The sequence below is a fragment of the Paenarthrobacter sp. YAF11_1 genome, assembly GCF_052113445.1.
Taxonomy (GTDB): Bacteria; Actinomycetota; Actinomycetes; order Actinomycetales; family Micrococcaceae; genus Arthrobacter.
Map to the genome: position 1 here is coordinate 1 of NZ_JBFRDF010000007.1, position 115343 is coordinate 115343.

A 115343-nucleotide genomic window follows, 5' to 3' on the forward strand; every position below is an offset into this window, starting at 1 on the left:
GGCAGCACCTTCACGGCCAAGGACGGCAGCTGGTGGTTCAACCTGCGCCCATCCAACACCGAACCCTTCCTCCGCCTGAACGCCGAAGCCAAGGACCAGCCCACCATGGAAAAGATCCGCGACCGCGTCCTCGCACTGGTCCGGGCATAGGTTCAGGCATGAACGATCAGCCCGCTACCGCAGACGTCCCGGAGGAAACCGACCAGGACCGCGAACTCCGTGAAACCCTGGGCACCGCTTTGGGAACTGCCCAGGAGCACATCCAGCAGAACGGCGGCTTCTTCCCCTTCGGCATCACTCTGTCCAACGACGGCGAGTTGCGGATAGTGATGATTGCTCCCGGTGAGCCGGATGAAAACGGCGACGTCGATGCCGGCCAAATGCTGACCGACGTCCATGACCTGCTGTGCCAGGGCCGGGACGATTACCGGGCCGTAGCAGTGGTGAGCGACGTCAGCCTGCCGGACCATGGGTCCGACGGTATCCACGGCGCAGCCGAACATCGGAACGGCGAAGTCCTGGCAGCGATCATTCCGTACACACCCACGGCCGAGGGCTTTGCCTTCAGCGCGATGGAACCCGATACACACGAGCCATCCGTCTGGGTGGACTAGACCCTGCCCGTGAGCTGGACCCTACCCGGGAGCTGATGCCATGAAAATCAACGCGTTCGCAGATGTCAGCCTCCGCGCCATCATGGTGTTGGCCGCGGCCCCCGAAGGCATGCTCCTGACCACCCAAGCGGTGGCGGACGCCGTGGGAACGCCGTACAACCACGTCAGCAAGGCGATGGTCCGCCTGCGTGCCCTGGGGTATATCGATGTCGAACGGGGACGGCTGGGCGGTTCCCGACTCAATGAATCAGGGCGGCGAGCAACGGTCGGGGAAGTCCTGAGGCATCTGGACAGCCGACAGGATCCAGCGGAGTGCCAATCCCCCACCAAGAATTGCCCGCTCATCAATGAGTGCGGCCTGCGCCACGCGATGAATCGGGCCAGGGAAGCGTTCTACACCGAACTGGACACTGTGGTTATCGCGTCCCTCCCCCACCCCCGCCAGATGAACCCGGTATTCCAGTCCATCGGGTTGCGGCCGGAGTTCAGGGTACCGGCCACCCAGCCGTAACCGGCCTCCTGGAATCACCCTTCCGGTACCTTCCTCCCAGTTTGCACAAGTCTTCTACAAGGTGTAGAAGTTGAGGTATAAATATACGCATTCCAAATGCTTATATATTTCGGTCGGTCTCGGCTGGCCCCTACACCCAGGAGAACCATGCTCTCGGAAAAGTCCCGCCCCATCATCGAAGCAACCCTCCCCTTGGTGGGCTCGCGTATCGGCGCCATCACAGCCGACTTCTACCAGCGGCTTTTCGCAGCCCATCCAGAGTTGCTTGATGGGCTCTTCAGCCGTTCCAACCAGCGCTCAGGTGATCAACAGCGGGCACTCGCCGGGAGCATCGCGGCCTTCGCAACCCATCTGGTCAACAACCCGGGAACCCTTCCAGAGAAGGTCCTTTCCCGCATCGCGCACAAGCACGCCTCCCTCGGAATCACCGAGGACCAATACGACGTGGTGTACACGCACTTGTTCGCAGCCATCGCCTCAGACCTGGCCGAGGTCATCACGCCGGACATCGCGGAGGCATGGACTGAGGTCTACTGGCTCATGGCCGATGCCTTGATCAAGCTTGAAAAGGATCTCTACGCTTCCCAAGCCAACAGCAAAATGTGGATGCCCTGGCGCGTCACCACCAAGGAGCAGGCAGGCGCGGACGCCGTAACGTTTACCTTGGAACCTGCGGACGACACCCCGGTCACGCCAGCGATGCCGGGTCAGTACATCAGCGTCAAGGTCCTCCTCAGCGACGGACTGCGCCAGGTGCGCCAGTATTCCTTGTCCGGCGACACGGGCACAAGCCGGACCTTCACCACCAAACTCAATGACGGCGGCGAGGTGTCCACCGCCCTGCATGCCGACGTCGAACCCGGCGACATTCTGGAGATCTCGAACCCTTACGGCGAAATCACCCTCAAGCAGGGAGCCGGCCCGGTCATTCTCGCCTCGGCAGGAATTGGCTGCACACCCACAGCGTCCATTTTGCGTTCACTCGCCGAGACTGGCACGGACCGGCAGGTCCTGGTCCTCCACGCGGAGAAGACCATGGACAACTGGGCACTCAGCGGGCAAATGACGGCAGACGCTGCCACAATCGACGCCGATCTGAAACTCTGGCTCGAAACACCGCATGCCGCAGCCAGCCAGGGTTTCATGTCCCTGCGGGAAGTGGACGTCCCCGCGGACGCCTCGTTGTACCTCTGCGGCCCGCTTCCCTTCATGAAGAAGATCCGCGACGAAGCCATTGACGCAGGAATTCCCGCCACCCAGATCCACTACGAAGTCTTCGGCCCGGACGTGTGGCTTGCCAGCTAGGCTTCAGGCATCACGCCACCAGTGACTGGAACGACGGCGGCCCGCCACCTTTCAAACGAAAGGTGACGGGCCGTCGTCGTTCACTTAAGAACGCCGTTGTTCCTAAGAGGTCTAGCCCAGACGGGTCTTGAGACCATCCAGCTCGGACTGGAGCGCCGCCGGGAGCGACTCGCCAAAGTTCGCGAACCATTCCTCGATGGACGCCAGCTCAGTTGCCCACTCCTCCGGGTCGACGCGAACAGCCGACTCAACCTCAGCCGGGGTCATGTCCAGACCCTCGAGGTCGATGGATTCACCGGTCGGTACGAAGCCGATCGGAGTTTCCACAGCGTCGGCCTTGCCTTCGAGACGCTCGATGGCCCACTTGAGCACCCGGGCGTTGTCTCCGAAGCCAGGCCAGGCGAAGCCGCCTTCAGCCGTGCGACGGAACCAGTTGACCAGGAAGATCTTGGGCAGACGCTCCGGGTTTGCCTTCGCGGACAGGTTCACCCAGTGGTTCAGGTAGTCCCCTGCGTCGTAGCCGATGAACGGAAGCATGGCCATGGGGTCGCGGCGAACGACGCCAACGGCACCAGCGGCAGCAGCAGTGGTCTCGGAGGACAGCGTGGAACCCATGAAAATGCCGTTGGACCAGTCGCGGGCCTCGGTGACCAACGGGATGGTGGTCTTGCGTCGGCCACCGAACAGGATCGCGGACAGTTCCACGCCTTCAGGGCTGAAGTATTCCTCAGCCAGCATGTCGATCTGGTCGATCGGCGTGCAGAAGCGCGAGTTCGGGTGCGCAGCGGGTGCGTCGGAGTCCGGAGTCCAGGACTCACCACGCCAGTCGGTCAGGTGCGCCGGAGTTTCCTCCGTCATTCCTTCCCACCAGACGCCACCGTCGTCGGTCAGTGCCACGTTGGTGAAGATGCTGTTGCCCTTGGCAATAGCGCGCATGGCGTTCGGGTTGGTGCCCCAGCCGGTGCCCGGTGCAACGCCGAACAGGCCTGCTTCAGGGTTGACCGCGCGGAGTTCGCCTTCCTTGCCGAAGCGCATCCAGGTGATGTCGTCGCCAAGGGTCTCAACCTTCCAGCCCTTGATGGTGGGGTCGAGCAACGCAAGGTTGGTCTTGCCGCAAGCGGACGGGAAAGCAGCCGAGACGTAGTAGGTCTTCTGCTCCGGCGAGGTCAGCTTAAGGATGAGCATGTGCTCGGCCAGCCAGCCTTCGTCACGTGCCATCACCGAAGCGATGCGCAGCGCGTAGCACTTCTTGCCCAGGAGGGCGTTGCCGCCGTAGCCGGAGCCGAAGGACCAGATGGAGCGCTCTTCGGGGAAGTGCACAATCCACTTGTCCGTGTTGCAAGGCCATGCAACGTCAGCCTGGCCGGCTTCCAGAGGTGCGCCCAGCGAGTGGAGGGCGGGGACGAAGAACGCGTCGGTCTGCGTGATGCGGTCCAGGACGTCCGTCCCGATGCGGGCCATGATGCGCATGGAGGCAACAACGTAGGCGGAGTCAGTGATCTCGACGCCAAACTTGGGGTCCTCGGCATCCAGATGGCCCATGACGAACGGAATGACGTACATGGTGCGGCCGCGCATGGAGCCGGCGAACAGTCCGCGCAGCTTCTGCTTCATTTCGGCCGGGGCCATCCAGTTGTTGGTGAAGCCTGCGTCGCGCTCGTTCTCTGAGCAGATGAAGGTCTGCTCTTCTACACGGGCAACGTCAGCCGGGTCGGAGAACGCTGCGAAAGAGTTCGGGAACGTTTCCGGGTTCAGCCGCTTCAGCGTGCCGGCCTCGACCAGTTCGTCGGTGAGCTTCTTGTTTTCTGCTTCGCTGCCATCAACCCAGTGGATGCGGTCCGGCTGAGTCAGCTCGGCAACTTCCTCAACCCAGGCCAGCAGGCGTGCATGCGTAGTAGGTGCCTTCTCAAGCAGCGGCAGTCGCGCCAGATCGCCCATTGCGGTTCCCTTCCTCGGGTTCAGTGGTGTGTCCTAAACGATAGGGGCCGCGGACCAGACCAATCCGCTGTCAGACATCGGACATCCACACAGCCCAAAAGTAAAAACCGCTAGAAATAAGGGGTTGGGGTAGTGAAAAGCGAGATTTAAGTGACTAAGGTCACGTAGACCGGTCTAGTTGCGCAGATTACAGCTTTTCGATTTGGAACTTCACATGAACTTCTGTAAAGTTTATTGAGGTTCGAGGGGGTCAGAGAAACAGACCGCCGAGAATCACACGAAATGCGCCCATAGCTCAGCTGGATAGAGCGTCTGTCTACGGAACAGAAGGTCAGGGGTTCGAATCCCTTTGGGCGCACAAATCAAGACCCGCACCGGTTCGCCGGTGCGGGTCTTTTGTTGTCCCCAGGTACCCAACTGGGTAGCAGTTGAGCGCGTTTTGAGCCGTCAAAACGCGCACTAATGAGACCTGGTTGGGCTGCCACGGCGGCAGGCGAGCCGGCCGCAGAACGGAAAGGGCCGCCGTCGTACTTTTCAAAGAAGTACGACGGCGGCCCTTGAGTTGAGTGCGGGGCGTTTACTCCCCGACGGCCTCACTGATGCGGCGGCGGATGCCATCGAAGTGTCGGTTGAGCAGTTCGGACGCCAGGACCTTGTCCCCCGCGGCGACAGCCGCATAGATTCCTCGGTGCATCGCAGCAGTCTTCGCCAGGTCTTCGTTCCCTGGTCCGATCTCCACGTGGATCTTCCGGTACACCTTCCAGAACACGCCCATGAGGTTGATCAGGAGCTCGTTGTTCAGAGGTTCGAAGAGGCGGCGGTGGAATTCGGCGTCGGCAGCCACGAAGTTTTCGCCGGCAGCGGCCAGCTCTTCCATCTGCTTCACGGCCGCCTCGATGGACGCGAGCTGCTCCTTGGTCATGACATCGATGGACGAGCCGATCAGGCCGGACTCCAGCGCCTGGCGCACATCCACCAGCTGCAGGGCTTCCAACCCCTGATGCCGCAGCGAGAGCCGGCCCCTGAATGTCAGGCCGTCCGCCAGTGCGTCAAAGTTACTCGGCGCCACGAACATGCCGAAGCCGTGGCGGATTTCGATGACGCCCAGGGCTTGCAGCACCTTGAGCGACTCGCGGAGCGTGTTGCGGCCCACGCCGAGGGCGCCGGAAAGCTCGCTCTCGGTCGGCAACGGATCGCCTGCCTCGAGCTCGCGCTCAAGAATCAATTCCATAATGTCCGACTGCAAGGCACGCAGCCGGGCCTGTGCACTGAACCGCGCCTGCGGAACCACACCGGAAGTTGTCATGGCTTTCTCCTTGCCGATGCACCTGCCCCGCAGACCGGCAGAGGCCGGTTCCGAGAGCAGGTGCGGTGTTAATATTGAGGCGAGCTTAGTGCCCACCCAAGAATGAGTGACTCGCAACATACAATATCGGATGTCCCACCTCCGTCATAGCTATGTACCGGGAAATCGTTGAGATTTCCCCTCAGGACCGGCCGCAGCCGGCAAGCCGCCAGGCGCGCGGCAGCAGCCCAAGCGCACATTCCCACTTGACGTTCCGTTGTGACCGCCCTTACAGTTTCCATACGAGCATCGGACGTCCTACATCCGATAACCCACGAAACGCGAATGGTGAGGCACCCTATGAGCAAGACGATCCACAGCCTGCCGCTGGTCAACGATGCCAGCCGCCGGAACTTCCTGAAGCTAAGCGGCGCAGTTGGTGCAGCGGCCGCCTTCACGGCAACCCTCTCTGCGTGCGGCGGCGCTGCCAGCACCACCACCGGTACCACCACCAACACTGCCGCGGTCAATAAAGACCTCACCATTGAGGCCGGCATCTCCTACGCGCTGTCCACCGGCTTCGATCCCCTCAGCTCCTCCGGAGCCACGCCGATGGCAGCCAACCTGCACATCTTCGAAGGCCTCATTGAGTTACACCCAGCCACGCGTCAGCCCTACAACGCCTTGGCCGCCACGGATCCCAAGAAGATCAACGACACCACCTACCAAGTGACCATCCGCGACGGTGCCACGTTCCACGACGGTTCCCCCGTTACCACCGAGGACGTCGCCTTCTCGTTCACCCGCGTGATGGACCCTGCCAACAAGTCCCTGTTCTCCCAGTTCATTCCCTTCATCCAGGACGTCAAGCCCTTGGACGCGAAGACGGTGGAGTTCACCCTTAAGTACGCCTTCCCGGGCTTCGGCCCCCGCATCTCCGTGGTGAAGATCGTTCCGAAGGCACTCGCCACAGATCTGAAGGCCTTCGACGCTTCCCCGGTGGGCTCGGGTCCGTACAAGCTCATCTCGGCAGTCAAGGACGACAAGATCGTCTTCGAAGCGTTCGCCGCTTACAACGGTCCCAAGCCGGCACTGGCCAAGGGCATGACCTGGCTGCTGCTCTCCGACGCGGCAGCCCGCGTCACCGCAGTCCAGTCCGGCCGCGTTCAGGCGATCGAAGACGTTCCCTACCTGGACGTCGACGGCCTGAAGTCCAAGGTCAAGGTTGAATCCGTCCAGTCCTTCGGCCTGCTGTTCCTCATGTTCAACTGCGCCAAGGCCCCGTTCGACAACAAACTGGTTCGTCAGGCGCTCCACTACGGCATGGACAAAGAATCCATCATCAAGAAGGCCCTGTTCGGCAACGCCAAGGCCGCCAGTTCTTATTTCCAGGAAGGCCACCCGGACTACGTCAAGGCCAAGAACGTCTACAGCTTTGATACTTCCAAGGCAGAAGATCTGCTGAAGCAGGCCGGCGTCACCAACCTCGAATTCGAACTCCTCACCACGGACACTGCCTGGGTCAAGGACGTTGCACCGCTGATCCTCGAATCCTGGAACAAGATCCCGGGTGTCAAGGTCACCGTCAAGAGCCTTCAGTCCGGCGCGTTGTACAGCGACCGTGTTGGCAAGGGCGACTTCTCCGTGGTTGCTGCCCCTGGCGATCCCTCGGTCTTCGGCAACGATGCTGACCTCCTCCTGAGCTGGTTCTACTCGGGCGCGACCTGGATGGACAAGCGCGCCTTCTGGTCCACCCCGGAACGCGCCAAACTGCAGGAACTCATGAACAAGGGCTCCCAGGCATCCGGTGAAGAGGCCAAGAAGATCGTGGGCGAAATCGTGGACATGGTGTCCGATGAAGTGCCGCTCTACCCGATCTTCCACCGCCAACTCCCCAGCGCCTGGGATGAGAAGAAGCTCAACGGCTTCCAGCCCCTGCCCACCACCGGCTTGTCGTTCATCGACGTCGGACGAACCGCCTAAGCACCCTCCCTGTTGTGAGGCCCGTTCTGCGGCCTATATCCCCCAAATAGCCCGCAGAGCAGGCCCCACAACCAGCAACACCCCAACCAACCGGAGAACAAATTGGTCACGATATTGCGTTTGCTTGGTCGCAGACTTGCAGCATTGCCATTGATGATCCTGGGCATTACGTTGCTCGTCTTCCTCGTCCTGCAGGCCGCTCCCGGCGACCAGGCCAGCTCGGCCCTCGGCGATGGCGCCAGTGAAGAAGCGAAGCAGCAGTACCGCCAGGACAATGGCCTGAACGATCCCCTGGTCCTGCAGTACTTCCGCTTCCTCGGAAAGCTCCTGCAGTTCGACCTCGGGGTTACCACTCCGCCGGCAAAATCGGTGGCATCCATGATCGGCTCGGCGTTCCCGCTGACCCTGCAGCTCACCTTCCTGGGTGTCCTTATCGCGATCGTGCTCTCGCTCGCGTTCGGCATCCTCGGTGCCCTCCATCGCGACAAGTGGCAGGACCAACTGGTCCGCGTCTTCTCCATCGCCGCGATCGCCACGCCGTCGTTCTGGCTGGGCATCCTGCTCATCCAGTGGTTCGCGCTCGGCGCCAACCCGATGTTCCCCTCGGGTGGTATTGCGACGCCGGAGTCCGGCTTCGGCGGTTGGCTCAACTCCATGGCCCTCCCGGCCTTGGCGCTCGGCATTCCTGTGTCGGCATCGCTGATCCGCGTGGTCCGCACCTCCATGGTGGAGGAACTGGACCGCGACTACGTCCGCACTGCCATCGGCAACGGCGTCCCCTACCGCGAGGTTGTCTCCAAGAACGTCCTCCGCAACGCGCTCGTCACCCCGGTGACCGTGCTGGGACTCCGCGTCGGCTACTTGCTGGGCGGCGCCGTCGTGATTGAAATGATTTTCGCCCTGCCCGGCATGGGCCAACTGATCCTCAACGGCATCACCAACCTGGACGTCAACCTGGTCCAGGGCGTGGTGCTCACCATCTCGGTCACCTTTGTCCTGGTGAACATCGTGGTGGACCTTCTCTACCTGCTCATCAACCCACGAATCAGGACGGTATAGCTCATGCGCAGCAAGCTCGCAGAACGGCTAAGTGCCCCGGGCATTCGTTTCAATGCCCTGCCGTGGGGCTCCCGCATCGCCCTGCTCTTCCTCATCGTGATTGTCCTGGCGGCCATCTTCGCGCCGGTCATCGCACCGCACGATCCGCTGGAGACGTTCATACCGGCCACCCCGCCGGGCGCCGAACACTTCTTCGGAACTGACCGCCTGGGCCGCGATATCTTCTCCCGGCTCCTGTTCGGAGCCCAGTCTTCGCTGTTGATCGGCCTCGGCGCGGTTGCGTTGGCCATCCTCGCCGGAGCGCTCCTTGGTTCCTTCGCCGCGACGTCCAGCAAGTCCGTGAACGAGATCATCATGCGGCTCATGGACATCCTCATGGCGTTCCCCGGCATCGCCCTCGCAGCTGTGCTGCTGGCCGCGTTCGGCAATTCGGTTCCCACCATCATCATTGCGATCGCCATCATCTACACCCCACAGCTTGCCCGCGTGGTCCGAGCCAACGTACTGGCACAGTACGGCGAAGACTACGTCCGTGCTGAACGCGTGATCGGTGCCGGCCGTTTCTACATCCTGGTCAAGCACATCGTCCGCAACACCGCAGCTCCAGTGCTGGTGTTCGCAACGGTCATGGTGGCGGACGCCATCATCCTCGAAGCCTCGCTGTCCTTCCTCGGCGCGGGCGTCCAGGACCCCGCACCTTCCTGGGGCAACGTCATTTCCTACGGCCGCAACCTGGTCCTGTCCGGCGGTTGGTGGGCCACCACCTTCGCCGGTGTCACCATCCTGCTGACCGTGCTGTCCCTGAACATCCTGGCCGAGGGCCTCACCGACGCCATGGTGAACCCGAAGCTCCGGCGCGCGCCGGTAGTAAAGGACGACGACGGTGCTTCAGCCGCCGTTGCTGTCGACGCTGAGGTTGCCACCTCGGTGGCCCAGCCGTCCGTGGTTGAGCAACACGAGCTCGACGGTGTCCGTGCGGCTTCCGGCGACACCGTCACTTCCGATATGGGCACCTCAGCCGTCCTCACCGACGTGAAGCTGGCCGCAGCAAACCCGCACCTCTTGTTGGACCGCGAGTTGGAACTCCTGGCAGCCATCGAAGCGAAGCGTACAGACCGTCTCCCGCAGGTCCCCCCGGGAGCCCGCAATATCCTCGAAGTGAAGAACCTGTCCATCCGTTTCCCAAGCCGCTTCGGCGACATCGCGATCGTGGACAACGTCTCGTTCACGGTCCGCGAAGGCGAAACCATGGGCCTCGTGGGTGAATCCGGTTGTGGCAAGTCGATCACCTCACTTGCTGTGATGGGGCTGCTGCCCAAGACTGCCCAGGTCACCGGCTCCATCACCTTCGATGGCAAGGAACTCCTGGACTCCACCACCAAGCACAGCAACCCCAAGGCTTACGAGGGCCTTCGCGGTGAGCAGATCGCCATGGTCTACCAGGACGCGTTGAGCTCGCTCAACCCCTCCATGAAGATCAAGGACCAGCTGGAACAGCTCACCAAGCGCGGCGGCCGCAAGACTCCCACCGAGCTGCTGGAGATGGTGAAACTGGATCCCGTCCGGACACTCGCCAGCTACCCGCACGAGCTCTCCGGCGGCCAGCGCCAGCGCGTGCTGATTGCCATGGCCCTCTCCCGCTCGCCGAAGATCGTTGTGGCTGATGAGCCCACCACCGCCCTGGATGTCACTGTCCAGAAGCAGGTTGTGGACCTCCTCAACGAACTCCGCGAGCAGCTCGGATTCGCCATGGTGTTTGTCAGCCACGACCTCGCGTTGGTGGCCTCCCTCGCCCACCGCATCACCGTGATGTACGCCGGCCAGGTGGTGGAATCGGCCCAGGCCTCCGAGCTCCTGCAGAATCCCAAGCACGAGTACACTCGCGGCCTGTTGGGTGCCGTCCTCTCCATCGAGGCCGATGCTGTTCGCCTGCACCAGATCCCCGGCACGGTCCCGTCGCCGCGGGACTTCGCCACGGGAGACCGCTTTGCGGCCCGCTCACTGAGGCCCGACGCCGATCCCCACCAGCCACTGGTCCTCACCGCGGTTGCTTCGGTTGACTCCGTCAACGGCGGCGATGCCGACCACTACTGGGCGAGCCATTTGAAGGAGGACGCGAAATGAGCCTGTCAACCGGAAAGCCGGTCATCGAACTCAAGGACGTCAAGGTCTACCACCATGCACGGACCGGTGGCCTGTTCCGTCCGAACATCGTCAAGGCTGTGGACGGCGTGGACTTCACCATCAGCCGCGGCGAAACCGTGGGCATCGTCGGTGAGTCCGGCTGCGGCAAGTCCACGCTCGCGTCAGTACTTGTGGGACTCCAGCCGCCGACGTCGGGCCAGGTATTGTTCCACGGGAAGCCCGCAATCAAACGGAACGCGGCCATGCGCAAGCAGTTTGGCAGGTCCGTCTCCGTGGTCTTCCAGGACCCGGCAACGGCCTTGAACCCGCGCATGACCATTCAGGACATCCTCACCGATCCGCTGCAGATCCACGGCATCGGCAACGCTGCCTCCCGCGCTGCCACGGTCAAGGAACTGTTGGCGCTGGTGGGCTTGCCGGCATCGGCAGCCGAGGTGACGCCGTCGCAGGTTTCCGGCGGCCAGCGCCAGCGCGTGGCGATCGCACGCGCCCTGGCTTTGGACCCGGACATCATCGTGGCGGACGAGCCGACGTCGGCCCTAGACGTTTCGGTCCGCGCCCAGGTCCTGAACCTGCTGTCCGACCTCAAGAAGCAGCTGAACCTTGGCATGGTCTTCATCTCGCACGACATCCAGACCGTCCGCTATGTCTCGGACCGCATCTGCGTCATGTACTTCGGCAAGATCGTGGAGCAAGGCACAGCCAGTCAGGTCTTCGACAACCCGAGCAACGACTACACCAAGAAGCTCCTGGGCGCCGCGCCGAGCCTGCTTCACATCTAGTTTTTCCCTTCACAAGCTACAAACAACGGAGAATTCTGTGTCCACTCAGTTCCAGGGCGTCATCCCCCCGGTCATTACCCCCCGCCACGCCGACGGCAGCATCGACACCGCGTCGCTGAAGAACGTCACCAAACACCTGATCGACGGCGGGGTGTCCGGGCTTTTCGTCCTCGGCTCCTCCGGCGAAGTCCCCTACCTGACCAACGACGAGCGTGAACTGGTGGTCTCCACCATCGCCGACGCCAACGCCGGAGCGGTTCCGCTGATCGTGGGCGCCAACGAGCAAACCACCCACCGCGTCATCGAGGAAGCCCGCAAGGTGGTGGACCTCGGCGCCGACGCGATCGTGGTCACCTCCATGTACTACGCAATCGGCAACGCCGCGGAGACTGAAACGCACTTCCGCAGCATCCACGCGGCCATCGAAAAGCCGATCTTCGCCTACGACGTCCCGGTCCGCACGCACTTCAAACTGCCCACGGACCTGCTGGTCCGGCTCGGCCGCGATGGTGTCATTGCCGGCGTCAAGGACTCTTCCGGCGACGACGTCTCCTTCCGCCAACTGCTCCTGGCCGCCAAGGACATCCCCAACTTCGACATCTTCACGGGTCACGAAGTGGTGGTGGACGGCGCTCTCCTCGGTGGCGCCCAGGGTGTTGTTCCGGGTCTCGGCAACGTTGATCCAGCAGGCTACCGCCGACTGTTCGACGCCGCCCAGGCCGGTGACTGGGCTCTCGCGGCAAGGGAGCAGGACCGCCTGGCCGACGTCTTCGAGATCGTCTACGCCCCCAACGGCCGTGTCTCCGGAGGCGCTGCTGGCCTGGGCGCTTTCAAGACCGCGCTTCAGGTGATGGGCGTCATCGAGTCCAACACCATGAGCTCACCGATGCTGTCTTTGAATGCCTCCGAGACGGCTCTGATTCGTTCAATTCTGGAGCGGAACGGGCTGGTCTAGGCTTCCATGAACCACGTGATCGGCGTTGACCTCGGTGGCACCAAAACCGCCGCCGGGGTTGTTGCCCCTTCTGGCGAAGTGTTGATGTCGGAGACCATTCCGACCTTGAACCGGGCCGGTGGCGAAGCAATCCTCGACGCCACCGCTGCGCTGATCGCGGGCTTGATGGCGAGCGCTGCCGACGCCGGGATTTCGGTTTCCGGCGTCGGCATCGGCTCCGCTGGGGTGATCGACGCCTCTTCCGGGGCTGTGGTGTCTGCCACGGACGCGATTCACGGTTGGGCCGGGACTGATCTCGTTTTTGGGCTTTCATCCCGTCTTTCGCTTCCCGCCTCGGCTGTGCGAGCCGTCAACGACGTCCACGCCCACGCCCTTGGCGAAGCGTGGCTTGGAGCTGCCGCAGGGTCCTCAAGTTCACTTATGGTGGCGTTCGGAACGGGTGTCGGTGGAAGTTTTGTGCTGAACGGCGCTCCTGTTTTGGGTCACCGATTTGTGGGCGGCCACGTGGGGCATTTCGCTTCTCCCTATGCCGTGTTTTCCGGGCGTCCTTTGGCTTGCGTGTGCGGTGGTTCCGGGCATGTTGAGGCTGTGGCTTCCGGGCCCGCCCTTTATGAAGCGTTTTTGCGGTTTGGCGGTTCTGCCGTGGACGCTGCCGACACCAGGGGCGTGTTTGCGCTGGCCGCTACTGAAGCGAACGACGGCGGTGCTGCGTACGACGGCGGTGCTGCCGCAGGCTCTGCGAACAGCCGCGCTGCTGCTTTGCGTGCCATCGAGATTGGCGCAGCCGCTGCTGGACAGGCCGTGGGCGGGCTTATCAACATCCTTGATCCTGAAACCGTGGTGATCTCCGGCGGCCTTGCCGATGCCGGTGAACTGTGGTGGAAGCCCATGGAAACGGCGCTCCGGAAAGAACTCCTGGCTCCCTTGGTTGCCGTCCCTGTCCTCCCGGCAACGCTAGGGAACACAGCGGCCATTGTTGGCGCCGCGAAACTCGTCCTTAAGTAGTCTGTAAGTAAAGGGAACCTCATGATCCTCACACCCGAAGGCCTCGAAGCCCTCCGTTCCCAGTTGATCGTCTCTTGCCAGGCGTACCCCGGAGAGCCCATGCGTGATCCCCGGACCACCGCCCAGGTGGCGGCCTCGGCTGTCATCGGAGGTGCTGCGGCGATCCGCGTCCAAGGGTTGGCCGACGTGCAGTTCACGCGCGCCGCCGTCGAGGTTCCAGTCATTGGCCTCTGGAAGGACGGGCATGACGGCGTCTTCATTACACCTACGCTTCGTCATGCCTTGGCTGTGGCGAATGCCGGTGCGCACGTTGTGGCGATTGACGGAACACGTCGGGAGCGTCCGGATGGGCTGACCTTGGCAGCGACCGTGGCCGGCATTCACGCAGAATCCCATGCGCTGGTCATGGCGGATTGTGGGTCCTTGGACGATGCTGTTGCCGCCGTCGAAGCGGGTGCTGACCTGATCGGCACCACGTTGTCCGGCTACACCGGTGAGCGCCCGAAAACCGAGGGCCCGGACTTGGAGCTTTTGGAGCACATCGCTTCCGCCGAGTTGGGCAGGCCCCTCATTGCAGAGGGCCGCATCCATACCCCTGCCCAAGCACGGCAAGCCCTCGACGCCGGAGCGTTCGCCGTGGTAGTGGGTACGGCCATCACACACCCAGCGTCGATTACGGGCTGGTTCAAGGGCGCGATGCACGCGTAGGCCAGCAATGCCCGCGTAGGCCTGCGTTGCGAGGCCCGCTCTGCGCCCCAAAACCCACGCCAGGCACGCAAAGCAGGCCTCACACCACTGGGGATGTCCTCGCCACGGGCCTGTCGTTCGCTCGCGAGTACTGGGACCATCCGCCGACGAACAGTTTGCCCTGGCCCATACCCACATGCTCCATGGCCAGCAGGATGTGGCAGGCCGTCACTCCGGAACCACAGTAGGAAACGGTGTTCCCCGCGGACAGAACGCCGGCGCGTTCGAAGTTCGCGCGAACCTGCAGTTCCTGGATCAAGTGTCCCGTGGAGGCGAGGTTTTCGCGGCACGGAACATTCACGGCCCCGGGTACGTGTCCAGGACGAGGGTCCACGGGATCCTGGAGTCCATCGAAGCGGTCGCGGTTCCGCGCGTCGATGACGGTGTACTTGCCGTCAGATACTTCGGAAATATCGGAGAGCAGGTGCTCGGGCCAAGCTTGAGCCGAGAAGACCCCCGTCCGTGGTGCAGGTGTCTGAGCGGTGAGCTCGCCCGGATAAGCGGCCATGCCTCCGTTGAGGATCGCGGCACTATGCCCCGTGGACCGGAGCATCCACACGAGCCTGGCCGCAATAACTCCCCCGGCGTCGTCGTAGGCAACCACTGTGTCCGCATCGCTGATGCCGGCTTCCCGCATCCCTTGGGCAAAGATCTCAGGATCGGGCAACGGGTTCCTCCCGGCTTCCAGGGACGCAGGGCGGGACAACCACTGGTCCAAGTCGATGAACACAGCATCCGGAAGATGCCCGCTCTCATAGGCTTCCTTCCCGGAAGATCCGTCGAGGTACCAACGGGTGTCGGCAAGAACGATTCTTCCTGCGTTCTCCGCGCACCAGTTCCAGTCGACGAAAGGCTTCAATTCTTCTCCCATGCGAAGCAGCCTAGCCAGCCATCCCACAATATGAGATACCCATCTCATCATATGGACGAACAGCGCCACGTTGCGAGGCCCGCTCTGCGCCCCAAAACCCACGCGAACCCCGCAAAGCAGGCCCCACAACGCAAGGGCCCAACTTGCGGGGCCGGCTCTGCGCCCCAAGACCCACACCAAGCCCGCAAAGCAGGCCCCACAACGCACAGGCGCCGGTTGTAGGCTTCTCCCATGACTGCCGAGACCTCGCGGGAATTCGATGTAATCGTGATCGGCGCGGGCGCCGTAGGGGAAAACGTGGCGGACCGGGTGGTTCGCGGCGGCCTCACGGCGGTGATTGTCGAGAGCGAATTAGTGGGCGGCGAGTGCTCATACTGGGCTTGCATCCCCTCCAAGGCACTGCTCCGGCCAGGAAATGTCCTCCACGCTGCACAACTAGTCCCCGGCGCGTCCGAGGCTGTCACCGGAGTGGTCGACGCCCAAGCTGCGCTGAAGAACAGGGATTGGTTCACCAACAACTGGCAGGACGGCAGCCAGGTGGAGTGGCTGGACAGTGCGGGCATCGAGCTCATCCGTGGACGCGGCCGCATCACTGGCCCGCGCGAGGTCCAGGTGGATGGCCTCGACGGCAACAGTTACGCACTGAAGGCACACCATGCCGTGGTGGTCGCAACGGGCTCGACCCCTACAATCCCGGAAATCGAGGGCTTGAAGGACGTCCCCTTCTGGACCACCCGCGGAGCCACGGCAGCGAAGGAAATCCCCAGGCGCTTCACCGTGCTCGGCGGCGGTGTAGCGGGTGTGGAGATGGCGCAGGCATTCGCCCGGCTCGGCTCGGACGTGACTTTGATTGCCCGTGGCCGGTTGCTCAGCAGTTACCCGGAAGAGGCCGCCACCCTGGTCCTGGCCGGGCTCCGCGCCGACGGCGTCACCGTCCACGTTCACACCGACGTCCAGAACGTTGGGAAGAACGACGACGGCACAGTGACGGTGGCGTTCGACGGCAAAACTGTCACCGCTGACAAACTACTGGTTGCCTCGGGCCGGCACCCCGCCTTGGCCAATCTGGGCCTGGAGAATGTTGGCGTGGAGGCGCAGAACGGCAAGCCGCTCCGCCTCACGACCGACGCCAGCGGCCTGGTTGAAGGCCCGGCCAGCGACGGCACCAGCGGCCTCTGGCTGTATGCCGCTGGGGATGCCGCCGGCAAGGTCCTGCTGACCCACCAGGGCAAGTACGAGGCCCGCGCCACCGGCGACGCCATCGTCGCCAGGGCCAACGGCAAGCTCCAGGGCACACCGAAACCGTGGAGCCCGTGGGCCCATACTGCCAACGATCACGCCGTCCCGAGCGTGGTGTTCACCGATCCTGAGGTTGCCTCCGTGGGGCCAAGCCTTGAGCAGGCTTTATTGCAGGGAAAGAACGTCACCGGCGTGGAACTTCCCATCAACGTTTCCGGTTCCCAACTACACTCCCCCGACTACAAGGGGTGGGCCCAGATTGTGGTGGATGAGGATCGGCAGGTGATTGTCGGCGCCACCTTCGTGGGCCCCGGCGTTGCAGAGCTGCTGCACTCGGCCACCATCGCGATCGTGGGCGAAGTGAAGCTGGACCGCCTGTGGCACGCCGTTCCTTCATATCCGACCATCAGCGAAGTATGGCTGCGACTCCTGGAGAAGTACGGACTCTAAACTCTATTTGAACTGACCAGTCAGTTTAGTTAGACTTTCAGCAGACACCATTTCTGCGAAAGGCTTCATTGTGCTGTCCGTACAGCAACTCCAGATCAACGGCCGCCGGGACGATCTCCTGCCGGCAACGTCACTTCAGGTCCGCCGCGGCGAACTTCTGCTCGTTGCCGGAGAGGGCCAGGACCAGCGGACCGCTTTGGCGTTGGCCCTGAGCGGCCGCATGAAGCCCAGCAATGGCGTCCTCAGCTGGGACACCACCACCAAAACCAAAAAAGTCCGGCTCGCCAGCGCCCTGGTGGACTCCCCCGGGGTCAACGAACCCGAGCAGCACCTCAGCGTCCGTGACCTCGTCACCGAAGACCTCTCCCTCATCCCCCGCCGCTACCGTGGGGCCTTGCTGAGCAAGCCATGGCTGAAGGTCAACAGCTTCGAGGACATCGCGGGTCTCTGGATCGAACAAATTCCCGCCGCCCGCCGGCTCGAACTCCTGACCGCACTTGCCCTGGCAGATCCGGCCACGGACCTCCTCGTGGTGGACTCCCCCGACCGCCACAGCGCCGATTCCGCAGCGTGGTTGCCCAGGCTTCAGGCTTTGGCGTCCGACGCCGGGCGGCCGCTTGCCGTCGTCGCCGTCGTCGCTGCCCTGCCGGACAACTGGACCGGCGCCGCAGCGGTGATCGGCAACTCCGTGACGCACCCGCCCGAACCGGAGGCGGATGCCGCCCACACCGAACCCAAGCCGGCCGCCTCCGTCGATCCCCGGCCGGCCGCTGAGCCCCAACCCACCGCCGTCGAGCCCAAAGCAAAACATGCGGTCGAGCCGGCGACTGAAGAAACGCTCGACACTCCAGCAGTGCCCCAGGCAGCCGCTGACCCCGAATCCGAAAACCTCCAAAGGACTGCAAAGTGACTGTTCTGCGGCTCGCCCGCTCCGAACTCAAGCGCATGACCGGCGGGCTCCTGCCCAAGCTGACCATCCTCGCCCTGACCATGGTTCCGCTGTTGTACGGCGCCGTGTACCTCTATGCGAACTGGGATCCGTACGGCAACCTGAACCAGATCGACGCCGCGTTGGTCGTGGAGGACACGGGAGCAACGTCGTCGGACGGGACCGAACTGCAGGCGGGCCGGAAAGTGGCCGACAGCTTGGTGGAGGGACACGTCTTCAACTGGAAGCCTGTCTCCAGCGCCGAAGACGCAGACGCCGGTGTCCGTACAGGTGAGTACGCCTTTGCGCTGCGCATCCCCAAGGACTTCTCCGCCAACCTGGTCTCGCCCGGCAGCTTCGACGCCGCCAACCAGGCCATGCTGCACGTCACCACCAACGACGCCAACAATTACCTGTTGAGCACCATCGTGGACAAGCTCACCACGGCAGTTCACTCCACGGTGGCCAAGGAGGTAGGCGAGGAAACGGCAAACCAGCTCCTCACAGGCTTCGGGACCATCCACGCGTCAATCGTCAAGGCCGCGGACGGAGCCTCGGAACTGGCCACGGGCGTGGGAAAGCTGAGCGATGGCGCCACAACACTCCACGGCGGCACCACCGAACTGGTGACCGGCGCCGACCAACTCGTGGCCGGGCAAAGCAAACTTCGGGACGGTGCGGTCCAGCTCAACACCGGCGCCAGCCAGCTGAGCTCAGGCCTCACCGAGCTGAAGAACAAAACGGCCACGCTGCCTGCGGACTCCAAAAAACTCGCCGACGGCGCCGCCCAAGTAGCCGCCGGAAACGCCGAGCTGAACGCGAAAGTCCAGGACGTCGTCGGGCAGCTTGAAGCGGCAGACAAAGGCCTCCGGAACCGCGTTGTCGAGTCGAATGCCCGGCTGGTTACCGCCGGCGTGCTGACCCAGGAGCAGGCCGCCAAGGTCTTGGCGGACTTCGACGCCGCCGCGGCATCGAGCCCCGTGACGGACGCAAAGGCCAAGATTTCCGGCGACGCCGCCAAGATCCAGCAACTCTCGGACGGCTCGGCTGCCGTGAGCGCCGGGGCCGCCAAACTCGCCGGAGCCACGCCAACACTCACCGACGCGATTTCTCAAGCCGCCGCAGGGGCCGGACAACTGAACACCGGCGCGGCAACGCTGGCCGCCGGACAGCAGACCGCTTTGGAAGGCGCGGCCAAGCTCGACGACGGCGCCCGCCAACTGGACGACGGCGCAGGCCAGCTTGCCAGCGGCGCAGTGACCGCGGCCGATGGTTCACACACCCTCGCCACCGAGCTCGCGAAGGGCGCGGGCGACATCCCCAACCCGAACGATGAGCAGAAGAGCAGCGTGTCCAAAGTGATTGCTGATCCTGTGGCGGTGGACAACGTCTCGCAGGCCAAGGCGGGCTCTTACGGCGCCGGGCTGGCCCCGTTCTTCCTGACCCTGGCACTGTGGATCGGCGTGTTCATGCTGGTCCAGGCCATGCGGCCCATCACCCAGCGGGCACTGGCGTCGAACGCCCCCGCCTGGAAAATCGCCGTCGGAGGCTGGCTGCCGTTCTTCGTGGTCTCGGTGCTGCAGGCCACCATCCTCACACTCGTAGTGAACCTTGGCCTGGGCTTGAACCCTGCCCACCCCATGGGCATGTGGCTGTTCATGCTGGCCGCGGTGATGGCCTTCAGCGCGATCATCCAGGGCATCGTGGCGCTGATGGGGACACCCGGCAAGTTCGTGGTGCTGATCCTGTTGGTCCTGCAGTTGGTGTCCTCGGGCGGAACGTTCCCGTGGCAGACCACCCCCATGCCGCTGCATGTGGTGCACGAGGTCCTGCCCATGGGCTACGTGGTCACCGGCATGAGGCACTTGATCTACGGAGGTGAGCTCAGCATGATCTGGCCCACCGTTCTGGGCCTGCTTGGATACACTTTGCTGGGAATGGCGCTGTCCACGCTCGCCGTCCGCAAGCACAAGGTGTGGACCCTCAAGACGCTGAAGCCGGAGATCGCAGTATGAGCACCACCGAGCCCGTCCCTTCCGAGTCAGTCGCACCTGCCCCTGCGGAGAAGAAGCTCCGCCCCGGCCGCACCAACGCCACCAAGCAGCGGCTGTTCGAGGCCTCCATGGAATTGATCGGCGAGCGCGGTGCCGCGGGGGTCACGGTGGACGAAATCGCGGCTGCGGCCGGGGTGTCCAAGGGGACCGTCTATTACAACTTCGGCAGCAAGTCGGACCTGATCGCCCAGTTGCTTCGGCACGGTGTGGACATCATGCTGGTCCGGCTCCAGGACGTTCGCGGGCAGGCCAGCGATCCCCTGGAATCCATGAACAACATGGTGGGCCAGGCCATGGAGTTCATGGACGACTACCCCTCTTTCGCCCGCCTGTGGGTCAGCGAAAACTGGCGCACCCCCGGCGAATGGAGTGCCGTGTTCGCTGAACTTCGCGCTGAACTCCTGGCCGTGATTGGTTCGGCCGTGGAAAGCGTAGCGTCCGGGTACAAGGTCAACGAGTCCATTGCCCGCGGTTCGCTGGAGGCGGCGATCTTCGGGGCCATCTTCGTGGTGGGCTTGGACCGCCAGACGTACAACCCRGAGCGGACCCGCGAGCAGAGCGTGGCTGCTGTCATGACCATCATGCACGGATACGTCATCAAGTAGGCTCGTCCTGCGCGTTGCGAGGCCCGCTCTGCGGGGTCTTTTTGGCTTTTGGGGCGCAGAGCGGGCCTCGCAAGCAACCGGACGGGCGTTGCGGGGCCGGCTCTGCGCCTTCCAACCGGCTCACAGCTCGCAGAGCGGGCCTCACAACGGTATTCAACTGCAATGTACGACGGCGTGGCGCTGCCACTTGGTCGGCGATGATTAACCTCATGCGTCACATGGGGAACAGCGGGAAGCTTGCGGTGGTGTCCGCGTTCGTCTCGCTCGGGCTGTTGGTACTGGCCGCGGTGGTACTCGAGGAACTGGTGTTGTACTTGTTCCTGGGCGCTGTCCTGGTCTGCTATTTGGCCTCCTTGGTGCAGGTCTTCAGCCGCCGCCGCTACCTCGTGGTCCTCCTTGGCGCAGTGGGCACCAGCCTCTTCATTGGCTGCAGCATCGCGTTCTTGAGAATGTGGGGCATCGCCTTCAACCAGGATGCCAGCGCCCTGGGCAGTGCCGGCAGCACCCAGGACTCCGACATCTACTTCTACCTGGCTGCTGTGGCGGGGGTCGGGACACTGGCGGTGCTGTTCCTCGGGGCAGTGGTGCCCTCGTTCGGATCGCGTGCCGCTGTTCCGCCGAAACGACCTTCGACGACGGTAAAGCGCACCCCCTCACCGCGCAAACCTGCCCCACGTCCTGCTACAGGCACTAAGCGCCAGGCTGCGTCGGCACCTCGTGCAACCGGCGCGGCCAGGGCATCCGGTGCAACGAAGACCTCCGCGGTGAAGCGTCCCGCGCCCCGTACGCCAACGACGCCGGCCAAGCGACCGGCGTCGAGCGCTTCTACCCAACGCAAGCCTGCCCCCAAGCGCTAGCGTCCCACCCCCCTGCGTTGCGAGGCCCACTCTGCGCCCTTCCCCGGGATCCAAACACGCAAAGCAGGCCCCACAACGGCACCACCTGCGTTGCCAGGCCCACTCTGCGCCCCTGCGCGGAAGCCAGGCACGCAAAACAGGCCCCACAACGAAACCACCCCACTGCGTTGCGAGGCCCCCTCTGCGGCCTTCCTCGGGATCCAAACACGCAAAACAGGCCCCACAACGAAACCACCCCACGCGTTGCGAGGCCCACTCTGCGCCCTTCCCCCGAATCCAAACACGCAAAACAGGCCCCACAACGAAATCACCCCACGCGTTGCGAGGCCCACTCTGCGCCCTTCCCCCGAATCCAAACACGCAAAGCAGGCCCCACAACGGGGGGTCAGGAGTCGAAACCCAGCCCCACGGCGTCGAGCGCTTTGAGGATGAGATTCCGTTTCCCTTGGTTGTGGTCGGCCCTGTCCATGGACCAGCGGGTCAGGTTGATGCCCAAGGAGGCCAGCGGCTCAGGCGGGAAGGGCAAGGGCCGTTTCCGGACCATCTCCACCCGGGTGCGCTCGGTGTCGAGGCCGGCCAGCAGGTCCAGGAGGACGTCCGCCGCGAACGCCGTGGCCCCGACTCCCAGCCCGGTGAAACCAGCCGCGTACGCCACCCGCCCCTTCCGAGCAGTACCGAAGAACGCGCAGAACTGCGTGCTGGAATCGATGGGACCGGCCCACTTGTGCGTGAACTTCAGGCCTTCCAACTGCGGGAACGTGGTGAAGAAGTGGGAGGCGATCCTTTCCCACGTCTCCGGCTGGTATTCGTGCCGCTGGTCCACGCGACGGCCCCAGAAGTAGAGAGCATCGTACCCGCCAAAGAGAATCCTGTGGTCCTTGGTGATGCGGTAATAATGGAACTGGTTGGCGACATCGCCGATTCCCTGGCGCTTGTTCCACCCGATGGACTCCAGCTGTTCTGCCGACAGGGGTTCGGTCATGAGCGCATAGTCGTACACCGGCACGGTCATGAGCTGGTTCCGCTTGAGCAGGGACGGAAACACGTTGGTGCCAAGGACCACGTGCCCGGCTTCCAGGTTTCCCCGTTCCGTGACGACGGTGACGCCGCGCTCATGGTCCTTCAGTTCACGCACACGGGTGCCTTCATGGATCACCACGCCCAACTCCGTTGCCACCCGCGCCAGTTCAAGGCCGAGTTTGTACGGATGGACCATCGCCACGGAGTCCTTGTGCCAACGCCCCGCCAAGTACGTGGAGGAATTCACCTCGGCCCGGATGGCATCCTGGTCCAGGAAGACACTGCCCGGGCTGTCATCCTCCTGGAGCCACGCCACTTGGTGCGGTTCGACGGCTACGTTGAGCTCACCGGTCCGCTCCCAATCGCAGTCCATGCCGTATTTCTCCACGGCTTCCTGCATGCGGTCCAGGTTGTCCATGCCCAGCCGGTCCAAAATCTCCAGGTCGTCCGGCCAGCGGTTCTTGCCGTTCTCATGGCCGTGGGTGAGGCTGGCCTCGCAGAAGCCGCCGTTACGGCCGGACGCTGCCCAGGCCACCTGTTCTGCTTCCACCAGGATCACCGTCCGGCCAGGGTCGCGTTCCTTGGCGCGAAGTGCTGTCCAAAGGCCGGTGTACCCGCCGCCGACAATCACGAGGTCGGCGGCAGCATCGCCGTCGAGCTGCGGGTAATGAGTTGCTGAGTCCTTCAGGTCGTCGATCCAGAAAGGCCGGTGGGCGGCACCTTCCAGCGCGTGGGATACGACGGCGGTCTGCGGGACATTCCGTTCGAAAACGGTGGTCTTCACGGGAGGTTCTCCTGTTTCAATGGATGATCGAAGAGCCGGTCAGGCAATGACCGGCTCGGCGTCCCACAAGGGCCGGGGACGGGAGGCGATGAGGTTCCGCGTGTACTCATCTCCGGGGTCCTCAAGGATTCGCGCGGTGGGCCCCTGCTCCACGATCCGTCCCTGGTGCATCACGATGACTTCGGCGCAGAGCCGCGACACCACGGCCAGGTCATGGGTGACGAACAGGATGGTCAGTCCGAGTTGGTCCCGCAGTTCCTCCACGAGTTCCAGCACCTGGGCCTGGACGGAGACGTCCAAAGCGCTGGTGGCCTCGTCCAGCACCAAGAGGCGCGGGCGTGCAGCCAGGGCCTTTGCCAAGGCGACACGTTGACGCTGGCCGCCCGAAAGGGCCCGGGGCTTGGCATCGAACCGCTCGGGTCCGATCCCCACCCGTGCCAGGAGATCGCGTGCACTGTCCTTGGATTCCTTGCGTCCTTGCTTTTGGTGCAGCCGGAAAACATCGGCCACAGCGTTGCCAACAGCGATCCGCGGATCCAAGGACAAGTACGGGTCCTGGAAGACAATCTGTACTTCCTTGGCCAGCACTTTCCGCTCGGAGGTCTTCAGGGGCCGGTGTGGCCTGGTGACACCGCGGAGGGTGAGTTCGCCTGCTGTGGCGGTTTCCAGCGCCAGCACCAGCCTGGCGAGCGTGGACTTCCCGGAACCGGATTCACCCACGATGCCCAGGGACCCGCCCTCCGGCAGGCTGAAGCGGGCGTCATCCAAGGCGGTGATGACGTCTCCGCGGGGCAGGTGGTACGTCTTGGATAACCCCGCAACCTCCAGCAAAGGAGGCCCTGTCGGCTCAAGTCCGCGAGCCGCAGCCAAGGCAGCACCACCACCGGCCTCAATGACTGGAGTCGCCTCCACCAACTGCCGTGTGTAGTCCTGCTGGGGCGTCAGGAACACAGTCCGGGTGGGCCCGTGCTCCACCACTTCCCCGCGCCGGAGAACATAGACGCGCTCACACAGGCTGGCGGCGAGGTTGAGGTCGTGGGTGATGAACAGCATGCCCATACCCCGGGACTGCTGTTCTTCGCGCAGGAGCCGCACAATCCCGGCTTGGGTGGTGACATCCAAGGCGGTGGTGGGCTCGTCGCACAGCAACAGATCCGGCGAATTCAGGAGGGCCGCGGCGATCATGACGCGCTGGAGCATGCCACCGGAGAGCTGGTGCGGGTGCTGGTCCATGAGTTCCTTGGCCCGCTGAAGCCCTACTTGCTCCAGTTGCTTCACGGCGCGTTCGGTGGCCTCGGCGCGGGTCAGACCCTCAAACCGAACGAGTGTTTCCGTCAGGAAGTCCCCCACGGTCCGGACCGGGTTGATGCCGGCCCGGGGGTCCTGGAAAATCATCGAGGCATGCTTGCGGCGCAGCTCCATGAGCCGTTGCTTCCCGGCCGTCAGGGTGTCGAGGCCCTTCACGGACACGAGGCCGGAGGACTGTGCGCCGCCGGGAAACAACCCCAGCGCGGCACGGGTAGTCAGCGACTTGCCTGAGCCGGACTCCCCCACCAAGGCGACCGCTTCGCCGTCGTTAACGTGCAGGGAAACGCTGTCCAGCAGCGGCGGCCTGCCCGGAAACCCGAGCGTAAAATCTTCGATCTGCAGCAACTGGCTCATGAAAGTTTTCCTCCGATGCGGTCTGAAAGTTCCTCGCCGATGACGTTGACTGCTACCACCACCAGCACCACCACCAAGGCGGGCCAGAAGGCGGGAAGGAGGTAGCCGCCCAGCAGGGCGCCGCGGGATTCCTCGATCATGGCGCCCCAGTCGCTGGTGGGCGGTTGGACCCCGAGCCCGATGAAGGAGAGCGCCGCGAGGTCTGCCAGCACGTAGCCGAAGTTCAGTGTTGATTGGGCGCCGACAGTGGGAATGAGGTTGGGGAGAACACGTCCCAGCACCACCCAGGGCGTCCGGAATCCGAGCACCCGGTACGCCTGGACATAAGGCCTGCTGCGCTCAGCCACCACCAAGGACTGCGCGAGCCGGGCGACGTACGGAACATACGCGATGGTCATGGCCAGGATGGGTGCGAAGAGCCCTTTGCCGAACAAAGCGATGGCCAGCATGGCCATGAGCAGCGCAGGGAAAGCAAAGAGGAGATCGAAAAGACGGCCCAGGACTTTGCCCAGCCAGCCTTCGGACCAGCCGGCCACCAGGCCCAGCAGCAGACCCAGCACAGTGGACCCGATCACCACGATGGTGGGCCCCAGGAGCGAGGTCCGCCCACCGTGCATGATCCGGCTGAGGAGGTCGCGGCCCAAGGCGTCGGTGCCCAGCAGATGCTGCCCGCTGGGACCGGCCAGGACGTTGTTGAGATCTACGTAGTCCGGATCGTACGGCGCCAGGACCGGGGCGAACAGCGAAAGAAGTACGACGGCGGTGGCAACGGCGAGCGCGCCCCACGCCATGGGTGACAGGAGGCTGCCGTAACGGCGAAGCCCCGCCTGTGGCAGCTGGATGGCTAACGTCATCGGGACTCCGTTCCGGCCGCGATCCGCGGATCAATGAGGGGTTGGACGAGATCCACTACGGTGTTGACCAGGACGAAGGCCGCAACCACCACCATGACGATCGCCTGGACAACACCGAAGTCGAGCCTGTCGATGGACTGCACCAGGAGTTGCCCGATGCCGGAGAGGCCGAAGGTCCGCTCGATGATGGCGCTGGAGACCAGGAGTCCGGCCACCAGCACTCCGCTCACGGTCAGGATGGGTCCCATGGCGTTGCGCAGCACGTGGCGTGCCACCACGGACCCACGGGTGAGTCCACGGCTGGTTGCCACTTCGACGTGTTCGCGGAGCAGTTGCTCGTTCATGGAGGAACGCGTCACCCTGGCCACCATGGCGATGTAGGTGATGCCCAAGGCGAGCGCCGGGAGGGTGAGATGCCAGATCCGGTCCCAGCCGCCGTCGCCGCTTCCAAAGGAAGGGAACCATCCCAGGCCCACGGAGAAGAGCGCTACCAGGGCAATGGCCGCAACGAACGGCGGGACTGCCCCGGCCGCAGTGAGCGTAATGAGGATGAAGCGGTCGCTGAAACCCTTGTTCAGGCTGGCGACGATCCCGGCGAACAAGCCAAGGACGGTGATGAACACTGCGGCTAAGGCGACGAGTTGCAGGGTGGTGGGCAGCCGTCCGAGCAAGACGTCGGAAACGTCCTGGCGGTAGGTCAGTGAGCGGCCCCAGTCCCCTTGCAGGATGCCGCCGAGCCAGTTCAGGTACTGTTCCCAGGCCGGCTTATCAAGTCCGAACTGCCGGGTGATCTCTTCCAGTGCCTCAGGTTTGGGGCTGCGTCCCCTCAGCAGGAAGCGGGCCGGGTCTCCGGGGACCAGGAAACGGGAGAAGAAGACGGCCACGGAGGCAACGAACAAGGTCAGCACCAGGGCCAGCAGCTTCTTCACGATGTAGACCGCCGGGCGGACCGCCCTGCGTTTGTCCCGCTTGGGGCTGGGAGCGCCCGGCGCGTTGGCAGCCTGGACTTGTTCTGTAGCGGTCATGTCAGCGACCTCCTATCTGGGCTGCCCACGGGTAGTACATGTAGTTGATGGACGGGTCCGCACCGGTGATGCGTTTGCCGAGCCACATGGAGGTGACGGTCTCGTAGAGCGGCCCCCAGACCACTTCTTCGCTGGCCAGCTTTGCGGCCCGGCCGGTGAGTTTGCCGCGGGCTTCCGGGTCCTGCACGCTGTACGCGGAGTTCACCAGGTCATCGAATTCCGCGTTGCTCCAGCCGCCGTAGTTGCTGAAGTCGCCGGTCCGCAGCACGCTGTACATTTCCAGGGGTTCGGTGCTGGAGAGGTACCAGGACGTCACCAGCAGGTCCACGTTCTTGCGGGCCTCCGGGTCAGAGAACAGGGTGGTGTATTTATCGTTGGACATGGTCTGGATTTCCGGTTCCAAGCCGATCTCCTTGGCCGCGGACGCGATGGCCCGTGCCGTGATGTCGAACGCGGCGTTCAGGGAGGCGGTGGCAAAGACGAACTTGCTCCCTTCTGCCCCGGCTTCCTTCACCAGCTTCTTTGCCTCTTCCAGGTCATAGGGCGTGGAGAGGAGGCCATCAAAAGCCTCATCAGCTGTGCCGGCCGGGACGTCCTTCCACACGCTCCTGGTGGTCAGTGCGTCCGTGCTCTTCGCGTACCCCTGCTCCGCGGCCTTGATCAGCGCTTCACGGTTGATGGCCATCATGAGTGCCTTGCGGACCCGGACATCCTGGAAGGTCCCGGCCAGGTTGGTGAAGACCATGCTCTGCACGGAGGTGTCATTGCCGAAGTACAGGGACCCGGCATCCTTGCTGGCTTTGAGGATGTCGATCGCGTTGGACGGAATCGCGAAGCCGCCGTCGATTTCGCCGGTCTGGAAGGCGTTGATACGAGATGTGGCGTCCGGGAGCATGGTGAACGTGACCTGCTTCGACTTGGCTTTCAGGTCCGGATCCCAGTAGTCGTCGAAGCGTTTGAGGGTGATGCTCTCCCCCGCTTCCCACTGGTCGAACTGGAATGGCCCCGTGCAGTTCACGCCCGCTTTGGAGTTGCCGTAGTCCTTGCCTGCTTCCTCGAGGGTTGCTGCGGACTCCACCACGCCCGGGGCGCCGACCAACGAATTGTTGAACACGTAGTCCGGACGCGTGGTGGTGACCGTGACTTCGTAGTCACCGGTCTTCTCGATGGATTCCACGTTTTGGTAGGACGACGCCCAGAACGAACCCACTTCCGGATCGATGTGGCGGCTCAGGGACGCAACGACGTCGTCCGCCGTCATCTCGCTGCCATCGTGGAACTTCACGCCCTGACGGATGGTATAGATCCACGTGAGGGGATCCGGATTCTCCACTCCCGTGGCCAGGCCGGGCGAGGTGGAGAGGTCCGCATTCCAGCGGAAGAGCGATTCGCACACGTTGGCCAGGACAGTGTTGTCCGGGTAGTCGAACGCGTAGGCGTAGTCCAGGGAGAACGGCTCCGCGTACATGGCCCAGGTGAAGTTGTCGATCTCCTGGGTGGGCTTCTCTGTGGAGTCGGACAGGGTGTACTTGGCACCGCCCGCGGCGTCGGTCACACTGGCGGGCCGCGTGCCGCAGCCGCCCAGGACCAAGCCGAGCACGACGCCGGCCACCGTCACCGCGGTGATGCGCGACGGCGTCGTCCGCTGTTTGCGGCGCACGGCACCCTGCGCAGGCAGGGGTGCTGTCGGCCGTCTCACTGCGTTACCGTCGTCTGGTGACTGCGGGTTGTTTCCGTGAGTGGGCTTTGAGCGGCCGCCCGGTCATAGACGCACTCGCCCCCAATCCACGTCTGCGTCACCACTGCGCCGTGCAGTTCCTCCACGGGAAGCTCGAAGAGATTGACGTCCAGGATGGCGAGGTCGGCGAGTTTCCCCGGTTCCACCGTTCCCGTTGCGGCGTCCAGGTGGTTGATCCATGCCGTGCCGTGGGTGTAGGCGTCCACGATCTGGTGGAGACTGAGCTTTTGTGATTCCGGGCCGAGCGGGGGCAAGTCCTCGCCGGGAGCTGTGCGGTTCACCGCCACATGGATGGCTGCGATGGGGTCGGCCGTGGAGACCGGCCAGTCGCTGCCTGCCACCACCGTAGCGCCGGCGCGGGCCAGTTCCCCGAACGGGTAGTGCCTGTCTTCCGCACCCGGCTCCAGGAACGGGAGCGTCAGGGTGTCCATCTGTTCCTCGTGGCAGGCCCACAGAGCCTGTACGTTGGCGGCCGCATTGAGCTCCGCGAAGCGGGGAATGTCCTCGCCGCGGACCACCTGCAGGTGAGCGAGGTGGTGCCGGTGATCGTTGGCGCCGTTGCTGATCCGGGCTGCTTCCAGCGCGTCCAGGGCATCCGTGACAGCACGGTCGCCGAGGGCGTGGAAGTGAACCTGCATGCCCTCGGCATCGATCGCGGTGACGAACTCCTTCAACTGCTCCGGCTCGAAGAACTCGATCCCGCGGTTGTCCGTGTGGTGGCCGTGGTGGTCCAGGTAAACATGGTGCATGGCGGCCGTGTAGTTTTCGGCCACGCCATCCACCATGACTTTGACCGTGTTGGCATTGAGCTGCAGGGGGTCGAATGCTTCGCGTACGCTATTCCGGCGTTCCACGATTGCGTCCAGCTGGGACATGCCTGCGGTCCTGTCCCACCATTGGCATGCCGTGACCCGGACTTTGAGATCCCCGGCCTTCGCGGCGTCCTGGTAGACCTCAAGGTGATCGGCATGTTCGCCTTCCGGGATGGGAACCCAGGCGTCCTGCCAGGCTGTGATGCCTTGGGCGAGCAGCAACTGCTGGGATGCGAGCAGCCCTTGGTACGCCAACTCATAGGGCACTGCCGGCTTTACCTCGTTGAAGAGGTCCATGGCACCTTCGTGCACGGTGCCTGCCGGCGTTCCGTCCTGTTCGCGTTCCAACCGGCCACCGTCCGGATCAGGGGTGTCCTTGGTGATCCCGGCGGCTGTGAACGCCGCAGTGTTGGCCCAGGCGCCATGGTGGTCCCTGTTGACGAGGTACACGGGCCGGTCCGGGACCACAGCATCAAGCAAGTCCCGCACGGGTGTGCCACCGGGGAAGAAATCCATGGACCAGCCTGCGCCCAGGATCCACGGTTGGTCCGGGTTGTCCGCGGCGTAGCGGGCAACTGTTGCCACGGCCTCTTCTGCGCTGGCCACCTCCGTCAGGTCGCACTGGAGCAGCTCTATCCCAGCGAAGATGGGGTGGATGTGGGCGTCCTGGAACCCGGGAAGCACCAGTTGCCCTTCCAGGTTCACGCGACGGGTGTCCGGCGTCGCAGTTTCCTCCAGGTCCTCGGGACTGCCGACGGCGATGATCCGGCCGCCCCCTATTGCTACATCTGCCCGAATGGGTCCGGCGCCCTTGCCGGTGTACACCCATCCGTTCTCCAACAAAATCTCTGCGTGCACGATCGAGTCCTTTCGAGGGAAATTCAACTCTGGGAGACAGACTATGAGCCGGATCACATTAAAGTCAACAGTGTTGACATCAACGCTGACAAAGACTTTGACTTGTCCTCGAAAGGAGGTGCCCATGGATCATGTAGGTTGATATTCAACCGGGGATCGCATGGAAGGCGGACAACAGATGGTGCAGCCAGCACAGTCGACGGACCGCCGCACGCGCTTGGACCCAGCCACCATCATTGACGCCGTCCTCCGGATTTCACGCCAGGAACCCGGCGAACGGTTGACCGTCCGCCGGCTGGGACAGGAACTCGAAGTGGATGCCACCGCCGTCTACCGGCATTTCCGGAACAGGGACGCAATCGTCAGGGCAGCACTGGACAAGCTGTTCATGACATCGGTGGAGCGTACGCTGGCCGCGGCGCGCGATCAGGACTGGCGCACCCGGCTTGAAGCGTACCTGGACGAACTCCTCAGGGTTTTCATGCAGCACCCCTCCTTGGGCAGCGAGTCATTCGCCACGGACACCTACGGCCCCGGCGAGCTAAAGGCAATCGAGTTCGTCCTGCAATGCCTCACCGACGCCGGGCTCGACGAGGACCGCGTGGTGCACTACTACGCAGCCTTGGAAAGCTACACCCTTGCACTCGGCGCCGGCATTGCCGTAGAAATCCAGCGACTCCCGGACTCCGAGGGCCACGATCCCTGGCTCAACCCCAGGGTCTTCACCCGCATCACCGGGCACCCCCTCCTGGAAAAACACCACGCCGCACTGCAAAACCTCGACTCATTGAAGGCATTCCAGGCCGGTCTCGCGGCCATCCTGGACAGCGCCGAACGCGAAAGCACGCAGGCCTGACACCTGCCTGCCCGGCAACGCAACGCACCTCCCCCGCACGACGCCACCATCCGGCGTCGTCCCTTCATCACTGCCCGGACACCGACGCCCGGCAGGGAAAGCACGGCACCCACATGCATCAGTTCATCAACGGACACCTTCTGTCCGGCACCTCGGGCAACACCTTGGACGTCATCAACCCCGCGACCTCCGAGGTGGTGGAAACCGTGAGCCTCGCTTCGGTGGCTGACCTCGAAGTCGCGGTGGCAGCTGCCCGCTCAGCCTTCCCCGCATGGTCACGGACCACCGCGGGAGAACGAGCCGGGATCCTGCAGAAGTTCGCCCGGATCATGGAGGAACGGGCCGCGGAGTTCTCCCGGGTGGAGAGTTCACAGACAGGCAAGCCGCTGCGGCTGACCCGCGAATTCGACGTCCCCGGCACCATCGACAACATCGATTTCTTCGCCGGAGCCGCCCGCCACCTCGAAGGCAAAGCCACAGCTGAGTACTCACCCCAGCACACCTCCTCCATCCGCCGCGAGGCGATTGGCGTGGTGGGGTCCATCGCACCGTGGAACTACCCGCTGCAGATGGCTGCATGGAAGATTCTGCCCGCGATCGCCGCCGGCAACACCATCATCCTCAAGCCCGCTGAGATCACGCCGCTGACATCGCTCATGTTCGCGCAGGCGCTCACGGATGCCGGACTGCCCGACGGCGTGGTGAACGTGGTGGTGGGCGACGGCGCCACTGTTGGGGCAGCGCTCATGCGGCACCCCGGTGTGGACATGGTGTCTTTCACGGGCTCCACCGCTGTTGGCCGCACGGTCCTGGAAGCTGCTGCCGTCAATGCCAAGCGCGTGCACCTTGAACTGGGCGGAAAAGCACCCTTCGTGGTGTTCGACGACGCCACCCTGGACGCCGCAGTGCATGGCGCCGTGGCAGGTTCGCTCATCAATACCGGACAGGACTGCACCGCTGCCACCCGCGCCATTGTGCACCGGAGCGTGTACGAGGAATTCGTGGCGAAGGTCTCCGAGCGCTTCGACGGGATCGTCCTTGGCGCGCCTGGGGATACCGACGCGGACCTTGGCCCCCTGGTCTCCTTCAAGCAGCGCGACCATGTGGCGGGAATGGTGGATCGAGCCCGGGGCTACAGCAAAGTAGTGGCCGGGGGTCATGCCCCTACCGGCGGCGGCCTCGAAAAAGGCGCCTTCTACCGGCCCACCCTGGTGGTGGACGCCGCCCCCGATTCAGAGATCGTCAAGGACGAGGTCTTCGGCCCGGTCCTGGTGGTTCTTCCCTTCGACACGGATGACGAAGCGATCCAGCTCGCCAACGACACCGTCTACGGATTGGCAGCGTCAGCCTGGACCAACAACCTCCAACGCGCCATGCGCGCCACCCGCGAGATCAAGGCGGGCTGCGTCTGGGTCAACGACCACATCCCGATCATCTCCGAGATGCCCCACGGCGGTTTCAAGCAGTCCGGATTCGGCAAGGACATGTCCGCGTACTCCTTTGAGGAATACACCCAGGTGAAGCACGTGATGGTGGAGCTGGACGGCGTCATCGAGAAGGACTGGCACCGGACCATCTTCACCCTGCGCTGATTCCCTCCGTTGCGGGGCCCGCTCTGCGCGCTTCCGCGGAAATTAGAGCCGCAGAGCGGGCCCCGCAACGGTCGGTTTGGGACGGGTTTTGCGTCCCGCCCCGAGCACTGCCGTGGCCACACCGAGGAGCAGGATCAGACCGCCCACGATTTCGGTGAGCGTGGGAATCTCGTTCAGGACCAACCACGCCGCCGTCATCCCCACCACAGGGACCAAAAGCGTGAAGGGCACGACGTCGGAACTCGGGTACAGCGACAACAACCGGTTCCAGATGCCATAACCAATCAGGGACGCAAACACCGCCGTGTAGATCGCGCTGAGGATGGTGGCCGGCTGCAGGTCCGTGAGCGTTGCCCACACCGTGCCCGGCCCGTCCACTACCAACGACAACCCCGCCAAGGGAACAGGAACCACTGCACCGGACCACACCACCAGGCCCAAACCGGAAGCGGCTTTGGAGTGCCGGGCCACCACGTTGCCAACAGCCCAGGACAACGCCGCAGCCAACACGATCATGAGCGGAAGGACGGGGGCCACAGCGCTGCGCCCCAGTGCCACCACGCCCAAGCCCGCAATGCCGAGCACTACTCCGGCCATCTGACGACGACTGGGCTTCTCCCCCAGCACCTTCGATGCCAGCAGGATGGTGAACAGGACCTGCGCCTGGAGGACCAGTGAAGCCAAGCCCGCCGGCATCCCGAGCGCCATGCCCAGGTACAAGAGGCCGAATTGACCGGCGCTCATGAAAAGTCCGACGCCGACTATCGCCTTCCAGCCCACGTCCGGCTTACGGATGAACAGGATGAACGGAAACACGACGAGCAGGAAGCGCATCGCAACGAAAAGCAGCGGAGGAACTTCCCTGCCGTTCGTGTGCAGGCCAAGGTCAATGGCTACGAAGTTGATGCCCCACAAGACGGCGACCAAAACGGCGAGGGCGGAGTGGCGAAGGTTCACAAGTACACTCTGACTCTCTTCAGTGTGAAGCACCAGCGTTGAATTCTGCATGGAAACGCGTAGATTTGCTTCATGATCGACATCTCAGCTTTGAGGGCGCTTGTTGCCGTGGAACAGCACGGCTCGTTGGTGGCGGCCTCCGATGTGATGGGCTTCAGCCCCTCCGCAGTCTCACAGCAGATCAAAAAACTGGAGAAGCAGACCGGTGTTGCGGTCCTGGAGCGCAATGGCCGCGGCGTGCTCCTCACTGAGCGAGGTCTGGCATTGGCCGGCTATGGCCGACGGATCATGGGTGAACTGGAGGAACTTCAGGCAACGCTGCTCGCTGATCCCGCCAAACCGTCCGGCCTGCTGAGATTGGTGGCGTTCTCAACCGCGTGCCGGGGGCTGGTGGGCCCCATGCTCGGGCGCATGGCGGCCGCCCACTCCGCCGTGGAGATCACAGTGCTGGCAGAGGACCCCCGCGAAGCGGTGCAGAGGGTGGCATCCGGCGAGGCGGAACTGGCAGTGGTCCACAATTGGAACTCCGTGCCACTGGTGATCCCGGAGAACCTGGTGCACGAGGACCTCTGCATCGACCAGGCTGATGTCCTGGTCAACAGCACCCACCCGCTCGCGTCCCGCACCGCCGTCGAGCGTGAAGACTTGCTCAACGAGACCTGGATCAGCACCCCGGCGGGGGCAATCTGTAACGAGGCTCTGCTGCAGATCTTCGCCGGACTGGGGCGGGTTCCCGACATCCGCATTTATGACCCCGACTTTTCCACGCACATCGCCATGGTGGAGCAAGGGGTAGCCGTGGCGCTGGTGCCGCGTCTGGGAAGGCCACCGCTCCCACCGGGAGTCATGGCCATTCCCGTAATGAACCCCGTCCAACAACGTTCAGTTGGCGTGGTGTACCGGAAAACGATGACCGCCAGCCCCACCATCCGCCACACCGTACGCATCCTGCGGGACGTGGCCGCTGAGGACCTGCCTTTGCCGCGGGGTTGATCAACGTCACACAGGGGAACATTCGACGCCCAGCCAGATGTTAGCTTAGGCTAACCTTACCTAGCTGTCCGCGCCGCCCGGAGCGCGATCGTCGAAACTTCTGAAGGGGCCCAACTGTGGAAGCAATCCTCTTTCCCACGGACATGAACCACCATCACACGTATGGCCTGGTGAGTTACATCATGATCGACGACGGACTGTATCCGAGCGCCCACAACCGGCGCGATCCCTACGCACTGCCGGCTTTCGATATCCGCGGGCAATGGGTGTACCCCAGCCGCTACAACGAATACATGGCACCGCAGTTGCCGGTCTACATGTTCGACGGCGAGTACCTGATCGCAACGGGGCACGGAGATGAAGCAGCGGGCCTGCCCGTTTTCGAGATTCGTTGCATGTGCATGCCGCAGTTGGCGCACGGAGATTCCAGCAACTCGCAGTAGCAGGTTATGTGCGGGGCACCGTGAAGTGCGTCAGCCGCGCATCCTGCCCATCCAGCTCAGCCCAGGTTTTCTCCGTCTCCAATACCGTCAACGCACTCGTTGGGTATCGGGTGGCGGCATCCATGTAGGCGTCGTGGTCCGAATCGCGCGAAGCCAAGTGCATGGCGAGGTCCTGGACCCCGGGCATGTGCGAGATGACCATCAGGGTGGTCACGGTGTCGGGGACATGATTGATGACCGTTAGCATGCGGTTCGCGGAGGCGGCGTACAGGCCCTCTTCAAGCTTCGGCGTCGGCGCTTTGTCACCCAGCTCATCGCACACCCAGGTGCACGTCTGGCGGGTCCTCAGTGCGGACGAACACAGGATGAAGTCCGGCACCACGCCCTGCTTGAGCAACCACTTGCCCGCGAGCGGAGCCTCACGGTGCCCACGCTCTTCGAGGGGACGCTCATGATCAGGCACACCCATGGGCCAATCAGCCTTGGCATGCCGCATGATCACGAGGCGCTTGATGTGGTGGTCGCTCATGAACCAACCCTATCCGCCCCGGACACGCGGCCGCAGCGGGCGTGCCAAGGGGCTTCACCGGCCAATGCAGGTGGTAGCCGCACACACCCCTTGCGCACGGACCCTTCAGCCGCGGAGGCCAATCCTCTTCAGGGCAAGCAATAGCCGAAAGACGGCATATCCCGACAGCGCCGTTGTTGCGTGAGGAACGAGCGCAGGCGCAGAGGGATGATGCCGCCTTTCGGCTGCAGTACTGCTTAGATCGAGTATTCCGGAGCGGCCCACACAATAACTTCGGGGTGCTCGTAGAAGCGGTAGCCCTGGCCGCGGACCGTGCGGACGGTGTTGGCGAGGCGGCCGAGCTTGGAGCGGAGGCGGCGGATGTGGACGTCGATGGTGCGCTCGTTGGGCACCTCTTCGGCGTTGCGCCACAGACCCTCAAGGAGTTCGTCGCGACCCACGGTGCGGGTACCGTTCTCGACGAGGTAGTTGAGGAGCTCGAATTCCTTGAACGTCAGGTTCAGGGATTCGCCATCGAGGTGCACTTCGCGGCGGGCGAGATCGATCAGCACGCCGGAGGGGCGGGATTCCTGCTGGGGCGTCGGACGGGCAGCTTCGGTGCGCTGGCGTGCGGCGACGGTGGGGTCACCGAAGGTAGAACGCACGACGTCGAGTGCGGACCCGGGCGCGCCGGCTGGGGCGACTGCCACGGCAGCATAGCTCTCAGCGCCGGTCACGAGGGACTGCGCATAGGCGCGGATTTCCTGGGCAAGTTTGGCAATGGAGGTGCCGGCTGCCGCTGCGGTTTCTTCGTCAATGCCCATGTAGAGCACAAAGCCACGGGCCACGTTGTCGTTGGCAACGGGGCGGAGCCTGTCGGACTGGGCAATCACCGGAGTGGGCGCAGTCATGGGTGCCGGCTCGGCGGTAGGTACAGCGCGCAACTGGCCATAGGAGTTGGGGTTGTAACCCTGCGGAACATAACCGGGAGCCTGCTGGCCCGTGCCTTGCTGGGCGGGGGCGTAGCCGGGGCGGTTGCCGAAGCCGGGCCGGAGCCCTGCGTTCGACGCGGCCTTGTTGGCGTTACGGACGGAGATGTGGACGTATCCAGATGCAACTGACATGGAGTGCTTACCTCAAAAGTGAATAGCCGTCATCGCGGCTTCGAATGCTGGTTGTCCCCGCAATGAGTTTGGGGATGGGCGCCCAACGCTGGGCTAGGGGGCGAATGCCTGAAACTTCTTGGGGTGGAAAGTTAGGCTTGCATTCGACAACAGCGGTCATCATGGCCAGCGGGTGTGCTGGACCAGGTTGCTGCGGCTGCAGGTGCTGTTGAGTTCTTGTTCACATTGGAAGTGTGCAACGTAACAATGGCAACACGCAAGTAACAAAGCGCCGAACCGTCCACATTTTGAGACGGAGAGGTCTATTGTGCCGTAAATCACAATTCAGCCGTGGTGATAAATGAACGCCATTTCATTCGACTGAGACAAGAAATATTCGCCATCCACTGAATTTTCTTCGGTCAATCGGGCATGATGTGCATCGGCATTCCCGGGAGGTACCCAGCTGCGGAATCTCACGATCTGAAACACTTGTTGTCCAATCGCCGGGGGCCCCGTTCGGGAATTTTCCGCCGAAAATCTGCTACAAGCTGTAGAAACAGGGATTCCTCGAGGCTCAGGGCTTCCGGACTCCCACCTCGCTAGTGTTGACTTCACAGCATCCTCACAGGACAGGCAAAGCGGTCGCTAACCCGCAGAACAGAGAGTTGTCCCATGGCCTCCTCGCATTCCATGACCAACAATCTCCCCCAACTGTCCCACCCGGACGGCTCACCGATCCGTGCCTTGGTGGTGGATGACGAACCCAGCCTCGCCGAACTCATGAGCATGGGCCTGCGAATGGCCGGTTGGTCGGTAGCAGTTGCCGGCGACGGCCCCGAGGCCGTGAAGCTCGCCAAGGATTTCCGGCCCGACGTCCTTGTTCTGGATGTCATGCTGCCCGGATTCGACGGCGTGGAGGTCCTCAACCGCATCCGAGCGTTCGCCCCCGAAGTTCCCGCGCTTTTCCTCACCGCCAAGGACGCTGTGCAGGACCGCATCGTTGGCCTGGCCGCCGGCGGCGACGACTACGTCACCAAACCCTTCAGCATGGAGGAAGTCCTCCTGCGCCTCCACCGCCTGGTCCAGCGTTCCGGCGTGGCCGCCATGGACACTGCCGAGCTGGTGGTGGGCGACCTCACCCTGAATGTTGACACCCGCGAAGTCACCCGTGCCGGGGAGGACATTCCCCTCACCGCCACCCAGTTCGAACTTCTGCGGTACCTCATGGAAAACCCCAAACGCGTGGTCAGCAAAGCCCAGATCCTGGACCGGGTGTGGGACTACGACTTCGGCGGACAGGCCAACATCGTAGAGCTCTACATCTCATACCTGCGCAAGAAGATCGAGGCCAACCATCCGCCGATGATCCACACCATCCGTGGCGCCGGCTACGTCATCAAACCCGCGGACTAGGCGTTGAGCACACTTTCAGGAGTGGCCAGGACGTCCGGTCGCAGCTGGCTCAACCCCTCCACCTGGCACTTGCGCACGCGGCTGGTCCTGGTGGCCATGGCCCTGCTGGTCGCCATCTGCGGGGCAGTGGGCGTGGTGAGCTACGCCTCCATGGACATGGTATTCAACAGGCAGCTCGACAGGCAGCTGGAGCAGGCGTCCAGCCGCGCGAATGACTTCGGCAGGCCGCCGTCGAACTTTCCTGGATCCGGAAGGCCTGACCCGCTGGAGGCTCGCGGGCAGGCCGCTGGGACACTGAACGCCCGGATCGACGGCTCAACTGTGAGCAGCTCGGGCCTGATCGATGCCAAGGGCAATCGTGTGTCGCTCTCTACGGACGACGAGCAAGTACTGTTGGCCCTCCCCAAGAACAGTGATCCGGCGGACCGATCCCTCTCCAACGGGGACTACCGGCTGGTGGCTGTCGAGACCGCCTATGGCGATGTGATCGTCACGGGCCTGCCGCTCGCGGACAAGCAAAGCGCCGAGGCCTCACTGGTGTGGACCATGGTGCTGGTTTCCCTGGGCGGTCTGGTCATCATCGGCCTCGCGGGAACAGTGATCATCCGGCGGACCATGCGGCCGTTGGAGCAGCTCTCCGAGGTAGCCACCAAAGTTTCGCGCCTTCCTCTCGACGCCGGTGAGGTGGCACTTGCTGTGCGCGTACCGCCGTCGGCCGCCCATCCCGGAACGGAAGTCGGCAGCGTTGGCCATGCCCTCAACCAGATGCTGAACAACGTCTCCAATGCCCTGGAAGCGCGCCAGGAAAGCGAGACCAAAGTGCGCCAGTTCGTCGCGGACGCGTCGCACGAACTCCGAACGCCGCTGACGGCCATCCGCGGTTACACCGAGCTGCTGAGGATGACCGAGAACTTCACCGATGACGGCCGAAAGTCGCTGTCACGCGTCCAGAGCCAGTCCGAACGGATGACCACCCTGGTGGAGGATCTGCTGCTCCTTGCCAGGCTGGATGAAGGCCAGCCGGTCAAGGTCACGGACGTGGACCTCACCCAGTTGGTGATCGAAACTGTCAGCGATGAGAAAGTCATGGCACCGGACCACATCTGGCAACTTCAACTGCCTGATGAGCCCGTCACGGTCCGGGGTGACGCTACGCAGCTGCACCAGGTCCTTGCCAATCTTCTCTCCAATGCCCGCAAACATACCGACTCCGGCACCACGGTGGTCACCGGCGTCATGCTCTCTGCCGATGGCAGCGCTGTGGTGACCGTGACGGACAACGGGCCCGGCATTCCAGAGGATTTCCAGGGCCGGATCTTCTCCCGCTTTGCCCGCGCCGATGCCGCGAGATCGGGGTCTGAGGGCACCTCCGGACTGGGCCTGTCGATCGTTGAATCCATCGTGGAAGCGCACGGCGGCACCGTGGAAGTGACCTCACGGCCGGGGCGCACGGAATTCGCCCTTCGACTCCCTTCGGTCGCCAACGAACAGATGTAACGAAGTCAGCAAAGCGACTCACCGGCGCCGTGATCTCTGTTACCTAAATGTGACTTCTGCGAATTCCTCCTGTACCGTCGAAAGGGTGGGTCGCCCCAACTGACCCGCATCCGGGATGCGCCGAGCTCTGCCACTTCCCGGAGTCCGTTCTTACTCCGAGGCAGAGACGGGGGACCCAGAGTCTCCGGGCCCAGGCATTTATGCCGGACCCTTGGGGTGAAGCCGCAGCGTGATGCGCGGCCGGATGACCTCATCCGAACCCGACAGCTAACTCCGCAGGCGCTGAGAGGTAATCACACATGTCTGAATTCAATGATCAGACGCGCCCTTCCGCGCGTCACCGCGATGAGCACAACGCACCGTTGACCAAGTCGCAGGCTGTCCTCAAGAACGCTGCCCGCCAGGGTAAGTCCGGCCACCGCATGTCGGTTGTTGCCGGTGTTGTAGCCGCTGCGCTGGGCGTTGCATCGCTCGGTACTGCTGCCAACGCCGCCCTGACCCTCCCCGAGGTAAGCCGCGTTGCAGAGACCCAGGCGAATGCCCAGGTTAGCAACAACAAGACAGCTGAAATCTCCGCTTCCTTGGATGCAGCCGCCGCAAAGGGCGCCGCTGACAGGGCTGCCGTGGACAAGGCCGCTGCCGAAAAGGCTGCCGCCGAGAAGGCCGCAGCGGACCAAGCCGCTGCTGAAAAAGCAACCGCCGAGAAGGCCGCAGCCGACCAAGCCGCTGCGGAGAAGGCCGCCGCTGATGCTGCAGCCAAGCAAGCCGCCGACGCCGCTGCTGCTGCCGCCGCCGCTGCCGAAGCTGCAGCTGCTGCCGCCGCCCCGAAGGCCGTGGACGACCCCGCCGCCGCCAAGGCCTACGCTGCCAGCATCCTTGGCAACTACGGCTGGAGCGCCAGCGAAATGACTGCGCTGAACACCCTGTGGGAGAAGGAATCCAACTGGAAGACCACCGCCACCAACGCTTCCAGCGGCGCTTACGGTATTGTCCAGTCGCTGCCGGCTACCAAAATGGCAACTGCGGGTGCTGACTGGCAGACCAACTACCAGACCCAGATCAAGTGGGGCCTGAACTACATCAAGGAACGCTACGGATCCCCGTCGGCCGCCCTGGGCTTCCACCTGGCAAACAACTGGTACTAAGCCAGACTGCTTGATCACCGCGCCGGTTCCCGCCGTTCGCACCAGTACCCACTGGAGCGGATGGCGGGAAACGGCGCGGTTTTCGCGTTTCACAGGTGCCGTCCATGGTTCACAGTGGGATCACAGCTTCCACCTAAAGCCCTCTTAATCGGCGGGCCCATTCTGGAAACATGACGCTCACAGACCCATCTACCAGCGCTCCACCACGACGGTTCCCCTCGGCGCGCTTCGGTGGCGCGGCGTTGAGCACCACACAGCAGGGCCTTGCCCAAGCTGGGCCACAAACCCGATGCTCCCCCATTGACACCCGCGCTGCCGTCCCGGTCCTGGACGTCACCCTTCCCGTGTTCAATGAGGAAGACCGCCTGGAACAGAACCTGCGCAGGCTGCACGGACACCTTACAGACTCATTTCCGCATTCCTTCCGGATCACGGTGGCGGACAACTGCAGCACAGACAACACCCTGAGGATCGCCGAGCGCTTGGCCCGCGAACTGCCTGAACTGACAGTGGTTCGATTCCAGCAAAGGGGTCGCGGGAACGCACTCCGCCACGTCTGGCAGTTCTCGCCATCACCCGTGCTCGCCTACATGGAAGCAGACCTTTCCACGGACTTGTCGGCCCTCGCTCCCCTTCTGGCACCGCTGCTCTCGGGCCATTCGGATCTCGCCGTCGGCACGCGGCTGGCACGGAGTTCGCAGGCGACCCGCAGTCCCCACCGCGGATTCATCTCCCGCAGCTACAACTTCCTGCTGCACGTGGTTCTTGGGGCACGCTTTTCCGACGCCCAGTGCGGGTTCAAGGCCGTCCGCGCCGACGTCGCGCACCGCATCCTTCCACACACGACGGACGACGGCTGGTTCTTCGACACCGAACTCCTGGTGATCGCCGAACGCTGTGGTTTGCGCGTTCACGAAGTCCCCGTTGACTGGACCGACGATCCCACCTCAAGTGTCGACGTCGTACGCACCGCGCTTGCCGACCTGCGCGGCGTAGCGCGCCTGGGACGCGATCTTGGCAGGGGGCGGGTTCCTTTCAGGGAGCTCCGCCGGGACATCGGCCGGATGGCTCCTCCGACGGCGGCGTCCGCGGTGACAGGGCTGGTGGGACGTTTAGTTGGCTGGGCTGCGGTATCCGCTGCCGTGGTGTTCGTCGTCCTCCACGCGGCCCACGCGGTGGGCTAGGACTCCGGTTCAGCCTGCACCGCGCCGCGTACTGCGGCGATGGAGGCAGCAACATCCCCTGCGTCCGTGGTCCAGTTGCTCACCGAAATCCTGAGGATTTCACGGCCACGCCACGAGGACCCGGACATCCACACCGCGCCCTCGGCCATCAACCGTTGCGTGACACGGTGTGTCCGGTCATCACTGCCGAAGCTCACCGAGACCTGCGTGAACACGACGTCGTTGAGCACTTCGACTCCCGGGATCGCGGCGAGTCCTTCGGCCAAGGCACGGGCATTTGCAGCGAGCCGCTCCACCATGGAGATCACCCCGTTGCGGCCCAGTTGCCTCAGGGCTGCCCATACAGGGATACCCCGGGCCCGGCGGGACATCTCAGGCACTTTCTCGAAAGGATCCCCCGGTCCGGCATCCGTGGCAATGAGGTAACTCGTGTGGACACTGAAAGCACGCCTCAAAGCTTCCGGGCGGGCGACGATTGCCAAACCACAGTCATAGGGGACGTTCAAGGTCTTATGGGCATCCGTGGCCCAAGAATCTGCTTCTTCCACTCCGGCCAGGCGGGCCCGCAGCGTCGGGCTGACGGCCGCCCACAAACCGAAGGCACCATCCACGTGCACCCAGGCTTCACGATCATGGGCCACGGCTATGGCTTCCTCCATGGGATCAAAGGCGCCGGAATGCAGGTTGCCCGCCTGCAGGCAGACCAGCGACGGTCCGGGTTGCTGGTCCATGGCCTCGGCAAGCGCGTCGGGGAGAATGCGTCCTTCCTCGTCGGCGTCTACGGGGACGCACGCCCCCAAGCCGAGATACCGCAACGCCAGATCCACTGCAGCGTGGCGCTCCCTGCCTGCAAAGGTAGTGATGCGGGGGGCGCCGGTCAGCCCCAGGGCCTCCAAGTCCCAGCCCGCCTCGTCCATCAGATACTGCCGCCCTGCCGCCAGCCCCACGAAATTAGCGGTGGTGGCGCCTGTGGTGAATCCGACGTCGGCACTTGCCGGAAGGTGGAGAAGGTCCAGCAGCCACGCGGCGGCAGACTCCTCGATGGCGGCCGCCGCCGGTGTGGCGAATCGAAGCCCCGCGTTTTGGTCCCACGCCGAAACAAGCCAATCTGCGGCCATGGCTGCGGGCAGGGTTCCGCCCATGACCCACCCAAAGAACCGTCCGGACTGGATTGCCATCAAGCCCGGCTCAGCCAGCGCTGCCAACTCATCAACTACCTCGGCTGCATCGGTGGCCCCGTCAGGCAGGCGCGGCAGGATGCTCTTGGCTACCTGATCGGCATCGGAGGACGGACGGACTGAACGTGTTGGGACCGACGCAAGCCAGTCACCGGCGTGGGCCATGGCCCGCTCCAGTGCAGCACCGTACGCCTCCGGCATCGCAGACATGGGCACAGCCTACGCCCGGTTTATCGCGTGGAACAGTCTTTAACCCGGCGGTACTAGAGGGTCAGCGTGAGGAGGTGCCCGCCGTCGTCGTCCTTCACAGCGGTGACCGTCACGGCCGAGTAGTCCGGAATCCGCCACATGCCCGGCTCCAGCTCCGCATTGTGCCTGGCAGCGGCCTTGCCCACCACAACAGTCCGCATCCCCGCGGCGCGCGCAGCAGCGATCCCGGCAGGCGCGTCTTCGAAAACCACGACGTCGGCCGGGTCGGCTCCCAGGAGCGCCGCCGCCTTGAGATAGCCCTCCGGATGCGGCTTGCCGCGGGTGACGGACTCCGCGGTGACAGCGGTGGACGGCATGGTGAGCCCGGCCGCCTGCATGCGGATATCGGCAAGGATGCGGTCTGCTGAGGTGACCAAGGCGATGGCATCATCAGGAAGGCCGGCCAGCAATGCTTCGGCACCGGGAAGCGCGATCACACCGTCCGTCCGGGAACGCTCCATCTCGCCAAGTTCGGCCGTCAGCGCTGCGAAGTCGGCTCCCGCGGGAGCGTAGCGGCGCACTGTGTCGCCGGCTTGGACACCGTGGGACGTGCGCAGGATTTCGTTGAAATCCAAGCCGTAACGCTCGGCGAACTCAAGCCACACCTGCTCGACCACCGCCGTCGAGTCCACCAGTGTTCCGTCCATGTCGAAGAGGACGGCGCGGACAGTCAGCACGGGTGCGGCAGGATGGCTCATGGTTCCATCCTGCCGCACGCTCATGGGGTGGTGCTGAAGTGTGACTTAGCCGTTGGGCCGCTGCGGGAGGTACTGCACCGCCCACTTGTTGCCGTCAGGATCAGCGAAGTAGACGAAGTGGCCCCAGTCCTGGATGTCGATGTCGCTCACGTCCACACCATTGGCCTTGAGTTGCTCGTGCGCTTTGTTGATGTCCGCCACCACCACTTGGAGGCTGGGGGCTGTACCGGGAGGGGCATCGCTGAGCCCCTCCCCGATGGCGATGGAACACGCCGAACCCGGAGGAGTCAGTTGCACGAAACGGATTCCGTCCATGGGACGCTCATCGAAATCGGCGTTGAAACCAACCTTGTTGACGTAGAAGTCCTTCGCGCGATCGACGTCGGAGACAGGGACAAATACCAGTTCAAGTTTCCAGTCCATGCGCCACAGGCTAACGGTCTGGTTTGGAAACCGGTAGGGGTCAATCGTTCCGTGTGAAGATTAGCCGGCCACGCCGTAGAGGCGGTCGCCGGCGTCACCCAGGCCGGGCACGATGTACGACTTCTCGTTGAGCTTCTCGTCAATCGATGCGAGGACAACCTTCACATTGGCGTCCGCGAGTTCCTCTTCCAGCTTCGCCAAGCCCTCAGGGGCGGCCAACAGGCAGATGCACGTGACGTCAGAAGCGCCGCGCTTGAAGAGGAACTTGATGGCCTCGCGCAGGGTGCCGCCGGTAGCAAGCATGGGGTCCAGGACAAAGATCTGACGGCCGGTGAGGTCCTCGGGGAGGCGCTCGGCGTACGTGATGATGTCCAGGGTTTCTTCGTCGCGGGCCATGCCCAGGAAGCCAACCTCAGCGGTGGGGACCAGCTTGGTCATGCCCTCGAGCATGCCGAGGCCTGCGCGCAGGATGGGGACCACCAGCGGCGTGGGCTTAGTGAAAGCCGTGCCGATGGTCTTGGTGACAGGGGTCTCGATCTCCACTGGCTGCGTCTTGACCTCACGGGTGGCTTCGTAAGCCAGGAGGGTGACGAGTTCTTCAGTGAGTTGCCGGAAGACCGGTGAAGGGGTGTTCTTATCCCGCAGAACGGTGAGCTTGTGAGCGACCAGCGGGTGGTCCACGACGAGTGTGCGCATCCCCCAAAACTATCATTGAGACATGAGCGCCACCGAGCCGTATCACGCAGACCACATGGCCTGGATGGGCCTTGCCCTGGACGAGGCCCGGTTGGCGCTGAAAACTGACGACGTCCCCATCGGCGCGGTGGTGTTGGGGCCCGACGGCGGCGTGCTGGGCTCCGGACGCAACGAACGTGAGGCGCACGGGGACCCGACCGCCCACGCGGAGGTGGTGGCCATTCGTCAGGCTGCTGCTTCCTTGCGCCTTCGCGCTCAGGCTATGGGTGCCTCGGGCGACGGTTGGCGGCTCGAGGACTGCACCTTGGTGGTCACACTGGAACCGTGTGCCATGTGCGCCGGGGCCATAGTGCTGGCCAGGATTCCGCGCGTCGTGTTTGGTGCGTGGGACGAGAAGGCAGGAGCAGTGGGATCGGTGTTCGATATCCTCCGCGAACGCAGGCTCAACCACTGGGTGGAGGTCTACGCGGGCGTCCGTGAAGAGGAATGCGCGGCGCTTCTCAGGGAGTTCTTCGCCTCGCATCGGATGCCCTAGTTCGGCGGACTTTGGAGGGCCCTCAGTACCGTAACGGCCGTGGTGTCCCAGCCGGGGAGGTGCTCGCGGGTGTGGAGTGCATTGCTGCGCCAGCGCTCTTGCAGGCCGGGATCGGTAAGCCAATGACGGAGAGTTTTGGCTGGTTCGTCTCCGGTGGCAACGTCCAGCGCAGCACCTGCTCCTGTGTCACCCATCGCTTCGACAGCGCCGGTCCCCTGCCGCACAATCACAGGAACGCCATGGGCCAGCGATTCCGTGACCACCATGCCAAAGGACTCTGATCGGGAAAGAAGGACGCTGAGGTCAGCTTGGTGCCACTGGTCTTCGAGGGCGTTGCCGCTCAACTCGCCCGTGATGCTGATGCGGTCCTCAAGCCTGTAATGCTCGACGGCGGCCCGCACCTCTGCGGCGTACGCCGGGTCAGCGTGCTCCGAGCCGATGAGGGCGGCCTCCCACTCGAGGTCTTGCAGGTTGGCGAGGGCTTCGACCAGGAGTGTCTGACTCTTGTTCGGCAGCAGTGCGGCCACGGCTACGATGCGCGGTGGCTGCGATCCTTGCGCGGGGTTTGCTTTGTCGGCCCCCGGCAAGGCGATGATGATGTTCTGCGGGCCGTGCCTCGTCTCGAGCTCAGCCGCGGAGTGCGAACTGGGGCAGATGATTCCGGTTGCGGCGGCCAGCGATTTGGCTTCAAGGTCGCCATGCTCCGCCAACGCCATATGGGACAGGATCCACACCTTGGTTCCTTTACCCACAGCGCCGGCGATCTCTTCCGGCGCCCCGCTCGCCACCAAGCCGTCGGCAATCACCGTTGTGCCGCCGTCGAGCATGCCAGCCAACCGCTGCCGGTCCGCCGGGCCCCCAACCGGCCAGTCGCCGTCGACCCTTACAGTCTCGATTTCCGCGCCCAGAACGGTCAGATGCTCGGCGAGCTTGGCGTTGTACTTGTTGCCGCCGGAGCCGTGCCTGACGTTCCCCGGGACAAGGAAGCGGATGCGCACCTACTTGACCGGGAGCTCCAGCGAATAGCCGGCCCAGGCGTCAGGGTTTTCGCGGAGGACGACGTCGATGCCGCTGAGGGCCGGTCCGTCGGTGGTGTCCCGGATCCGGGTGGCCATGGCGTCGGCGATGTGCTTGGCCAGGGCCTCCGTGGTGGAGAGCTTGCCCTTGAACGCCGGGTGCTCATCGAGGTTCTTGTAGTTCAGGTCCTTCAGGATTTCCTCAAGGATGCCGCCCGCTGCGCCAATGTCCAGAACGATTGCGTCGTCATTGAGATCCGGGCGGCGGAAACTGACTTCGGCCACAAACGTCGCACCATGGAGACCTTGGGCCGGGCCGAACGCTTCGCGGGGAAGGCTGTGGGCGATCATGAAGTGGCGTCGGACGGTCAGGCTGAACATGTTCTAATCCTCCGGGGTGGGATAGGCGACCACGTGGCAGAAACCGCCGGGCCGTTCGAACAATTTAACGAGTGTGGTGGGCAGGTTCCGGAACTGGCATTCGCTGGTCAGGAACGTGTCGAACAGCGGGTCTTTCAGTTCTCTTGCCGCCTGCTCGAGTCGTTGGGCGTTGGTGCGTCGGTGCCGTCGCGGGAGGGCCACTGCGCCCACTTGGCTGGAACGGATGTTCAGGCGGCGGGCATGGAAGTCCTCGCCGAGCGGCAGGGTAACTTCCTTGTCGGCGAACCAGGAAAGCTCGATGACGTCGGAGTCATCGCCGGCCAGTTGCAGGCTCAACTTGAGGCCTTCGTTGGAGGCGGAGCAGTGGAAGACGATGTCGTTGTCATCCTTGGCTTCGTCTGGTTCGGCGAATTCGATGTTGATGGTGTCCGCCAGCTTTCGCTTCTCCGGATCCGCGTCTACCAACTGCAGGCGACCCAGCGGATACTTCCGCAGGAGCGTCGCCAGGACGCCACCCACCAAACCACCACCGACGACGGCGACACGGTCACCCAGCCTCGGTCCGGCTTCCCAGAGGGCATTGATGGCGACCTCAACGATGCCAGTGAGCACCGCGCGGCGGGCCGGGACTTCCTCGGGAATGGCCGTGAGCTGGCTGGTGGGAATGATGTAAAGGTCCTGATGGGGATGAAGGCTGAAGACAGTCTTTCCTACCCACTCTTCCGGTCCTTGCTCGACCGTCCCCACACTCAAGTAGCCGTACTTCACCGGGCCCGGGAAGTCGCCCTCCTGGTGCGGGGCCTGCATTAGGACAGCCACTCGCTCCGGGACGCGGCCTTCGTGTACCACGCGCTCCGTGCCCCGGCTGACGCCCGAGTACAAGGTCCTGACGAGGGCTTCGCCTTCCTGCCTTGCCGGCAGGGCTTCCTGGCGCAGCTCACCATCGCCCGTCTCAGTGACCCAGTAGGCGTGGGCTTCGTGCTCTTGCTTCCGTTCGTGTTCCTGCGAAATCGTCATGATGCTTACGAATCTATCGGTGCGGGGCTGTGGACGGAAGTTGGCGTGGGTTGAGGGGTGCGCCACCTGCTTTTTGGGGAGGGACCAGAGGGGCTCGTTTTGGGGAACGGGGCCAATCTCGGGTAGCCTATTTCAGTTGGTGACGTGTCCGAGCGGCCGAAGGTGCAACACTCGAAATGTTGTTTGGTGTAAAAGCCAACGTGGGTTCAAATCCCACCGTCACCGCCAATGAGAAAGGCCCTGCTTCCCTTTGTTTATAAGGGAGGCGGGGCCTTTTCCTCTATCAGAGAGAACAGGGCTTCCACCATCCGAGGGCGCTCTTGCGTGCGACTGGAGCAACATGACGTCGGTGCTGGAGCGGGAAACCGGACGGCAAAGCCGCCACGGGCGAATCCAGACGGACCGCGTCCCAGACAAGTACCTCCTACAGAGACCACGCTCGCCTGATCACCCGTCAAGGGCTCAAAAAGACCCCGTAACTCATGGTCACGGGGCCCTTCTGTTGGCTGCCGCACGCGCTTCGAACGCTTGCCATCGTCAGGTGTGATCACTTCCGGACAAGTTGGGCAGGCATTATCGTACTAATCTGTACTCCCGTGCAGTAGGGATACCCTTTCTGAGGTCTCTAGTCACAACCCGCGAAAACCAGCCGAGATCGAAATCGTATTCACTACCCACGCTAAACGATGACGCGACCGCAACTTGTGAATCGAAAGTCACCCCCCGGGATATATGGATTTTCCCGCAGTTGGATGTCTCGATGAGAACGCCAGCAGTGGAGCCCGATCCTCGGGTCCCTCCTGAGCTGGGTTCAGCGTTCGCGGAGACGATTTTGCATCGCAGACTCTCCACAGCGATGGAATCAAGTGCTGGCATCATCGCGTAAAATGCGGTAAATGCCAGAAGTGCGATACCAGGCCACTTCCAAAACCACTTCAATTTTGGTCGGCCGGAAGGATGATCCGGACTGCTGCCTCTGGCCATCGCTTCTTTCCCTATTCTGTGCTGCAGCAGTGAACCCGAAGTTATCCCGCCAAGCGGTAGTCGCGCGCTGACGGAATCCCGTTCGTCAAATCCTTCATGACGACACGAGAGAACCAACCCAGATCGAACTCGAACACGCTGCCTTTCATGAAAGACGACGCAATCTTATCTTTGTTTTCGAAAGTTACTCCTTGGGACACCGAAATGCTTCCGCAATCAGAAGTCTGCACTAAAACACCGGCAGCAGATGCCGACCCTCTCGATCCGCCTGAACTCGTACGCGGCTCAGCCGAAACCACCTCGCATCGGATACTTTCCACGGCAATGGAGTCCCATACTGGAATGAAGAGAACGAAGGTACCCGAGAGGAGTATGAGGACTCCTGCTACCTGCCAGAGCCTCTGAAAATTCCGCCTGGGAGCCTTGCCTTCAGAAGGACTATTGCTCTCGGGCATCGTCTCCCCGTCACCAAACAAGCCAATGCCAACCTCTCAGGAGCTCTGGACCCCTCCGCCCCATCGTCGGCTGCAACGGTTAACCCACACCTAAACGGCGTCACAACAATACGTCACGGGCAGCTAGACTCTTCGACACCTATGGCTGTTACTGGAATTGTGCTGGATTGAGTGCATTTGGCTGTACCGCAAATTGCACCGGAAGGTTGCCGTCKAGCGATCGCCGTTGTAACCCTACGAATTGCCGTCGCCCGTCAGCGAGGGTCGAAGCGCCGACCTTCCGTCTTGGACGGCATAAGCGCCAGAATCAAAACAGCCAGTCCACCGACTAGGGGAACAAGCCCAACGAACGCAAGCGGACCCGCAAGATTTGCATCATGCAAACGCCGCCAAAGCAATGACAGCTGCGGCACCACAATGGCCAGCCCCAGAACTACGACGAGAATGAAACCTACCACCATGAGACTCCCAGTCGGGGCGTTCACAATACCAGGAGCGGCCTCATAGAGCACTTCTTTCCCGGTGGCCGGATCGAAACCCATGGACTGCACATTAGGGTTCTGCTGAGCCCAGGCAGTGCTGGCCACGAACCCGACAGTCATCACGAGGTATGGGACCACCATCACCAGGAAAACGAAAAGCTGACTCCACCAGAACTCACTCCGCGAGGCCCGACCAGCGAACTTCGCATACTTGGCAAAGAACCGCTTCACGGACTTACCAAACGACGCGCCATATAGAGGACCAGCCAGCTCGCCCGAACCTGTAACCCCCGCAACGCCTCCGCCTGCAGAATCAACAGTCTTCATATCCATCTGTCTTCATGTCCTTCCCAGAAACTATTTATAAAAACCAACAAACAACTATCTTCCAAACGCAAACGTTCTGCGCCCGATAATCTCTTCCGTAGAAGATAATATGCATGAGCAAAACGAATAAACCACTGATCAGAAGCGGAAACCTCACAAATTAGACCTTCCCGCGAAACCTCCCTTTTTGGCAGCTCAAGCCATCTGGTGCACTGAACACAAACACAGTCACCAGCTAAAAGCTAACGATGTTCACCGGCAGTCAGTGTCAAGCCAATCAATAGGCCGAGAGGGCATCCCGTCCACAGCGCACCGCCCGTCAAGCCAATCACCGGGATAACATTGGAAAGAACTGCGAAGGCTAAGCTGCCTAGGATGATGGTGGCACCAAACGATAACGTGGCGGCGAAGTTGGATTTCCAATACGTCACACATCCAATGCCAAGGGCAGTAGCAACAAGGACAATAGCGTTAGCAATCCAAACGGATATTCCGTACTCTTCAGTCCTATTGACGCACAGAACCAGCATGAGAATTCCCGGTATAACGCTCCCGGTCCAGTAATACCATTCCGGAGCGACTCGTTTAGTTGGCGCATACACCCTTTGCTTCGAGATCATCTTAGTTCACTTCCACAACTCGTCAACAACGACATTTGTGCTCAAACCCCTCGCTCCTTCAATACTTCAGCACTCATCCTGCTGCGGCGAGGCCGCCGCGGGATGAGCCGTCGTTGCTTTCAGGTCCGCGTCGTTCAGGGGCCCGCAACCCGGTCGGGTCAGGAGTGTTGAGGGGATTGTTCCCGGCGTAGCAGTAGAGCCAGACTCAGCAGCGCGCCCCATGCCAAACCCGGAAAGCGACCTCAACGAGATGTCGCCTCCACCCAAGACCGGAAAATTCACGCCACCACAGAACGGAAAGAAATACTAAGTTCCGAAGTAACCGCCTGCAGTAAGGATGGACTGACCCATAACCCACTGGCCAGCAAGACATGCCATGATCATGGCTGTTCCTAGAATGTAGGTCCCGACGCGAGATCCCTTTCGCATCCGGTGCGCATCGGGCTTTCTACCGGACCGCCAAAAGAGGAAGAGCACAAGAAACACAATGAGCATGGCCATCTGCATTGGAATCCCATTGCCGGAGCGATCAAACCTTCCGTCGTAGGGCATTCGCGTATCCCAAGGGACGTGAGTGAAAACAAACACTGCAATGCCTACACAAAGCAATGCGACAATCACGCAAAGTATGTCTATATATCTACAGGCTTTCCTTCCCAATCGCAGATCTTCATCCGTGAAATCATCCTTTGCCCCCGAATTCCCCTTTGCACCATTCTCATCATCTACCACAGTGGCGCCCCTGTTCCTTGCTTTACAACTTCATTGCCCACAAATTTCACGCTTTCAACGATAGCCCCGGCATGCGCTCCGCCGTAGGCTGCCATGCTGTGAGTCATCCAGCCTGGATTGGGACTCAGTTCCGCGGCCCCTGGGAAGCGTGTAAGCACCCCCCCTCCCAGTCCGTCATAGACCATCTCCGCGGCTCCGTAGCCCTCACCACGAATCGCATGATCAACGGAGCCGCCAGCGAGTGATCCTCCCGCGCCGACACCGTATTGAACGAATGACGAGAACCGACCTGTCAGCGGTTGGGCTAAATAGCCCGCTTGGGAGCCAATGGCTCCGCTGACGATACCGCCACCTGCAGCTCCGAGGACGCCCTCGGGTTTCCACTCGTTCGGTGATCGCTGTACAAGGTACATGCCTGTGTTGCCTAGTCCCCCCGATATCCCATTCGTCAGTGCCGCCCGGCCCATCTGCTGGGCCGACAACTGCGACAAGTAACTCCCCGCACCGGCACTGACACGGGACACTCCCGCAGTGACCGCAGTCCCAACACGCGAACCCACAGCCGACACAGCAGATCCTGCCCTGGCCGCACCCGACGCAACCACGGAGCCCGCACGGCCCATCGCAGGAAGCAACTGCGTACTCACCGCCGTACCAGCCCGACCGAGCCCTGCCGTCACAACGCTGCTGACCTTCCCAGCCAACGGCCCTGCAACCACGCCAACGGCACCCGTCAAAGCCACCTGCCCCCAATTGACCGAACCGGTGGTTGCTTTCTGGATGATCGTGTCAGCACCCGCACCGATCAAGGCCAAACCAACCGGCCCACCAACACCGGTAGCCATCAACACACCACCAGCGATCACCATCGCACCACCAGCCAAATACTCCCAGTTGTCTCCGAGCCAGTCTCCGGTGGCGGCGAGGGCGCCGCGGGAGGAGCCGTCGTAGGCTTTCAGGTCAGCGTCGGTCAGGGGCCGCAGGCCAGTGGGGTCGGTGGTGTTGAGTGGGTTGTTCCCGGCGTAGGAGTAGGGGTTGCCATCCCAGCCCGCGCCCAGGACGGGGGCGAGGGGATCGGTGGAGAGGAAGCCCCGGGTGGCCGGGTCGTACGCGCGTTTGCCGAGCCATTCGAGCCCGGCGATGTCGATCCCGCCACCAGCAGTCAGCGCGATCCCGGCCGGCAACACACAACCCACACCAGCATTAGCAACTCCAGGGCTGCCGGGGGTGGGGTTTGGGGTGGTGGGGGTGCCGAGGACGGCCCAGGGATCGTGCTGATCAGTCGGTCGGGCGGCCCGCCACCCAGGCGCGGTCCACGCCTCGCCGATGCCGGTGACACCGCCGGGCAGGGACAACACCTGGGTGCTGTTGGCACCGGCGAGGGTCGGCACGGGCGCGGCGGTGTCCCACCACAACGGCGTCCCGTCCACGGTGGCGAGTTCACCGAGCGCGTCGACGTGGAGCCGGCGCCGAGACAACTCGGCCCCGTCCCGATCCCGTTCGATCGTTCCGGTGAGGTAGCCGGTTGGGCCCCAAGCGTATTCGGTCCAGGACCCGTCCGCCCCGATCACCCGGACCCGGCGGCCCAGCCCGTCATACACATACTCGGTGACCGAACCATCAGGTTCCGTGACAGCAAGGAGCTGGCCTGCGGCGTCGTACGTGTAGGTTCGCGCCCCGGTGGGGGTGGTTTCGCGGAGAAGCCGCCCGCCGGCGTCGTACTCCCACCCCACCACCGAAGCCGATGCCTCCGAGTCAGTCACGGTGCTGGTGGTGGTGGCGGAGACCAGTTGCCCGGCGGTGTCGTACCCGTACCGGGTCACGGCCCCGTTCCGGGACAGACCGGTAATCCGGCCGCCGTCCTCACGACCGATCAACGTCACATCAGCAGCACCCGCAGGGTTGGTGCCGTTGTCGGCGGTGGTGCGGGTGTGCTCTGCAAGGTTCCCGCCCCGATACACCCGCTCCTGGGCGTAGTTCCCGGCGGTCGCGGTGGTGATCCGCCCGGAGGCGTCGTGGGTGAAGGCCGCGTCCCCGAGCAACGGGTTCGAGACCTTCACGACCCGGCCTGCGGGGTCGCGGGTGTATCGGGTGGTGGTGCCGGTGGGGTCGGTGAAGCCGGTCCGGCTCCCGTCGGCGTCGTACTCCCACCCCAACGCACCGGTCCCGTTCCCGTTGCCGGTCCCGTTGCCGTTGGACTTTCGGGTGAGGAGGCCGCGGCGGTCAAAGCACAGTTCGTGCTCCACCGCATACCCCGCCCCGCCGGTGTGGTCGGTGATGACCACCCGCAGGCCGGCAAGATCACGTTCGATGGCGGCGATCAGGGCACCGTCCACCGACGTCGACGCTTCCCGGCCCGCGGCGTCGTAGGCCCAGGTGGTGGTGTGCCCATCCGGGTCCGTCTGCGAGAGCTGCCGCCCGGCCGGGTCATACGTGGCCGTGGTGACACGGCCGAGCGGGTCCGTCACCGAATCGACCTGGTCCGTGGCCGTATACGTCCGGGTGGTGACCCCACCGGTGGGGTCGGTGATGCGGGTGAGCCGGCTGCGGGTGTCGTACTCAAACCGGGTCCGGCCACCCACCCCGTTGATGGTGGCCACCAGTTCCCCGGCGAGGTTGTATTCGAAGCGGCGGGTCCCGTACCAGGAATCCTGGGCAAAACTCAGCCGCCCGCACCGGTCGTACCCGTACCGGGCCGTCCCCTCCCCCGGGGTGTGCCTCGCGGTCAAACGGCCACACGCGTCGTAGGCGAACGTTTCGACCTCACCGCTCGGCAGTCTCCTCACGGTGAGGCGCTGGTCGACGTCGTAGGACAGTTCCGTGACGGCCCCGACCGGGTCAATGCTCTTCCACGGTCGGCCGCAGTGGTCGTACTCGAACCGGGTCACCGCCCCCGTCGGGGAGGTGATCGAGGTGATCTTCCCCGCAGCGTCACGGCCCAGGACCGTCAACCCGCCCTCACCATCGACCAACTCGACAGGATTGCCCGCACCGTCATACGTGATGAGCTCCGCGGACCCGTCCGCTGCCTCGACCCGGGTGGGGCGGCCGTACTCATCAAAACTATGAGTATTGGTGGCGAACGCATCGGTCAGGGACGCCGTCCCATTGGACCGGTCGGTGACCGCTCCGGTGCGGACCCCGGTCGGGTCCACGACGGCGGTCAGGGCACCGACAGTGTCGTACTCCCGCACCCAGTCATGCCCGGCAGGGTCCGTCACTGCGATGAGCCGGGAGAGGTTGTCGTGGGTGAAGCCCCACTTCGCCCCGTCGGGCAGCACCGCCCCGGTGAGGTTCCCGAGCTCGTCAACCACCCGTTCGATACTGCGGCCGAGCGGGTCGGTGGTGCGGGACAGTTCACCGTTGGGGGCGTACTCGAACACCGTCCTTCCCCCATCAGGGGCAACCATCGCGGTGGTCCGGCCCGCGGTGTCGTGCTCGAACGCCCACACCGCCCCATCCGGATCCACCCGACGCACCAACACCCCGGCCTCGTAACCGAACCGGGTCTCGGCCCCCGAAGGGCTCACCGCCGTGACCGGCCTGCCCGCCCGGTCCCGCACAATCCTCGCCACATCTCCGGCGGCGTTGGACGTTCCGGTCAGGTCCCCGAACGTGTCGTACTCAAAACCAATACTGACCCCGACCGGGTCCGTGACCTGGATCAGGAGCCCGTCCCGCCACACCAGCTCGGTCCGGCCACCCAACGCATCAACGACCACTGACGGGTCCCGGGACAGGTCATCGGCGTACTCATAGGTTACGGTGGCACCGGAAGCGGCGACCAGGGTGGTGATGCGGTCCTGCTCGTCCCAGCCATATGTCAGGTCCGCGCCTTCCGGGGTCACGGTGCGGATCTTCCGGCCCCGGGTGTCGTAGCCGTGGACCGTGACGGCGCCGTCGCGTTCGGTCAAGGACACCAGATTCGAGTGCGCGTCATAGGACATGGACTGGCGCCGGTCCTCCGCGTCCAGCACCCCCACCAGGCGGCCCTTGGAATCGGCGACCCAGGAGTTGGACCGGGACCCGTCCTCATCCGAGACCACCGTGACCCGGCCCGGTAAATACGCGAACCTCGTCCGCCGCCCATGCTGGGTGACCTGCAAGATGACCCGGCCGGCCTCGTCATACGTGTTCTCGGCCTCCACCACACCCGCGGCCGAGACCACGGACGCGATCAGGCCCTGCTCGTTCCACCCATACGTACGGGTCCCGGTCTCCGTGCCGACCGTGACCAAACGGCCCTCGGCGTCGTAGCCGTATTGAACCCGGCGCCCGTCCGAAGCCCGCACTACCGCGACCACACCGTCGGCATAGTCGATCTCCAGGAACCGGCCCCGCACATGCACCAACCGGTCAACCGCCCCCAACCCACCACCATCGATACCTTCTTCGCGGTGGGCGGAGATGGTCCGGCCGGGGCCGGCCCCGGTCCCGAGCCACACCCCGGCAGTGGTGTAAGCCCACCAACCGCCCTGGTTATCGGTCACGACCAACACCTCACCGACGCCTTCGGGGACCGAGGTCAGCTCCGCCAACCACGGTTCCGTGACCGGGTGGCGGGTGAGCCAGAAGTTCTCCCCAACGGCGCGGGCCCAACCTGCACCCTCACGCGGGAAGTCCACCGCCCGCCCGTCGGCCATCACCCACCGGCACCCCTCATCAGTGAAGGCCAGGTGCTGGTCCAGCACCGAGGCCCACCCCGGACCAAACACCCCAACAGTGCCCAGGCCCGAGCCGAGGGAGTTATACATCCTTGTGACCGCCAGGTCCGCGGCCGCCCCGGCGAACCCCAGATCGGTTTCGGGTTCAATGAAGTTCCCTGTGGCCGTGTTCACCGGATCGTTCGCGTACCCGGACGAGGGCACCGCCCCGGCCGCCGTCGGCGGGTCAATGACCAACCCCGTCCGGGTCCCCGAAACACCCGCCGCGGCCAACGCCTCGTTCACCGCAGCATCCGACAGGGTCGAAACCGCGCCCTCGCTGCCGGCGGCAGCGAACGCGTCCGCGACCACCAACGCCCACCCCGCGTCCGCCTCATTCGCCGCCAAATACTGCCGGAACGCGGTCACCACACCCGCGGCGTCGATCCGGCCCCACCCGCACCGGTCCGCGAACGAAGACAACTCCGACTCCAAAGACCCCGGCACCGACGCAACACCCTCATCCAGCCCACGCGAACCCGCAGCGAAACTCCGCAACGACTCCGGACGAGCCGAGGACACCCCGCCCCCAAACCCGCCACCCGGGCCAGGGGTCTCCCGCGACCCCGGCACCGGGGACTCCGACGGGAACGACGGCGCACTCCCGGGCTCCATATTCGGACGAGCCTCCTCACCCCAAAGGCTGTCACCAAACTCCTCAAGCCAGTTGCGGTTGTTATGCCGCCGCACCCACTCGTTGTTCTCCCGACGCCGGTCATCCTCTTCCCGCGCCTTTTCGATCATGGTGCCCACATACCCGGCCACCGTGCGTAACGCCGAGGCCAGGGACTCCGCGTCCCGGGACGCCGTGGCCGCGTTCGCAGCGAACACCTCCGAGAAATGCCCCCGGAAATCCTCCCCAGCCGAGGACACCAACGGCGTCCGCGATCCCGAATGCTCATCAACCCGCGACGCTGCGGACTCAAAAGCACCCTTCATCGACTCGGCAACCCCATACAGAAACCGGCCACCATGACCAACACCGGAATCCGGCAACAACGGCATCTCAACGAACTCGGTCACAACCACAGCCCCCCACAGAACAAGAACGCGAACAAAACCAACAAACCCGGCACCACAAGACCACCGGCACCACAACCACAAGAGCCCGTGCAAGAACACAGCGCAACGGCCGGGCAACCACACCACGCATCAACGCAGCACGATCACCCGGCCCCCACACTCACACCAAAAAAGAATCAGGCCCCGCCACCAGCAGAGAAAATGTCCTGAGAAATCTTCTGCAGCTGACCCCGCAACTGCTCCAGCTCTTCCTTGGCCTTATCCAACGCAGCCTTCGTCTCCGGCCACGTCGAACCACGGAACTCAGCAGCCAACGGACCATCCCACACATTCGGATCCGACAACACACGACCCTGCGCATCCAACGCCGAAATCTGATCCGTAAACCCACCAGTAATAATCGACTGCACCTGACCAATAGCAGCCTTAGCCTGCTCAGTAGACAACACACGCGACATAGAACTTTCCTCCCAATAAGAACAATCGCAACACCCGAGCCAAACCAGCCCAGGCAACCAAACACCCACAAACTACCAACACCACCCGAATAAATCCAACAAACAGACAAACAAATCTCAATGGACATGACATGACTGTGACCTGCAGTGATACCCGTGCAGCAGGATTACTCCATTCGGGAGCGCAACCCCTTATGATACTCAAGGCACCGTGAACGGAAAGAGGGGGACGATCCATGCCCAGACAGGCTAGTTATAACCAGTACAACCCGGGGCGTCGTATTCCCCCGGGCCGTGCTCTGGGCATCGCCCTGATAACACTGGGACTGATCGCGACCACGTCGTGCACCCAGCCACCTGAGCCGAAGCCGGTGTCCGACCCTGTCAAACTCCTGCAGAGCGTCCGCGTGGGCTTGTCCCCGGCCGCCGGAGTGCAGAAGATCGAGGGCACTACCATCTCCGTGTCCGCTGCGGGTGACTCCTCGGCGGAAAACACCACCTATGACACCGCCCAGGTTGTGGGCGAACTCCCGGTGCGCGTGAGCCTGCAGTACCGCGCCGGTGAGAAATCGGGATCCGACCTCGCCGAGTTGAAGGGCCACACCGGCCCGGTGGAGATCAACCTGACGCTGGAGAACCTCACCGTCAAACCACAGACCATCCAGTACGATGCCGCCGGCCAGGCCCGTTCTGACACCGCGTTGGTGGGCGCCCCGCTGACAATCGCCGCGTCCACCAAGCTCCCCGGCATCCGGGCGGACGACGTAACACCCGGCTCGGCCGACGGCACCACGGGTACCAACGGAGTCCTGAGCAGTACTGAAGACGGTGCCACCGTAGTCCAGTGGGCCACCGTCCTGGCTCCCCCGCGTTCCGGCGCCAGCACCACGCTGCGTCTCGCCGCCGACGTAAAGGACTTCCAAGTTCCCGAATTCGACGTCGCCGTCCAGCCCGGCCTCAATACAGACCTCAGTGCCAACGGTGTGCTTGCCAGTGCCTTCTCGTCCGGAACAGGCTCGGAGATGGAGTTGCAGCGGCGCACCATTTCGCTGGTATCTGATGTCAACACCGTCCTGGCGAAAGCCGGATCCACCATCACCGATGTCCGCCGGAACCTGCAGGCAACGTCGCAGACTCTCGGCGCGAAGACAGCCGGTGAACTGCGGGACAACTCCCAGGCCCTTGCCGCGACGATGTCGGACCTGAAGCAGCAGCTGCAGGTTCTCGGCTCTGACCTGGAGTCTTCGACTACGGCCACCCAGTCCACCACCATGTCGCAGCTGAAACTGACGGTCTCCGCCGTGGATGCAATGCTGGGCGACACTTCCGCCACACCACCGGTCACCCCCATCACAGGCGATGGCTGCACCGCTGAGGTGGCCAAGGCCGCGCCCGCAGCCACCGTGTATTCCAGCGTTCTCACCATGTCCTCACAGCTGGATGCCTATGCAAAGGTCAGCGCTGGTTGCCGAGACACGGTCGCCGGTGCTCTCAAAGCGACCATGGGACCCGAGAACCCTACCCCTGCAGAGTGTGCTGAGCAGGGTTCAATGACCTGCTCCCTCTACGGTTCCGCCGTCACTGTCACCGGAGCGCTTCTGGGCCTCGTCCAAGAAGGCGACAAACTCGTCTCCGGCCTTCAGCCGCAGGTGGTGGAAGGTGCCATCAAAGACCAGGCGACGTCCGCCGTCGCACTTGAAAAGGTGCGCACGGACCTCGGTTCGATGCTTGACGGCTCCGGAACTTCGGAGGATTACAGCAAGGCACTCGCGGCACTGGATGCAGCCATCAAGTCAGCCGCGGACTCTGCAGCTGCAACCCGAAAAGCAGCCACCGCGGCGCAGGACAGTATTGACACCCTCCGTGAGAAACTCCTCGCCATCGCGGCCAATGCCAAGGCAGCAAAGGGCGAACTCGGTCAGGGAACCTGGCTGAACGGCTCCATGCTGCAGCAAAACCAGAAACTGGCCGACGAACTCTGCAAGCTGTCCGACGACGGCCTCATCCCTGGCAAGGGCAAGCTGTCCGCCAAGGACGTTGACAGGCTGCGTTCCTACCTGACGTCAGTGCCGTGCGAACCGACTGATGAAGACGGCAACCCCTCACCCGCACTGAATCCGCCGCCGGGCTTTAAGGAGCCCTTGGACGTTCGGCTCGAAGCTCAGTCGGCTGCCTGGGATGAAGTGCTCGCAGCGACTGACACCACTGCCGCCGACCAGGCAATTGGCCAGGCCTTCACGGCCTTGGAGACGACGTTCGACGCCGCCGACACCAAACTGGAAGCGATCAGGACCGCCGTCAAGACGCTCGACGGCGCCGCAACAGGAAACGTGAACGGAACCAAAAAGGGACTCGAGGCGCTCGACGCTGCCCTCGCTGACGCGATTGAATCTTCCGGCACAGTGACCACTGCACTTGCGAAATTGAAAGAGCAGCAGGACATGCTAGGCGACAAGATCAAGGAATCACTCCGCGACGTTTCGGCCGAAACTGCTGCAGAGGTCTACAAAACCGTGGACGAACAAGTGCGGCAGGTTGCCGATATCGGCGATGCCAGTTCCGAAGCCGTGACTTCAGCGTTCAACCGGTCCATTTCCGGGCTGAAGGCCACCTCGGACGACGTTGTGAAAGACGCCGAGGGAACGGTCAACAAGCAGCGTGACGAGCTCCTGGGGCAGAGTGGTGACCTGACCGCCGCCCTGTCCAAGAGCACCCAGGCCTCCTTGGACAACATCGCAGCCAGCACGTCGGGCTCCACCCGCGACGTCGAAGGTGCCAGCGCGCTTCTCGCGTCCAGCCTCAACAAGGTGATGCTGGACCTCGGGGACAGGGCGGTGAACGGTTCAGGCCTGCTCGGCTCGATGGCCACCAGCGCGGCAAAAGCGGACACGGCGGACTTCCAGTTGGCCCTTGCCTCGCAGAACGCCGAAGGCTACGCAAACATCCGCTCCCGGGACGTGGCAGGACTCCTGTTGCGCCAGGCCCAGTTCAAGGCCTCGCTCACCGCAGTGGATGAATTGCCGCCGTTCCAACTCGAAGTGCCGGCCGGCGCTACGTCTCAAACGCTTTACACACTGAAGATCGGCGGCGCAGCATGAGCCCCCGCGCACGTCTGATCGCCCTGATTTCTGCGGGAGCCGCCGTCGTCATTGCTGCAGCGGCAGTCCTGGTGATGACGCTGAACCGTCCTACGGAAGCTCCCCGGCCCGATCCTGTGGCGGCAACAGTTCCTGTTGCCCTGAAGGCTGATGGCCTGCCGGCGGACTTTTCGATCGGCGTCGTCATGACGTTCGGCCAGTCCGGGGAGCCCGGTACCGAATACAACCGCGCAGCACAGGGTGCTGTGGTGGCGGCGCAGCGTTTCGCCCAGAGCGGGGCCAAAGTCGCTCTCCCCACCCAGAACGACCAAGGCACCGAAGACGGCGCCCGTGCCGCAGTCGGCGCCCTTGCCGAACAGGGTGTGTCCGGCGTCGTTGTGGCAAGCACCGGGCCTCAGGCCCTTGCCGCCGCGAAGGCGGCCGAGGAGCGCAACCTCCCGGTCATCCTGCCCTACGCCGAAGCCTCCGAACCCACTCAGACCACGTGGACGACGGGCCCAACGGCAGCCTCTGTCCAGGCCGCTCTGGGTACCGTTCTTGCTGGCAAGAGCCGGGTGCTGCTGGTCAACGACGGCGGCCAGGTCCCGGCATCCGTCACTCCCGCTGACACACTGACGCTGGATGGCTTCTCCGATGTCTCCGGCTTGGCCCAGGAAGCCGCCATCCGCACAGGCGACCAGCTTCGGCCGCCGTCCAAGGATGCGCCGGCTGACGCTGAGGGCACCCGTATTGCCAACCCCGCAGATGCTGTTGTTGTGTCGGCGGCAACGCCGCAGCGCCTCGCCCGCCTGGTCCAAGCCCTCCAGTCACGCGACGTGTCAGTTCCGCTGGTACTTCCCGACGGCGCCATCACCCCCGCGTTCGCATCCTCGCTCGCGGAGCTGGACGGCACCGCTTCAGGACAACTGGTCAGCGTTGCCCCGGCCACCGGAGATGCAATCGCACTTCAGCAGGATGCCCAAGGGCGGGGAATGTCCGCGTTCCTCTCCGGCATCAGGTTGGCTGGAGGGAATCCGGAGATCAAGAACCTGACGGACGATACCCCGTTCTCCGGCGATGCGTGGGCCGCGGACGCCCGCAGCCATGACGCCGTGGTGGCCCTGGTCCGCGCGGCTGCACTGGCTGGGAGCAAGGACCCGTCGAAGGTCGCAGCGTCGCTGAACACCCTGTCCTTCGGCCCCGGGGAAGGCCTCGCCGGTCCCCCGCTCGACTTCACGCAAGCCCAGGCACTGACCGCTGATGCGATACCCGTCTTTGCGTCCCCTCAGGACCTCGGTCTTCGTCCTGCAGACGAGAACGCGCCGCGGCTCGTCTGGGTACCGGCACCAGCCAGCCCTTAACAACCCGTTCTGTCCCCACGCCTGAGGGGAACAGTTCCACTATAGGAGGAGCGCCCGGTGCGTGTGCTGATCGACCTGGACGATCGTCGTTTCGAGTGCGAGGTTGCCCACGCTGCGCCCGCCATCACGTTGTCCGACTTAGTGGAAGCCGCCGGGGGACCCCGTGTTGGCCCTGAGGAACCTGTGTTCGTCAATGAAACAGAGGTTCGTGGGGCCACACCGCTGTCCGAGCTGATTCTGCTGGAAGGCAGCCGCATCTCACGTGCACCGTGGCCAATGCCTCACCGCGTGCGTGATTGGAGCCTCACACTGGCCGGCGGTCAGCGTACTGGAGGCGTGGTGGACGTTCCGCAAGGACGCGACATGCTCATCGGCAGATCACCCCACGCCGATCTCAGCCTTCCTACTGAAAGTGCCTCATGGGACCACTTCCGTCTTCACCGTGAAGAGGAGGGGCTCCGTGTGGTGGATGGCGGTTCCACCAACGGCACTTTGGTCAACGGGGAACCTGTGGGCGAGGACGGGGTTCTGGTCACTCAAACGGCCACCATCACGGCAGGCGGCACGGTCCTTCTCCTCCGCCCTGCATTGGACGAGACCCCGGCCCCCGCGCCAGGCAGCCTGCACAACCTGACGCCAGCAGCCACTGCTCCCTTTAACAGGCCACCGCGACCCGGCCGTGCACCGGCCGGGGATCCTTTGGTCCCGCCGAGCCGCAAGGATGTTCCCCCGGCCAACAAGTTCAGCTACATCACGGTGCTGGCTCCGCTGGTCATGGCGGTTGCGATGGTGATGATCCTCCGTGACATGCGGTTCGCCATGTTCGCCATGCTCAGTCCGGTGATGGCTGTGGGCATGTGGTTCGAGCAAAAGCGCCGCCATGCCCGTGGCCTGAAGGAAGAGGCCGAGCGCTTCGACGGAGCGCTCAAGGAGTTTGGGAAGCAGATCCGCACTGCCGCCGAGGTGGAAACCGCCCGGCGGCACAGGATGGTCCCCGATCCCGCCACAGTGGTCCGCCGACCTGCGCTTCCGGCAACGTCACTGTGGCAGCGGCGTGCAGACTCGGACGACTTCCTGGCCCTGCATGCGGGCACGGGTGATGTGCCGTGGAAGCCTGAGGTGGACCGTGCTGCGGGCTCGCGCCCTGACGAAAAGGTTAAGGAAACCCTCACGGCAGCCCGTCTCCTGGCAGCCCCTGTGCTGGTGGACCTGACCGACGCCGGCGTAGTGGGCATTGTTGGCTCGCGGGAAGGCGCCTTGGCATTGGCCCGCTCCCTGGTGGCCCAGGCTGCGGTGCACGTTGGTCCGGCAGATCTGACGATTGGTGTCTTCTGCGACGCCGGCCGGGCCGACGAATGGGAATGGGCCTCGTGGCTCCCCCACACGCGCCAAACCGGCAGCAGCACGGGCGATCGCTGGATGTCCGCGCACCGTGAGACCAGCCTGGCCATGCTGCGCATGCTGAAGGACTCAGTGGAAGAATTGCCCACCCCAGCGCTCATGGTGGTCCTCGATTCCGACGTACTGACAGAGGGCAGGGATGCCCCGGCACGGGCCTTGCTCGGCATGGGGCGTTCCGTTCCCGGGGGCCATATCAACCCGCAGCAGCGGCCACCCCGCGTGGCGGGCATCGTCATAGCGACGTCCGAGGAGCAACTGCCGGCCTCCTGCACCACCATCATCAGGGTTGGCACGGATGCTGCCGCGGCCGTTGACCAGCCCGAGGACCTCACTCGTGTGGAGGACGTCATCTTGGCAGGCCTCGACCAGGAAGAAGCCCTGCGCTGCGCCACGCGACTGGCACACTTCGATGATCCTGAACTCAGCGTTCCAGGGGCATCCCTGCCCGCCTTGGTGCGGATGCCGGGCCTTCTTGGCTATGAGCGCCCCGACGCAGCGACCATTCGCAGACTGTGGCAGGCCCCCACCGGAGTTTCCACCCCCATTGGTACCGGCGAAAACGGGCCACTCACCCTGGACCTGGTCAAAGACGGCCCACACGGCTTGGTAGGCGGTACCACCGGATCCGGAAAGTCCGAGTTCCTGCGTTCCCTGGTGGCCGGACTCGCGGCCCGCAACGATCCCACCCGGTTGAACTTCATTCTGGTGGACTTCAAGGGTGGGGCCGCTTTCAAGGCATGCGAGCGTCTACCCCACACTATTGGAACCATCTCCAACCTGGACGAACAGCTGGCAGACCGGGCCCTGATCGCCTTGGAAGCAGAGATGGAGCGCCGCCAGCGGGTTTTCGCGGAGGCAGGCGAGGGCATCGATAACCTCAATGCCTATTTGGCCACCAACCCGGCCGAACCGATGCCACGCCTGTTGCTGGTGGTGGATGAGTTCGCCATGCTGGCCAAGGATTTCCCGGACGTCCTGACCGCTTTGGTCAGCATTGGCGCTGTGGGACGCACTTTGGGGGTGCACATGATCCTGGCTACGCAGCGCCCGGCTGGTGTGGTCAGTGATGACATCCTCGCCAATACCAACCTTCGGGTAGCGTTGCGCGTCCAGAGCCGCGATGACTCCAACAATGTGATTGGCGTTCCCGCTGCCTCGGCCATCGGCAGGGCCCAGATGGGCCGCGCCTTTGTGAAGCTCGGCCAGGACGACATCACTCCCGTCCAGACCGCGCTGGTCACCGGACAGGCACAGCTCGACGGCGGTCCCGCCGTCGATGTCCGCGACATCCGGCAGTTCGGTGTCCCGGCCCCCGCTCCTGTACTTCCGCGGTCCGCTGCGATGGACGAGAACGATCTGGATCTCCTTATCGACGCCGTGGTCGATGCCAATGCCGAGGCTGGATACGCCCCTCCGCGGCAGGTCTGGCCGGAGGCGCTGGGTGAGCGGGTGGAGCTGGAAGGCTTTGCGGCAGATGCCTCTGCTTTGGGCACGTCCGGGCCTGACCGTCCAGCGGTCGGAAGGGTGCAGGGGTCCACCGTCCTGGTGACCTTGCTGGACGAACCTGAGCTGCAGCGCCAGTCGCCCGCCGGCTGGGACCTATCGGTGGGCAACCTGATGCTCATGGGCGTGGCGGGCTCAGGTACGAGCACCACCTTGGCGACCATCGCGCTGACACTTGCGAAGGACGCAGATCCGGCCGATTTGGACCTCATGGTTCTGGACATGGGTTCCGGTGATCTTGAGATGCTTAAACGCCTGCCGCACACCGTGGCCTATGTGGGAACCGGCGCCGGCGCCAAGGAGCAACAAGCGCGGTTCCTGCGACACCTGAACACAGAGTTGGAAAGTCGCAGGGCAGCACCGGGTACGCATCGGCGCACTGTGGTCCTGCTTGACGGCCTGGCCTCCCTGCGCGATGAATTCCAGGACTTCGAAGGACAGCAACTCCTGGGCCTGTTGTACCGGGCCTATGCCGACGGGCCGGCGCTGGGGCTCTCCTTCGCCGTTACCACTACCCGCGCCAAAGCAGTTCCTTCTGTGATGAATGAAGTAACGCTGCAGAAGTGGCTGTTCCGGCTTGCCGACACCTACGACTACTCGTCGCTCGGGGTGCGGGCAAAACATGTCCCTGCCGCCATCCCCGGACGCTGCGTGGATCCGCGGACCTCCCTGCAGATGCACGTTGCGACTCCCGGCATCGGGTTGGAAGCCGCTGTGGACCGTGTCTGCCAACGCTGGGGAGACGCGCCTGCCAAGACCACGGCAATCAGGAGCCTGCCCACCGACGTCACCATGGCGGATCTGGGTGTGAAGCCACAACTGGAGACCGAACCGTGGCACATCCCCGTGGGAATCCGCGAAACGGACCTCTCACCGGCCTTCCTGGAAATTTACGAAGGCGAGCACGCCCTCATTGCCGGCCCGGCCCGTTCCGGTAAATCCACCGTGCTGTTGGCCTTGGCCGAGGCTGTCCGTGGCGTAGCCACTTCCCGGGGACCGGCCCAGGTCTGGGGCATTTGCGACCGCCGCTCCCCGTTGGCCACCGCTGCTCTGGACCGCGTAGCCGTAGGCACGGACGAAGTGCCTGCGTTGCTGGCCTCCCTGCGGATCGAGCGCGGCACGGTGTTCCTGCTGATCGACGACTCCGAACGCTTCGAGGATACCGATCAGTCCATTGCGGGGATGATCGCTTCAGGGCCTCCGGGGCTCTGCATCGTCGCCTCGGGACGGGCCGCTGACCTGCGTGGGCTGTATAGCCACTGGACCAAGTCCATCCGCAAATCGCGCCTCGGCGTGGTGCTCCAGCCCGACGTCAATTATGACGGCGAACTGCTGGGTGCCACCCTTCCACGGAAGGCACCCGTGGCGCTCACCGCCGGACGCGGATACCTCGGTGTGGGCGGGCAGATGTCGCTGATCCAGTCACTGAGCCCCGGAAGCTAAACCAGCAGCAGACACTTTGCAGGGGTCCGCGGGACGGCCCGGACATCAGATCGACAGCTTTGGAGAGTACGGACATGCAATTGGCACAAACGGGTCAGGCGTTGGGCGCGTCCTACCGCTTTGGGGAGCGCGTGGGCTCTGGGGCTGTGGGCGAAGTCTGGACCGTCACGTCCACCGACGGCCGCACCCTGGCGGCCAAAGTCCTGCGCCCGGAGCATGCCGATGACCCTTCCCTGGTAGAGCGGTTCGTCCGAGAGCGATCCGTGCTGCTTGGTCTGCAGGATTCAAGCATCGTCACGGTACGGGACATGGTGGTGGAGGGTGAACGGCTGGCCATCGTCATGGACTACATCGCGGGTGGCTCGCTGCGCGACGTCGTCAAAGACAGTGGCCCTATGCCTTCCGGAGATGCCGTTAAAGTGGCCGCAGAGATTTTCGATGCCCTCGCCTTTGCCCACTCACGGGGAGTGACGCACCGGGACATCAAGCCGGACAATGTGCTCCTGGCCCGCCCGTGGGCCGAGTCTGAAAGCGGCGACGTGCGGGTCTCCGACTTCGGCATTTCCGACGTCGTGGGCGAGAAAATCCGCCAAACGACCGGCCTGATCGGCACTCCGCAGTACATGCCGCCCGAACTCATCAGCCAAGGGCGGTCAGGCCCCGCCGGAGATGTCTATTCCACGGGCGTCCTGCTGTATGAACTCCTTGCCGGGCGTACTCCCTTCGCAGGTCCGGGCACGGACTTCAGCGTGGCTTACCGCCATGTCTCATCGCGCCCGCCCCGTATTCCCGTCGACGATGCCCTGTGGAGCGTCCTGGATCGGATGCTGTCCAAGGACCCCAACCAACGCCCAACAGCCGGTGAGGCGGCTTCGAACCTCCGGCGCTTGGCGCCTGGACTTGCCGGCAAGCCTGCTCTCTCCCGGGGGACAGCGCCTGAAGAGTTCGACGACGTCGAACGCCCGGCCACCGTTGTTCGCGGCGCCTTTGCCGATGACGAACCTACCGCCTTTGCAGCGGCGCCATCTGCCGGCGTCGATGTGGTTGCCCCGGATCTGGGGCAGGCAGGCAGCGCTACCATCGCCCGTCCCATGCCGCGCCGCGAAGTCCGCCCACAGGCGGAGGAACGTTCAGAGGAAAAAGACGCGACCCCGTTCTGGCGGACACGCAAAGCGTTGCTTCTGGGCGCTGGCGCGGTCTTCCTGATCGTGGCGATGGTGGTGGGCTTTATCCTTCTGTCCCCCACCAGCCCGCAGGTAGCTCCCACGCCGCCTGGACAACAATTGTCGGCGCAGTTGCAGGACCCTGCCCTGCCGACCGGCCTCACCATTTCACGAAACGCCACGTACGAGCCTTCTTCCGGTCAGGTCCGTTTGACGGTGTCCTACTCAGCGCAGAAAGCGCCGTTGTCCGGTGAGTTCCTGGAGGTCATTCCCGGTCTTGCCGATGGCGAAACCTGCCCGGCTGTGACGTGGGACGGTGGCACTGTGAGCCGCAACCAGGCTTCCATCTCCGGACTGGACGTTGAGTGCGGCTGGAAGCTCTCCGGGATGGAGATTCCTGCCGGAGGATCAGTGCAGTTGACCGCCAAGGTACCTGTGCAGCCCGCGGACCAGAAGGCAATGGATGCCTGGCTCCGCAGCGGATCGACGGCAACCACGGCTGCCACGCAGAACCCTGCGGTCAAAGGCACCGCGTACCCGGTGCAACGCCTTAAGGGTGTAGAGGTCCGCACCCCTGCACGCGTTGTAACGCCCAGCCCCCTGAAAATCACGCTCGTCCCCGTGTGGGCCGGCGGTGCCGATGAACTCAATCCCCTCTACGTCAGCCCAGCCTCAGGTAAGGCATCCCAGATGCTCGCTGCCGTCACCGGCGGTGAGCAGGGGGTGCGGTTCGCCGATGGCTGCGGCGGGGCGCTGGCAGTGGACAGCTCCGGGCTCACCGTCACAGCCCTGCAAATCACGCCACAGTGCACGGTCCGGGCCAGCGTGGGAAATTTCACCGAGCTCAAGTCAGCCCCGTTCGGCATCACCTCCCGGGAGAACTCGGGCGAGTAGCTCCCCCTGCGCCACCGCCGAGGGGCGGGATCTCAACCCTTTCACGCCCGGCGAGGGGCGGGATCTCACCCCTTTCACCCGCTCAAAGAGGCGAGAGCTAACCCTTCGGCGAAGCCAGGAGTAGATTAGCCCACGGATGCCACAAGACACCCTCGGAACCAGGACGGACCTCGGAGGCAACAATGGCCGGGCACACCAAGAAAACAACCAAAAGCACCGATTACGAGTTCGTCACCGTGTGGCGAGTAGCGGGCACCCGCCAGGAAGTGGTGGACATCCTTGGTGACGCCGCCACGCTCAAGCAATGGTGGCCCTCCGTCTACCTCACGGTTACTCCCGTGGCCGACGGCGGACCCGGCGGCGTTGGCGCAACCTTCGACCTCCACACCAAGGGCTGGCTTCCGTACACCCTGCGCTGGCGACTCACCATTACCGAACCCGTGAGCCTCGACGGCTTCGCCCTCACCGCCGCTGGCGACCTCAATGGAACAGGTCGCTGGACATTCGAAACCGACGGCCCGGAAGTGGTCATCACCTACGATTGGCGGGTCAGCGCTGCCAAGCCCCTCCTGCGCAGGCTGAGCTGGCTCCTGAAACCCGCATTCTCGGCCAACCATCACTGGGCCATGGCGCGCGGCGAGGAGAGCCTCAAACTGGAGCTCCGCCGTCGTCGTTCCACTTCCGCAGCGAAAGTGCCTCAGCCCCCAGAAGCAACCTTCGTCCGGCGGGCGAGGGGTTAGCTCTCACCACTTTCGCTGCTGCCAAAGAGCCGGGATCCCGCCCCTCGGCGCACATATCCACATAGCCACCCATCCGGGGCCAGACCGGCGCCGAACTCCCGATAGAATCAAGACGCCGACAACCAAACACCAACTGAGATCAGGGAGGACCACGTGCGCACATCGCGGACCCGGGTTCCCTTCCACGCGCTGCGGTCGGGCACGGTCTCTCTTGTGGTGGTTCTCCTCGCAGCAGGTGCCCACATTGTGGGTGGCGGGACGCTTCCCACGGCCCCGGTCCTTTTGGCGCTCGTGGTGCTGACAGCTCTGGTGGCTACGCTGGCTACCCGTTTCAAGCTGAACCTCGTCTCCATGGCGGGCCTCTTAGGCGCGGGACAATTGGTGCTTCACGAGGCCTTCACCGCGCTGGGACCCATCACGGCCACGGGTCCGGCAGCAAACCACCACCTCGGCGGCGATTCCTTAAGCCCCGGCATGGACCTCGCAGCAGCGCACACCCATGAGCTCGGGACGGCTTTCGGCCCCCTGATGCTGGTGGGCCACGTCATCGCTACCTTTGCTTCTGCGATCGTCCTCACCAAGGGTGAAGATGCGCTCTGGCAGTTGGCGGCCTGGCTACGGCCGCTGCTCGCCCTGCCCACCTTGGTGTTCAGGCCCGACGCCGGTGCCTCGCCTGCCGCGGTTGGCGCACCCGATGTCTTCATCCCCCGCCCCTGGCGGAACCTCAGGCAAGACAGCCGACGCGGCCCGCCCGCCGTCGTCGTACTTCCCTAGTTCCGCCCGGCACCAAGGCGACGCAACAGCGCGCCGCAAAAGCAAAGCCTTTGCATGGTGACGGGCTCTCAACCCGTACCCCCGCGCCGCCTCAGCCGGCGCCCCCGAAAGGCAATCCCATGAACAAGTCCGCCCTCCGTCGCACCCTTTCCGCTACCGCCGTCGCCGGTGGAACCGCCGCCCTGATGATGGCAGGCCTGGCCGGAGCCTCCGCCCACGTTTCCGCCGACCCGAACAAGACCGCTGCCAACTCGTACGCTTTGGTCACTTTCGGCATCCCCCACGGTTGCGACACGTTCGGCACCACAAAGGTTGCCATTTCACTCCCCGAAGAGCTGAATGACGCACAGCCGACCGTCAACCCGAACTGGACCGTGGAGAAGGTCACGGAGACCCTCGCCGAGCCCAAGAAGCTGGATGACGGAACCACCATCACCAAGCGCACCAGCCAGATTGTGTACACGGCCAAGGCTCCGCTTGACCCTCACCTGCGTGACGCATTGGTCCTGTCCGTCAAGCTGCCGGACGCCGCCGGCAAAACCCTCTACTTCCCCACGCTGCAGACCTGCGAACAAGGCCAGACCGATTGGTCCGAGATCGCCAAGGAAGGCCAGGACCCCCACGATCTCAAGGCTCCGGCGCCGTCGGTCACCATCACCCCTGCTGCTGCAGAAGGTGACCACCACGCTGCAACCGCCGTCTCCACAGAGCAGGCTTCCGCAGTGACCTCCGACGACGGTTCGCAGGCACGCAGCTGGGCGGGCCTCATCGCCGGCATCGCTGGTTTGGGCCTGGGCGGTGCGGCGTTCTTCCGCAGCCGCGCTGCCAAGCCCGCGGTGGTCAAGGCTGATTCCTCCAAGTAGTCGACCTCTGGATTGGCGCCCGGAAGATTACGATCCGGGCGCCAATCCAGGTCCTTCGCCGTGGCTGAATTGACTCACGTCACGGCCGGGACAAGGCTGGTGCCCATGTGGACTCAGCGCATTAAAACCGGACTTGTGACGACGACGGCAGCCGCTTCACTGCTGCTCCTGGCAGCCTGCGGGCCAAGCCCCAGCCCGGCGGGAACCAGCAGTGCCCCGCCCACTTCTTCAACCCCGTCGGCTTCGTCGACTCCCAGCTCACCTTCGGCAACGGCCACAATGACGCCATCGGCGCCCACCACGTCGGCTGCGCCAGCAGGCGCCACCCAGTGCAAGGCAGCGTCCCTGACTGCGGCTACCGATTCAACCGGCGGCGGAGCGGCAGGCAGCATTTACGAGAAGCTGATCCTGACGAACTCCGGCACCACGCCGTGCACACTGGAAGGCTTCGCCGGCGTCTCACTGACCGCCGAGGCCAGTGGTGAACCGATCGGCGAACCGGCAACCCGCGAAACGACCACCCCGGTCACCAAGATCGAACTGGCCCCAGGTAAGTCGGCGTGGGCCGAAATCCGCTACACGCAGGCCGGAAACTACGGCGATTGCACCAAGGTCCCCGCTGCCGGTTTCCGTATCTACCCGCCGAACGACACCGCGTCGCTGTTCGTCGCCGAGGCGCATGATGCGTGCAGCAACGCCGGTATCAAGCTCCTGACCATCACAGCATTCCAGGCAGTCTGACACTGTCTCCACGGCTCCGTCTTATTCTGTCGGGGCCGTGGGGCATGATGGAGGAATGCAGGAGCCGCAGGCGTCGGATGGCGCCATCAGCCGTTTCAGCCAGGCAACCAGGGAATGGTTCCTCGGCGCTTTTTCCGAGCCCACCCCCGCGCAGGACGGGGCGTGGAACGCGATCTCGTCAGGTTCGCATGCCTTGGTCGTGGCTCCCACCGGTTCCGGTAAGACCCTCGCAGCTTTTCTGTGGGCGTTGGACCGGCTGCATTCCACCCCGTCGGACACCCTTCCGGGGTTGGAGACTGTCCCTGCCAACGGCAAAGGCCGGGCCAAACGCCCCAAGACCAAAACACGTGTCCTCTATATCTCACCGCTGAAAGCCCTCGGCGTGGACGTTGAGCGGAACCTCCGGGCACCACTGATTGGCATCACCCAGACCGCCAAGCGTTTAGGGCTGCCTGCACCTCTCGTCACGGTCGGTGTCCGTTCAGGAGATACGACGGCGGCAGATCGCCGTACGCTGTTGACCAACCCACCGGACATCCTGATCACCACTCCGGAGTCCCTGTTCCTTATGCTGACCTCCCGTGCCAGGGAGACGCTCAGCGAAGTGGACACCATCATCATCGACGAAGTGCATGCCGTTGCGGGCACCAAGCGCGGGGCACACCTTGCCGTCTCGCTGGAGCGCCTGGATGCATTGCTTCCCAAGCCAGCGCAGCGCATCGGGCTCTCGGCTACCGTCCAACCGCGTGAGTTGGTGGCGCAGTTCCTGGCAGGTCAGGCACCGGTGGAAATCGTGGCTCCGCCGTCCAAGAAAAACTGGAACCTTACCGTCACCGTGCCTGTGGAGGACATGTCAGACCTCCAGGGTGCCGCGGGGGCATTCGATTCGGGCCCGGCGTCGGGACTGCAGCCCCAGGCCTCCATCTGGCCGCATGTGGAGGAACAGATTGTGGATCTGGTCCTCTCCAAACAATCCACCATTGTGTTTGCCAATTCCCGCCGCCTTTCAGAGCGCCTGACGGCACGGCTCAATGAAATCTACGCCGAACGACAATTGATGGCAGTGGGCGGCGGAGAGTGGGCAGCACCGGAGGCAAGCTCCGGCGTTTCGGGGTCCATAGCTCCTGTGTCCACAGCTCCGGCATCCTCAGTGCCGGCGTCCACCGCCACGCCGGCTCACATGATGGCGCAGGCCGGCAGTACCACCGGCGCCGATCCCGTATTAGCCCGCGCCCACCACGGCTCGGTGTCCAAAGACCAGCGAGCCATGATCGAGGACGACCTCAAGTCCGGCAGGCTCCGGTGCGTGGTGGCAACCTCCTCACTGGAACTTGGCATCGATATGGGTGCTGTGGACTTGGTCATCCAGGTGGAGTCTCCACCGTCGGTGGCCAGTGGCCTCCAGCGGGTAGGCCGCGCCGGACACCAAGTGGGCGAGATTTCCGAAGGTGTGCTGTTCCCCAAGCACAGGGCGGATCTCCTGCACACGAGCGTCACGGTGGAACGCATGCTCAGTGGGCAGATTGAGCGGTTGAGCATCCCCACGAATCCCTTGGACATCCTGGCCCAACAGACGGTCGCGGCAACTGCCTTGGGGAGCATCGACGTCGAAGACTGGTTCAGCACCGTCCGGCGTTCTGCACCGTTCGCCAGCCTGCCGCGATCAGCGTTTGAAGCCACCTTGGACCTCTTGGCCGGCCGGTACCCCTCGGACGAGTTCGCCGAGCTCCGGCCACGCATCATCTGGGACCGGCATGCAGGAACCATTGAGGGCAGGCCCGGAGCCCAACGCTTGGCAGTGACCTCCGGTGGCACCATCCCGGACCGGGGATTGTTCGGCGTGTACATCATCGGCACGGAAGTCGAGGGATCAGCTTCCCCCGGCAGCGGTAACGGGAGTGAACCCACTGCCTCGGCCCGCGCGGCCAAGGGCGGCCGCCGTGTGGGTGAACTCGACGAGGAAATGGTGTACGAATCCAGGGTCGGCGATGTCTTTGCGCTGGGCGCCACCAGTTGGAAGATCGAGGACATTACGCACGACCGCGTGCTGGTCTCCCCTGCCTTCGGCCAGCCGGGGAAGCTTCCCTTCTGGAAGGGTGATTCGCTCGGCAGGCCCGTTGACCTGGGCCGGGCCTTGGGCGCGTTTATCCGGGAACTCTCCGCAGCGGACGAGGCTCCCGCCATGGAACGCTGCCAAGCCAGTGGTCTGGATGCCTTCGCGGCAAGCAACCTGCTCCAGTACCTCAGGGAACAGAAGGAAGCCACGGAGATTGTTCCCAGCGACAGAACGCTGGTGGTGGAGCGTTTCCATGACGAGCTGGGCGATTGGCGGGTGGTGCTCCACAGCCCCTTCGGCATGCCCGTCCACGCTCCGTGGGCGCTGGCCGTGGGCCAACGACTCCAACAGCGCTACGGCCTGGATGGGTCCGCGATGGCGGCCGATGATGGCATCGTCCTGCGCGTGCCCATGATGGAGGATGAGCCACCCGGTGCTGAATTGTTCCTCTTCGATCCGGAGGAACTGGAGCAGATCGTCACTACTGAAGTAGGTGGCAGCGCCCTGTTCGCCTCCCGGTTCCGCGAGTGTGCGGCGCGGGCGCTCCTCTTGCCACGCCAAAACCCGGCCAAACGGCAGCCGCTGTGGCAGCAGAGGCAACGCTCGGCCCAATTGCTGGACGTCGCCCGGAAGTACCCGTCCTTTCCCATCGTGCTCGAAACAGTGCGCGAATGTTTGCAGGATGTTTACGATCTGCCCGCGTTGAAAGACATTGCGGCATCCGTGGAGCGCCGTGAGCTCAGGATCGTGGAGACCACAACGCAGCAGCCCTCCCCCTTCGCGAAGTCGCTTTTATTCGGCTATGTGGCCCAATTCCTGTACGAGGGCGACTCCCCCTTGGCAGAACGCAGGGCTGCTGCCCTGGCGTTGGACTCCACTCTCCTCAACGAACTCCTTGGGCGTGTGGAACTGCGCGAGCTCCTCGACGCCGCAGTCATCGATTCCACGGAAAGGGAACTACAGCGGCTGGCCCCGGACCGCCGAGTGCGCGGGATGGAGGGCGTCGCTGACCTGCTCCGGTTGTTGGGTCCGCTCAGCGTTGAAGAAGTGGCGGAACGGCTTCAAGGAGTGGAGACAGCTGAAACAGCGCAGCACACGCTGGAGGAGCATGTCAGCGCAGATCATCCGGACGGCGCCGAACACCTGGACGAAGCTCCGCCGGCCGCGCCATCAGGCACGGTCACCGACGCCGGATCCCACTTGGCTGCCCTGCAGAAAGCCAACCGTGCACTCAAGGTGACCATTGGCGGCGTCGAACGCTTCTCTGCAGTGGAGGATGCCGCGAGACTTCGCGACGCAATCGGCGTTCCCTTGCCTATGGGTGTTCCGTTGGCGTTCATTGAACCGGTCCATGATCCTTTGGGTGACCTCGTCTCCCGGTATGCCCGCACCCACGGGCCCTTCACGGCGTCGGAAGCGGCCTCGAGGTTGGGACTCGGTGTCGCGGTGGTCAACACGGCCCTGAAACGCCTGGCCGGGGACGGCCGGGTGGTGGAGGGAGAGTTCCGTCCACACGCTGTGGCCGAACCCCAACCCACAGCGGAAGGCGCAGATCGCGAGCTCATGACCCTGGACGCCCCGCCGTCCAGCGAGTGGTGCGATGCCGAAGTTCTGCGCAAGCTGCGTCGTCGTTCCCTGGCTGCCCTCCGCGCCGAAGTGGAGCCCGTGGACACTGCCGCTTATGGGCGGTTCCTGCCGGCCTGGCAAAATGTCACCGCACCGGGGAAGTCGCGGAGCCAGGCGTTGCGCGGACTGGACGGCATCATCACGGCCGTGGACCAGCTGTCCGGGGTTCCGATCCCCGCCTCAGCTTGGGAGCCTTTGGTACTGGCAAGCCGGGTGGCGGACTACAAACCCGCCATGCTGGACGAACTGATGGCCGCCGGCGAACTCCTCTGGTCCGGGGCAGGGTCCCTGCCCGGAAACGACGGCTGGATCAGCCTCCACGTGGCCGATTCCGCTGAGCTGACCCTCAGCCCGTCCCCCGAGTTCGAACCCGGCGACGCACAGCAGCGGCTTTTGGAGCACTTCAGCGCAGGCGGTGGCTACTTCTTCCGGCAACTCACGGACGTGGCCGGCGGCATGGACGCAGTGTTAAGTGACGACGCCGTGGTCTCCGCTCTGTGGGACCTGGTCTGGGCCGGCCGGGTGACAGGAGATACGTTCGCCCCGGTGCGCGCCATGATCGCCGGTGGCAAAACCGCCCACCGGCAGGTGGCTAAGGCCCCCAGGGCACGGGCTCCGCGCCTCAGCAGGCTGGGCCGTTCCCATGGGTCAGGTCTGCTGGGCTCGCCTGGGCTTACCGGTGGCCGCTACGGTTCGGTTCCAGGCGGGATTGCAGCTGCACCACCGTCTGCTGTGGGCCGTTGGTCGGCCCTGCCCGCCCCGGAATTGGATCCCACCATCCATGCCCGCGGCACCGCCGAATTGCTGCTGGACAGGTATGGCGTGGTGACCCGCGGTTCGGTCATGGCGGAGAACATCATTGGCGGCTTCGGGCTCATGTACAAAGTGCTTGCCCGGTTGGAGGAGGCAGGCCGGTGCCGCCGCGGCTACTTCATCGAGCATTTGGGAGCTGCCCAGTTCGCGGTCCCCGCAACAGTGGACCGACTGAGATCATTCACCGAGGATGCCCGTATTTCCAAAGCAGAACCGTCGGCGTTGGCATTGGCCGCAACGGATCCAGCCAACCCGTATGGGGCCGCCCTTCCGTGGCCCGCGTTGTCAGTCGACGCCGGGTCCGGGCACCGTCCCGGACGGAAAGCCGGAGCGCTGGTGGTGATGGTCGACGGCGCGTTGGTCCTTTACGTGGAACGCGGCGGCAAGACGCTGCTCACCTTCAACCAAGACGAGGCCGTGCTGACACTGGCAGCCCAGGCGTTGGTGGATGTGGTGCGCCGCGGCGCCGTGGACAAGCTCTTCATGGAGAAGGTCAACGGGCACGACCTCCTCGAAACCCCCATTGCCGTTGCCCTGGCAGCAGCCGGCGCCTACTCCACTCCGAAGGGACTGCGGATCCGTGCCTGAGGGTGATTCCATTTGGCGCGCGGCGTCGCGGCTGAACGAGGCCCTGGCCGGGCAAACCATCACGGCCTCCGACTTCCGTGTGCCCCGCTTCGCCACGCTGAACCTCGCAGGGTGGTCCATGACCGAGGTGGTCCCGCGGGGCAAACACCTCTTGATGCGCCTCACCGGACCAGTGGACGAGGAACCCGGTGCCAGCAAAAGGCCGCGTGCCCTGACCATCCATTCCCACCTGAAGATGGAGGGGAACTGGATGATCTATCCGCCGGGTGGTCGATGGACCAAACCCGGTCACACGGCACGGTGTGTGCTCCGCACAGCCTCGGCTGACGCGGTGGGGTTCTCGCTGGGCATCCTGGAAGTGGTGCCAACCGCCGAGGAAGAGAAGATTGTTGGACACCTGGGACCAGACCTCCTCGGCCCGGATTGGGACGAGGAAGAAGCTCTGCGGAGGCTACGGGCTGAGCCGGACATCACCGTGGGTTTCGCCTTGTTGGACCAGCGTAAGCTCGCAGGCATCGGCAATATCTACCGGTGCGAGGCGTGCTTCCTCTCCGGCATCCACCCAACGCTCCCGGTGGGCGAAGTGCCGGATCTGGCCAAGACCATCAACGATGCCAAGCGCCTCCTCGGTGAAAACCTCGGTCCGGGGCGGCGCAGTACTCTTGGTCCCCGCGCCATGAGGCCCGGGTATTGGGTTTACGGCAGGGAACGCCAACCGTGCCGTCGGTGCGGGACCACTGTCCGCCGCGCGCTCCTGGCGGCCCCGGATGGGACTGAGGAACGGGACATCTACTTCTGCCCCCGCTGCCAGCCGGCCCCATAGCCCGTCACTAGCAGTGGGCAAAGCGCCAGAGACGCTCAGCAGCGGGAGCGGGCGGCGGGCAGCACACGAGTGCGCCCAACCGGAACCCCCGGCTGTGCGCCCCGGATTCACGAGGCAGCTGGCGCTGTCGGTACGGCTTCCACGGGTTCCGTTGCCGGACCGGAAGCCGTGCCGTCCTTTGCCTTGGACACTTCCGGGACCATGAATTTCGGCAGCAGCACTTGCACGATCGGGCCAATGGCCAAGGCGTAGACCACGGTTCCCACGCCTACCGAGCCTCCCAGCAGGAAACCTACGGCAAGGACCACCACTTCGATGCCGGTGCGCACCAGTCGAACCGACCATCCGGTACGGCGGACCAGGCCTGTCATGAGGCCATCGCGGGCGCCGGGGCCGAGCCGTGTTCCGATGTAGCAGGCAGAAGCGATGCCATTGAGGATCACGGCTCCGGCAAGCATGGCGATCTGGCCTCCAAGGTGGGAGAACTCCGGAATGAGCCACAGACCGAGGTCGGCAAAGAGTCCCACGAGCACCGCGTTGGCGATGGTTCCGATCCCCGGCATTTGCCGCAACGGAATCCAGAGGAGCAGGACAAGGAAGCTGACCGCGATGACCACAACGCCAATGCTGAGGCCAGTCTTCTGGGACACGCCTTGGTGGAACACGTCCCAGGGGTCCAAGCCAAGGCCGGCCCGGATGAACATGGCCAGGGAGATGCCATACATCGCGAGGCCAATCAGGAGTTGTGTGATTCTTCGGGTCATCATGATGTCCATCATCCAAGAGAACTGGCCTTGTATTCCATAGCCAGTTTGGAATACTGGTCTTATGTCCGGCTCATTGAATCCCACTGCACTCGTCCGCCTCCTGGGCTCCTGGAACTCCGGCGCCCTGCCCGCCTACCGGGAGTTGGCCGACGTCGTGCGATTGCTGGTGATGGATGGGCGCATCCCACTGGACGTCGCGCTGCCGAGCGAACGCGCGCTGGCCCAAACACTCGGCCTCAGCCGCACTACCGTCACCGCCGCGTACGCGAGCCTGCGCGAGCAGGGTTTCCTCACTGCCGGGCAGGGCAGCCGCGGCAGGACCTGCATCCCGCACCGCACGGCGCCAGTCAGTGCACCGGGCCTTGCTGTTCCGGACGGGCTGCTGGACCTGGCCTATGCGTCGCTTCCCGCCGCCGGAGAAGTGGTGCACAGGGCATTCGCGGAGGCACTGACCGAACTGCCTGCACTCTTGCCGGGCTTCGGGTACGACGCTGTGGGCGTACCCGCCCTGCGTGAAGCCATCGCGGAAAAATACACCGCCGAGGGCGCGCCCACCACAGCCGGCCAGATCCTGATCACCTCCGGCGCCCAGCATGCCCTCAATATCGTGTTGCGGACGCTCGCCGGAAAGCAGGACCGGGTCATGGTGGAACACCCCACTTATCCCAACGCGCTGGACGCCATCCGCTCCGCCGGCTGCAAACCGCTGCCAGTTGCGCTGCCCGTAATACAGTCGAGTACCTCTCCGGCCTGGGACATCGACGCGATGGTCGCCACCATGAACCACCAGCGACCCGCCATGGCCTATCTCGTACCGGACTTCCACAATCCAACAGGACGCATCATGTCGGATCTGCAGCGGCGGCGCTTGGTGCGCGCGGCAACTGCGTCCGGGACCGTACTGGTAGTGGATGAAACGCTTCGCGGGTTGAACCTCGACGGCGTCCGCACGGCTCCGATGTCGTCCTTCAGTCCTTCGGTGGTGTCCATTGGGTCGCTGAGCAAATCCCATTGGGCAGGCCTCAGGACCGGGTGGATCAGGGCAGACGAAGCCCTGATTGACCGCTTTGTTGCGACCAGGACCGTCATGGATTTGGGCGGCCCCGTGGTGGAGCAGCTGGCGGCTGCGCGCCTGATCAGGTCATTCTCGGAGCCACTGGACGCCCGATTGGAGGAGCTGAGGCACAACCGGGAAGCGCTGCTGGGATTGCTTGCGCAGCACCTGCCGGACTGGGAGGTGGAGCGACCACAGGGTGGACTCACTGTCTGGTGCCGGCTCCCCTCGCCGTGCAGCACAGCGCTGACAGTGCTCGCACCGGACTTCGGGCTCCGCTTGGCCGCCGGTCCCCGCTTTGGTGTGGGCGGAGCGTTCGAGCACTACCTGCGTGTGCCCTACACCTTGCCGCCCGCGCAGTTGGAGTTCGCCGTCGGCGCGCTCCGCGCCGCCCAGGACAAGCTCGACGCCGCACCCCACCTGCGCCGCACCCTCAAGGCCGAGCGGCCCGCCGTCGTCGCGGTTGCCTAAGCCGCCGCACTCCGCGTCCCGCCCATGCGCTGCTTCGCCGTGTTGCTGCCGGGGCCCACTGGGACATGCGAGGTTGCCTTGGCCAGTCCGAACAGCGTCATTCCGTTGTAAACCACTTCAATGCCCGACGCCGGAACCTGGTACGTTTCGTGCCACACGCCAACGTCCCCGCTGCCCGCAATCTCCTTCATGAATTTCCGCCACGGCCCCAGATGCGGCGAATTCTTGTCAGCAGCAAATTTGCGAAGATGCTCTGGGCTTTCCCAGTAACTGAGCAGCACGGTGGTCCGCCCGAACCACTGCTCACTGCCGAGTAGTCCAGCTTCGGGGTTCGCAGCGAGGTGCCGCATCATGGTGGGCATGGCCGAGGCAACCTTCGCCACTCGGCCCATCTTCCACCACCGGTTGGCGCGCATCCCGATGAGGAAAACGGTCACGGTGTCGCGCCCGATGTCCGCCGTGAAGCGACCGGGGAAAATCTCCTGTGCCATGTGAATCCTTCCTGACTGCGGTCTCGACTTCGAGTTTCGTAACGTTGTTATGAAACAATGTTATGAAACACTTGAAGGCATGGCAAGACCCATCGTTCATGATCAACATGTTCAGCAACGCCTCTTGGCCGTCACCGCAGACCTCGTGGACCGCGAAGGACCTGCCCGCGTCACCCTTCGGGACGTCGCCGCCGCGGCAGAGACCTCCACCACGGCCATTTACTCCCTGTTCGGCGGCAAAGCGCAACTGCTGACGGCCGCCGTCGACGACGGCTTTCGCTCCTTCGGCGAGTCCCAAAAGGAAGCCGCCAAGGGCGGACTGCTGGAGCTTGGGCGCGCCTACCGGGTGTGGGCCTTGGAGCATCCAGCGTTGTACCGGCTCATGTTCGGCGGCGCGCTGGCTGCCTACGTTGACTGCAGCCCGACGCCGGACGTCGCCTCGGATTCCATGCTCCCCTTGGTGGAGGCGGTGGTGGCTGCCCAGTCAACCGGCGTGCTCCGCAACGACGATCCCACCATGGTGGCGATGGCGATTTGGGGCCAGGTCCACGGACTGGTCAGCCTAGAGTTGGCGCAAATGAATGACCCCGCCACGGACTGGGCACGATTCTACGAGGCGGCCCTGGACTCCGTAGCCCGGGCCTGGGCCGCCTAGCCGGTTTCGCTTACGCGTAGACCTTCTCCAGGAATGCGCCCCAGGTCTTGGTCGTGAGCTCCGAGTCGCCGGAGCCGCTGAAATCGTGCACGGTCATGCCCACCGGAGCGCCGAAAGCATTCCGACCGAAGAAGCGGTAAAGGGTGTCGCCGGTCCGCAGTCCCAGGAAGTTCTCGTTGGAGAAGTCCACTTCGCCACTGAGCCGCCCCACGCCGTCGGCGTCCAGGTCGAATCGCGAACCGGCAGCAACATCCTCCACGCCCAGTGCCTTCTTCAGCTGCAGGAAACCGCCAGGGGTCTGTGAAGAGGCCGGCGCCTGGATGTCGGTGAACACTACGGGCTTGCCGTCGAAGTACTGCAGGTACTGACCCAGCGTGTGCAGGTAGAACTCCGTATGCTTGCTGGCACCGTCGTACTGCTCGTCCCAGTTATCGGCGAAAATGCCGCTGTGGACATAGTGCAGCTTGGCACGGCCACCTTCGAGAGGCTCCAGGACGTGCTCCAACTGGTTGAACCAGCCGTCCGGGCCATCCATCCGTGACACCAAGTGCGCGGGATATTCCTGGACGGTTTTTACGTCCGGCCACTGATCCGTGGGGAACATCCACGCGGGAGTGTCCTTGGTAACCGCCTCCCACACCCGCTCCGGGGTTCCGGGCAGTTCGGCGTCCGCCACAATTTCGAATTTCCGGTTGTCAGTCATTGCTTTGGTCCTTTTCTGCTGTTTGATCTGTTGAGTGCTCTTGTTGCGGGGGCGTCTTGAGTGCGGGGTGAAGCACGACGACGAGCCGGTGCTTGCGCGCCCCGCCCGCCTCCGCGGCAGCGCCGCCGTCGTGGTACTTATCCACCAGTTGGGTCACCGCCACTCCCAGCTCTTCGGCGAACGCTGCGCGTTCCGCCGCGGAGCGGAACGTGATCTCGCCGTCGATCGCGAAGCTGGCCAACTTCTTCTTGGCCGCAGCGGCGCCGGAGATGAGCTTGCCCATTTCCTGCACGGTGCGCGAGGCAAGGGAGAGAAGCCAAAACGCGGAGAAGCGGTCTGCGAAGCGTCGTGGGTCCGGGGCCACCGATGCCAAGGCGACGGGCGAGATCAGGTAGGAGGCCGCCGTCGCACGCACCACGCGCTCGGTGACGTTGCCTTTTCGCCGCTCTTCCACCAGCTCAACCAGCCCGTGCCGTTCGAGGGCTTTGAGGTGATAATTCACTTTTTGCCGCGGCAAACCGACCCTGAGGGCCAACTGTGTGGCGGACGCGGGCTCGGCGAGCTCGTGGAGGATGCGGGTGCGGATCGGGTCCAGCGACGCTTCCGCCGCGGCCGGGTCCTCGATCACTTCGATGTCCAACATGCTTCAAGTATGGTCACCGACAACTTTTCTTGTCAAGAAATTTTTTATCGTCGGTTGGTTCCGTTGTGAGGCCCGCTCTGCGTGCCTCGCGCGCGAATCAGGGCGCACAGCGGGCCCCACAACGCAACGCCGGTAGAATTGTCCGGTGATGCAATCCCCCCTCCCCGTGCGCGACGGCGTGAACGCGACCCGTCTGCGCCTCCCGGACGAGGGCCCGTGGACCACCGCCATGGACTACATGATGCACCGCTGGGGACACATCGATCCCCAGGGTATTGAGGACCGGTTCGACGCCGGCGAGATCGTGGGTGAAGGCGGTGTTCCCCTCGATCGCAGCACCAAACTGAAGGACCACACCTTCATTTGGTACTACCGCACTCTCCCGCCCGAGACGCGGCTGCCCGTGGAAATCACTATCCTTCACCAAGACGAGCACATCCTGGTGGTGGATAAGCCGCACTTCCTCCCCACCACTCCCGGCGGCACCTACATCCAGGAATCCGCGCTGGTCCGGCTCCGGAACCTCCTGAACCTCCCGGACCTCATCCCCATGCACCGCCTGGACCGCATGACGGCCGGCCTGCTGCTGCTCTCCACCAACCCGGAAACGCGCGGCAACTACCAGGTGCTTTTCGAGAAGCGCCAGGTCCAGAAGGAATACGAGTGCGTGTCCGCCGCGACGCCCGCCGCAGGCTTTCCCGCCGTCGAGTTCCCCGCCGTGGTCCGCAACCACATGACCAAGTCCCGAAGCTACCTGCTCGCCGAAGTGATCGACGGCGAACCGAACGCCGAAACGCGGATCGAACAAACAACAACGTTCGACGCCGGCACCCACCAGCGCGCGCTGTACCGGCTGGAACCCCACACCGGAAAAACCCATCAACTTCGCGTCCACATGGCATCGTTGGGGCTGGGAATCATCAACGATGCCTTCTACCCGGACCTGCTGGACAAAGCCCCGGATGACTACAACAAGCCGCTCCAACTCCTTGCCCGCGGCATTCGGTTTGTGGACCCCATCACCAAACAACCCGTGGAGTACCGCAGCCAGTTGGAGCTCAGCGAAGCCCACGCCTGAGTACCCGGCGGGAGCCTTTCGCGGCACCTGTTTCGCACGGCTCAGCGCAGGACTACCATGAGGATTCTGGGTCTTCTCCGGGAGCTGTGATGGACAATTTGGTGGAAATACCAGGCGACAGGTCTGCTGCGGTCTTTGCGTACTCCGCTGCCGCAGTGGGAGTGACCGGCGTCGTGACCCTCGCAGCCATGTACGCCGTGGAAGTGCCCAGGGGTGGACCTTTCGTTTTCGGAACCATCAACGACGCTACGGGCGCAGTCTTCAACATCCTTGTCATTCCTGTGATCCTCCAGGTCCACAAGCGCCTTCCGAAAGCACCGTGGACCGAACCGTTGAAATGGATCACTGTGGCAGCCTGCGCAGCCGGTGCCACCAGTTCCGCCCTCTTGGTGCTCAAGGTCCTGGCGTTCGAGCCATCCACCGCAGTGTCCGTCGCTGCGATCACCACCCAGGCTGCGTGGTTCCTCACAGCGAATAACAAGCTGCGTACCGTGGAAGGTTACCCGCTCGGACTGGCCAGGCTTGGCCGGTTCATTGGAGGGGCACTGGTCATCGGACTTCCGGTGGCAGGTCTGGGCTTCCTGATTCCCGGTCCGGAATGGCTGAGGTTCGCGATCATGGGCGCTGGCGTCCTGGCAGGGGCATCCGCGTGGATCGCCTGGCCGTATTGGTACTTCAAAGCGGGCAAGTTCCTGGGCCACAAGCGTGCTGCAGAAGTCCCCGGGAGCGCGCCTGCAGCAGCGTAAAGGCAGGGTCTGCCGTTCGCCGGTTCAGTCGTCGGACCCTGGTCAGGAATCAAACCCCGGCGAGGAACCGAAAACCGTCCGGAAGACCGCCGTCGTATCCTCCGAGAACAGCACGAACTCCACTACCTCAAGCGGGCTGTCCGCAGCCGCACCTGCTGAAGCCGACGACGAAAACGACCTCACGGCGTCGAACGCTACCTCGGCAACCTGACGGGCGTCCCATCCGTAAATTCCCGCGCTGATCGCAGGGAAGGCGACCGTCCTGGCACCAAGCCCGGCCGCCACCCTCAGGCTTTCGTGGAAACACGAGGCGAGCAGCGCCGGATCCGTCTGCCCGGCATGCCTGTTGGGCCCCACCGTATGCACCACCCACTGGGCGGGAAGCCCGAACCCGGGGGTCGCGACGGCAGCGCCCACCGGCAGGCCGTCCGGCAAGGCCGTCCGCCTCACCTCGCGACATGCCTTGAGGAGTTCCGGGCCAGCTGCCCTGTGGATGGCCCCGTCCACTCCCCCTCCACCGAGCAGAGACGAGTTGGCGGCGTTGACGATCGCGTCCACCGGGCGGGTGGTGATGTCCCCCTTCAAAATGTCGATTCTCATGGCGCCAGTCTCGCGCCGGAGCGGCGGATGCGGCAAGTGCGGTACCTTGTGCCCATGGACATCACCGCCCCGGAGACGTGGGGATCCGCGATTTATCTGTGGATCGTCCCCATTGTGCTGGGCGACGCCATCTTCCCGCCCATCCCCTCGGAAATGGTGGTGATCACCGGCGGCGCCCTCGCTGCCGACGGCCACGCCAACTTCTGGCTGATTCTCTTCCTCGCCGCTTTCGCATCCTGGCTCGGCGACATGGCGGTTTTTGTCCTGTTCAAACGGCGCATCAGCCATGTTCTGGACCGGTGGTCGTGGGGCCGCCGGGTCCATCGCGGCATACACGAAGCCATCGCCAAAGCCGGACGTTCCTCCACTTACGGCGCCATTATCGGCGCACGATTCATCCCCGGAGGCAGGCTCGCAACGTCCTCGGCAGCGGGCATCGCCAACGTGTCCGTCCGCGGTTTCAGCCTCTGCGCCGGCTTGGGCGCGGTCCTCTGGGCGGTCTGGCAAGTGGGCCTTGGCTACTTCACTGGCTCCACCACCAAGCTGCCGTTTTGGGCCAGTTCCCTCATCGGCGTGGGCGTCGGCCTGGTGATCGGCGTGGTGGTCGGGCTGATCGTCACGCGGCGCCGTGGCAGCCGCTCCCCCGTTGACGAGCCCTACGACGCCGATAAGCCCGGCGACGTACCCCAGCCAGAGTAACTTCCTTGACGCAGGTCGGCGACCAGCGTCGTCAGACCGGGGACCAGCGTCCGCGGCTGCGGCGCAGTACGTACAGGCTGCCCGTGATGGCCACGCGTTCGACGGCGTCGCGCATCATGGCTGCCGACGTCCGGGCTTCGTCGTTCTCACCGGAATAATCGCGGTCACCCACTGTGAAGCGCAGGCTGATTTGGGGGACGCCGCCCACGATATCCAGCTGGTTCGATTCCACGTGGTGGCGGGTTTCCAAGGCTTCCACCGCTGCGGCCATCACTGACTCAGGCGCATTTCCCGGTTTGAGGCCAGTGATCTTCAACTTGGTTTGGAACGACGGCATCCCACCACCCTAACCGTCTCTCACGTCCCGCGCCCTCGGGCGGATCCCTCTCTCACGTCCCGCGCCCTCGGGCGGATCCCTCTCTCACCAAGTGAGAGAGGGATCCTTGAAACCCCGAGGGATGTGAGTGGGCGTTTGCTAGCCGGTGTTGCGCAGGCCCGCGGCCACGCCGTTGACCGTGATGAGCATGGCCCGCTGCAGCCGCTCGTCGATCTCGGCTCCGGACACGGACTCTTCGCGCACGCGGCGGAGCAGCTCCACCTGAAGGTAGCTGATCGGATCCAAGTACTGGTCGCGGATCTCCAGCGACCGCTTGAGGGTCGGCTGGGCATCGAGGAGTTCGATCTCGCCGGTCAGACGCTCGATTTCGGCCACAGTGAGCTCATACTCGTCACGGATCATGTGGAACAGGCGGTGCAGTCCCTCCGGGACCAGCGAGGAAACGTAGTGCCCGGCAATTTCCATGTCAGTCTTTGCCAACGTCATTTCCACGTTGGAGATCACCGAGCGGAAGAAGTGCCAGCGGTCCATCATTTCAACGAGCTGGTCCGTGTTGCCTGCCTCGCGGGCAGCCTTCAGGCCCGAGCCCACGCCGAACCACCCCGGAACGATTTGCCGGGACTGGGTCCAGCCAAAGACCCACGGAATGGCACGAAGACCGCCGAGGCCTGCACCGGAGTCCGGGCGTTTGGACGGGCGCGATCCAATGTTCAACGAACCCAACTGCTCCACCGGGGTGGAGGCGAGGAAGTAGGCCGGCAGCTCGGGATCATCGATCAGTGTGCGGTAGCGGTCGAAGGCTGCGTCGGAGATGGTTTCCATGACGTTCGCGTAGCGCTCGCGCTCATCCTCGGAAGTACGCGGGGTACGGTGCAGGGCCGAGCCTTGCATGACGGCGGCGAGGGAGAGCTCAAGATTTTCGCGCGCCAGTTCGGGCAGGGAGTACTTGTCCGAAATGACCTCACCTTGCTCGGTGAACTTGATCTCGCCTTCAAGGACACCATTCGGCTGCGCCATGATGGCGTCGTATGTCGGTCCGCCGCCACGGCCCACGGAACCACCGCGGCCATGGAACAAGCGGACGCGGACGCCGTGTTTGGCCGCAACATCGCGCAGTTTGCGCTGGGTTTTGTGGATCTCCCATTGGCTGGTCATCACACCGGATTCCTTGTTGGAATCGGAGTAGCCCAGCATGACCTCCTGGACGTCGCCGCGGAGACGGACAAGTTCCCGGTATGACGGATCGGACAGCAACTGGTCCACGATCTCAGCGGAAGCGCGCAGCTCTTCCACGGTTTCCAGCAGCGGGGCAAAGCCAATCTTGGCGTGCGGCTTGGCGCCGAAGAGGTCAATCAAGCCTGCCTCGCGGGCCAGGACCGCAGCGGCCAGGACATCATCGGCACCACGGGTCATGGAGATGATGTAGGTCTCCACGACGTCCGGCCCATAAGTGTGCAGTGCCTGCCTGATGCTGCGGAAGACGTCGTACGTACCGTCGGCAGTGCCCTCGAGCTTGATGGGATGCCCTGAAAGAGGGCGGTGCGACGCCAGTTCAGCTCCGAGGAACGTGAAGCGCTCCTCACGGCTCAGGCCGCTATAGGGCTTCTCCGTGCCGAGCCGGTCCACAAGCTGTCCAACAGCATCGTGGTGGTAATCGGCGTGCTCGCGGATGTCCAGTGTTGCCAGATGCAGGCCGAAGGCAGCTATTGCCCGGCGAACACGGGCCAGCGCGCCGTCTGCCACCAGCGCGGCCGAATGGTTCCGCAGCGAATCCTCGAGCAGACCGAACTCGGCCAGCAACTCGGACGTGGTGGCGTAGTCGCGGCCGGGTTCGTGATACGTCGAGGCCGAAACGCGGCGACCGGTGTTGATGAGTTTGGCCTTGATGCACGTCAGCTTGAGTCTGTAGGGCTCCTGAGCGTTCAGTTCAAGGATGCGCTTGTCCAGCCCCGGGAGGTTCCTGAGGTCCTCGGCGATCGAGTCCAGCAATACCTGATCGGCCCCGAAAAGTGCCGTGGAGTTGGAGAGCACCGATATAAGTTCGTCGATTAGGGCGATGCTGATGCGCACGGCGTTCTGGTTCTGCAGCTGCAGGATCTCACGGGTGACAGCAGCGGTGACGTTGGGGTTGCCGTCACGATCACCACCAATCCACGAACCGAACCGCAGCGGCGCGGCGGCGGCCGGAAGAGTGACACCGTGCTCGGCCAGCAGCTCCGAGAGGTCCGTCAGCATTTCCGGCATGGCGTCGGTCAGGATGCTGTTCAAGTAGTAGATGGCGTTTCGTGCCTCGTCCACGGGCGTGGGGCGGACTTGGCGCAACTCATCGGTCTGCCACATCTGGTCGATGATTTCGGCAAGCTGCCGGTCCTGTCGACGACGCGTGGACGTTCCTTCCGCCGTGGGCTCGGCAAGGACATCGGAGAGTTTGCGGACTTTGTCCAGCACGGAACGGCGTGAAGCTTCCGTGGGGTGTGCCGTGAAAATGGGGCGGACATCGAGTTCGTTGATCACGTCCTGCAGGACCTGGGGACCCGCTTGGCCCGCGATCTCGGAAACGGCTTTGGCCAACCAGCCGTCTTTTTCCTGCCGGGTGCGAAGGCCACGGACACGGTGGACCTGTTCCGCCGCATTGGTGAGGTGGAAGTAGAACGCAAAGGCCCGCACCAGGTCCGTCGCCTGGTCCAGTGGCAGGGAGGCGAGTAACTCGCGGACCTGGGCTACGACGTCGTGCGCGCTCCAAGGGCCGGTGGCATCAGCACCGCCGCGCGCGGCTTCCTTTGACTCCTTGGTCAGCAGGCGAACCTGCTCCACGAGGTCAAGCAGTTCCGGACCGTGTTGGCGAACCAATGATTCACCCAGGAGGGTGGAAACGCGGCGCACGTCGGCGCGCAATTCGGCAGCGAGATCGGTGTCTTGAGGGGCAGTGTGAACCATGGATGCATACCTTCGGGATCTGGTTTTGGCCCGTACACTGCGCTGGATACTGTGAGCCGGATTACTAGGGTTTCCTACGGGATCTTACCTGCCCCGAACTCGACCCATGGAATGCGTCTCAGATTCTGGCATCACGCGGTGGGGTCGCCCCTCCCGGGCAGGACCACCTTGCCGCTCATAAGCTCGTCGTGCGGCAGGCCGGGCCCAGCGGAGAGTTTTTCGTGCCGGCGCTGGCGCATCTCTTCAATCGCCGCAGCCGCCTCAACCCTGGTAGGCGCACCGGTCGCGGGTTCAATCATGGACAGGACACTCCCCAGGGTCCCTGTTGCCCCCTTCGCTCGAACACCCCGTTGAACAAGCCGCGTGCCAGCCCAAATGGAGCCGAGTATCAGGGCACCACTGATGACGATTGCAACCACTGTGTCCATCCCCATGCGGTCAGCGTACTCCTCGGGGAATCGGCTCAACAGTCCGCACCTCCCCGGCCCAGGCCTTCCTCAGTTCCTCCCAGTGCTGGTCCTCCATGAGGCTGGCAGGTGTCACGGATACTGATGACGCACCACCGAGCGCAGCCTCCCGCAATGCCGTACCGAACTCTCCAGCCGATATCCGGCCCTCACTGGACCAAAGTCCCACCGACAAGGACATGCGGGAGCCCCCGCGACGGTTCATGGATTCAGCCAGTTCCCTGGTCTTCGGTGACCGTTCGCTGTTGAGCCCCACGTACTCCCACACGTGAAGCCGGTCCACCTGCTTGAGCAGGAGGTCGTAGTCATGTCCGCTGTCCGCCCGGTCCCCGGACGGTGAGTCGCGCGGCGAGCGAACGTCCATGTCCAGATTGACACCATAGGGTTCGACGGCGGCACCCACCTTGCGGACGATGTCCGCCATGGCTTCGCTGCGCCAGGTATTGATACGTGGGTCTGAAGCATCGATGGATCCGTCGCCGTTTCGGGGCCAGTCCGTCGAGCCGGTGGAGACTTTGAAGTCCTGAAGATCGTTGCCGCCGAAAGTGAAGTCGTCGAACATGAGCTCTGTGAGGTTCACGGCCGAGGGCTTGTACTTCTTGGCGACAGCAGCGGCGAGGGAAGCCAGCCGGGTACCGGCCTTGCCGTGCCTCAATGACCACACACCCGCGAAGGAATCGGATGCCACCCCGTCGATGCTCCGCCCGGCAAGGGCAGGCTCTTCCTTCAGCGCGCGGTCCAGCAAGACGTCGATGGTCAGGATGACAGCGCGCTTGCTCCCGTCATCCGCGGTCTCCAGCGCTGCGATGGACTCTGCCACGAAGTCCCGTCCTGACCGGGAAACCTCGCTGGCCTCCGCCCCGGCTTGGCCCGGCCACGGGAAAGCTGTCCAATCGGTGCGTCCAACGGAGATGGACACCGCCGTTGCATTCACTGAATTCAACCGTTCTGAGAGTTTCGCAAGGTAGCCGGGCTCACTGTTCACCACGTCCTCAAAGCCCAGGTTGACCATGCGGTCCACAGGCCTCGGAAGTGGTTCGCCGGCGCAGGAGACCATGGTCAGGGTCGAGGCCAGGAGGGCGCCTGCGATGGCTGAGGTTACGCGGTTCAAGCGCTCACCTCTTTCCGGAGTTTCCCCTCGGCAGCAATCACGCTGATGACGCCGGTCCGTTGCAACTTGTTCCATTTGGCCGGGGTGCCACGGATCTCCTTGACGATTGCGCTGGTCAAAGCCAGTCCAACGAACACCGAATAGAAGGGCCATAACGGCAAAGTCCAAAGGAATCGCAGATCCTGCCATGAACGGTTAAGACCAATGGAAAAACACACCAAGGCCAGAGACACGAAAAGGCCCAACCAGCCAAGAATCGCGAAGACCTGGCCCGGCACCGGACCTGCACCTGCTAAATAGAGGAAGGGCAGGACCCCCAAGATGGCCAGTTGCAGCACGGGGATCACCACCATGGTGATGGCGTTGAACACCAGGAACATGCCAAACAGCCCGTAACGACGCCGCCCGAGCATCCCGATGTGCATCCGGAGTGTTTGCAGCAACCCGCGCGACCACCGCACGCGCTGGCGCCACAGTCCGCCCATGGTGGAGGGCGACTCAGCGTAGACCAGGGCGCTGGGCTGGAATCGAACCCGGTAGCCGGCCTTGTAGACCCTCCACGTCAGTTCGAGGTCTTCACCAAGGGTGTCCTCGTGGAATCCGCCCAGTTGCCCCACAAGGTCGCTACGAAAAGCACCGATGTTCCCGGAAACAATGGGCAAGCAGTGCAACAGGGAAAGGGCCCTGCGGACAAGGCCCGTGCCTACGTGACTCAGGACTGCGAGCATCATGGTTTGGACGCGGTTCAGGTTCACGGGCCGGTCATCACCGCACACCGCTCCCACTTTTGGATGGTCGAAACCTTCGAGCATGTTCATGAGCGTGTCCGGAGCAAAGATTCCGTCAGCGTCAACGAACATCAGGATGTCACCGTGGGCTGCGGTGATCCCACAGTTCAGGGCGGCACCTTTCCCGGCGTTCGTCTGCGACAGGAAGCGCACGCTGTCATACTGGTCCGCCAGTCCCCCCATAATGCGTGCGGTGGAATCGGTGGAGCCGTCGTCCACCAGAATGACCTCGAGCCGGAGATACCTGCTCGCAAGGATCGACTCGACGCATTTGGTGATGACCACGGCTTCGTTGTAGCCGGGGACGATCACGGATACCAAGGGCCGCTGGCTGATAACCGAGTAGCGATGCTTTGGAGGTTTGGAGCGGTGGAACCAGTTGAAATACAAGGCCAGTGGAACGTAGGCGATCTTGACCATGCCGAAGCTCAGGATCACCAAGCCTCCGACCTGGACGAACATTATGGCTGCGTCAAGCAAACTCACACAGCCCGTCCTAGGATCATCCCGCGGACATGACTCTGCAGGACCCGCTCCAGGAGTTCGGGGGCGTAGGCGCTGTTGGCACCGAACCTGGCGTTGACCTCCAGAACTACCGGCCTTCCGTCCAACATTCGGCGGACGTCAACGTCGACGGGACCGGCCAGTCCCAGTGCGGCGGAGGCTGCTTCCGCCATCCGGGCGACGTCGGGAGCCTCCTGCGTATCCACTCTCCTGACCGAGAGCGCGTTGCCGACGCGACCGTGTTTGAGCGCTGTCTTCTCCAGAACCACCACAAGATCGTCCTGCTCCGACTCATGCCAGGACCGGAAAACCACAGGCGCATACTCTGTGCCCGGCGCAAACCGCTGCACGATCCAGGAATCATCCAATGAGGACCATATGCGCGCGGCCCTTCTTCCGCCGTCGGCGGCCCTTTCCAGGATCTGGACTCCACGTCCACCCCTCGATACCCGGGGCTTGACTACCAAAGATCCGCCAAGCCTGGCCATTGCCTCATTGATTGAGCTGAAATCCCCCGGCAACGCGAAATCCGGAACATCCACATTGGCGTTGGCAAGGCACTTCATGGTGAGGTATTTGTCATTCGCAATCCGAACGGGTGCCGGGTCCGCGATCAGGATCTCGACTCCCCTAGCAAAATCGGTCCTGGCCTCGGCCATCAAAACCAGCTCGTCACTGACGGTTGGCACCACCAGTTCTATCTCATGGGCGGCTACGAGTCCGCGAAGTTCCCATAAGTAGCCCGGTGCGCTGGAGGGAGACACCACAGACACAGCGTCTGCCGCCGAAGCGTGGACCTGGTTCATATCGACGCCCAGAACCCAATGTCCTTGGCCCACCAATTGACGTGCCAAGGAAGACCCTGCCGGCCCGCCAACACCTGTCACCAGCACGCGTACCATCAGAACTCTCCTACGGCAGAGCCGAGCAATCGAACAGGTTCAAAACCTTCTGCATAAGTGGTCTTGACTTGTGAGCCCCGGAAGGCCGCGAGACTGCGGACCCTTTCAGCGCTCATGTACGGCTTGCCCTTTTGATTTCGGTGCATGCCCACGGCATGGATTTTTACGTCCACATACCCGGCGATGTCGACGAAAACGCTGGGATCAAACTGTCGGGTGGATGATGGACTCTCAAAGCACAAGATGGAGGAATGCCGCCGCGCCGCCCGCATGGTGGCACTGTGAACTGCTTGGTGGTCCTGGTGATAGTCATTGCGGGAATGCGTGATGACGACGTCCGGACGGAAGTCCTCAATGGCTTCCTCGATCGCTTTCACCATCTCCTGCCCATGCTCGGACAGGTTGGTGTCCTGGAAATGGTGGACCCTAACTGCGGTGGCGCCCATGAAGTCCGAGCCTGCAGCAGCCTCCGTTGCCCGGACACTGCTGTCTCCGCCCTTGCCCCCGCCACTCATCACCATGGTCCTGACGTCATGGCCGGCATCGGACAACTTGGCGAGAGTGGCACCACAGGCCAATTCGAGATCATCAGGGTGCGCACCGATGGCGAGCACCCTTCGAGGCTGGGAAGCCACCCTGTGGCGGATCCGGAACACCGGCGCAACAAGGCACGCAACGATCAGCCCCGCGGCAGCAAGCCCTACCACAGAATTCATCCAGGAAGGATGTGTCCGTCCGACGGCACACCCCAGGAGGGCTACCAGCAGCAAGCTTCCCAAGCCCGCCAACGTCCAACGAAGCTTGTTCGGTGAACTGAACTTTCGCGCAAACCAACTCCGGCCTGTCGGAACCAAAGTCCAAACAGCCACCAGAATCCCCAACAAACCAGCAACGGCAGAAAGCGTTGCTTCCATAATGCCCCCATAATGCGTAGCGAATTAGCTCGGTTCTCATCTCCGGAGACCGCCATTGAAGTAGTGAGCGGGGAAGGAGGTTCGTGACGCTGCCCAGTCATCCGAATTAGTAGCGGTACTCAAACTCCCCGGTGGCCAGGCCGCTCCCGCTGAGGGAATACCTCAGTACGCCGTCGGACTTCTGGCGCTTGGATTGCACAGTCACATGGAAGTGCAGATCGCTGCGCTGGAGTGAATCCGTGCTGCATGTAACTTCCGTGCTACCCGCCATGGAACACGACCATCCTTCTGGTGCCTCGATGGAGCTCTCCACGATCCGTGAATCCCGGCCCACGGCAAACACCGCCGTACCTGCCCCCAGGGGCCGGGTGCCTGAGGCGTTAAAGTCGACTTCCATGGCCGTGCCGCGGAAGTATCCCTCAGAGGTGCGTCTGGCCGTACCGGAGACCTGTGCCCGCCCCGATGGCGGGTTCGATGGCGCCACAGAAGGAACGGTTGCAGTCGCGGTCGGAGTGGACGTGGTAACCGGAACGGGATCCGGCTCCTGAACCGGTGGCGCCTCTGGCTCCGTTGATGGCTCCGGCAGTGGCTCCGCGGGCACGATTTCCACCGGCACCGGCTGAACCAAGACCGATGGCGCAGGAACCGGCGTGCTGGTTGGGGAGGCTGAAGGTGTAACCAGCACTGGGTCCTTTTCCAATGGCGGGGCGCCCGTTTCGACGGCACGCTCTTCCATATATGCGTCAGGGGTTAGCTGGTCCACTATTCCCACGGCCCCTAACACCAGCCCCACGCCTGCCGCTGCAATGACGGCCATCACGGCGGGTTTCGCGAGGGCGGGAGCGACAAGCACCGCCTTTGCGGGCGCCATCCCGCCGAGGACGCCCAGTCCACCCCCCTTTACGGCCCACGCAGCCACAGGGATACCAGTCACCAGCGGAAGAAGCACCACCCGCATGCTGTTCTCGACGTCCTTCAGTTCCGCAAGTGCTGCCGTGCATTTGGAGCAGCCATTCAAATGCTCGCGAACTTTGCGCTCCGCTGCGCTGGAGAGTCCGCCCCGGAGGTAGTTGCCCAATTTCGTGACGAATGCTGCACAGGCGTCATCAGGCTGATCCGCGATGTGGAGCTGAAGATAGTGTCGCCTCAGCCCCTCACGTGCGCGTAGTGCCAGTGCAGAAACCGCGTTGGCAGACAGCCCAAGAATGGGAGCGACTGCCGCCGGCTTCATGCGTTCAACATCCAAGTACCACAGCACAGCCTGCCAGCGTTCCGGCAAGGCATGGAACGCCTTGGTCACCGTTTGTGATTCAAAAGCGCTCACTGCTGAATCTGAATCTGCCAGTGTTTGGTCCAGGACAGATTCGTCACTGCTTGGCAGGACCTTGCCGGCTTTTCGGTTTCGCTGGTGGGACAGCCGGGTCACCGTGGATAGTAAGTATGCCCGGAAGAAAGTATCCGGCCCTTTGCCCGCCACCAGGCTCTGCAGCACGGACTGGAACGCCTCAGCAACAACGTCCTCGGCATCGCTCAGATTGTCCACGTTGCGCTTGGCTACGGTGGATGCGATGGAAATGTGGCGCTCGTACAACCCGTCGAATGCGGACATCTCGCCGGCACGAACCATGCCAATGAGGTGTCCGTCGCTATCAACGTCGACGTCCACTTGGCTGCCCGCTTGTGACCTTCGTGCCATCTAAGGCACCCCCAAACCGTAAATAATCCTGCCCATATCTATTGAGTGGGGGTAGGCGGCAAGACGTGACGCTGTTTGTACACTGTCTTTAGCAACGATTTGCGGTCCGCCTCGTCACGAAACGGCATTTCCGCACACTCTTCGGATATGACATCGTTCCGGACAAAATCATTCGCAGAGTGCACGTTCTCCCGGCACCTTTTGCTGCGTAGATGGCAGACCACCAGTTACCAAACGGGCTGGCGCTTCCATGCTGACTGGTTCTTGCCCGAAGTCCGGACTGTCGTCACCTCATTGGCAGCCAGCGCGACCGTTCCGGCACCTGCAGCCAAATCCCTGGGCGCGGCGCGGGCCAGGAATGGAGTAAGCATCAGTGAGACCATGACTGATTTCCGGGCGCTCTTCTCTGCGGCCGAACGGTCCCTGGACGTCGATGCCCTGCAGTCAGTGGCGGAAGGCTGGGCCGAGGTTGCAGAAACCGCACCGCCGATCTCGTGCACGGATGTCTACACAGGACTGGCTACGCAAGCACACTTCCAGCGGCGGATCCATGAAATCTCATCCATGGGGGCCGGGCCCGATTGCCCGGGCGCACATGCCATGGCCATCATCTCCGTGGCCGGACCACGAGACAGCCGGAGCCATTGCTGGACACTGTTGGCCCGGCTTGGAGAAGCCGTCAAAGGGCAACTTACCGGCACCGGCGCGATGGCCATGTACCAAAACTCCGCCGTGCACGTGCTGTTCCCGTTCAGTGAAAGCAACCTGTGCAGGCTGGTGGAGTGCAAGGCAGCGCTGGAAGCTTTGGGTGATGGCGATCTGGGCCCTGCGAAGCTGCGGTTCTACCCGTTGTCATCCGCTGCTGCAGCGGCGGCCGCCGCCACGGCACCAGCGGCTCAGGACTCATCCTGCGAAACAAAATAGGCCGGCTCCCGTGTGACGCCGTCACGAACCAGCGTGGCCCACCACTCATCTATTGACGGAGCACCTCACCACGGATTCTAAGGACCATCCAACACATGAAAAATAAGATCCATCTAAAAACCGCGTCATTGGTGGCCGCCCTTCTGGCGGTTGTCATGGCCGTCCTGGGACTGGGCATGACTGCCTTGCCCGCCAGCGCTGCAGAGCTGACGGACGCGGAAATCACCCTGAGGACGGAATCAGTGGTTTCCAGTCAGTGGGACCAAGTGGATCTGACGTGTGAATGGTCCGTGCCGGACAACTCCCGTCCAGGTGACACTTTCAGCATCCAACTGCCGCCGCAACTGCGCTGGTTTGGAGTCACATCATTTGATTTGCAGAATCCTGACGGCGAAGCAGTGGCCACTGCCATGGCAAACGACTCCGGCTTGGTGGTATTCACGCTGACAGACTTTGTGGCGGAACAGCCCCTCAATGTCGGCGGAACGTGTTCCTTCAGCACCCAATACTCGGTTGATCCCGGTGACAGCGAAATTGAGGAACTGAGCTTTACTGTCGGCTCCACAGTCCTGCGCGTCCCAGTAGATGTTCAGCCTTGCACGTCGGAGTGCGGGCCGTCCCTCCCGACAGAAGCAGGCAAAGCCATGTGGTGGGTTGACCCCGCCCAGACGGTCCTTGAGTCGATCTTCTACATGCCGCCGATGCCTGCGAGGACCAACGACGTGGTGATTACCGATACCCCGGCCGCAGGCATGGAGATCGACTGCAGCCGGGTGACGCCCCGCGTTGGCCGCGTGTTGAACGACGACGGAAACATCACAGAGCCTTATGCCAACGAGCAGTACCCTGCAAGCCTCGACTGCACTCCGCAGAAACTCACGGCGAGCTGGACTGGCCTTCCCGAAGGCCTTCACGTAGAGCTCTACGTCGTGACCCAGGTGACCGATCCGGCATTGGACGTCTACGAGAACAGCGGAACTGTCACAATCTCGGGGGAGGAAACACCCGTGTCGGCCCAGACCCGCCGGAGCAGCGGAAGTGGAACAGGCAACGGCACGCCCACGCCCACGCCCACGCCCACAGCAACGGCTACACCAACACCAACCCCGAGCACCGCCACACCCAGCCCAAGCCCCACCACGCCCACGGCAACCTCCACACCAAGCCCGAGCGCCAGCACCACCACGCCAACGGCGACGGCAAGTGCAACACCCGCACCAAGCCCGAGCACCGCCACGCCCATGCCCACGGCCACCCCCACTGCAACAGACGAGCCCATTGTCGTGACTACCGAACCCCTCGTTGCAGGGCCCACGGAGAACCCGTCGGAACCTGCTGCAGAGGCGCCCGAGGAACCGCTGGCCAACACGGGTTCACAGGGAGCGGCATTCGTCTTTATTGCGGCCGCCCTCCTGGCCGTAGGATCGTTGCTCGCCTTCGCGGGATCACGCTGGTCCAGCCGCAGGTCGCACTAGCAAGGCCCGCTGAGGGCTGGATCGACTGATGGGCGGGGCACACGATGTCCAGCCCATCAGTCGGTTCTCCAATCTCGGCTCGCGCTGGCATGGGTTGGGGGCCAGCGCGAGCCGTTCCAATGCAACGGCGCCCCCGGCGTCGGGTCGACTTCAGGGAATGCCCACGCCCGGCGCATAGTTGAGGAAAGTGCAGTCACGCCGAGTGACGCGAAGACAAGCCGAGGAGACCCATGAGCTCGCCCACCACAGCAACCGATGCCCAGCTGGCCCGTTGGGAGAGGTTCCGTGCGGGTCGGCACACGGCCCTGGCCACCGAGCACGGCTGGCTGACCCTGACCTCCTTCCAGTGGTTGGAGTCGGACCCGAGCGAGGTCGAGCTGGCCCCCGGCCGCTGGTCTACTGACGGCTCAACAGCTTTTCTTTCGGCGAGCGCAGCGGACGGCCTCACGTTCGTCGAGACCGGCGAGCCTGTGGACGGGACAGTCAGCGCGGCCCTGCAGGATGAAGAGTCACTGATGTGGGTTCAGTACGGCGGCGCCGACGGTCAACAAGTGGTGGTGGAGCTTGCCATGCGCGCTGATAAGTACGCCATCCGTACCCGGGACAACGGCTCTCCCGTTCTGACGGAGTTCCAAGGCGTTCCCAGCTACGACTACAACGCCGGGTGGGTCATTCAGGGACGTTTCGAAGCGTATGACGAGCCTCAGGACGTTCCTATCGGTACGGCCAATCCTCTGGTGGACGGGGTCCATCGCTCAGTGGGTGAGATCGTTTTCCACGTACCGGGTGTCCCCCATGAAATCCGGCTCCACGCGGAGGAAGAGAAGCTGGGCGCCCTCAACGTGACCTTCCACGATGAGACCAACGGCGCCACCACAGACGAGTGGCGAAAGGTCTTCATCCCTCGCCCCCGCCCGGACGGGTCCGTTGTGATCGACTTCAACCGCAGCATCAACTACCCCAGCGCTTTCACCCCCTACGGCACATGCCCCATGCCGGTGCGGGGCAATTCGATCGATGTACGGGTGGAGGCCGGCGAGAAACTCCCCCAGGATTGAAGTGCGGACCGCAAAGCCCGCCGGGGCTAGGTGATTGCTGAAACCCCCGTCACTGCGCGGCCGACTATCAACGAATTGATCTCGTAGGAACCCTCGTAGGTGTAGATGGCTTCAGCGTCTGCGAAGATTTTGGCGATCCGGTAGTCCGTGACAATTCCGTTGCCGCCCAGAATGGACCGGCCCAAAGCCACTGTCTCCCGCATACGGGCGCTGCAGTAGGCCTTGGCGAGGGCCACCTGGGCCATGTCGGCGCCACCGTGGCGAACGCCTTGGGCATCCGTGGAAATGTCTTCCTGCAGTTGGGCGATCCTCACCATCATCCCCATGCTGGCCACCGCATTTCCCAGCATGTCCACCAGGTGTTGCTGGATGAGTTGGAACTTGGCGAGCGGCTTCCCGAATTGCATGCGCTCAACGGCGTACTGCCGGGCAACGTCGAACGCCGCCAGTTGCTGGCCTACGGCTTGCCAGGCAACCATGATCCGGGAGCCTCGCAACAGATGGTTGGTATCGACGAAGCTGCTGATCCCGGCGAAGCGATCCGCTTCGGCGACTTCAACGTCAACGAAACGGATATCGGCGTTCTGCACTGTCCGCAGCGCGATCTTGTTCTCTATGCGGCTGCGGGTGATGCCGGGAAGTGAAGCGTCAACGATGAACGCGCGAATTGCTCCGTCGGCTTCATCTTTGGCCCACACCAGCATGTAGTCGCAGAACGTCCCGTTGCCGATCCAGCGCTTGGCGCCGTTGACCACCCAGTAGTCACCGCCGTCGGAGGCTGCCCTCTGGACCTTCCGCGCCGTAGTCTCCATGCCACCTGCCACATCTGAGCCATGGTTCGGTTCGGTGAGCGCGAAGGCGCCGGTGGTGCGCAGGTTCGAGGCGTCGTCGAGGTAGCGGTCCTGTTGGGAGTCGCTCCCGAAGTCGTACAGCGATTCAACGAAGAGGTCGTGATGGACCATGAAGAACGTGGCAATCGACGTGTCCACCCGGGTCATCTCGGCGATCACCAGGCCGGCGAACAGGTGCGTGTACCCCCGCTGGGCAGGCGCGCTGAGCCGCAGCGCCGCGAGTTTGGGCAGTATATGTTCGGGGAACTCGGCCTTTTCCCACCATTGTCCGGCGTACGGCGCGATTTCCGAGGCAAGGAAGGTCCGGAGTTCGTTGAGTTTCCGCTGTTCCTGGACGCTGAGCAGCGACTCGAAGTCGAAGAAGTCGGCGGTGGGCAGCCCCGCCACCGAGGACGGTATCGCACCGGAGGAAGGTCTCGCATCCGCGGAGCCCGCCGCCACCGCCCCGGGAGTTGGGGAATCCGCACCACCGCTGTAGTCGCCCATCATTTGATTCCCATTCGGATGGCGCCGTCCAACCGGATTGTTTCACCGTTCAGCATGGCGTTCTCCACTATATGCGCGGCCAATTGTGCGTATTCGGCCGCACGGCCCAGCCGCGCGGGATGCGGGACCTGCTGACCCAGGGAATCCTGGGCCGCTTGTGGGAGACCTGCCATCATGGGTGTTTCAAAGATGCCGGGGGCTATGGTGGCCACCCTGATCAGCGAACGTGCGAGTTCGCGTGCCAGGGGCAGGGTCATGGCCGCCACGGCACCTTTCGAAGCAGCGTAGGCAGGCTGTCCGATCTGGCCTTCGAACGCTGCCACGGATGCTGTGTTGATGATGACGCCGCGCTCGGGTCCGCCCAGTTCGGTGGAAACCGGGTCGGTTTCCACCATGGCTGCGGCGGCGAGCCGGATCACGTTGAAGGTTCCCACGAGGTTGATCTGGATGACTCTGTTGAACGTTTCGAGGGGCAGCACGCCGTCGCGTCCCAGCACCTTGCCGGGTGTGGCGATGCCCGCGCAGTTGACGACGATCCGCAGCGGGCCAAGGGAGGTTGCAGCATCGACGGCGGCCTGAACCTGCGCTTCATTGGTGACGTCGGCGGGGACAAAGACCGCCCTCGGACCAGAACCTGCACCCCCGGCGTTCAGTTCTGCGGCGTAGGTGTCTCCCGCCGACTGCGGCAGGTCCACCAGGACCACCGACGCTCCGGCATCGAACAACCGCTTCGCGGTGGCGGCCCCCAGCCCTGATGCCCCACCGGTAATCAGCGCGACCGTGCCCTTGATGTCCATTCATCCTCCTTGATGCAGACCCAAAATCCGTTAATGCATGTTAACTGGAATTGTGAGCCGGCGCACCCTCGGTAGGCTGGGACCATGCCCGCCGACGCTTTTGCTGCCGACCAGCCGCTCCCCCTCACAGGCCCGGATGAGTGGGCAACGCGCGCCAACCAGGCCGCCCGATCAGTAACGCGGACCTTCGGCCGGCGCCTGCTTTTCCTTCCCGGCACGCACATCGGGGCGGTCAGCCTTCCCGCCAACACCCTTCGCAGCGTCTTTGGTCCCTGGCATTACTGGTGGCAGGCGCACTATGTCGATTGCCTGGTGGACACCGGCCGCCGTGAGCTGGCCACCACAACAAAGTTCGACGGCGCCTCCCGCCCCAGTGCGGGCAGGCTCGCTTCGCGGCTGGTCACCACCATCCGGCTGCGGAACCTGTTGAGGTTCGAGAACCACTTCTACGACGACATGGCCTGGCTCGCCCTCTCCACGCTCCGGCTGGAGAAGCTGGCGGAGGAAACCAGGAACCCGGGTCGACGGCGCAACGCGTACGTCCGCAAGAAGCTGACCTTGCAGTTCGACTCGGCCTCCACAGACGATCTGGGCGGCGGAACGTTTTGGAGCACGCAACGGGACTTCAAGAACACCCCTGCCACAGCTCCTGTGGCGCTTTACTTCGCCCGAACCGGGCACAGTGAACGGGCACAGTCGCTGGTGACGTGGCTCAACAGCCGGCTTTTCCACCCGCAACGGGGCGTCTACATGGATGGACTTCGCATCCGCCATGGTGACACCGTCCTGGAGGATGCCGTCTACACCTACAACCAAGGCCCGGTCCTTGGCGCCTTCCTGGAACTTGGTGGCCAAGAAAACCTGGATCGTGCTGCGGGGCTGGTTGAGTCGGTGTCCCGCGAACTGACCCTGCCCGGAACACGTGTCATCCATGGCGACGGTACGGGCGACGGCGGACTTTTCACCGGCATCCTGGTCCGCTACCTCGCACTCGCCGCGCGGGATCAACGGTTGCCCGCCGCGGCTCGGGAAACTGCCCGGGCCTTGGTGCACGCTACGGCCGAAGCGTTCTGGCTGACGCGCCGTGAAGCGCCGGAACTGCGGCGCTCCAACGCCCCCACCGAAACTCCGGCGCTTATTTTTTCTCCTAATCCCCTGCGGCCGGCGGCCGAGACGTATCCGGTGGGTGCCGCCGTCGAACTTTCCACGCAGCTTCAAGCCTGGATGACGTTCGAAGCAGCCGCTACCCTGGCGCCAAGCTAGGCGGGACGCTTCCTCTGCGGGTACGGCGTTTCGTGCCGGGCCAGCATCTCCACAAACCCGGCAATCTTGCGGGCCCGGGTCTCTGCCCGTTTCACCCCGTTGGTCCGGTGGATCAGGGCGAAGCGGTTCTGGGAGGTCAGGACATCGAACATCGCCTGCGCTTCCGGCACAGCGGCGATGGCGGAGGCGAGATCGTCCGGGACCACGGAGTCCGCGGGACCGGCATAGGCAGCTTCCCAGCGGCCATCGGCTTTGGCGGCTTCGACGGCGGCACGTCCGGCGTCGGTCATTTTGCCCTCGGATTCCAGGCGGGCAATATGCCCCACGTTCCGGGCTGACCAGATGCTTTTGCGGCCGCGCGGCGTCATGCGCTGCATGTAGCTTTGGTCGTCGCGGCTCTTCGCTTGACCGTCGATCCAGCCGAAACACAGTGCCTCATCCAGGGCCGCGTCATAGTCCAACTCCGTGACAGTGCCGCCTTTCTTGTGCAGGATCAGCCACACTCCCGGACTCTCGGCAGCGTGCGCCGAAAGCCAGTCACGCCACGCGGCGCCGTCTTTGATAAGGAGTTCCTGGAGCTCAAGGGGCATGGGTCCATTCTGCTGTGAAACGGGCGACCCCAGGCAAGGCCACGCGGCATAGGCTGGGAAGTGACCACCCAGCCTAGGAGGACCCATGCTGCGATCCCGTCCCACCCACTACACGTCCCGCCCAGCGCAGTGGTCCACGCTCCTCCAAGCGCTGGGGCTGGTGAAGACCCTGGACGAGGACGGCTGGTGGGAGTTCGACGCCGGCTCGGGTCGCCTCGCGGTGGGCTTCGTGGAGCACGGCCACCCGTTGGATGGCTCCACGATCTTCGGTGTGGAGGTGGGCAACCTCGCGGAATTTGTGCGCCGCACCGAGGAAGACGGCACCCAGGCAGACTGGACTGAAACCCAGGACGGACCCACTGTGCGGATCTCTGCCGAGGACGGTTTCGAGTTCTTTGCGTTCCCTGCCACGAGGGCAGCCGATGGCACGTGGACCACGTCCACGGAGGCCGACCCAGCGCTGGCCGTAGTAGCCAGCTGGATCAGTCCCTTTGTGGGCCTTGCGGCCAACGATCTCCGCAACATCGGCGCCCGGCCGCGCACGGAGGATGACGAATCAGCCACGTTCACTACCAAGAACGGCGGCATCCTGCGGGCGATCCACGGCGAGGACAGCGCCAACGGGGATCTCTCCTTCGAGTACGACGGCGGGTTGGAACCGTTGTTGCACCGGCTCACCGAAGCGAAAATCGAGGCCAGGATCAGCGAGGACGTGCTGTACGTGGCCAATCCGGATGCTGCGGGCGGCTCGGCACCGGCGTCGATCGTGGTGGAGAGAGCACCAACACCGCCGACGCCGGAAACCCGCTAATCCTCCAGCGCCCCGTCACACAGGCGGGCAACCACCTCGGTGAGCATGGTCAGGCCAGCCACGATGTCTTCGTCCGTGGTGTATTCGTGCTCGTTGTGGGAGATGCCGTCCACGCTGGGCACGAAGAGCATCACGGTGGGGACGAGGTCCTTCATGTTGGTGGAGTCGTGCCCGGCCAAGGTCATGACTTCCTTGTTGGCCAGCCCCAGGTCGGCGGCCACCTTGGCCGCGAGTTCCACACCCTCCGGCTGGTATGGGGTGACCGCCCAGGAGTGTGAGTGGTTCTTTTCCACAGAGACGTTGGCCAGCCGTTCGATCTCCGTGATGCGGGCGTGCAGCAGTGCGTCGGCCTCGGCCAAGACGGCTTCGTCGGCGCTGCGCAGGTCCAGCAGCAGGTTCACCCTGGATGGCACCACCACGGGCGAGTTCGGGTACACGTTGAGCTGGCCCACCGAGGTGTGGAGCACCCCGGGGAAGCGGTCGGCGAGTTCGCGTGCCGCAACTACCAGCATCGAGGCACCGAGCAGGGCATCCTTGCGGTCCGCGATGACGGTGGAACCGGTATGTGCCTGCTCGCCGTGGACCACGAACTCATACTTGTTCGCGGCCCAGTTGGAGCTGACAAGCCCGATGGTGACGCCTTCGCGTTCCATGCTGCGGCCCTGCTCGATGTGGATCTCGGCGCAGTACGCGGCTTCCGGTCCTTCAAAGGTGCCGCGGCAACCAATCGCGTCCAGGGCGTCGCGCACCGCGATCCCGGCGGCGTCCTTGGTGTTGAGGGCGTCCTCCAACTCCAGCTTGCCGGTGTACACGGACGAGCCCATCATGGAGGGCTTGAAGCGGCTGCCTTCCTCGTTGAACCAGTTGACGACGGCGAGGTTGAATTTGGGTGCCGTGGCGCCGGCTTCCCAGCGGGCGGCCAACCGGAACGCGGCGTGGGCTGCCGCGAGGACGCCGAACGCGCCGTCGTAACGTCCCGCCGTCGGCTGTGAGTCCATGTGCGAGCCCACCACCACGAACGGCGCACCGGGCACGGCTTCGTAGAGGCCCCACTGGTTGCCGGCGTGATCGAACTTCACCGTGAAGCCGTGCTCCTCCAGGAGGCCGGTGAGCCAGCGGCGCTGTTCGCCGTCGGGAATGGTTGCGGCTTGGCGGTCAACGCCGCCGTTCGCCGTGGCACCGAAGGCGCTCATGGTCCGGAAGTCCTGCACGAAGGCGGTGTCCTGGGCGGTGAAACGTGTGGTAGTTGTCATGGTCTCCCCTATGAGCTCTGTGTCGCTGAAACACGGCCCGCTGAAACAGGGGCCTTGAACGGACTTTCCGAGGAAGGTTCCGCGTGGAAGTCGGTTGATTGATACGTAAAGCGGCCTCCGACGGCGGTGGCCAGGACGCGTAGTTCGCTGATGCTGGGTGCCGTCAACGGTGAGGCGGAAAGGACGGTAAAGTCGGCGAGTTTGCCCGGCGACAGCGTGCCCTTGTCCGCAAGGGAACCTGTTGCTGCGGCGGCTCCGGACGTGTAGGCGGCGAGGGCCTGGTGTGGGGTGAGGCGTTCGGCGGGGTTCCCGAAGACGGCCCCGGACCCGGTCCGGCGGTCCACGAACGCCTGCATGCCACGGAGCACGTTTCCGTCGGCGACGGGCCGGTCCGAGCTACCGGCCAAGACAACTCCTGCTTCCAGGAAACTGGCTGCCCGGTAGGCCCACGGCAAACGGTCAGGCCCGAGGGACGCGGTCATGCCGTCCCCGCCGTCGCGGAAGAAACTTGCCTGGGGTGTCACGGCGATTCCTGCGTCCGCGAGCCTTGTCAGCTGCTCGGGCCGCGTCATGGAGGCGTGCTCGATCCTGTTGGGCAAGCGGCGCTGCCCGTACACGGCCTGGCAGTCGCTGATGATATCCACCGCGAGGTCAACGGCCCTGTCCCCGATGGCGTGGGCCGCTATGGACCACCCGGCGGCGTAGGCGGCCTCGATGCGTTCCCGCAGCTGGGCGGGGTCCGCTTGGAAGTAGCCCGTATTGCCGCGGTTGTCTTTGTGGCCGTGGCTGCAGAACTCGTGGCTGACGGCGGCGGTTTCGCCCAGAAGCGAGCCGTCCAGGAACACCTTTGCCGGTCCCAGGGACAGGTAGTCATTCCCAAAGCCGCTGGTGATGCCAAGATCCAGCCCGGCCGGGGCGGCACCAACACTGTCAGAAGCATGCCCGTTGAGGCCGTGCAGCACATCGAGCACCGGCATCACCTGGGCACGGGCATGCAACCGGCCGTTGGCGGCAGCGCTCTGGTAGGCGGCGAGCTCGGCCGGGCTGTGCCCGATCCATCCGCCGCCCACCCCGGCCTCGGTGAAACTCGTGATGCCCTCGGAGGCGTAGTACAACGTGGCCCTCTCGAGGGCGGCTTCGATGTCCTCCAACGAATACGGCAGGATCAGCTGCTGGATCAGTTCCTGGGCCGTCTCCTGGACGAGTCCGGTGGGATGTCCCGCTGCGTCGCGGATGATCGCTCCGCCGTCGGGATCCGGAAACGACGGCGACTCGGCACCTGCCAGCCGCAGCGCGGCGGTGTTGACCACTGCCATGTGCCCGGAGTTGTGGCGCATGAACAGCGGCCGCTCCCCCGTGATGCGGTCCAGCTCGGCAATGTCCGGGAAGGACCCGCCGTGCTGTGTCTGGCTGAACCCGGTAGCGAAGAGCCAGCCCTCGCCGTCGGTCCCGGCGTTGCTGACAGCAGCTGTCAGCAGCGCATAGAGCTCTTCCAGGCCGCGGGCACCGGACACGTCCAGCTCCGCCAGGCCCAGCCCGAACCAGGTGGTGTGGCAGTGGGCATCGATGAAGCCTGGAGTGACGGTGGCACCGCCAAGGTCTAGAACTTCAACGGCGTCCAAGCCATCCAGATCGTGATCCAGGCCCACGATGCGTCCGTGCCAGATACCCAGCGAACCGGCCACCGGGCGGTCCGGATCCATGGTGATGATCTCTGCGTTCTGCAGGAGGAGGTCGAGTTTCATGTCAGGTTCTAGCGGTGGGAGGTGGTGACGGATTTGATGCGCGTGTAGTCCTCGAGCCCATAGACGGAGAGGTCCTTGCCGGTGCCAGAGTGCTTGAATCCGCCGTGCGGCGCTTCGGCCGGAATTACCTGGTGGCAGTTGATCCAGACGGCCCCGAAGTCGAGCTCGTTGGATACGCGGGTGACTACGCCGTGGTTCTCGGACCACACGCTGGATGCCAGCGCGTACTTGGTGTCGTTGGCGAGTTCGATGGCTTCTTCCTCGCTGGCGAACGGCTGGACCGTCAGCACCGGACCAAAGATTTCGTCGCACACCACCTCGTCTGTCTGGAAGACGCCGTCGATCACCGTTGGCTCAAAGTGGAAGCCGGTTCCGGTGCGCTTGCCGCCGGACAGGACGCGGGCGTTGGCGGGCAGGCGGGACATGAAGCCCTCAACGCGCTCCAACTGCGCGGCACTGTTAAGCGGGCCAAGATCGGCTTCCCCGCCGCCTACCTTCAGGGCGGACGCGGCGTCAGCCAGGGCTGCTGCGAACTCCGCATGAATGTCCTGGTGCACCAGGACGCGGGTCACTGCCGTGCAGTCCTGCCCGGCGTTGAAGAAGGCAGCCAACGCGATTTCGCTGGCCGTCCGTTGGATATCGACGTCGGCAAACACCACAGCGGGCGCCTTGCCGCCAAGCTCAAGGTGAACGTCCTTGAGGGTCTTGGAGGCTGCAGACATGACCTGCGCGCCGGCCCGGGTGGAGCCGGTAATGGACACCATTTCGGGGATGTCGTGCTCCACCATCGCAGCCCCGGCGTCGCGGCCGCCGCAAACAATGTTCACGACACCGGCCGGGTAGACCTGCTGTGCCAGTTCACCCAGGACCAGCGTGGACCATGGGGTGGTGTCTGCAGGTTTGAGGACCAAGGTGTTGCCCGCGGCGAGGGCCGGACCGATCTTCCAGATGGCCATCATGAACGGGTAGTTCCACGGCGTGATCTGGGCGACCACGCCGATGGGTTCGCGCCGGATGGTGGAGGAGAAACCCTCCACGTACTCGGTCTGCGCCGTGCCGGAAACCACCCGGCATGCCCCGGCGAAGAAGCGCAGTTGGTCCGCGCCGCGCAGGATCTCGAGCTCTTTGGTGAGGGCGGAAGGCTTGCCGGTGCAGGCCACCTCGGCCTCGAGCAGACGGTCAACATTCGCCTCAATGAGGTCGGCCAGCTGCAACAGCAGCGACTGGCGCGTTCCCGGCGTCGTGCGCTTGTAACTCTTGAAAGCTGCGGCAGCGGCTTGGAAGGCGGAGTCGACAGCGGCGGCGTCACTGTCCGGGGCGGTGCCGATCTGCTGGCCCGTGGCGGGGTCGAAGAACGGCAGGCTGGCCGCGGCGTCCACGGACTCGCCGTTGATGATGTTCTGAAGCTGAATCACAGGAGGCTCCGGTCAGTTCGTTGAAGTCTTGGGAGAACGCGTGGTGGGGTCCTGCGGCAGGTGCAGCAAGGCCGGGAGGCCGGAGTCGACGGCGCGGCGGAACGCGGCGGTGAAGTCTTCCGTGCGTTCAACACGCTCGCCGTAACCGCCGTAGGAACGGGCGAGGGCGGCGAAGTCCGGGTTGGTCATGTGCGTGCCGGAGGGCCGGTCAGGATAGTGCGCTTCCTGGTGTTCGCGGATAGTGGCGAAGATGCCGTTGTCCACCACCAGGACGATAAATTTTGCGCCGTAGCCCATGGCCGTGGCGATCTCCTGGCCGTTCATCATGAAGCAGCCATCGCCTGCCACGGAGATGACCTGACGGCCCGGGTAAGCGAGCGACGCGGCCACGGCTGCAGGGATGCCCATGCCCATGGCACCGTTGCGCGGAGCGGCCAGGGAATTGGCCGAGTTGTGGTCCAGGTACCGGGCGGGCCACAGGGCGTGGTTTCCGGCGCCGAAGGTGAGGACGGCGTCGTCGGCCATTTCCTTTTTGAGGACCTCCATGGCGACACCCAGGTCTACGCCGATGCCGCCGTCGGGCGCTGGCGTAGAGAAGCTGAGCTGATCGGCGCGGGCGCTGGCGAACCAGCCCTCCTCGCGGTTGCCGGTCGCGTGGGTGGTCGCATTAGTGGAAGCCAGTGCCGCAGCGAACGCCGTGACATCCGCGATGATGTGCTGGTCCACGCGGCCGAAGTGGCCCAAGAGGTTGGCGTCGGCGTTGACCACGACGGTTTCGGCATTGAGTCCGCGCTTGTAGCCATCGGACAGGACATCGCCGCGGACGCAGCCAACAAAGATGATCAGATCGGCGTCGTCCAGGCGCTGGGCGTTGGCGTCGCTGCGGCCGTAACCCAGGAAGCCGGCGTAGGCGTCGCTGCGGTGCGGAACGGCATCGTAGGCGCGGAAGTCGGCCACCACCGGGACGCTGTGACGGCTCGCCCACGCGGCCAACTGCTCGCCGGACTCTTGCGTCCAGCCTTCACCGCCGACGACGACCAGCGGCTTGCGTGCGGCCGCCACCTTGCGCGTGAGGCCGGACAGGTCCGCGGGAGCCGGCTCAGGACGGGCAATCCTGCGGGGTTCCACGGTGGCGTTCTCCACCACGTGCACCAACACGTCTTCCGGGAGGCCGATCACCACGGGGCCGGGGCGTCCGCTGAGGGCGGTGAAGATGGCGTCGTCCACCACGCGGGCGGCGGACGCTGCGTCATCGAGGGTCACTACCTTCTTGGCGGTGCTGCCGAACCAGGCGTTGATATCGAATTCCTGGAAGGACTCGCGCCCCCGGTCCGCGACGGGGATCAGGCCCACGAACAGGATGAGTGGAGTGGCGTCCTGGTAGGCGGTGTGGATGGCGATGAAGGCGTTGGCCGCACCCGGACCGCGGGTCACCATGGCAACGCCCGGGAGTTCAGTCAGACGGCCTTCGGCGAGTGCCATGAACCCGGCACCGCCTTCCTGGCGGGCCACCACGTTCTGGATGGGCGAGCCGTGCAGGCCGTCAAGGACATCCAGGAAGCTCTCGCCGGGAACGGTGTAGACACGCTTGACGCCTGCCTTTTCCAGTTGGGCGACGATCAAGTGGCCGGCGGTGGTTGTGCTCAATGCTTCATTCCTTCTTCTTCGATGGAAAGCGCGGGGAGGAACAGCCCGGAGAGTGCCGTCAGTACGGAAACCACCAGCAGGATGATGGCGCCGGGCCAGAAGGAGTTGTTGGCTGCTACCAATGCGGTGGCGATCAGCGGCACGAAGCCGGAGATGACGCCGGCAGTGTTGGAGGTGATGGCGACGCCGGTGTAGCGGACCTTCGTAGCGAACAGGGCAGTCAGTGCGGTGCCGGAGACGGCGTATGGGATAGAGAGGACGGCGACGCCGATCATCATGCCCAGGACAACAAGGATGGGGTCGCGGCTGTCGATGGCGAGGAAGACGGGGATTGCGATGATGGCCGAGGCCACGCCGCCCCACAGGATGACCTTGCTGGCGCCGAACTTTTCACCCAGGCGGCCGGCCCAGATGAGGGCGCCGATCTCCAGGGCTGCAGCGAGCAGGGTGCCCATGAGCAGGAGTTCAGAGGGCAGCTTGAGGACTTTGGTGCCGTAGAAGACCACGAAGCTGGTGATGAGGTAGAAACCGCCGATGCCCAGTAAAGCCGAGCACATGCCCACCAGGATCTGGCGCCAGCTGTTCTTCAGGACGCCGCGGATGGGGGCGTGTTCGGTCTCGCCGGACTCCATGAGGGCTTCAAATTCGGGTGATTCGCTGAGGCGGCTGCGGATCCACAGGGAGATGGCAAGCAGCGGGATGGCGGCGATGAAGGGGATGCGCCAGCCCCACGCGTCAAAGTTGGTTTGTCCCACCAGAAACAGCATGCCGAAGAAGCCGCCGGAGGACAGGATGGTGCCGATCGGGGAACCGATCTGCGGCAGGGCGGCGTAACGTGCACGCTTTTCCACGGGCGCATTCTCGACGGCGATAATCACCGCGCCGCTCCACTCGCCACCTACCGCGAGGCCCTGAACGATGCGCAGGGCTACCAGCAGGATGGGGGCTGCCAAGCCGATGGTCATGTAGTTCGGCAGGAGACCGATGAGGCCGGTGACAATTCCGATGCCCACGATGGTGACCATGAGGATCTTCTTGCGGCCAACCTTGTCTCCGAGGGCACCGAAGATGAAGCCACCGATCGGGCGGGCTACGAAGCCGACCGCAAGAGTGGCAAAGGATCCCATGGCCGCCACGAAGGGGTCTTGGGAAACGAAGAACTGTGCGTTGAACACCAGCGCAGCGGCTGTGGTGAAAAGGAAGAAGTCGTACCATTCCAGCGCAGTGCCCACGAGGGCGGCCAGGGCCACCTTCTTGGTAACGCTTTCATCGACGACGCGTACTGCCGTGGGACTGGCGTCCGTGGCTCCGCTGACCGTGCTTGCCATAGTTGCTCCATGAGTGCGAATGGGACCGGGCGTTGGGGGTGCCCGGACATATTTGTGTGACTCAATCCATAGTGCCAGTAGTTTTTCCCAAAATAACTAGCAATACATCACGGAATCAGGGCGCTATAATGTGTGAATGCACAATTCTGATACATCCGGGCATGCCGCTCGTTGGACCGAGCTGGTGGATCAGCTTGAAGGCAGGCTGGACACGCTGGCGCAGGCCTTCACCACAAGGGTGCGGGAGATCCCCGAGTACGGCGAAAGCCAAGTGACGGTCCTGGAAATCCAGGAGACTGCGCGGGAAACATTCCGGCGGCTCATCAACGGCTTGAGGAATGGCAGGACGGACAGCCGCGATGGCCTGCTCGATTTCGCTTCCGACCTCGGCTCCAAACGCGCCAGAGCCGGCATTCCACCGGAATCCCTCACCTCTGCCGTGCGGCTGGACTTCAGCATCCTCTGGGCCGAACTGTTGGAAATCGCCCACACCGAGGACGCCGCCTTGCTGGCCACCCGAGTGGACCAGGTGTGGAGCGTGGTGGACGAATTCGCCACCCGGACGCACACCAGCTACCTGACCGAGCGCGTCAGCATGGCACAGGAAGAGTCCAGCATCCAACGGGAGTTCATTGCCCGCCTGTTCAACCAGAGCAGCCCGTCCCTGGAAACGTCCTCCCAAGTAGCTTCGGCACTGGGTATCAACCCTGAGCAGCGTTTCGCCTTGGTGGCAGCAAGCGGTGAACCCGGAGCCCGACTTCGCGCCGCAACATCCCAGTTCGGATCGGGGCAGCACACCCGGCAGCGCTTGTTCCTGCACGAATCCGGCGGCAACACCTATGTTTTCTGGGCTCTTCCGGCCGTTCGGACGCGGGGTCCTGAACCCCGAGGCGAGACGCACAGCCCTGAAGCCGAAGGCCAGCAGCTGCCACCCGGCGTCGTCGATGTCCCTTGCGGCTACGTGCCCGAAGTCCTTGGACTGCGCGCCCTCCCAGGGGCCGCCCGTACCGCCGAGAGCCTCGCCGCTTTACTGCGGCCCCGCGATTCCGGTCCGCTGTCAGCCGATTCCGCTTGGGCCAGGTTGGCGCAGCAAAACCTGCAGGACGCCGGCTTGGACCTCGCAGCGGAACTTGAAGAAGCCTTGGCCGAGTGCCGGGGCGGCGAGCGCGAGCGGCTGCTGGAAACCGTCCGGAACTACCTGGCCACCGGCAATGTCACCGTTACCTCCGAGCAACTGTTCTGCCACCGGAACACCATCCTCAACCGGCTCAACCGTTTCCAGGAGCTGACGGGAATCGACCTCGCAGTTCCAGCGAAGACGGCAAGGCTGGTGGTGGCGTGGGCGTAGGGCTCTTGTGACGGCGCCCGCGCTTCGGTGTGTGTTTCCACATTCCTGGCCGCATTTTGCTGGAGTTTATGCCATTGATGGTGTGATCGGGCACACACCATAGTTGGAGCTACCTTGCACCGGACATTCGTCCCCGCACCCCATCCGGAGAATCAGATGGCCCACACGGTAGATACTTCCTCCGCATCCACATCCAGGCTGGACCTGGCCAAGATGCGCAAGATTGCCCTTGCCAGCGTTATTGGCACCACCGTCGAGTGGTACGACCTTTTCGTCTTCGGAACAGCGTCGGCCCTCGTCTTCAACAAGATCTTCTTCCCCAGCTTCGATCCAATCGTCGGCACCATGCTGGCGTTTGGCACGTTCGCTTCCGCCTACATTGCCCGCATGGTGGGCGCTATCATCTTCGGCCACTTCGGTGACCGTCTGGGCCGCAAGTCCATGCTGCTGGTCTCCCTCCTGACCATGGGAGCGGCCACCTTCGCCATCGGCCTGCTGCCCGACTACAACAGCATCGGCATCATGGCGCCACTGCTGTTGCTGTTCCTCCGCGTCATCCAGGGCCTGGCCCTGGGCGGCGAGTGGGGCGGCGCCGTCCTGATGACGGTTGAACACGCTCCTCCCGCCCGTCGCGGTTTCTACGGTTCACTGGTACAGGTTGGCGTTCCCGCAGGCACCCTGATCGCTAACGTGGCCTTCCTGATTGTGGCCTCCACGGTCAGCACCGAGGCCCTGTACTCGTGGGGCTGGCGCATTCCGTTCCTGGCCTCGGTCCTGCTGGTTTCTGTTGGTATCTACATCCGGCTGCACATCGAGGAAACCCCGTCCTTCCAGGCAGTCAAGACCGCCGGCGCCAAAGCCAAGATGCCTTTCGCCGCGCTGATGGCCAAGTACTGGAAGCAGGTTGTCCTGGGCGGCGTCGCCACCCTGTCCACGGGCAGCACCTTCACCCTGCTGGTGGCCTCCGGCGTCTCCTACGGCAAGAAGGAACTCGGCCACTCCGAGAGCCTGATGCTCTGGGTGGTCCTGGCCTCCTGCATCCTGGGACTGTTCCTCATCCCGTTCTTCGGAAAGCTCTCCGATAAGTTCGGCCGCAAACCGATCATCTTCGCCGGTGTTGCCGCCGAGGCCGCCCTCGCGTTCCCCATGTTCTGGCTCATGGACACCAAGTCCGTGGCACTGCTCTTCGTCGCCTACCTGGCCATGATGACCGCGTTCTGCGCCAACTACGGCCCCATCGCCACCTTCCTTGCCGAGCTCTTCGGATCCAAGGTCCGCTACTCCGGCCTGTCCGTGGCGTACATGCTGTCCGGCCTCTTGGGCAGCGCCGCCACCCCGTTCGTCACCACCTGGCTGCTGGGCATGACAGGACAGAGCTCCTCGATCGCCTGGTACATCATGGCCGCAGCCGGGCTGTCCTTGGTGGCCCTCTTCCTGCTGACCGAAACCCGGTACGGCAACATCGATGCCGTCGACGAAGCCCCGGCTGCTGCCGGCTCCTCCTCCGCCGGTTCGTCGACGGAAGCCGCGGCAGCCAAGTGAACCCAAGCACCATCGAGCGCCTGGCCGGCATCCCCGGCCAGGCGCCCGCCGTCGGGCCTTTTTCCCCGGCGGTCATTGCCAACGGTTTCGTCTTCACCTCCGGCCAGATCCCCGCGATCACCGGCCTGGATGACCAGCCGGACACCTTTGAAGGGCAGGTCCGGCAAACCATCCAGAACCTCGCGGGGGTTTTGGAAGCCGCCGGGTCCAGCCTTGACCACGTGGTCAAGGTCAACACCTACCTGACCAGCCAGGACCAACTGGAGGAGTACAACCGCGTGTACGTGGAATACTTCGGCACCGCCAAACCGGCCCGGACCACCGTATGCGTGAGCCTGTGGGGTGTGTCCTTGGAAATCGAATGCGTGGCCGTCCTTGCCCGTCAGGTCGCTGCCCGTAAACCGGAGGTGACCCCGTGACCCCAACACTCCTGCAGGACCTGAGCGATGTCAGCTACCCGACCATCGGCCACTTCCTCGACGACGGCTTCGTCTCCCCCGCCATCCAGTCCTTGCTGGCAAACGTGAAGATCGCCGGCCCCGCCGTCACCGTCCGGATCGATGACCACGACGCCATCGCCATGAACCACGCCCTCCTCGCGCTCCGGCCCGGCGATGTGCTGGTGGTGGACATGGGCGGCGACCACCAGCACGCGCCGGTAGGGGCCGTCACGGCAGCCGCAGCACTCGCGCAAGGTGCAGCCGGCGTCGTAGTTGATGGCGTAGCGACCGACGTGTTGGAACTGCGCCAAACCGGCCTCCCCGTGTTCGCCCGTGGGACGTCATGCCTGACCACCAAACGCCTGTACGGGACGGGTTCCGCCGTCAATGTTCCGGTGCACTGCGGGGGCGTCGAAGTCAACCCGGGCGACTTGGTCCTGGGCGACGACAACGGACTGATCATCCTGTCCCCCGAAGCCGCGCGCGACGTGCTGGGGAAGGCGCTCGCATCGGACGCGGCCGAGCCGGCCATCCTCGCCCGCATAACATCCAGGGAGCCGCTCGAGACGATTCTGGCCCTCTAATACCGCCGAGAGCGTAACCTCGCAGCCACCGGAACGCCACCAAGGAAGTTCGGCTGGGGATGGGGTAGAACTTAACCATGAGCGTACGTACACCCGACCCGTATCCAGGCTGGCTTTCAGATGAAGACCTCTTCGAAGCCCGCGGCCGACTCCCCATGGTCTACGTGGAGGCCGTTCCGGTCAGGCTGGATCCGCTCGGGTACGTGAACGAAGTTGGCACGCTTCTGCAGGGCGACGCCGACGGCAACATGGTCCGCTACCTCGTCTCCGGCCGCGTCCTCTACCGAGAGACCATCCGCGCAGCACTCCTGCGTCACATGGAGAAGGACCTCGGTCCCTTGGCCTTCCCGCAGCTCCCCATCAGCCCTGTCCCCTTCACCGTGGCCGAATATTTCCCGGCACCCTCTCAGACCGGCTTTACGGATGACCGCCAGCACGCCGTTTCCCTGGCCTACATCATCCCCGTGACCGGCGAATGCGAACCCCGGCAGGACGCGCTGGAATTGACGTGGATGACGCCGCAGGAGGTACTGGGCGAGAACGTCCAGCAGGAATTCGACGGCGGACGCGGGAACCTCGTGCGCCAGGCGCTGGCTTTTT

The 115343-nt window shown here is 63.9% G+C and carries 93 protein-coding genes, 2 tRNA genes, 1 pseudogene and 1 riboswitch (1 of these 97 running past the window's edge); of the genes and pseudogenes, 52 read left to right on the forward strand and 44 right to left on the reverse strand.

All coding sequences use genetic code 11. The features are described 5' to 3' along the window. The 4 genes and pseudogenes from manB to AB4Y77_RS12310 form a co-directional block, all read left to right on the forward strand. Positions 1–150 (forward strand): annotated as a pseudogene (gene manB / locus AB4Y77_RS12295) (phosphomannomutase/phosphoglucomutase); the annotation flags it as partial. 8 nt (positions 151–158) lie between these two features. Continuing rightward, positions 159–614 carry a hypothetical protein gene (locus tag AB4Y77_RS12300; RefSeq protein ID WP_442014150.1) on the forward strand — a complete coding sequence of 152 codons (456 nt, stop codon included), beginning with the start codon at positions 159–161 and terminating at the stop codon, positions 612–614. Between the two features lie 40 nt (positions 615–654). Then, complete coding sequence (locus AB4Y77_RS12305) at positions 655–1125, forward strand: RrF2 family transcriptional regulator (RefSeq protein ID WP_442014151.1); 471 nt, start codon at positions 655–657, stop codon at positions 1123–1125. Positions 1126–1272: 147 nt separating this feature from the next. Continuing rightward, the gene (locus AB4Y77_RS12310; RefSeq protein WP_442014152.1) at positions 1273–2430 is read left to right on the forward strand and encodes a globin domain-containing protein; all 1158 of its coding nucleotides are present in this window, start codon (positions 1273–1275) and stop codon (positions 2428–2430) included. A 111-nt stretch (positions 2431–2541) separates the two neighbouring features. On the opposite strand, the gene AB4Y77_RS12315 is transcribed toward AB4Y77_RS12310, so the two are convergent. Next, entirely contained in the window at positions 2542–4368 is a 1827-nt protein-coding gene (locus AB4Y77_RS12315; RefSeq protein WP_017198121.1) for a phosphoenolpyruvate carboxykinase (GTP), read from the reverse strand. 284 nt (positions 4369–4652) lie between these two features. On the opposite strand from AB4Y77_RS12315, the gene AB4Y77_RS12320 reads away from it, so the two are divergent. Next, positions 4653–4726, forward strand: a tRNA-Arg gene (locus tag AB4Y77_RS12320). A 219-nt stretch (positions 4727–4945) separates the two neighbouring features. Here AB4Y77_RS12320 and AB4Y77_RS12325 read toward each other — a convergent pair. Beyond that, positions 4946–5674: a FadR/GntR family transcriptional regulator gene (locus AB4Y77_RS12325; protein WP_442014153.1), complete on the reverse strand. Its 729-nt coding sequence runs from the start codon at positions 5672–5674 to the stop codon at positions 4946–4948. Positions 5675–5998: 324 nt separating this feature from the next. Here AB4Y77_RS12325 and AB4Y77_RS12330 point away from each other — a divergent pair, with 324 nt between their 5' ends. The 7 genes from AB4Y77_RS12330 to AB4Y77_RS12360 all read left to right on the forward strand — a co-directional run bounded on the left by AB4Y77_RS12330 (position 5999) and on the right by AB4Y77_RS12360 (position 14290). Beyond that, positions 5999–7636: an ABC transporter substrate-binding protein gene (locus AB4Y77_RS12330; RefSeq protein WP_442014154.1), complete on the forward strand. Its 1638-nt coding sequence runs from the start codon at positions 5999–6001 to the stop codon at positions 7634–7636. Between the two features lie 102 nt (positions 7637–7738). Next, complete coding sequence (locus AB4Y77_RS12335; protein ID WP_311215317.1) at positions 7739–8695, forward strand: ABC transporter permease; 957 nt, start codon at positions 7739–7741, stop codon at positions 8693–8695. 3 nt (positions 8696–8698) lie between these two features. After that, positions 8699–10819 (forward strand): dipeptide/oligopeptide/nickel ABC transporter permease/ATP-binding protein, encoded by a 2121-nt coding sequence (locus AB4Y77_RS12340; RefSeq protein ID WP_442014155.1) that lies wholly within the window; start codon positions 8699–8701, stop codon positions 10817–10819. Then, positions 10816–11622, forward strand: a complete 807-nt coding sequence (locus AB4Y77_RS12345; protein WP_311215315.1) for an ABC transporter ATP-binding protein — start codon at positions 10816–10818, stop codon at positions 11620–11622. Before AB4Y77_RS12340 ends, AB4Y77_RS12345 begins: the two co-directional genes overlap by 4 nt. Positions 11623–11659: 37 nt before the next feature. Next, a complete protein-coding gene (locus AB4Y77_RS12350; RefSeq protein WP_442014156.1) occupies positions 11660–12577 on the forward strand; it encodes a dihydrodipicolinate synthase family protein in 918 nt (305 codons plus the stop codon). Between the two features lie 6 nt (positions 12578–12583). Continuing rightward, complete coding sequence (locus AB4Y77_RS12355) at positions 12584–13582, forward strand: ROK family protein (protein ID WP_442014157.1); 999 nt, start codon at positions 12584–12586, stop codon at positions 13580–13582. A gap of 21 nt (positions 13583–13603) precedes the next feature. Beyond that, positions 13604–14290: an N-acetylmannosamine-6-phosphate 2-epimerase gene (locus AB4Y77_RS12360; protein WP_442014158.1), complete on the forward strand. Its 687-nt coding sequence runs from the start codon at positions 13604–13606 to the stop codon at positions 14288–14290. A 79-nt stretch (positions 14291–14369) separates the two neighbouring features. On the opposite strand, the gene AB4Y77_RS12365 is transcribed toward AB4Y77_RS12360, so the two are convergent. Beyond that, positions 14370–15200, reverse strand: a complete 831-nt coding sequence (locus tag AB4Y77_RS12365) for a sulfurtransferase (protein WP_442014159.1) — start codon at positions 15198–15200, stop codon at positions 14370–14372. A 231-nt stretch (positions 15201–15431) separates the two neighbouring features. Between AB4Y77_RS12365 and AB4Y77_RS12370 the strand changes: the two genes are divergently transcribed. The 5 genes from AB4Y77_RS12370 to AB4Y77_RS12390 all read left to right on the forward strand — a co-directional run bounded on the left by AB4Y77_RS12370 (position 15432) and on the right by AB4Y77_RS12390 (position 21333). After that, complete coding sequence (locus AB4Y77_RS12370; RefSeq protein ID WP_442014160.1) at positions 15432–16889, forward strand: dihydrolipoyl dehydrogenase family protein; 1458 nt, start codon at positions 15432–15434, stop codon at positions 16887–16889. 70 nt (positions 16890–16959) lie between these two features. Continuing rightward, on the forward strand, positions 16960–17799 hold the full coding sequence (locus tag AB4Y77_RS12375) for an ABC transporter ATP-binding protein (RefSeq protein WP_442014161.1): 840 nt from the start codon (positions 16960–16962) through the stop codon (positions 17797–17799). Then, positions 17796–19832, forward strand: a complete 2037-nt coding sequence (locus AB4Y77_RS12380) for a YhgE/Pip family protein (RefSeq protein ID WP_442014162.1) — start codon at positions 17796–17798, stop codon at positions 19830–19832. The genes AB4Y77_RS12375 and AB4Y77_RS12380 overlap by 4 nt, the downstream gene beginning before the upstream one ends. Continuing rightward, complete coding sequence (locus tag AB4Y77_RS12385) at positions 19829–20476, forward strand: TetR/AcrR family transcriptional regulator (protein WP_442014163.1); 648 nt, start codon at positions 19829–19831, stop codon at positions 20474–20476. Before AB4Y77_RS12380 ends, AB4Y77_RS12385 begins: the two co-directional genes overlap by 4 nt. Positions 20477–20694: 218 nt before the next feature. Continuing rightward, positions 20695–21333, forward strand: coding sequence for a hypothetical protein (locus AB4Y77_RS12390; RefSeq protein ID WP_311215306.1), 639 nt, complete (start codon positions 20695–20697; stop codon positions 21331–21333). A gap of 385 nt (positions 21334–21718) precedes the next feature. On the opposite strand, the gene AB4Y77_RS12395 is transcribed toward AB4Y77_RS12390, so the two are convergent. The 6 genes from AB4Y77_RS12395 to AB4Y77_RS12420 are packed head-to-tail and all read right to left on the reverse strand — an operon-like array spanning position 21719 to position 30086. Further along, on the reverse strand, positions 21719–23137 hold the full coding sequence (locus tag AB4Y77_RS12395) for an NAD(P)/FAD-dependent oxidoreductase (protein ID WP_311214182.1): 1419 nt from the start codon (positions 23135–23137) through the stop codon (positions 21719–21721). Between the two features lie 39 nt (positions 23138–23176). Beyond that, complete coding sequence (locus tag AB4Y77_RS12400) at positions 23177–24799, reverse strand: dipeptide ABC transporter ATP-binding protein (RefSeq protein WP_442014164.1); 1623 nt, start codon at positions 24797–24799, stop codon at positions 23177–23179. Continuing rightward, positions 24796–25653: an ABC transporter permease gene (locus tag AB4Y77_RS12405; RefSeq protein ID WP_311214180.1), complete on the reverse strand. Its 858-nt coding sequence runs from the start codon at positions 25651–25653 to the stop codon at positions 24796–24798. Before AB4Y77_RS12405 ends, AB4Y77_RS12400 begins: the two co-directional genes overlap by 4 nt. Next, a complete protein-coding gene (locus AB4Y77_RS12410; RefSeq protein WP_442014165.1) occupies positions 25650–26678 on the reverse strand; it encodes an ABC transporter permease in 1029 nt (342 codons plus the stop codon). Before AB4Y77_RS12410 ends, AB4Y77_RS12405 begins: the two co-directional genes overlap by 4 nt. A gap of 1 nt (position 26679) precedes the next feature. Continuing rightward, positions 26680–28377, reverse strand: coding sequence for an ABC transporter substrate-binding protein (locus AB4Y77_RS12415; RefSeq protein ID WP_442014166.1), 1698 nt, complete (start codon positions 28375–28377; stop codon positions 26680–26682). After that, entirely contained in the window at positions 28374–30086 is a 1713-nt protein-coding gene (locus tag AB4Y77_RS12420; RefSeq protein WP_442014167.1) for an amidohydrolase, read from the reverse strand. The genes AB4Y77_RS12415 and AB4Y77_RS12420 overlap by 4 nt, the downstream gene beginning before the upstream one ends. A 178-nt stretch (positions 30087–30264) precedes the next feature. Between AB4Y77_RS12420 and AB4Y77_RS12425 the strand changes: the two genes are divergently transcribed. Further along, the gene (locus AB4Y77_RS12425; protein WP_442014168.1) at positions 30265–30942 is read left to right on the forward strand and encodes a TetR/AcrR family transcriptional regulator; all 678 of its coding nucleotides are present in this window, start codon (positions 30265–30267) and stop codon (positions 30940–30942) included. 113 nt (positions 30943–31055) lie between these two features. After that, on the forward strand, positions 31056–32534 hold the full coding sequence (locus AB4Y77_RS12430) for a gamma-aminobutyraldehyde dehydrogenase (protein WP_442014169.1): 1479 nt from the start codon (positions 31056–31058) through the stop codon (positions 32532–32534). 42 nt (positions 32535–32576) lie between these two features. On the opposite strand, the gene AB4Y77_RS12435 is transcribed toward AB4Y77_RS12430, so the two are convergent. Further along, positions 32577–33491 carry an EamA family transporter gene (locus tag AB4Y77_RS12435; protein WP_442014170.1) on the reverse strand — a complete coding sequence of 305 codons (915 nt, stop codon included), beginning with the start codon at positions 33489–33491 and terminating at the stop codon, positions 32577–32579. 72 nt (positions 33492–33563) lie between these two features. Here AB4Y77_RS12435 and AB4Y77_RS12440 point away from each other — a divergent pair, with 72 nt between their 5' ends. Together AB4Y77_RS12440 and AB4Y77_RS12445 are read left to right on the forward strand one after the other, a co-directional pair. Continuing rightward, entirely contained in the window at positions 33564–34484 is a 921-nt protein-coding gene (locus AB4Y77_RS12440; RefSeq protein ID WP_253466472.1) for a LysR family transcriptional regulator, read from the forward strand. A gap of 116 nt (positions 34485–34600) precedes the next feature. Next, positions 34601–34927, forward strand: coding sequence for a hypothetical protein (locus AB4Y77_RS12445; RefSeq protein ID WP_253466469.1), 327 nt, complete (start codon positions 34601–34603; stop codon positions 34925–34927). A gap of 4 nt (positions 34928–34931) precedes the next feature. On the opposite strand, the gene AB4Y77_RS12450 is transcribed toward AB4Y77_RS12445, so the two are convergent. Both AB4Y77_RS12450 and AB4Y77_RS12455 read right to left on the reverse strand, forming a co-directional pair. After that, on the reverse strand, positions 34932–35456 hold the full coding sequence (locus tag AB4Y77_RS12450) for a SixA phosphatase family protein (protein ID WP_253466467.1): 525 nt from the start codon (positions 35454–35456) through the stop codon (positions 34932–34934). Between the two features lie 236 nt (positions 35457–35692). After that, a complete protein-coding gene (locus tag AB4Y77_RS12455) occupies positions 35693–36559 on the reverse strand; it encodes a winged helix-turn-helix domain-containing protein (protein WP_253466465.1) in 867 nt (288 codons plus the stop codon). A 654-nt stretch (positions 36560–37213) separates the two neighbouring features. Between AB4Y77_RS12455 and AB4Y77_RS12460 the strand changes: the two genes are divergently transcribed. The 4 genes from AB4Y77_RS12460 to AB4Y77_RS12475 all read left to right on the forward strand — a co-directional run bounded on the left by AB4Y77_RS12460 (position 37214) and on the right by AB4Y77_RS12475 (position 41780). Next, positions 37214–37954, forward strand: coding sequence for a response regulator transcription factor (locus AB4Y77_RS12460; RefSeq protein WP_090825045.1), 741 nt, complete (start codon positions 37214–37216; stop codon positions 37952–37954). A 3-nt stretch (positions 37955–37957) separates the two neighbouring features. Continuing rightward, positions 37958–39451, forward strand: coding sequence for an ATP-binding protein (locus AB4Y77_RS12465; protein ID WP_442014171.1), 1494 nt, complete (start codon positions 37958–37960; stop codon positions 39449–39451). Between the two features lie 132 nt (positions 39452–39583). After that, positions 39584–39745: riboswitch (cyclic di-AMP (ydaO/yuaA leader) on the forward strand. Between the two features lie 5 nt (positions 39746–39750). Then, positions 39751–40596: a hypothetical protein gene (locus tag AB4Y77_RS12470; protein ID WP_442014172.1), complete on the forward strand. Its 846-nt coding sequence runs from the start codon at positions 39751–39753 to the stop codon at positions 40594–40596. Positions 40597–40766: 170 nt separating this feature from the next. Continuing rightward, entirely contained in the window at positions 40767–41780 is a 1014-nt protein-coding gene (locus AB4Y77_RS12475) for a dolichyl-phosphate beta-glucosyltransferase (protein WP_442014173.1), read from the forward strand. On the opposite strand, the gene AB4Y77_RS12480 is transcribed toward AB4Y77_RS12475, so the two are convergent. The 4 genes from AB4Y77_RS12480 to upp are packed head-to-tail and all read right to left on the reverse strand — an operon-like array spanning position 41777 to position 45024. Continuing rightward, positions 41777–43168 carry a pyridoxal phosphate-dependent decarboxylase family protein gene (locus tag AB4Y77_RS12480; protein ID WP_442014174.1) on the reverse strand — a complete coding sequence of 464 codons (1392 nt, stop codon included), beginning with the start codon at positions 43166–43168 and terminating at the stop codon, positions 41777–41779. The genes AB4Y77_RS12475 and AB4Y77_RS12480 overlap by 4 nt on opposite strands. 53 nt (positions 43169–43221) lie before the next feature. Further along, on the reverse strand, positions 43222–43905 hold the full coding sequence (locus AB4Y77_RS12485) for an HAD-IA family hydrolase (RefSeq protein ID WP_442014175.1): 684 nt from the start codon (positions 43903–43905) through the stop codon (positions 43222–43224). Between the two features lie 45 nt (positions 43906–43950). Then, complete coding sequence (locus tag AB4Y77_RS12490) at positions 43951–44328, reverse strand: VOC family protein (protein ID WP_253466454.1); 378 nt, start codon at positions 44326–44328, stop codon at positions 43951–43953. A 60-nt stretch (positions 44329–44388) separates the two neighbouring features. Beyond that, positions 44389–45024 (reverse strand): uracil phosphoribosyltransferase, encoded by a 636-nt coding sequence (gene upp / locus AB4Y77_RS12495; protein WP_090825061.1) that lies wholly within the window; start codon positions 45022–45024, stop codon positions 44389–44391. Between the two features lie 22 nt (positions 45025–45046). Here upp and AB4Y77_RS12500 point away from each other — a divergent pair, with 22 nt between their 5' ends. Further along, positions 45047–45559 (forward strand): nucleoside deaminase, encoded by a 513-nt coding sequence (locus AB4Y77_RS12500; protein WP_442014176.1) that lies wholly within the window; start codon positions 45047–45049, stop codon positions 45557–45559. On the opposite strand, the gene AB4Y77_RS12505 is transcribed toward AB4Y77_RS12500, so the two are convergent. Genes AB4Y77_RS12505 through AB4Y77_RS12515 form a run of 3 tightly spaced genes read right to left on the reverse strand, consistent with a single transcriptional unit; the run spans position 45556 to position 47973 of the window. After that, positions 45556–46557, reverse strand: coding sequence for a glycosyltransferase family 4 protein (locus AB4Y77_RS12505; RefSeq protein ID WP_442014177.1), 1002 nt, complete (start codon positions 46555–46557; stop codon positions 45556–45558). The genes AB4Y77_RS12500 and AB4Y77_RS12505 overlap by 4 nt on opposite strands. Continuing rightward, positions 46558–46956: a 6-pyruvoyl trahydropterin synthase family protein gene (locus tag AB4Y77_RS12510; protein WP_311214167.1), complete on the reverse strand. Its 399-nt coding sequence runs from the start codon at positions 46954–46956 to the stop codon at positions 46558–46560. Positions 46957–46959: 3 nt separating this feature from the next. Next, a complete protein-coding gene (locus AB4Y77_RS12515; protein WP_442014178.1) occupies positions 46960–47973 on the reverse strand; it encodes a zinc-dependent alcohol dehydrogenase in 1014 nt (337 codons plus the stop codon). A 138-nt stretch (positions 47974–48111) separates the two neighbouring features. On the opposite strand from AB4Y77_RS12515, the gene AB4Y77_RS12520 reads away from it, so the two are divergent. Further along, positions 48112–48201, forward strand: a tRNA-Ser gene (locus AB4Y77_RS12520). Between the two features lie 1465 nt (positions 48202–49666). Here the strand turns inward: AB4Y77_RS12520 and AB4Y77_RS12525 are convergent. From AB4Y77_RS12525 to AB4Y77_RS12535, 3 genes are all read right to left on the reverse strand, one after another. Continuing rightward, positions 49667–50221 (reverse strand): DUF805 domain-containing protein, encoded by a 555-nt coding sequence (locus AB4Y77_RS12525; protein ID WP_442014179.1) that lies wholly within the window; start codon positions 50219–50221, stop codon positions 49667–49669. Between the two features lie 1345 nt (positions 50222–51566). Next, positions 51567–57299 (reverse strand): DUF6531 domain-containing protein, encoded by a 5733-nt coding sequence (locus AB4Y77_RS12530; RefSeq protein ID WP_442014180.1) that lies wholly within the window; start codon positions 57297–57299, stop codon positions 51567–51569. A 176-nt stretch (positions 57300–57475) separates the two neighbouring features. Next, a complete protein-coding gene (locus AB4Y77_RS12535; RefSeq protein ID WP_026547649.1) occupies positions 57476–57757 on the reverse strand; it encodes a hypothetical protein in 282 nt (93 codons plus the stop codon). Between the two features lie 236 nt (positions 57758–57993). Between AB4Y77_RS12535 and AB4Y77_RS12540 the strand changes: the two genes are divergently transcribed. From AB4Y77_RS12540 to AB4Y77_RS12585, 10 genes are all read left to right on the forward strand, one after another. After that, entirely contained in the window at positions 57994–60855 is a 2862-nt protein-coding gene (locus AB4Y77_RS12540; protein WP_442014181.1) for a hypothetical protein, read from the forward strand. After that, positions 60852–62195, forward strand: a complete 1344-nt coding sequence (locus AB4Y77_RS12545; RefSeq protein WP_442014182.1) for a hypothetical protein — start codon at positions 60852–60854, stop codon at positions 62193–62195. Before AB4Y77_RS12540 ends, AB4Y77_RS12545 begins: the two co-directional genes overlap by 4 nt. Positions 62196–62252: 57 nt before the next feature. Continuing rightward, complete coding sequence (locus AB4Y77_RS12550; protein WP_442014183.1) at positions 62253–66542, forward strand: FtsK/SpoIIIE domain-containing protein; 4290 nt, start codon at positions 62253–62255, stop codon at positions 66540–66542. Positions 66543–66616: 74 nt separating this feature from the next. Then, positions 66617–68599, forward strand: a complete 1983-nt coding sequence (locus AB4Y77_RS12555) for a serine/threonine-protein kinase (protein WP_442014184.1) — start codon at positions 66617–66619, stop codon at positions 68597–68599. A gap of 182 nt (positions 68600–68781) precedes the next feature. Next, the gene (locus AB4Y77_RS12560) at positions 68782–69339 is read left to right on the forward strand and encodes an SRPBCC family protein (RefSeq protein WP_311214157.1); all 558 of its coding nucleotides are present in this window, start codon (positions 68782–68784) and stop codon (positions 69337–69339) included. A gap of 153 nt (positions 69340–69492) precedes the next feature. Next, positions 69493–70113 carry a hypothetical protein gene (locus tag AB4Y77_RS12565; RefSeq protein ID WP_442014185.1) on the forward strand — a complete coding sequence of 207 codons (621 nt, stop codon included), beginning with the start codon at positions 69493–69495 and terminating at the stop codon, positions 70111–70113. 119 nt (positions 70114–70232) lie between these two features. Then, positions 70233–70976 (forward strand): YcnI family copper-binding membrane protein, encoded by a 744-nt coding sequence (locus AB4Y77_RS12570; protein WP_442014186.1) that lies wholly within the window; start codon positions 70233–70235, stop codon positions 70974–70976. 105 nt (positions 70977–71081) lie between these two features. Continuing rightward, the gene (locus AB4Y77_RS12575; RefSeq protein ID WP_311214184.1) at positions 71082–71717 is read left to right on the forward strand and encodes a DUF4232 domain-containing protein; all 636 of its coding nucleotides are present in this window, start codon (positions 71082–71084) and stop codon (positions 71715–71717) included. Positions 71718–71772: 55 nt separating this feature from the next. Continuing rightward, positions 71773–76800: an Lhr family ATP-dependent helicase gene (locus AB4Y77_RS12580; protein WP_311214154.1), complete on the forward strand. Its 5028-nt coding sequence runs from the start codon at positions 71773–71775 to the stop codon at positions 76798–76800. Further along, complete coding sequence (locus AB4Y77_RS12585) at positions 76793–77623, forward strand: DNA-formamidopyrimidine glycosylase family protein (protein WP_442014187.1); 831 nt, start codon at positions 76793–76795, stop codon at positions 77621–77623. The genes AB4Y77_RS12580 and AB4Y77_RS12585 overlap by 8 nt, the downstream gene beginning before the upstream one ends. Positions 77624–77730: 107 nt before the next feature. Here AB4Y77_RS12585 and yczE read toward each other — a convergent pair whose 3' ends face one another. Beyond that, positions 77731–78390, reverse strand: a complete 660-nt coding sequence (gene yczE, locus AB4Y77_RS12590) for a membrane protein YczE (protein ID WP_442014188.1) — start codon at positions 78388–78390, stop codon at positions 77731–77733. A gap of 61 nt (positions 78391–78451) precedes the next feature. Between yczE and yczR the strand changes: the two genes are divergently transcribed. Then, entirely contained in the window at positions 78452–79915 is a 1464-nt protein-coding gene (gene yczR / locus AB4Y77_RS12595; protein ID WP_442014189.1) for a MocR-like transcription factor YczR, read from the forward strand. Here yczR and AB4Y77_RS12600 read toward each other — a convergent pair. Then, entirely contained in the window at positions 79912–80406 is a 495-nt protein-coding gene (locus AB4Y77_RS12600) for a DUF4188 domain-containing protein (RefSeq protein WP_311214150.1), read from the reverse strand. The genes yczR and AB4Y77_RS12600 overlap by 4 nt on opposite strands. Positions 80407–80485: 79 nt before the next feature. On the opposite strand from AB4Y77_RS12600, the gene AB4Y77_RS12605 reads away from it, so the two are divergent. After that, positions 80486–81061, forward strand: coding sequence for a TetR-like C-terminal domain-containing protein (locus tag AB4Y77_RS12605; protein ID WP_311214149.1), 576 nt, complete (start codon positions 80486–80488; stop codon positions 81059–81061). A 10-nt stretch (positions 81062–81071) separates the two neighbouring features. Here the strand turns inward: AB4Y77_RS12605 and AB4Y77_RS12610 are convergent, their stop codons facing one another. Both AB4Y77_RS12610 and AB4Y77_RS12615 read right to left on the reverse strand, forming a co-directional pair. Then, positions 81072–81764 carry an SRPBCC family protein gene (locus AB4Y77_RS12610; RefSeq protein ID WP_311214148.1) on the reverse strand — a complete coding sequence of 231 codons (693 nt, stop codon included), beginning with the start codon at positions 81762–81764 and terminating at the stop codon, positions 81072–81074. Next, positions 81757–82407 (reverse strand): ArsR/SmtB family transcription factor, encoded by a 651-nt coding sequence (locus tag AB4Y77_RS12615; RefSeq protein ID WP_311214147.1) that lies wholly within the window; start codon positions 82405–82407, stop codon positions 81757–81759. The genes AB4Y77_RS12610 and AB4Y77_RS12615 overlap by 8 nt, the downstream gene beginning before the upstream one ends. A gap of 148 nt (positions 82408–82555) precedes the next feature. On the opposite strand from AB4Y77_RS12615, the gene AB4Y77_RS12620 reads away from it, so the two are divergent. Together AB4Y77_RS12620 and AB4Y77_RS12625 are read left to right on the forward strand one after the other, a co-directional pair. Further along, the gene (locus tag AB4Y77_RS12620; RefSeq protein WP_442014292.1) at positions 82556–83485 is read left to right on the forward strand and encodes a pseudouridine synthase; all 930 of its coding nucleotides are present in this window, start codon (positions 82556–82558) and stop codon (positions 83483–83485) included. Positions 83486–83574: 89 nt separating this feature from the next. Next, a complete protein-coding gene (locus AB4Y77_RS12625) occupies positions 83575–84231 on the forward strand; it encodes a hypothetical protein (RefSeq protein WP_442014190.1) in 657 nt (218 codons plus the stop codon). Between the two features lie 42 nt (positions 84232–84273). Here the strand turns inward: AB4Y77_RS12625 and AB4Y77_RS12630 are convergent, their stop codons facing one another. Next, positions 84274–84831: an O-acetyl-ADP-ribose deacetylase gene (locus AB4Y77_RS12630; RefSeq protein ID WP_442014191.1), complete on the reverse strand. Its 558-nt coding sequence runs from the start codon at positions 84829–84831 to the stop codon at positions 84274–84276. Between the two features lie 54 nt (positions 84832–84885). Here AB4Y77_RS12630 and AB4Y77_RS12635 point away from each other — a divergent pair, with 54 nt between their 5' ends. Beyond that, positions 84886–85530: a DedA family protein gene (locus tag AB4Y77_RS12635; protein ID WP_311214145.1), complete on the forward strand. Its 645-nt coding sequence runs from the start codon at positions 84886–84888 to the stop codon at positions 85528–85530. A 31-nt stretch (positions 85531–85561) separates the two neighbouring features. Here AB4Y77_RS12635 and AB4Y77_RS12640 read toward each other — a convergent pair whose 3' ends face one another. The 9 genes from AB4Y77_RS12640 to AB4Y77_RS12680 all read right to left on the reverse strand — a co-directional run bounded on the left by AB4Y77_RS12640 (position 85562) and on the right by AB4Y77_RS12680 (position 95557). Continuing rightward, on the reverse strand, positions 85562–85867 hold the full coding sequence (locus AB4Y77_RS12640) for a hypothetical protein (RefSeq protein ID WP_089593699.1): 306 nt from the start codon (positions 85865–85867) through the stop codon (positions 85562–85564). A 138-nt stretch (positions 85868–86005) separates the two neighbouring features. Beyond that, positions 86006–88804 carry a phosphoenolpyruvate carboxylase gene (gene ppc, locus AB4Y77_RS12645; protein WP_442014192.1) on the reverse strand — a complete coding sequence of 933 codons (2799 nt, stop codon included), beginning with the start codon at positions 88802–88804 and terminating at the stop codon, positions 86006–86008. A 131-nt stretch (positions 88805–88935) separates the two neighbouring features. Beyond that, positions 88936–89238, reverse strand: a complete 303-nt coding sequence (locus AB4Y77_RS12650; RefSeq protein ID WP_442014193.1) for a hypothetical protein — start codon at positions 89236–89238, stop codon at positions 88936–88938. 4 nt (positions 89239–89242) lie between these two features. Then, entirely contained in the window at positions 89243–90382 is a 1140-nt protein-coding gene (locus AB4Y77_RS12655) for a hypothetical protein (protein ID WP_442014194.1), read from the reverse strand. Beyond that, on the reverse strand, positions 90379–91656 hold the full coding sequence (locus tag AB4Y77_RS12660) for a glycosyltransferase (protein WP_442014195.1): 1278 nt from the start codon (positions 91654–91656) through the stop codon (positions 90379–90381). The genes AB4Y77_RS12655 and AB4Y77_RS12660 overlap by 4 nt, the downstream gene beginning before the upstream one ends. Further along, positions 91653–92576 carry an ATP-grasp domain-containing protein gene (locus AB4Y77_RS12665; protein ID WP_442014196.1) on the reverse strand — a complete coding sequence of 308 codons (924 nt, stop codon included), beginning with the start codon at positions 92574–92576 and terminating at the stop codon, positions 91653–91655. The genes AB4Y77_RS12660 and AB4Y77_RS12665 overlap by 4 nt, the downstream gene beginning before the upstream one ends. Beyond that, complete coding sequence (locus tag AB4Y77_RS12670) at positions 92576–93292, reverse strand: PIG-L deacetylase family protein (RefSeq protein WP_311214139.1); 717 nt, start codon at positions 93290–93292, stop codon at positions 92576–92578. The genes AB4Y77_RS12665 and AB4Y77_RS12670 overlap by 1 nt, the downstream gene beginning before the upstream one ends. A 304-nt stretch (positions 93293–93596) precedes the next feature. Continuing rightward, on the reverse strand, positions 93597–95186 hold the full coding sequence (locus tag AB4Y77_RS12675) for a sigma-70 family RNA polymerase sigma factor (RefSeq protein ID WP_311214138.1): 1590 nt from the start codon (positions 95184–95186) through the stop codon (positions 93597–93599). Between the two features lie 227 nt (positions 95187–95413). Further along, on the reverse strand, positions 95414–95557 hold the full coding sequence (locus AB4Y77_RS12680; protein WP_311214137.1) for a hypothetical protein: 144 nt from the start codon (positions 95555–95557) through the stop codon (positions 95414–95416). A gap of 10 nt (positions 95558–95567) precedes the next feature. On the opposite strand from AB4Y77_RS12680, the gene AB4Y77_RS12685 reads away from it, so the two are divergent. The 3 genes from AB4Y77_RS12685 to AB4Y77_RS12695 all read left to right on the forward strand — a co-directional run bounded on the left by AB4Y77_RS12685 (position 95568) and on the right by AB4Y77_RS12695 (position 98643). Next, complete coding sequence (locus tag AB4Y77_RS12685) at positions 95568–96110, forward strand: hypothetical protein (RefSeq protein ID WP_311214136.1); 543 nt, start codon at positions 95568–95570, stop codon at positions 96108–96110. A 95-nt stretch (positions 96111–96205) separates the two neighbouring features. Then, positions 96206–97585: an Ig-like domain-containing protein gene (locus tag AB4Y77_RS12690; RefSeq protein ID WP_442014197.1), complete on the forward strand. Its 1380-nt coding sequence runs from the start codon at positions 96206–96208 to the stop codon at positions 97583–97585. Between the two features lie 230 nt (positions 97586–97815). After that, positions 97816–98643: a DUF1684 domain-containing protein gene (locus AB4Y77_RS12695; RefSeq protein WP_311214134.1), complete on the forward strand. Its 828-nt coding sequence runs from the start codon at positions 97816–97818 to the stop codon at positions 98641–98643. A gap of 26 nt (positions 98644–98669) precedes the next feature. Here the strand turns inward: AB4Y77_RS12695 and AB4Y77_RS12700 are convergent, their stop codons facing one another. After that, entirely contained in the window at positions 98670–99983 is a 1314-nt protein-coding gene (locus AB4Y77_RS12700; RefSeq protein WP_311214133.1) for an acyl-CoA dehydrogenase family protein, read from the reverse strand. Further along, on the reverse strand, positions 99980–100777 hold the full coding sequence (locus AB4Y77_RS12705; protein ID WP_442014198.1) for an SDR family NAD(P)-dependent oxidoreductase: 798 nt from the start codon (positions 100775–100777) through the stop codon (positions 99980–99982). Before AB4Y77_RS12705 ends, AB4Y77_RS12700 begins: the two co-directional genes overlap by 4 nt. A gap of 84 nt (positions 100778–100861) precedes the next feature. Between AB4Y77_RS12705 and AB4Y77_RS12710 the strand changes: the two genes are divergently transcribed. Continuing rightward, a complete protein-coding gene (locus AB4Y77_RS12710; RefSeq protein ID WP_442014199.1) occupies positions 100862–102040 on the forward strand; it encodes a glycoside hydrolase family 76 protein in 1179 nt (392 codons plus the stop codon). On the opposite strand, the gene AB4Y77_RS12715 is transcribed toward AB4Y77_RS12710, so the two are convergent. Next, complete coding sequence (locus AB4Y77_RS12715; protein ID WP_442014200.1) at positions 102037–102630, reverse strand: YdeI/OmpD-associated family protein; 594 nt, start codon at positions 102628–102630, stop codon at positions 102037–102039. The genes AB4Y77_RS12710 and AB4Y77_RS12715 overlap by 4 nt on opposite strands. A gap of 85 nt (positions 102631–102715) precedes the next feature. Between AB4Y77_RS12715 and AB4Y77_RS12720 the strand changes: the two genes are divergently transcribed. Next, positions 102716–103441, forward strand: coding sequence for a hypothetical protein (locus tag AB4Y77_RS12720; RefSeq protein ID WP_442014201.1), 726 nt, complete (start codon positions 102716–102718; stop codon positions 103439–103441). Here the strand turns inward: AB4Y77_RS12720 and AB4Y77_RS12725 are convergent. From AB4Y77_RS12725 to AB4Y77_RS12745, 5 genes are read right to left on the reverse strand one after another with little or no spacing between them, the layout of a single operon-like run. After that, a complete protein-coding gene (locus AB4Y77_RS12725; protein ID WP_442014202.1) occupies positions 103438–104694 on the reverse strand; it encodes a M20 family metallo-hydrolase in 1257 nt (418 codons plus the stop codon). The two genes, AB4Y77_RS12720 and AB4Y77_RS12725, sit on opposite strands and share 4 nt — an antisense overlap. Positions 104695–104702: 8 nt before the next feature. Then, on the reverse strand, positions 104703–106439 hold the full coding sequence (locus tag AB4Y77_RS12730; protein WP_442014203.1) for an amidohydrolase: 1737 nt from the start codon (positions 106437–106439) through the stop codon (positions 104703–104705). Between the two features lie 8 nt (positions 106440–106447). Further along, positions 106448–107854 (reverse strand): gamma-aminobutyraldehyde dehydrogenase, encoded by a 1407-nt coding sequence (locus tag AB4Y77_RS12735; protein WP_442014204.1) that lies wholly within the window; start codon positions 107852–107854, stop codon positions 106448–106450. A gap of 12 nt (positions 107855–107866) precedes the next feature. Beyond that, on the reverse strand, positions 107867–109501 hold the full coding sequence (locus AB4Y77_RS12740) for a thiamine pyrophosphate-dependent enzyme (protein WP_442014205.1): 1635 nt from the start codon (positions 109499–109501) through the stop codon (positions 107867–107869). After that, entirely contained in the window at positions 109498–110829 is a 1332-nt protein-coding gene (locus AB4Y77_RS12745; protein ID WP_442014206.1) for an MFS transporter, read from the reverse strand. Before AB4Y77_RS12745 ends, AB4Y77_RS12740 begins: the two co-directional genes overlap by 4 nt. 136 nt (positions 110830–110965) lie before the next feature. Between AB4Y77_RS12745 and AB4Y77_RS12750 the strand changes: the two genes are divergently transcribed. From AB4Y77_RS12750 to AB4Y77_RS12770, 5 genes are all read left to right on the forward strand, one after another. Beyond that, positions 110966–112177, forward strand: a complete 1212-nt coding sequence (locus AB4Y77_RS12750) for a PucR family transcriptional regulator (RefSeq protein WP_442014207.1) — start codon at positions 110966–110968, stop codon at positions 112175–112177. A 156-nt stretch (positions 112178–112333) separates the two neighbouring features. After that, positions 112334–113719 (forward strand): MFS transporter, encoded by a 1386-nt coding sequence (locus AB4Y77_RS12755; protein WP_311214122.1) that lies wholly within the window; start codon positions 112334–112336, stop codon positions 113717–113719. Next, positions 113716–114138, forward strand: a complete 423-nt coding sequence (locus tag AB4Y77_RS12760; protein WP_442014208.1) for a RidA family protein — start codon at positions 113716–113718, stop codon at positions 114136–114138. Before AB4Y77_RS12755 ends, AB4Y77_RS12760 begins: the two co-directional genes overlap by 4 nt. Next, the gene (locus AB4Y77_RS12765; protein ID WP_442014209.1) at positions 114135–114743 is read left to right on the forward strand and encodes an RraA family protein; all 609 of its coding nucleotides are present in this window, start codon (positions 114135–114137) and stop codon (positions 114741–114743) included. The genes AB4Y77_RS12760 and AB4Y77_RS12765 overlap by 4 nt, the downstream gene beginning before the upstream one ends. A 77-nt stretch (positions 114744–114820) precedes the next feature. Next, positions 114821–115343, forward strand: the 5' portion of a protein-coding gene (locus AB4Y77_RS12770) for an NUDIX hydrolase family protein (protein WP_026541888.1). Its footprint extends 17 nt past the window's final position; 523 of the gene's 540 nt are visible here — the first part of the coding sequence; its start codon is at positions 114821–114823; its stop codon lies off the right edge, out of view.

Bases quoted from the DNA above. Each gene is read 5' to 3' on its own strand.
- AB4Y77_RS12405 (WP_311214180.1), bottom strand. From the start codon at position 25,653: ATGACGTTAGCCATCCAGCTGCCACAGGCGGGGCTTCGCCGTTACGGC.
- AB4Y77_RS12410 (WP_442014165.1), bottom strand. From the start codon at position 26,678: ATGACCGCTACAGAACAAGTCCAGGCTGCCAACGCGCCGGGCGCTCCC.
- AB4Y77_RS12330 (WP_442014154.1), top strand. From the start codon at position 5,999: ATGGTGAGGCACCCTATGAGCAAGACGATCCACAGCCTGCCGCTGGTC.
- AB4Y77_RS12570 (WP_442014186.1), top strand. From the start codon at position 70,233: ATGAACAAGTCCGCCCTCCGTCGCACCCTTTCCGCTACCGCCGTCGCC.
- AB4Y77_RS12525 (WP_442014179.1), bottom strand. From the start codon at position 50,221: ATGAAGACTGTTGATTCTGCAGGCGGAGGCGTTGCGGGGGTTACAGGT.
- AB4Y77_RS12450 (WP_253466467.1), bottom strand. From the start codon at position 35,456: ATGAGCGACCACCACATCAAGCGCCTCGTGATCATGCGGCATGCCAAG.
- AB4Y77_RS12665 (WP_442014196.1), bottom strand. From the start codon at position 92,576: ATGGTACGCGTGCTGGTGACAGGTGTTGGCGGGCCGGCAGGGTCTTCC.
- AB4Y77_RS12755 (WP_311214122.1), top strand. From the start codon at position 112,334: ATGGCCCACACGGTAGATACTTCCTCCGCATCCACATCCAGGCTGGAC.
- AB4Y77_RS12715 (WP_442014200.1), bottom strand. From the start codon at position 102,630: ATGCCCCTTGAGCTCCAGGAACTCCTTATCAAAGACGGCGCCGCGTGG.
- AB4Y77_RS12515 (WP_442014178.1), bottom strand. From the start codon at position 47,973: ATGACGATTTCGCAGGAACACGAACGGAAGCAAGAGCACGAAGCCCAC.
- AB4Y77_RS12430 (WP_442014169.1), top strand. From the start codon at position 31,056: ATGCATCAGTTCATCAACGGACACCTTCTGTCCGGCACCTCGGGCAAC.
- AB4Y77_RS12680 (WP_311214137.1), bottom strand. From the start codon at position 95,557: ATGCTTACTCCATTCCTGGCCCGCGCCGCGCCCAGGGATTTGGCTGCA.
- AB4Y77_RS12710 (WP_442014199.1), top strand. From the start codon at position 100,862: ATGCCCGCCGACGCTTTTGCTGCCGACCAGCCGCTCCCCCTCACAGGC.
- AB4Y77_RS12630 (WP_442014191.1), bottom strand. From the start codon at position 84,831: ATGAGAATCGACATTTTGAAGGGGGACATCACCACCCGCCCGGTGGAC.
- AB4Y77_RS12300 (WP_442014150.1), top strand. From the start codon at position 159: ATGAACGATCAGCCCGCTACCGCAGACGTCCCGGAGGAAACCGACCAG.
- AB4Y77_RS12470 (WP_442014172.1), top strand. From the start codon at position 39,751: ATGTCTGAATTCAATGATCAGACGCGCCCTTCCGCGCGTCACCGCGAT.
- AB4Y77_RS12345 (WP_311215315.1), top strand. From the start codon at position 10,816: ATGAGCCTGTCAACCGGAAAGCCGGTCATCGAACTCAAGGACGTCAAG.
- AB4Y77_RS12390 (WP_311215306.1), top strand. From the start codon at position 20,695: ATGGGGAACAGCGGGAAGCTTGCGGTGGTGTCCGCGTTCGTCTCGCTC.
- AB4Y77_RS12605 (WP_311214149.1), top strand. From the start codon at position 80,486: ATGGCAAGACCCATCGTTCATGATCAACATGTTCAGCAACGCCTCTTG.
- AB4Y77_RS12425 (WP_442014168.1), top strand. From the start codon at position 30,265: ATGGTGCAGCCAGCACAGTCGACGGACCGCCGCACGCGCTTGGACCCA.
- AB4Y77_RS12750 (WP_442014207.1), top strand. From the start codon at position 110,966: ATGCACAATTCTGATACATCCGGGCATGCCGCTCGTTGGACCGAGCTG.
- AB4Y77_RS12360 (WP_442014158.1), top strand. From the start codon at position 13,604: ATGATCCTCACACCCGAAGGCCTCGAAGCCCTCCGTTCCCAGTTGATC.
- AB4Y77_RS12620 (WP_442014292.1), top strand. From the start codon at position 82,556: ATGCAATCCCCCCTCCCCGTGCGCGACGGCGTGAACGCGACCCGTCTG.
- AB4Y77_RS12315 (WP_017198121.1), bottom strand. From the start codon at position 4,368: ATGGGCGATCTGGCGCGACTGCCGCTGCTTGAGAAGGCACCTACTACG.
- AB4Y77_RS12460 (WP_090825045.1), top strand. From the start codon at position 37,214: ATGGCCTCCTCGCATTCCATGACCAACAATCTCCCCCAACTGTCCCAC.
- AB4Y77_RS12305 (WP_442014151.1), top strand. From the start codon at position 655: ATGAAAATCAACGCGTTCGCAGATGTCAGCCTCCGCGCCATCATGGTG.
- AB4Y77_RS12325 (WP_442014153.1), bottom strand. From the start codon at position 5,674: ATGACAACTTCCGGTGTGGTTCCGCAGGCGCGGTTCAGTGCACAGGCC.
- upp (WP_090825061.1), bottom strand. From the start codon at position 45,024: ATGCGCACACTCGTCGTGGACCACCCGCTGGTCGCTCACAAGCTCACC.
- AB4Y77_RS12485 (WP_442014175.1), bottom strand. From the start codon at position 43,905: ATGAGCCATCCTGCCGCACCCGTGCTGACTGTCCGCGCCGTCCTCTTC.
- yczE (WP_442014188.1), bottom strand. From the start codon at position 78,390: ATGATGACCCGAAGAATCACACAACTCCTGATTGGCCTCGCGATGTAT.
- AB4Y77_RS12480 (WP_442014174.1), bottom strand. From the start codon at position 43,168: ATGTCTGCGATGCCGGAGGCGTACGGTGCTGCACTGGAGCGGGCCATG.
- AB4Y77_RS12370 (WP_442014160.1), top strand. From the start codon at position 15,432: ATGACTGCCGAGACCTCGCGGGAATTCGATGTAATCGTGATCGGCGCG.
- AB4Y77_RS12540 (WP_442014181.1), top strand. From the start codon at position 57,994: ATGCCCAGACAGGCTAGTTATAACCAGTACAACCCGGGGCGTCGTATT.
- AB4Y77_RS12730 (WP_442014203.1), bottom strand. From the start codon at position 106,439: ATGAAACTCGACCTCCTCCTGCAGAACGCAGAGATCATCACCATGGAT.
- AB4Y77_RS12365 (WP_442014159.1), bottom strand. From the start codon at position 15,200: ATGGGAGAAGAATTGAAGCCTTTCGTCGACTGGAACTGGTGCGCGGAG.
- AB4Y77_RS12310 (WP_442014152.1), top strand. From the start codon at position 1,273: ATGCTCTCGGAAAAGTCCCGCCCCATCATCGAAGCAACCCTCCCCTTG.
- AB4Y77_RS12545 (WP_442014182.1), top strand. From the start codon at position 60,852: ATGAGCCCCCGCGCACGTCTGATCGCCCTGATTTCTGCGGGAGCCGCC.
- AB4Y77_RS12455 (WP_253466465.1), bottom strand. From the start codon at position 36,559: ATGTCAGTTGCATCTGGATACGTCCACATCTCCGTCCGTAACGCCAAC.
- AB4Y77_RS12340 (WP_442014155.1), top strand. From the start codon at position 8,699: ATGCGCAGCAAGCTCGCAGAACGGCTAAGTGCCCCGGGCATTCGTTTC.
- AB4Y77_RS12670 (WP_311214139.1), bottom strand. From the start codon at position 93,292: ATGAATTCTGTGGTAGGGCTTGCTGCCGCGGGGCTGATCGTTGCGTGC.
- AB4Y77_RS12635 (WP_311214145.1), top strand. From the start codon at position 84,886: ATGGACATCACCGCCCCGGAGACGTGGGGATCCGCGATTTATCTGTGG.
- AB4Y77_RS12720 (WP_442014201.1), top strand. From the start codon at position 102,716: ATGCTGCGATCCCGTCCCACCCACTACACGTCCCGCCCAGCGCAGTGG.
- AB4Y77_RS12555 (WP_442014184.1), top strand. From the start codon at position 66,617: ATGCAATTGGCACAAACGGGTCAGGCGTTGGGCGCGTCCTACCGCTTT.
- AB4Y77_RS12705 (WP_442014198.1), bottom strand. From the start codon at position 100,777: ATGGACATCAAGGGCACGGTCGCGCTGATTACCGGTGGGGCATCAGGG.
- AB4Y77_RS12695 (WP_311214134.1), top strand. From the start codon at position 97,816: ATGAGCTCGCCCACCACAGCAACCGATGCCCAGCTGGCCCGTTGGGAG.
- AB4Y77_RS12440 (WP_253466472.1), top strand. From the start codon at position 33,564: ATGATCGACATCTCAGCTTTGAGGGCGCTTGTTGCCGTGGAACAGCAC.
- AB4Y77_RS12475 (WP_442014173.1), top strand. From the start codon at position 40,767: ATGACGCTCACAGACCCATCTACCAGCGCTCCACCACGACGGTTCCCC.
- AB4Y77_RS12490 (WP_253466454.1), bottom strand. From the start codon at position 44,328: ATGGACTGGAAACTTGAACTGGTATTTGTCCCTGTCTCCGACGTCGAT.
- AB4Y77_RS12500 (WP_442014176.1), top strand. From the start codon at position 45,047: ATGAGCGCCACCGAGCCGTATCACGCAGACCACATGGCCTGGATGGGC.
- AB4Y77_RS12725 (WP_442014202.1), bottom strand. From the start codon at position 104,694: ATGACAACTACCACACGTTTCACCGCCCAGGACACCGCCTTCGTGCAG.
- AB4Y77_RS12610 (WP_311214148.1), bottom strand. From the start codon at position 81,764: ATGACTGACAACCGGAAATTCGAAATTGTGGCGGACGCCGAACTGCCC.
- AB4Y77_RS12675 (WP_311214138.1), bottom strand. From the start codon at position 95,186: ATGGCACGAAGGTCACAAGCGGGCAGCCAAGTGGACGTCGACGTTGAT.
- ppc (WP_442014192.1), bottom strand. From the start codon at position 88,804: ATGGTTCACACTGCCCCTCAAGACACCGATCTCGCTGCCGAATTGCGC.
- yczR (WP_442014189.1), top strand. From the start codon at position 78,452: ATGTCCGGCTCATTGAATCCCACTGCACTCGTCCGCCTCCTGGGCTCC.
- AB4Y77_RS12400 (WP_442014164.1), bottom strand. From the start codon at position 24,799: ATGAGCCAGTTGCTGCAGATCGAAGATTTTACGCTCGGGTTTCCGGGC.
- AB4Y77_RS12625 (WP_442014190.1), top strand. From the start codon at position 83,575: ATGGACAATTTGGTGGAAATACCAGGCGACAGGTCTGCTGCGGTCTTT.
- AB4Y77_RS12580 (WP_311214154.1), top strand. From the start codon at position 71,773: ATGCAGGAGCCGCAGGCGTCGGATGGCGCCATCAGCCGTTTCAGCCAG.
- AB4Y77_RS12650 (WP_442014193.1), bottom strand. From the start codon at position 89,238: ATGGGGATGGACACAGTGGTTGCAATCGTCATCAGTGGTGCCCTGATA.
- AB4Y77_RS12355 (WP_442014157.1), top strand. From the start codon at position 12,584: ATGAACCACGTGATCGGCGTTGACCTCGGTGGCACCAAAACCGCCGCC.
- AB4Y77_RS12510 (WP_311214167.1), bottom strand. From the start codon at position 46,956: ATGTTCAGCCTGACCGTCCGACGCCACTTCATGATCGCCCACAGCCTT.
- AB4Y77_RS12560 (WP_311214157.1), top strand. From the start codon at position 68,782: ATGGCCGGGCACACCAAGAAAACAACCAAAAGCACCGATTACGAGTTC.
- AB4Y77_RS12685 (WP_311214136.1), top strand. From the start codon at position 95,568: ATGACTGATTTCCGGGCGCTCTTCTCTGCGGCCGAACGGTCCCTGGAC.
- AB4Y77_RS12535 (WP_026547649.1), bottom strand. From the start codon at position 57,757: ATGTCGCGTGTGTTGTCTACTGAGCAGGCTAAGGCTGCTATTGGTCAG.
- AB4Y77_RS12745 (WP_442014206.1), bottom strand. From the start codon at position 110,829: ATGGCAAGCACGGTCAGCGGAGCCACGGACGCCAGTCCCACGGCAGTA.
- AB4Y77_RS12615 (WP_311214147.1), bottom strand. From the start codon at position 82,407: ATGTTGGACATCGAAGTGATCGAGGACCCGGCCGCGGCGGAAGCGTCG.
- AB4Y77_RS12690 (WP_442014197.1), top strand. From the start codon at position 96,206: ATGAAAAATAAGATCCATCTAAAAACCGCGTCATTGGTGGCCGCCCTT.
- AB4Y77_RS12700 (WP_311214133.1), bottom strand. From the start codon at position 99,983: ATGATGGGCGACTACAGCGGTGGTGCGGATTCCCCAACTCCCGGGGCG.
- AB4Y77_RS12600 (WP_311214150.1), bottom strand. From the start codon at position 80,406: ATGGCACAGGAGATTTTCCCCGGTCGCTTCACGGCGGACATCGGGCGC.
- AB4Y77_RS12575 (WP_311214184.1), top strand. From the start codon at position 71,082: ATGTGGACTCAGCGCATTAAAACCGGACTTGTGACGACGACGGCAGCC.
- AB4Y77_RS12640 (WP_089593699.1), bottom strand. From the start codon at position 85,867: ATGCCGTCGTTCCAAACCAAGTTGAAGATCACTGGCCTCAAACCGGGA.